We start from the raw sequence: 84,771 nt of genomic DNA, 5'->3' as shown, positions 1-84,771 counted from the left end.
TCGGGCTTCGTAGCTTAGCTGAACGATACGAAATGCTTCGTCAAACTTGAAGGAACCGCCAAGTACGGTCCCGTACGCTTGGTGGTGTGAGAGGACGGGAGTTAGTCACTCCCTCCTACTCGATTTTATTCCAACCGCCGCTGTGGTTATCCACAACTTCTAGCTCTTTCATTGTTGTGCTCATGTCACTCTTACATATGGGACATTTAGGAGTTTCTTCACTTTTGAAATTATCTCTCATCCACGCATTACAATCCTCGGATGTACACTCCCAGATTCTTAGGTCTTCTTTAACAACCTCTTTTTGGTTCTTCTTACCAAACGCCATCTGAATGCCTCCTTCGGAATGACTTAATTATATGAAAAAGCTACCGCTTTGGGTAGCTTCTTTCAATTAGACTTTTGTTACGTTAGCTGCTTGTGGTCCGCGGTTACCTTCAGTAATTTCAAACTCTACGTTTTGACCTTCTTCTAGAGTTTTGAAACCTTCTTGGTTGATTGCACTAAAGTGAACGAAAACATCGTCTTCGCCTGGAACTTCAATGAATCCGAAACCTTTTTCTGCGTTAAACCACTTAACTGTACCTGTTTTCATGAGAGAAAACCTCCATTGCTAATTTCTTAATATGCTTCATTTTCTTGATATAAAAAAACTCACATATTATAAAAAGTATCAAACGTAAATTGATCACTCTTTATAAAATGTGAGTAAATCTCAATTTGCGTGCGTACTATCTTAACTCTTACATAATAATATGAAACTCCGCTTTTTCATCTTATCTTCATCATACTGGTTTTAGATTAGAAAGTCAAGATGAGACGTCGAAAGTGTATCATTTTTCATAAAATTTCATTATTTGTGATAAGGATGGACCATACTGCTGTGGTCCACCCCCTCTAATATTATAATAATAATGCCTCAAGCTCTGGCTGCCCTTCTACAAGTCCAACGGCTGCAACATTATAAACTTGACCATTCTCAAATTTCACGCCTTTTAGCGTAAGTACAGCTTTGTTAGAACCTGCTGGACGTACTTCTATGTCCACTGTTGTTTGTGGAATTGTAATGTAATCGGAAGCTTCGGTAAAACCAACATTACTAAATAGTACATCTCCTCCAGCAACAGCAATATCTACATTCGGTGCATCAGGAGATAAATGGATGAACCTTACTTTAGCTTTCCCCATTTCTGGATTAATATCATCCTGATATGCTACTAATTGTAAATTTTCTACTTTCCCAGCAGCAGCTAGAGTAACAGCCGCATTGGCTGGCACTGAAACATCTTTCGTGAGTACAGCTTCTTGTTTTCCAGCAGGGGTAATTATAATTTGGTAATCCCCAGGCATCACCGGAATGTAGTCACTTACTTGTTTATAGGCTACATTTTGTAAAATTGGCTGCCCATTTACATAAACATCTACATTAGGTGCGTTTGGAGATGCATGAAACACTCTTACATAGGATTGCTGCATGTTTCCACCATTATTTTGATGTGCTCTGTACCCTCCATGTTGATGTTCCAGGTTGGCTAATTGGTGCATACATTCTACATGTTTCATATAGTACATCATCGCTTTTTCAGGGTTACTGTACTTGTAATACTGAAAGAGCATGTCGTACATACTTGCTTTCAGGGTTATATCGTGCTCATAATCTTGATTTTGATACATCCTCTCATCACATCCTTATCCATTAAAATCATTCCCTTTTCACCCTATGATGAAATGATCTCAATCATGACAACCCTGTATATTTTCAAGAAATTCGTGAATATTACAGAAGTGTGTTTTACAAGCTAGTACAAGATGTGATAAAGTCTAACAGAATTGAATTTTCAACAAAGGAGATGTTCTTCTTGAGTTTTAAAACGAAGCTGACATCAATCGTTATGGGATCTGTTTTAGTATTTGGTTTAGCTGCTTGTGGCAATGGACAAGGTGATGTTGCAGCAGTAGTAAACGGTGAAGAGATTCCAATGAGTGAATTTAACAAAATGTACGAGTCCCAGAAAGAGCAAATGCTTCAGTCCCAGCAATCTGCTTCTCAGAGCCAGCAAGGTGGAGACAGCGAAGAGAAGGATAGCGAAAGTGAAGCAAGTCTTTCTGACGATCAAAAGAAACAGCTTAAGACTTCCGTTCTTGAGAATGTAATTAACGTTGAATTGATTTTACAAGATGCTGAAGAACAAGAGATTACAGCATCTGAAGATAAAGTAAAAGAACAGTTTAACCAAATGAAAGAACAAAGCGGTGAAGATAAGTTTAAAGAAATCCTAAAAGAAAATGATTTGACAGAAGAGGATCTTAAGAAAAACATCAAAGATAACCTTGTAATACAGAAATATTTTGAAAAGAATATGGATGAAACGGAAGTTACAGAAAAAGAATTAAAAGAAGAATACGATAAAATGAAGCAACAATATGAAGCTATGAACAAGCAGAGTGAGCAAGAAATGGAAATTCCTAAGTTTGAAGACTCTAAAGAACAGCTTAAATCTTCTGTGAAAAAAAGCAAGCAACAAAAACAGCAGCAGGAAATTATTGATAAGCTCCGCGAAAACGGTGAAATCGAGAAAAAAGTAGAAGTGTAATCCTAAAAAAAGCAGCCCTTAAGGGCTGCTTTTTTTATCGCATTTGCGTTATTAAGGCGTCCATGCTATCTACTTTATTATGTAAAGTTTGCACAGCCCCCTCTTCTTCCAAGTAAAACAAGGTTCCTTGTACATAGTCATCTAACGAGCTGCTGATATGCTGTTTCAGCGTGTGCAAGGATTGATCAAATTCCTTGGTATAATAATCGATAAATCGTTTCTCTTCCCCTTTCATATACCTGTTGATTAAACCCTTCGTTTTGATCTGCAGCTGTTCCTTCAACCTTTCCTTTTGGTTCTCTTCGAAAAAGGATTTTGTATTTTTGAAGGTACCTAGCTCTTTTGAAAAATGTTCACTCCCTACATCTTGAAATGGAGTGGTTATAAGAGGTGTTACCATTTCATTGTCAGGCGTGCTCGTAAAGGATATGTTCTTTTTAACCTGTTGCATTTTCCTTTCTATATCGGTTGCAACCTCCTGTAATTGCTCCTCTATAAACCTTTCTATACGGATGGTCACTGCTCGTATCTCCTGCATGACATCATTGCCAACCTGGTCTAGAAGATTCATAATTTCCTGCTGAAGAGAATGCTTCGCTTCAGCACTTGTCCCTTGTATCGTAGAGGGATTAATATACTCCTTGAATCGATCCGAGAATTGAAGCATTATTCTCTCTACAATATGAAACAATTGCTTATTCACTTTTTGTTCTAGCGCTTGTTTGTATCGCAAACTGTCAAATTGATTGAGAACATCTTGTGCTTGTTGATGCTGCTCTTGTATTTTTAAACGGTTGCGTTCTTTGTCCTCCTGTGCTGCTTTGGATGTTTCCCATACATTCTGTAGCGTTTGCTTGACTCGTTCCATATCATGCCATGCTTCACTTACCATCACGTTGGTAAGATCCTTGTTAATAAAATCGTAAAATGCTTCTTCAAAAGCAGGTAAGCCAGAACCAGATAACACACTATCACATTCCTCTTGCCTCCCTTGCTTCTCTTTCATCGCCATAAGGCTAGAAACTGGGAACAATCTTGGGTTGCGTATCCCAAATTGAGTAAGCTGCTCTCTCATATATTCTTTCACCAGCGTAAGATCTGCCGATGACTGAGCAAGGTCAGCTGCATTAATCATGAAGAACATTTTATCCATACTGAAGGCATCCTTCACCCTTCCTAGCTGAGTGAGAAATTCTTTATCAGCTCGGGAGAAAGGATGGTTATAATATGTTACAAATAATATCGCGTCAGCGTTTCGAATATATTCAAAAGATACTTCCGTGTGACGAGCATTAACAGAATCAGCTCCAGGGGTGTCGACTAACGTAATTCCTTTGTTTGTTACCTCACACTCATAGTGGACGTTAATCCATTCAATGAAGCACGATTTGGATTCTTCAGATACATAAGGAGCAAATTCCTCTAATGTAACTCTCATGGACGAGCCGATATGGGACTTCATTAAACCAAAGCCTGATTGGAGTGCTTGAATAAAGGAAAAACGCTTCTGATCCAAACGTTCTAGAGAGTCCTCCTTATACAAACGACTTATTTCTGGAATGGCTGTCTGTACCGTATCTGCCTTTATAGTATATGGTTTGATGGCATAGCGAATATCCTCTACTAACTGTTGATCTGACTTCACTCGGATTTCTACCGTACCATGGGGCACGTCCTCTGTTACGGGTGATATTTTGTTAATAGTAGCGGTGGTTGGGTTGGGCGATACTGGTAATACGTTCTCTCCTAATAGTGCATTAGCAAAAGAAGACTTTCCAGCTGAGAATGCACCAAACAGTGCTACGGTAAAGTGTCTCGATACCATACGCTCTCTTTTTTCCAACAGTTGATTTTTGAGCGCATCAAACCCATTCAAATCCGCAATAATGTCATGTGTTTCTAAAAGGCTCTCCGCTGCTCTTTCCACATTATGTATGCTTTTATTCTCTAAAGGTGCTATAGAGGGGAAAGACTTCTCCTGTTTTGGGTCTTCCTCCCCTTTGGTCTTGTAAGAGATAGCATGGATTGATTCTAATGTCGTAAACCGAGCATCCCTTTGAATCAATGCCTGGGTAGCGTTTTCGTATGCATCTGAATGAATGTTGTTGCCCTTTAAGATGGATTCCCACCTACGATGCTCCTCTTTCTTTTCCTGGACCAGTTTTTCTATCTTATCCTCTAGGTCATACTTCCTGGAAAGTTGTTCAGAGCGATGCTGGAGACGTTGTAAAGCGTGCTCTTGTTTATCCCTTAGCACATTCGTCACTTGTTCCCATTCCTTTTGCGCCTCTTGTTTAAAGCGCTTTTTCAGCTCAGCCGCAATATCTTTTGTGAAAACTAGAACATAATCTCCCCCTGCACCAGCACCGGACTTTAAGAGATTTGCGATATCCTCCTTTGTAAAGGTGATGGTAATACCCTGCAGGGATTGGAGAATGGATTCGTCGGCAACGTCAAACTGCTTAGCAACCTGTACAAGCTGTTTTCTAACGGGGCCTTCCATGTTTGCTTGTACCTTTTCATTCAAGTCATCAAAGAAGTTCTGTAGTCGCTGCTCTCTTTCTTCCTCAGTCTTTTTCTTTCCAAACAGAAAGCCAACTTTAAAGCCCGATTGCATGGATTCTACGTATAATTTGGCTTTTTCCCGAACATCGTGTGGCATGATATAAGCATTCTGCAAGCTTTTCTGGAGTGAAGACCACATTTCATCCTTGGCTTCTTCAGGCAGTTGGTTCCAATAACGGCGCTGCTCCTCCAATTCCTTTTCTGCCGCACTTTCCTCCCCGAGCTGTTCAAGGTGTTCGCGAATTTCTTCTATGTGTTCATGCGTTGCTTGCTCCTTAGCATTTAAATACGTTTCAACTATCGCCTTTAAGGAATAATAAACGGTATCTTCTACAAACTTTTCCTTCTGCTTCATAAAGGCCCAAATGGTTTCTTTTAATCGATTTATTTCATTTAAAGGATGCTCTTCGTTCACGAGGCTAGTGAAAAATATATCTAATGGATCAATTTTCCATGATGTAAATGCTTGATAAATACTTTGTTTAAATGCAGTGAAAGATAATTCGCTCTCCTCATGCTTATCCATTTGATTAATAACAATGTATAAGCGCTTTCCTTTTCGCTGCATTTCTTGTAAGAAAGCCAGATTCACTTCTGATTGAACGTGGTTATAGTCCATGACGTATATCAGGATATCTATAGTATGTATAGCTGATTCTGTAATAACTCGATCAGCATCATTCGAGGAATCAATACCTGGAGTATCTAGAATAGTAATATGCTCCGGTAGATTTGTGCGTGATTTCTGGAGCTGTATATCCTTAATGGAATCCCCTTCCTTGCATAAGGATTTTAATGTATCTATGTCGTATGGCTCTGAAATCTCGACAGGGTCTTCGTCGTTGAAATGTACTCTTGCAATCCCGTTCCCCTTTTGAACCTGAACTAGATTAGCACTAGTTGGAATAGGGCTCGTAGGCAATATCTCCTCCTCCAGGAGATTGTTAATCATCGAAGATTTCCCAGCAGAAAAATGTCCAGCAAACCCTATTACAAAGGTCTGTGACTGGATTTTATCCACTAAATCAAGCGCTTTCTCTGCTAAATCATTAGCTTTTGCATCTTTTAGTTGGCTGTGCACGGTGGAGGTAACGTGTAAAAGTGTGCCCTTATCCAAATTGTCTTGTGCTTCCATCTCTTATGTAGCCCCTTTGTTATTGAAAATATCATTACTTCCTATTGTAAGGGAACAATCTGAAAAAAAATAGTCCTCCGCTAAGGAGAACTAGTTATCCAAATAAGCCCTAAGTGCTTTCGTTATGAGGTAATCCGACGATACATCCTGTTGTTTAGCTGTATTAGACAACTGTTCTTGTAGCGATTTTGGTAAGTACACGGTATGTTGTATTTCGCCAGATTCCAAGCGTATTCCATTCTCTTCTTTTTGCCAATCTCCCTTTATAAGATGCCTTTGCATGAGCGAAGCTTCTTCCTCCGTTAAGCTAACTGTTCCAAGGCGGCATCGAACGTAATAGTCGCCGTACAATTGTTCGTATATGGTAATATTCCTTGCTCCTAACTGCCTTACTAGGTTATGGAGAAGGTTAAAAACAGGATGATTGGGGTGGCGTGGTATCGGAAATTGGAATTCGGCAAATCCACGCCTGCGGATATATTGTTGATCTGGAACGGAGGTTGATGTCCCCTTCCACTCATTCGGTTGTATAATCTCACCAGATTCCAAAAGCACTTTCATTGGGTTAGTTCCAATCACTCTTGCCATAGAGCCTTTCCAAGTACCTTCACTAAAAATATGGACTTCTCGCGAAATTAGTTGCACCTTCCACCCATATTCCCCTTGTCGATTTTTCTGTGAGAGCTGTTTCACAATATTCTTACATTTTCTGAATTGTTCCTCGGTAAAAAAGCGTCTTTTCTGTTTTCCTTTGTACACTATGAGCGTTTCTATATTCTCTTTCTGTACAAGCTGCATCAAATAGGAAGAAGTAATTCCAAGCATGTTGGCAACTTCATTCACACTATACCCTTCCGGTTCATATTGCTCCTTGGCCAGTTTAAGTTGCTCCTCTGTGAAACGATATCCTCCATCCCTTCTATATGTATCGGGGTTAACGGGCTTTATATAGCCTTGTTGAACAAGGTATTGCAGCTGACGTTTACTTTTATGTAATAATTCTGCTGCTTGTTCAATGGAGTAATACATACTATCACCTACAAATCATTAATTTACTTCATGTAATAGTATAGTGAATATGTTTGTCGTTGTATATAGACTAATCATCAATTTTTCTATCTTTATTACATTTCTATATGATAAGCTAGATTTATAATAAGACGAGTGTAATTCCTAATAGAGTAAAGGAGTTTAATATGACAACGCTACTATCTGCTAACGCCTTGCAGCAGCAATCTATCCCCTGGGACGATGATAGTCTCTATCAACAAATAGCCGCCTATGGATATAGACATATAGACTGGACAGAGGTGCCAGACTTATGGCTTCTCTACTTGTACTTACATGATGAGCCCACCCTCGGAGCAAAGCGAAAGCAATCAACGTTAAAGGAATATTTCCGAGACATCACTCATTTTTTTGATTTTATTCACTCTCAGCATGCTTCTGTAACAACTATCCAACAAGAAGAGATAGCCCACTATCAAATGGAGCTGCAGAAGCAATATAAACCCATGACTATTAAACGAAAGACAGCGGTTATCAAGTCATTTTTAACGTTTTTGTATCGGAATAACATTATTGCTAAGGACCTAACTATTGGTTTGAAGCAAGTCGCTATTAAAAAAGAAGAGCTAGTGAACCGAGATCTGTATGAGGAGGAAGTCGATCAGCTTCTTACCTATTTTGCAAATCAGGATTATTTTATGTACACCCTGCTGTACACGCTAGTATCTACGGGATTACGAATACAGGAGCTAGCGAAAGCGAAATGGGCAGGAATGTACTATCAGCCAGAAGTAAATATGGTTTTTTTAACGGTTGTTGGGAAAAGAAATAAGATTAGAGAGGTTCCTATATTCGAGGAAGTATTAGAGGTTTTGAAGGAATTCCGAGCTCGCCGAGGGTTTACGAGCGAATTAGAGGATGATGGTACCGCCTTTTTCCCAAAGCCTAACGGTAAATCGTATCATTTTAAATATTTGAGTAACGAATTTACTAATCAGATAGAGTCTTTAGAGCATATCTTCCCATTCATAAAACGAAGAAAGGATATGGAACGGGAGATGGAACAAGAAGGAAATCCCATCAAGTACAAAATAACTCCACACACATGCCGCCACTATACTGCCAGCTATTACATGGAACGAGGTGCTGACATGAAGGCGATACAAGATTTATTAGATCACGAGTCTTCCTTAACAACTGATACCTATCTTCGGAGAACGAGAAAGTTCAAGGAGCATGCTGCAGTAAAGATTGGACGGAAATTTAGATAACGTGTTTAATATATTACACTAATGGAGGATTCCGATTGGAAATTATGCTGGGACATAATACAACGTCTAATGGAGTGGTTACAAAGAGTTCGCCTCCCTGCTGCCTGTATTCCATTATGATAGCAGGGCATCGTCCTCATACCATTCTCGGATAATAATACAGCCCATCTCAAATGAAACGTAATTTGAATCGGAATCTACATTAGCTACTAATTTTCCTATGAACCATTTATAACCATTCAATATATGTTCAACACATTAGTTTACATAATATTGTTATGGTTTACATTTTGATTTGTACGAATTTTAAGATTTATTCCTTTACACTATTACTCTAACGTGCTAAACTTTTCGTATAATATGTAAACAGTATTGAGGAAGACAGATTTAAGACTCGTTTTTCAGAGAGCTGGTGGCTGCTGTAAACCAGTAAACGTACTTAAATTGAGCACTTCTGAACTGGTATCCGAACCTTAGTAGGAATACCCGGTGACCGCCGTTATTGTATGTGAGATCGTTCCCATCGGGAGCGAAATGAAGGGTGGTACCGCGTTACATAACGCCCCTTGCTTTACACGAGCAAGGGGCGTTTTTTATTCGTTAAGCTATCTATAAGAAGGAGGAACATTATGTTACACGATCAAACTTTTTTACGAACTCCAGGACCTACCCCTATTCCGCAGCGAGTAACTCATGCTATGAACCAGCCCATGATTGGTCATCGTAGTAAGTCCTTTGCTCAATTGTTTAAGGATACGAGTACACGATTAAAACCTATATTCGGGACAGATCAGCCTGTTTACGTACTGACATCTAGTGGAACAGGAGCGCTAGAAACCGCAGTCGATAATGTAACTAGCAAGGGAGACAAAGTAATCGTTGTTGTGGCTGGAGCTTTTGGAGATCGCTTCGCTTCCATATGTGAAAAGCATGAGCTAAGCACGGTTCGACTTGATGTACCGTGGGGAGAATCGGTCAATCAAGATCTGTTAACAGCTACATTACGAGAACACCAAGATGCAACGGCTGTACTTGTGACCTATAACGAAACCTCTACAGGTGTACTTCAGCCTATCGATGAAATAGCTGAACTGGTTCAAACCCATACTAATGCGCTGACCGTTGTTGATGGAGTAAGCTGTATTGGAGGCGTGCCTGCTTATATGGATAGGTGGGATATTGATATACTCGTAACCGGTTCTCAAAAGGCAATGATGCTTCCAGCTGGACTCGCATTTGTCGGTGTTAGCAAGCGGGCATGGGAACGAATCCAAGCCAATGGTTCTTCTTCTTTCTATTTTGATTTACAGCAGTATGATAAACAATATGAAAACGGTATGACTCCTTACACACCTGCTGTATCTCTGATTCAAGGTCTCCAGGAAGTTTGTGCCATGCTGGAGGAAGAAACATTACCAGAGGTATATAAACGACATGAGGTAATGAAGAACATGACAAGAGCGGGAATACGGGCATTAGGACTACCATTACTAACGTCTGATGAAGATGCCTCCCCCACCGTTACATCTGTTAAAGGGGCAGAGGATTTAGATGTAGATGCTTTTCGGAATCACGTTAGGGATCGCTTTGGCCTGTCGTTAGCCGGAGGTCAAAAACAGTTGAAGGGACAAATATTTCGTATAGGACATATGGGGTATTGCTCTCCAGTAGATATCATAACAACCCTTTCTATGATTGAAATGGGATTAGTGGAATGTGGAATAAACATCGAGCTCGGAGCCGGTGTTAAAGCAGCTCAGGAGGTGTTAATCAATGACGTACCAAGTACTAGTAAGTGACCCTGTTAGCCAGGAAGGATTAGAGCCGTTATTGAACAGTCAAGAAGTAAATGTTGTTCAAATGAAGGATTTGGAAGGATATGCACTAGAAGATATTATCGAACAGTATGATGCGTTAATTGTACGGAGTCAAACAACTGTTACTCCAAACTTATTAGCAGCTGCCAAACAACTAAAGGTCGTTGGTAGAGCTGGTGTTGGAGTAGATAATATTGATTTAGATGCGGCAACCGAGAATGGAGTAATTGTCGTGAATGCTCCAGATGGAAACACGATATCAACTGCTGAGCATACATTTGCGATGATGACCTCCCTTGCCCGTCACATCCCACAAGCCTATCAATCACTCATGAGCGGAAAATGGGACCGGAAATCCTTTAAAGGTGTGGAACTGAGCAAGAAAACCCTGGGAGTTGTCGGGATGGGTAGGATTGGAAGTGAGGTAGCAAGGCGAGCAAAAGCTGCTCGGATGAATATCGTTGCATATGATCCATTCCTGACAGAGGAACGAGCTCAAAAACTCGGGGTTGTGAAAGGGTCTTTAGATGAGATATATGAGCAGAGTGATTTCATTACCGTCCACACCCCTCTTACAAAAGATACGAAACATATGATTAATGATGAAGCTTTCGATAAGATGAAGACAGGGGTAAGAATATTAAATTGCGCTCGAGGTGGCATCATTGAAGAGACTGCATTATTACGTGCAATCGAAAATGGTAAAGTGGCTGGTGCAGCTTTAGATGTATTTGAAGAAGAGCCTGCAACAGGGCATCCATTATTAAATTGTCCAGAGGTAATTGCTACACCTCATCTAGGGGCTTCTACAGAAGAGGCTCAAACGCTAGTTGCCTATGACGTAAGCGCAGAAATACTTGCAATTCTGCGAGGGGAACCCTTCAAAAACGCCGTCAATATGCCGTCGATATCATCAGAAGTTAGAGAAATATTAGAGCCGTATTATCAGCTGGGAATCAAACTTGGAGAAACGGCAATTCAATTAATAGAAGAAGCACCGAAAAAAGTCACCATAACCTATGCAGGGGAACTAACTGATTATGATACAGCATCATTGACGCGTCATATCATGAAGGGGCTATTAAGCTATCATCTTGGAGATAAGGTGAACATCGTTAATGCTTTCCATATGGCAAAATCTTATAATTTATCTTATTCTGTAGAATATTCTGGTTCCACTAGAGATTTTACTAACCTGATCTCTGTATCCATTGAAACTGCTATCGGAACAAGGACCGTTTCAGGCACTTTATTAACTGGATATGGACCTAGAATCATTAAGATTGATGACTATACGATAGATATGGCACCAGAGAATCATATATTATATATTCAGCACCAGGATACACCTGGAATGATTGGACTGGTAGGTACCACACTCGGTCAGCACGATATTAACATCGCAACTATGCAGGTTGGTCGTAAAACGGAAGGTGGAGACGCCATTATGATGTTATCGGTTGATAAACATGCGAATCAGGATATATATAATGACCTTTCCTCCATTGCAAATATTAATTCAGTAAAAGAAATTCAACTATAGCTTAAAACAAAGGAAAGCTCGGTTCTCTTAAACCGAGCTTTCCTTTGTTATACATATCCTTTTGATTTTGCCAAGTAATAGGATGTTATCGTAAATAGTTGGGTAATCTTTTGGTTTGCTATCAAGTCCTCCATCATGTCTAAGGGGATTATTTCTAGTTGAATATCTTCATTTTCATCAAGATCCTGAGCATAACCTGGATAAGCTTCATGGAATAGATAACTCACCACTTTATTGTTCTGTACAGCCGGGTTTACCATAAACTCCCCTAGCCATACTGGTGGGTGCTCGCTAATATAGCCAGTCTCCTCTATTACTTCACGGGTAATTCCTTCCTCATAGATTTCCCCTTTCTCAGCAATCCCTCCTGGAATTTCCAAAAAGAAGTCCTGACCTCCTTGTCGATACTGTTTAACCAACACTAGCTGACGATCTTTCGTTATGACAATAGCGTTCACCCAATCGCTATATTCATTTACATAATAATCTTCAATAATATTACCATTAGGCAAAGCACATGTGTCTTTTCTGAAATTCCCATATGGTGATTCCATTATGTATTCACTTCTCAACGTCTGCCATGCTTGCATACTGCTTCCTCCTATCAAATAGAGAGAGTGCTCTCTTATTAATAAAGAAAGCACTCTCTTACATTGTTATGACATCCACTTTGGCGGTGTGTTTTTATCCCAGTACACTTCACCAATAGTATAATGTTTTTCAAAGTTATCTTCTTTTAAATGATAATGGAAATGAAACCAATGACCTTCTCCTGGTTTGTTTACTCTTCTAACGTCAAAACGGGCTACTTCTTCGTGAGTACGATTATTAACTAAATGGAAAATCCGCTCTCCATATCCGCCAGTGGAATCTACGGTAATTTCATAATATGGTATTTGTTCTTCTTCCCGTTCCATAATGCTTTCTACTGTGTCCTCAATTCCAGGTAGAATAACTGTAGTAATTTCCTCTTCTACTTTATTCATGATTCGAGGTCCCATTTTAGTGTACATTTGTTCTATTGCTGCAGCTGTGAGCCCATCAATATAATCTTGATTGGTAACAACGGAATCATCGTAATCTATCGTGAGTTCCTGGTCAGGGTGTGTATCTGCTATCGATTTGGTAGTTACAGAATCATCGTGAATATTCTTTTTCGGAGTAGAGGCATTCTTTTCCGCAGCTTCTGTATCAACGTGAAACGGCGGTGTGTATAACCCCAGTGTCAGTATAGTAATGAATATGACCGAAAACTTTCTTATCCAAGGCTTCATATTAATAACTCCCTTAATATGTACTCTACTTTATTTTACCACGCACATTCTGTTTGTCTATTATTCTATCATGGTGTTAATAAAACTGTAACAATTTTCACTCAATATGAATGCACAGATACAGAAAAGTCCCCTAATACGTATTAGAGGACTCATTCTATATTGGATTGTATAGCATCCTTATATCTCTTGTAATAAGCGGGTACATTATTTAGCAGGAGTAATTCTGTGTATAAATAGCTCTTCATATTAAAGTCACTAAAATCAATATTAGTGAGATCGACAATTTGTTTAATTCGGTAATTCAGTGTATTGGGATGAATAAATAATTCTGTAGCTGTTTGCTTCCCTTTTCCGTTATTAGCTAAGTACACTTCTAATGTTTTTAATAAATCAGTATGACCAATAGCGTCCTTCGATATAAGTATTAAAAGATCTTCACTAAAATAATCCTCCGAGCTATTCTTCTCATATAAGGTAGCCAAATAACGATACACCCCTAGCTTTGAAAATTCTCGAGGCATGGATTCCGGTCTCGGCTCAATGAAATTAGCAGTTTCTATAACCTCTAATGCTTCTAAGAAACTCTTCCGAACATGAAATAAACGATTGTATTCTTTCCCTAATCCAATCATGAAGGCATAGAATTCTGTATAGCTAAATTGATCCTTCACTTTGTTAATGAGTAATCTTCCAAGAAAGGTTGAAGACCCTTTATCATTACCTATTCCATGAACGATAAGTACAAGCTGAAATTCCGCCTTCAACATTTGAATACGTGGTCTTTCCGGCAATGGATTAATCATGGAATATAGTTCATCTAATAAATGTCCCTGTGCAGGGTCGGTTAAGGAGAAAACAAGTACAGAAAAACGGGCTGGAAGCGGCAGTTTCATTAATGCGGCATCATGTTTCATTTGCTGTTCTGTTCCGTATTCATGGTGAATGAGCTTCCAAAGCAGCTCGTCCTTTCTTCCCTCTGAGGCACTCCATTTATTATATGCATCATAAATCAGCTTTCCTACATGACTTGCAATCTCCTCTAATAAATGTAACTCTTGATCCTTTAATGGCTCTGAAGATTCCTGAACCCATATATAGCCCATTGTATGCTGTAAATACCTTGCTCCGATTACAACTCTTTCATAAAAACCTAAATCCTCCATTGCACTAACCCGGATTGGAGCTAATTGCTTTTCAAGTTTCTGGACAATTCCCTCTTTTTTTAATCTGTCGATTATAAAAACAGGACATTTCTTTGATAGAATGGTCTTTTGCTGGGTTTGATCAAACTCTTCAACCGATGAACTATAGGAAATAAGCTCAAAATTTTTGTTCTCAATAATGACTGGCTTTTGTAGGGCTTGACTAATGTATTCCGTTACTTTATGTATATCATCTGTTTGAAGAATAATTTGTTTATCGTCCACAAGGCATTCCCTTTCTTTTCTTCATCCTTCACTACATGCTCCCTCTATTATACTAAAAAGAAGCTCATATCTCATCATCCGGAAGCTAAGTGTCTTCCTATATGGATTCCGCTTGCTGCTGCTTGTGATAAAGAATGTGTTTCCCCTGAACAATCACCCGCCAGGAATAAACCAGGCACTTCTGTTTCAAAATAATCATTGGTTGTATAGGCTGGTTCGTAAAATTTGGTGTCCAGTCCATATAGTAGCGTATCTTCCTTCCACCTTTCTCCAATCAATCCTTCTACAGCATGAATAAAATCGAGTAACATATCTATATAAAGCCTTGGAATTTCAGTCAAAAGGTTTCCTGGATGAGCAGTTAATGTAGGAATGATAGCATTTGTGCTCAAGGACTCAGTCTTCTTAGATACTAGTAAATCTCCTAATCGTTGCACTACGATACGATCGCTTCCTTGATTAATCTCTCCCACCACATTTCTTGCATACGTATGTGCTTGCTTAACAGAGGAGAAGTATTGCGGGACAAACAAGGTGAAGTTTACATTAGGACTTGGGGAAGCTTTTTCCTTTGCATTTTGTCCATCTGGCATGACTAGTCCATGCTGATATTTTCTTATGATGCGGCCGCCTGGATTCATACAATACGTAGTAGCTGTATATTCGCCTTTCTCATATTGCAGCTTAGTCTCAAACGTATTATCTAGAATGGGTTGAAATTGATTCCCTTCCAATTCCACTCTTACTCCCATATCCAATCTTGTTTCTCCTTGTTGAATTCCAAGGGCTGTCGCTTGCTTATCCAGCCAGTCTCCCCCGCTCTTACCAGTAGCAAGAACAAGTTTGTATGTGGTGAAGACACCTTTGTTCGTATGAATGGTAAACGAATGGTTGCTTTGATAAATATGCTGAACATCTGTTTGGAAGGTGAAATCGATATGTTCTTTCATATATTGATACATGCGCTCAAAGATGCGTTTAGCTAATACAGTACCAAGATGTCTTACTTCTGTAGACAATATATTAAGGTCGAATGGCTTTGCTCTTTCTACTAGTGATTCGTTATGAGTGCTGTACTTAGGGCGATCTGAACCACCAAAATCCGTAAGAATATGATCTACTTCATCCATTAACTCCATTGCTTCACTATCCCCTACTTTTCGAGCAAGTTCGCCTCCAAAAGCATTGGTATAATTAAATTTACCTTCACTTTTACCAAGTCCAGCAAACCCTATGTACTGGTCGCACTCTCCACTGCACGTACAGCCATTTTCCTTCTCTATACTACATAAGCGATCCTTTAACTCCTTACCCTTATCAATAATATGGATACGAAGGTGCTCATTTTTCTTCATTAGAGTATAAGCTAAAAAAACACTGCTTACGCCTGCTCCAATAATCGTAACATCGTACATAACTATCTCCTTTAAAAGCTAGTGACGGTAGTGTTCAAGATAACAGTAAAGACATTTGCTCTTACTTGAACTACCTGGTGAACAGATATATTATAGGATCCCGTTTCCCTTTTTCGGTCTGTAATCAACTGGTCTAATGCCTCTGCAAGAGATTCAGTAGGTTGTACGGTAATATCGAAAAATTCTTGCTTTTCCACAGTTATTCCTCCATTGTCTTCACCCCTTAAAGAGGGAGGTTTTCAATCCTCTTACGGACGTTCTTATTCGGAATACAGCCCCAGAATATGGGTGCTTTTTTAGTGTATTATCATTTGTTTTAGCACTAGCGGTTGTAATAAATAAATCCTTTCTTTCTGGACCTCCAAACGTACACGAAGTGACATTTTGTGCTGGAATAGGGTATTCATTCAGTAATTCCCCACTAATAGGATTCCATCTCGATACACGAGCACCTCCAAAATGAGCAATCCATAGCATGCCCTCTTCATCCATTGTCATACCATCTGGTACCCCAACACCTTCTGGAAATGTAACCGCTACGGACGGCGAGTGTATATGTCCGGTCTCTTTGTTGTAGCTATAGGTCATGACCTGTTTTGTTGGACTATCAATGAAGTAAAAGGAGGTATGGTCTGGAGACCAGGCAAGCCCATTTGAGATAGCAACTTGATCAATCATAGGATGGACGTTATGGTCATCTGCGACCATATATAAGGAACCTGTAGTCTGTTTCTCCTTGTGATCCATTGATCCGACGAAGAATCTTCCCATAGGATCGCATTTCCCATCATTGAAGCGATTTTCAGGTAAATGTGGTTCTGGTTCTGCAATGTGTGCTAAAGTATCAGTCTGCCAATCATAAGAGTAGACACCTTTTTCCATTCCAAGAATAAAGCCACCATTTTCTCTTGGGGCTAAACATCCTACATGCTGGTCAAACTCCTTCGTATGTAACTCCTCATTCTCTATGGTATAGCAATACACTTTTTTATCTAGAATATCTACCCAGTACAGAGCTGCATTCTGCTCATCATAATAAGGTCCTTCTCCTAAGAGACATTGGATGTTTACAAATACTTCTGCAGACATTAAACTCCTCCTAAATGATACTAAGGAAAATGGAAATTATAGTTTTCTCTTGCTATCGTAACACAAAAAGAAGCCCCTCGCATGCGCGAGAGGGCTTCTGCTTTTTCACCTTATAACATTTCAGAAATAGTTTTTGCCTGCATATGAAGTGCTAAATAATCTGGTCCACCTGCTTTAGAGTCTGTACCAGACATCTTGAAGCCACCAAATGGCTGATACCCAACAATAGCTCCAGTACAGTTACGATTGAAGTACAGGTTCCCAACGTGGAAATCGACTGCTGCTTGCTCAAGGTGCTCTCTAGTGTCTGATATTACAGCACCTGTTAATCCGTATTCTGTATTATTGGCAATTTCTAAAGCTTCGTCAAATGTCTTAGCTTTTGTAAAACCTACTACCGGACCAAAAATTTCTTCTTGCTGCATGCGAGAATTCGGATCTAGATCAGCAAAAATAGTAGGTTGAATAAAGTATCCTTTCGAATCGTCGCCAGTTCCTCCAGCAACTAGTCTTCCTTCTTCTTTCCCAATATCCATATAGCTCATAATCTTATCAAATGCAGACTGGTCTACAACAGGACCCATAAAAACATTGGACTCTGATGCATTTCCTACACTTAATTCCTTGGTACGCTCTGCCACTCTTTCAAGCAATTCATCATATACATCTTCAAGTGCTACCACTCTAGAACCAGATGAACATTTTTGGCCAGAGAAGCCATATGCAGATGTGATTACTGCATCTACTGCTGTATCCAAGTTTGCACTGCTGTCTACAACAACGGTATCTTTACCACCCATTTCAGCGATAACATTCTTAATATGAGTTTGGCCTGGCTGTATTTTAGCGGCCTTTTCCATAATACTGACGCCTACGTCGCGAGAGCCAGTAAAGGTAATAAGTGCTGTTTTAGGGTGCTCGACAAGATAATCGCCCACTTCACGTCCGCTGCCTGGTACGAAGTTTAATACACCCTTTGGAAGACCAGCTTCTTCTAGCACTTCTACAAACTTAGCTGCGATGACAGGGCTGTTACTAGCAGGCTTCATTAACACGGTATTTCCTGTAATAAGAGGTGCTACAGTAGTACCTGCCATGATAGCAAATGCTAGGTTCCAAGGAGGAATTACTACTGCAATACCAGAAGGAGTATAAATATATCGATTCATTTCTCCTTCACGACTCTCTACATGCTTACCTTTCCCAAGCTCTACCATTTGGCGAGCGTAGTATTCAAGGAAATCAATAGCTTCCGCTGTATCTGCATCAGCTTCCTTCCAAGGCTTCCCAACTTCATACACTAAATAAGCAGAGAATTCATGCTTTCTTCTTCTAATTAAGGCTGCAGCTCTGAAGAATACTCCTGCTCTTGCTTCAGGAGTCCATTTTCTCCAGGAATCAAAGGACCTTTCTGCAGCTTGCATCGCACGTTCTGCAATATCTTGATTCGCTTTGGAAACTCTACCAACCACTTGCTCTTTATTTGCTGGGTTTATAGAAACAATTTTCTCTTCTGTACGAATTCGTTCTCCATCTACTACAAGATCATAGTCTTTATTTAGTTCCCCTTGGACGTATTCAAGAGCAGCCTCGAATGCTTGTTTATTTTCTTCTAAAGTAAAATCAGTAAAAGGTTCGTGTTTAAATGGTGTGTACATAATGATTCTCCTCCCTTAATTGAAAACGCTTTATTTTAATGGTAACATGACTCGTTACTTCTTAAAAATTCCTTTGATTGCAAATGCGACATTTGCTGGTCTTTCCGCTAAACGTCTCATGAAATAGCCATACCAATCAGTTCCATATGGAAGATAGACTCTCACTTTATACCCTTCTTGGATTAAATCTAGCTGTGTCTGATTGCGCATCCCATACAACATTTGAAATTCAAATTGATCTTTAGGAATGTTATTATTCCTCGCAAACAATTTAGTGAAGTCAATGATGGCATCATCATGACTAGCAACAGCTGTATAATGCCCATTTAATAGATTTTGTTTTATAAGTTTCTTTAAGTTCTCGTCCACCTGAGCCTTCTCTGTAAATGCAACTGTTCCAGGCTCTTTGTATGCCCCCTTCACTAAACGAAGATATGGGTCATAAGGACTCAAATCTTCCAAATCGTCTGTTGAACGATATAAATAAGACTGAATCACGGTACCAAGATTTGGATACTTGTTCTTTAGTCCTTTATATATATCAAGAGTTTGCTGCGTGCGTGTGGAGTCTTCCATATCAATCGTTACAGTCACGTCCAATCTAGCAGCTTCCTCCATAATCTTCTCCATGTTATCCCATACTAAGTCCTTACGAATGTCTAGCCCTAAAGACGTCAGCTTTAATGAAACTTGAGAGTTAAGTTGGTGGCTGTGAATAGTCTTGATTGCATCAATACATTCTTGAGTACGTTTTACTGCTTCTGCTTCAGAGGTAACAAATTCACCCAAATGATCGACTGTAAGCTGCAGTCCTTGATTATTCAATTGCTGAATAAGAGGTACAGCTTCTTCAAAGGTTTCACCACCAACTATTTGATTCGCACCAAACTTTGGGCCCCATTTCTTTGCCATACGATCCAGTGCTGAATTATTGGATAAGAAAAGAAAAAAGTTTTTACTAAGAGCTTGCATAAGCACTTCACCCTTTCATCGTGTCTCCACGAAATCTCTTTCACCATTGAAAAGGGATAACATAGAACATGTATTAAGTTGTTAAGAAAATTATAACTATTATCACAAGTATATGGCAACGTGGTGAATACACAATCATTACCTGTACATTTTGTGGTTTAAACACAACAGATGTAAGCGTTACCATTGCCTCCAAATAAAAAACCAGGAGTTGTATTCTCCTGGTTTGTATTGTTAGACATTATAAAATAGCTTCAACATCTACTACATTATCAAAAATATAATCTGCAGGAAGCTTTTCAAATTCAGATCTTGCTTTTTGTCCGGATAGGCCTGTTAATACTGCCGCAAATGTGACACCCATTGTTTGAGCTGCAAGTCCATCAGCTAGGGAATCTCCCACTATAACAATGTGTTTATCGGACATAGGAAGTGCTTGCTCTATTGCCTTGTCCATGGTTCCCTCCGCACCCAGCCAACTCAATACATATGTGTAGGGCTGAGGCTTTGCCAGTGGAGCACGGTCTGGGTAACTTGCTTCGGCTTCTAATACTTCACTAGCTGTAACAATGTGATGTGGATCAATATACTCTAGCAATCCTATCGTCCTTAACGGCTCAATTGTTTCCAATCTAGGACGTCCTGTTCCAATACCCACTATCCAACCTTCATCAATGAACCGTTGGAATAGGTTTTTTAGTGATTGAACTTCAGCTAATGGAATCTCATGTTGAATAAAGCCAGGCTTACCTGATTGTTTTGTCTTTCTCCCTATTGATTGCTCTATTAACTCGTCACCTACATACCATTCTTGAAACGTCTCTTGGCAAATATTCCAAAGTTTACTGTTTCGAGAAAAACAGCTCGTTTTGACCCCAAGCTTGTTCCATGCAATTGTATTTAGGTAGGTTAACATATCGCCTTTCATTGCATCTCCCTGCTCAAAGTCCTTGATGAATGAAGTGATTGAAATGTTCTGATTCGTTTGTAATGCCTTCTGCTGAAGTGTTTGCAGCGCTCCTCTATCTATATCCCCCTGTAAGAAAGAAGTGACAAATGGAGGATCCACTTGTTTGATATTTTCTAAAACAGTAAGGATAAAGTGAGATGTAGTTAAATAAACCATATCCCAATTCGCGTTGATCCCTCTCGATTTAATAAAGGAAAGGATGCTGTCGTTCTGAAATATGGAGGACCTGATCGAGGAAACTAGGTGATCCGTTACATTAGTAGTAAATTTATGTTTGTCTAATCCGATGTATTGTGAACTATGTATTAACTCCCAAACTGTTAATGCAGATGCATCGAAATACCTTTCCTCACTGAGCAATACTCCATCCACATCAAAAAGAATAGTCTTCTTTTCCATAATAATTCAATCCCCTTCCGTCAGCATTAATACTAAGATAGTTTTCATTTTAGCAAGTTAATGTATTAATGAACAGAATGAAATTACATTATTTCAATAATCTTATTATGTATAAATCGCCACGTAATCATTAAAAATACTACCATAAATGATTATGGAGGAAATAGAATGGAAAACTATAATAATGCACAAATGTATCGCCCCCTTGTTCGTGATGGAGTTATCAATACAATTGTTGGGAGCCCTAATGTGTATGCCGATGCTGCTGAAGCTGTACTTGAAGCCATGCACTTTGCCCATATATACAACGATGATATGTATAATGGTGAAATTACCTGGCACGATGTTGAAACAATGGAATCTACTAGAGAACAACTTAGAATATTAACAGGTACCCTCGAACGACCTGGAGCTGATCCATTTTACATCGCTATTGAGAAAATTAGAAATAGAAGAAAGCATACTGTTGTTTCCAAATCAAAAGCGAGTGATGATTTTAGACATGAACACTATGAAGATGCCGTAGCCTTCAGTTCCATAATATCTTCCGAGGAGTAATATCATTATTACTCCTCGGATTCAAAAAATATTTCTTTTTATCGTTACAAGCTAGACTTGAATGAAGCCTTTAATTATACTGTGTATCACTTTTTTATTATTTATTGTTCGGAGTTGCTACTAAGTATTTTTAAGATATATTGCGCGTTGTTTTAGTTTCGTTGAACCCATTTCCTAATCCTTTCCACTGTATGTGGGCTAAAAAGTATCGTATTGTGATCTTCTTCTGGAATGATTTCGCATGTTTGAGCTGCAAATTTCCCCCACCATTTTGTCAGCCTCTCTGGATGGGTTACTTCATCATTGCTGCCAATCACCGAAAGGATGGGAATATCAATACTAGTATGCTTTAGTTGCTTCGAGAAGCGAGAAGTAAATAGTCGATAGCTTAATTCTATTGTCTTAGCGGAAAATTCATCTGGTACCTTTAATACTTTGCTATGCTCCCATGTTCTGATACCGGCTTTGCTACATAACGTCAACCAAATCAATTTCAACACGTTCACTCTATATAGCTTGTTCTCTTCCCCAGCAGTTTTCCGTCCTATTCGGTACAATGGTAGCGCCGGATGGAAAAAGGGTGAAATAAACACTACTCCATCCCCGTCGATAGTTTTATTGAGAATCATACGTAAAACATTTGCACAACCCATAGAATGCCCTGCCCAATATAAATATTTAGTTTCAAGCTGTTTGTCTAGAAAGTCCTGAAGGTCGAGCAGATCATCGTCATATTGACCGTTGTAAGCAATGTCCCCTCGCCTTTCCCCCTCCTCATATCCCCGTAAAATCGGAACGACCACATTCATCTCTGTCTGTAATTGTGTAGCAAGTTTTTGTAAGTGCCGCTGCTCTGCTGTAATACCATGAAGCAGGAGTAAGGTAGAAGCAGAAGGATTGGGACAACGATATAGGAATATAGGTACACAAAACCCATCTCTCATTTGAACGTGCATGGATTGCATGAAAACACCTCAATTTCCGATATTTATATTATGTAAACTAAATATCTTTACCTCCCATCGGTATTATATCCAAAGTATCCCGCTTCACCCACTTATGCAGCTAGCAATTATTGGTACAAGTTAAGGCGTTTAGCTCTTCCTTCCTCACATATACTAATAGCAAATGTTATGCAAAGGTGGAGATTACTATGGATGAAATGATTGATCCAAAAGAAGTGAAGGCTGGAGATGATGTGTATGTTATATATCACAATCCCCACACGCCTACTGTAGCCAACATAAAACAAGCGGAAATAGTTCAACATCCTCATAATCCAGATGGAGTAGCATTGTTCTTACATGAAGCGTTTCATTTAATAGAAGAAAATGATGCACTCTTCTCCTCAGAGGAAGCAGCAGCTGAAGCATTTAAAGAATTATACCCTGATCAGCCCTATGAGGAATAAGAATATGTTGTTTCATTACTCCTATATCCGGTTATTGTACCGTAGGATTACCTTGCAAACTTAACAGGAGTGATGATAATGAGACATGTTCATATGATTGTGACAGGAAAAGTACAAGGAGTAGGCTTTCGCTTTTCAACACAGCAAAAGGCATTAGAGCACAATGTTTCTGGCTGGGTTCGAAATAAGATGGATGGATCTGTAGAAGTGGAAGCAGAAGGCGAAGATAAGGATGTAGAGTCATTTATTAATGCTTTACATCAAGGACCAAGCCCGTACGCAAAGGTTGATGACATAGACATGGATGAATCCTCTAATGTGGAAGGGTACACATCCTTTACAGTAAAATAACAGCTGCTATATTGCCAATATCAACTCTTATTTTATAACTAGGAAAGGTCAAGGATCACTCCTTGACCTTTCAGTATGACTATTACTTATCTTGCATAGGTCGTACAATTACCTCGTTTACATTCACGTAGGACGGCTGGGTTACAGCATACACAACGGATCGAGCAATATCTTCTGACTCTAATGTTCTTCTCCCTTTCCGATCTTCGAACATAGATAGAACTTCTTCATCTGTAATATGTTCTGGCAATTCAGTAGATACAGCTCCTGGGGATACATTCGTGACTCTTACACCGGTACGGGACAATTCTTTTTCCATTCCCATAGAAAGAGCCTTCACAGCATACTTGGTTGCGCTATACACAGTACTGGATGGGAAGACTTCATGACCTGCAACTGAGGACACATTCACAATATGTCCAGCTTCTTGCTCCAGCATGGCTGGCAATGCAGCGTGGATACCGAATAGAACCCCTTTTATATTAACATCAACCATTTGTTCCCACTGCTCCACCTTATCATTCTTTAAGAAGGATAAGAGCATTACACCAGCATTGTTAATGAAAATATCCACCGAAGAGAAATCTTTTTTCGTCTCTTCTACAAGATTCTCCATATCACTCTGTTTAGTTACGTCTGCTACCACTATTTTAGCGCTGACCTGATGTTCACTTTCGATACGCTGTGCAAGTGATTCGAGTCTGTCTTTACGACGTGCAGCTAACACAACATTTGCACCTTCCATTGCAAAATGTTGAGCTATGGATTCTCCAATCCCACTGCTTGCTCCAGTAATAATGGCTGTCTTTCCTTGTAATGAACTGATATTAATTCCTCCTATTCGAAATACTACCTTCGTTATATACCCCATACCTACCTTTCCTACACGTTATGGTTTGTTTCGCTGAATTTTCAGAAATATTGTAAGGAGCATCACATCTTTTCGGGAGAAACTTTACTATAATGTATGTGTACTAATTCATTTCAGGCTCTGTCAAAGAGCAATTCCAGTATAGTTGATCTATATGGAAGACTTAGCTTCGAGATATTTGTTTATCTATGAAGAGAGAAAGGAGAGTTGAATAATCGGAATAGCGCGCTTTCCTGTGGGGCCCAAGACGTGGGGGGTGCATCGTTGTTAAGGATGTAGCAGTTATTGGTGAACGATTAACAGAGCAAATTAAATTAAAAGGGAGATGTTAGCATGAATGAAAAACAAGTGGAATTTGGTTTGTTCATTGCTCGTCTTGTACTTGGATCTATTATGCTTATTCACGGGATTCAAAAATGGATGAACCTGGATATGGTGACTGGGATGTTTCAGGATATGATGGGCTTACCAGGAGCTCTTGCCATTGTAGTAGCAATTGTGGAGACAGTAGCTGGTTTATCATTAATTCTTGGTCTTTTCGTTAAACTCTCCTCTGCCTTACTTGGTCTTATTATGATTGGAGCAATGGTAACAGTAAAAATTCCGATGGTGGGTTTTTTTGGGAATGGCGAGATGGCAGGTTGGGAGTTTGATGTAAGTCTTCTTGCATTATCGATTGTATTAACCTTATCAGGGAGCAGATTAATGGCAATAACCACACAACAGAATAGAGATGTAAATAAACACACTAATGTTTAACGATTAATACAGGCTATCATTCCTAATGACCTGTTTTATTGATTTTGACTGGTCATGTAATTACTATTAAGGATATTTTTATCATTCCTTCGTCTATTTCTTCTCTTTTTAGGAGATAGTGATACTACAATAGGAATGAAAGGAATGTGTGTATGAACATCCGATTCGTCTTAAGTTTACTCATCCTCAGTACTTTCTCTCTTGTATCTTGCACAAATCAAGATGATAACCACAAGACTTCAGATAATCAAAGGGTGGAAAGTGAAGAAGTAGCTACATCTATTACGATAACGATTCCGCTACAGGATTCAAAAGGAAAGCAAATGGCTATGGCAAACCTCACTCAAAAGCAGGATGGGGTCCACATCAACGTAACCTCTTCTTCCCTTCCTACAGGGGAGCATGGCTTCCACTTTCATGAAATAGGAAAATGCGAAGGACCTGACTTTACATCTGCAGGAGATCATTTTAACCCAATGAACCAGCAGCACGGTCATCAGGATGACCACCAGTCTCATGCAGGAGATTTACCAAACATAAGAAGCAATGAAGAGAAAATGACGAACGAAACTATTATTGCTAAGCATGTGTCATTATTACCAGGAAAGAAGAATACTCTCCTGGATGAAGATGGATCCGCTTTAATCATTCACGAACAACCGGATGACTATACTACACAGCCATCTGGAAATGCTGGAGCTAGAATGGCTTGTGGCAGCATAAGTTCTTAAAGAGAAGGCTTTCCTTTTTATGAAGAGGGAGAGCCTTCTTTTTTTATCTTTCTTTCTAGATGAAAACATATACCTACTTTATCGTTATGGTATAGTTTCCTTAAAGGAAGAGGAAATACTGTTGGAGAAAGTAGGACCACAAACATTTACAACCAAAAGGTAAAGGGGCTATGTAAAAGTCATTCCTTCTTCTATTCTGGTTCTGTTTTCATATAATATCTGATAGAATGGAAGCTGTTGTGTAAACGAAATTTATTAGAAAGGGAGTTTCATATGACACAGAACATGAAGCTTCAACCGCTAAATCCTTCTAATGATCCTTGGGAGGCATACTTGGATATAGAAGAACATGGCAGCCTGACCTTATCCAATATTGAATTTACTACTACCCATTTATGTAATATGAGATGTGAGCATTGTGCTGTAGGATATACGCTGCGTCAAAAGGATCCAGATGCATTGCCCTTTGAATTATTAAAAAAACGTCTGGATGAAATACCAACTCTTAGAGCTCTTAGTATCACAGGCGGAGAACCTGTATTATCCAAAAAATCTGTCCAGCAGTATGTTGTTCCGTTACTGAAATACGCACATGAACGCGGAGCTAGAACTCAAATAAATTCTAACCTTACCCTTCCTTACGAACGGTATGAAGATATTATCCCCTACTTAGATGTGTTACATATCTCCCATAACTGGGGAACGATCGAAGAATTTGTGCATACTGGCTTTGAAAAAATGGACAAAAAGCCACCAGAGCAAGTAAGAGAGCAGTATTTCCATCGTATGGTGGAAAATGCCCAGAAGCTCTCTGCAGAAGGTGTCATGGTATCAGCAGAAACGATGTTAAATAGAAAAACCCTTCCCTATCTTGAATCGATTCATGACCATATTGTGGAAATGGGTTGCGCCAGACATGAAGTACATCCTATGTACCCTGCCGACTTCGCAAGTGATTTAGACATTTTGTCATTAGAGGAAATGCAAGAAGCTATTCATCGACTTCTTAACCATCGAAATGAAAATATGTGGATGCTTTTTGGCACCTTGCCGTTTTATCCCTGCAGCTCCGATCAACAGGCATTGGATTTACAAAAGAGGCTTTACGAGGAGCCAAACGTTACTGTCCGAAACGATCCAGATGGAAGATCGCGTTTGAATGTAAATATCTTTAGTGGGGAAATAATCGTTACAGACTTCGGTGATGAACCACATCTGGGTAACGTGCAAAACACGTCCCTCCCTAAAGCGTTTGAACGATACCAGCAATCACAGATGGCAGCATCCCTGCATTGTCATTGCCCTATGGCAAAATGTCTTGGACCGAATGTACTTGTTAAAAATACGTATTATCAAAATGTTGATTTTCAATCTAGAAGTGCTAACATTTCAAGATAAGCAAAAGAAATCCTTGCTAGTAGTAGCAGGGATTTACTTATGTCGATTGCCCTATATTGTGCAGAGATAGTCCATGAGGAGGTAGGAAATCGGATTTATTTTCAAAATTTTCTAACTTATTATTTCCATTCCTTCCCTTCATTCGATATGATACAAGTAAGCTATATTATAAATGGAGGGATTATATGAGTGATGTCCATTTAATACCGTATCAAACCGTACAGATACTAGATACATCCTCAGTTATTCCAGAAGGCGTACAGATGATAGATGCACCGGGCCTATGGGACAGCTCCCAAAAGGGTGCAGGTAATGTAGTTGCCATTCTTGACACAGGGTGTGATGTGACTCACCCTGATTTGAAGGATAGAATTATCGAGGGTCGCAATTTTACAACTGACTTTAATCAGGATATTTATCAGTACACAGACAATAATGGTCATGGTACCCATGTTGCGGGAACAATAGCAGCTACTCAATCCAACAGTGGAGTGACAGGGGTTGCACCAGAGAGTGATTTACTTATAGCTAAAGTGTTAACCGGCTCTGGCCAAGGGAAAATGGAATGGATTGTAGATGCTATTGAATATGCTACTAATTGGAGAGGACCACAAGGAGAACGAGTTGAAGTAATATCCATGTCTCTTGGCGGACCAACTGATGTACCAGAGCTTAAAGAAGCTATTATACATGCCGTTCAAAAGGGGATCTCCATTGTTTGTGCTGCCGGTAATAGCGGAGATGGTAGAGATGATACTAATGAATATGCCTATCCAGGTGCATATAATGAAGTCATACAGGTTGGTGCCATTAATTTTAAACGAGAGCTTGCTTCCTTTACGAACACTAACGATGAAATAGATTTAGTAGCCCCTGGAGTAGAAATACTTTCCACCTATACGGAAGGTCGATACGCCAAACTCTCCGGCACCTCCATGGCAACTCCGCATATCTCTGGAGCTATCGCATTATTAAAAAATGTCACCACCGAACAGTTTGAACGTAAGCTAACGGAATGTGAGATTTATGCTCAATTAATTCGGCGCACCGTTCCACTTGGAAATTCCAAAAAGGCTGAGGGTAATGGATTACTCCATTTGACACTCGTTCAGAAATTGGAAGGCTTATTAACCCCCTTTACCAAAACGTGGAATCCTGCAATGAAGGAGGAAAAGACACATCAAAACAAATAGCTAACAGAGAAGACCAGGTTTAGTCTCCCTGGTCTTTTATATATTCTGCTTCACGCGTATCCTTTAAATGTGATGGTGTGGCGGGAAATGTGGCAGGATATATTCTCCAAACTCTTCCATCACCTCTTCCACAGGACGGCTGCTATTTTGTAATGAAATCATACAATGGTTGACGCCAGCTTTCTCGTGTTCTTTCAGCCACTCCATTAGTGCATTTCTTCCAAGCTTATAGCCTAGTTTAATTTTTTCTTTTGGATGGTCGGGATCATCAGCAAGATCCATAACTATAGGCTGAAAAAATGGCTTGAATCGGGAATCATATGAGGATGCTTTTGATCTATACTGTTCCATAAGCGTTTGTTGCTTATCTAAGGATTGGGGGTAAAACATCCAGCCGTCGCCATGCTCAGCCACCCAGTCTAAAGTTTGCTGGGCATATCCCGTTATAAAGGTCGGCAGCGGTTTTGTCGGTTTAGGAACCAATGTTACATTATCTAGCTTTCCTAAAGCAGAGGTGTATGGCTCATAATCAAGCTGTAGAGCATCTTGGAAATAGCTCCATGATTCTCTAAAAAGCTCACCTCGTTTCATTATATCCACATTTAATCCTTCAAAATCTCTTCTCCTGTCTCCTGATGATACTCCTAGCATAAGACGCTCTGGAAAGAGATTCTCGATTGTAGCGGCTTCTTTAGCCAATCGTAAAGGATGCCTTAAAGACAGTACAATTGCAGCAGTCCCTAAATTAATTTTCTCCGTATGTGCACCTATATAGGTTAAATATAAGAGGCTATCATATACTTGTCCTGTAGCAGGGTCCTCAAAAGTAGGATCCTCTAATAGCACATCCTGAAACCAAACGGCGGTAAATCCAAGCTGTTCTGCTCGTTTCACTCTTTCTATTTGATTGTTCATAGTTGGCTTTTGTTTGCCATGATTTTCTATTGGGAGATTAATCCCTAGTGTCAGTTTGTGTTCTTTGAGCATTCTGGAATATCCAAAGTGCTTGTCCCATTCCATAACGTCTCCTCCTTCGTCCCTTCCTTCGTAATCAAAAGGGATTCCGAATATGGGTAGCTGTTCCAATAAGCTGCTATCCATCATACTATGTCAAGAGAAGGACAAGCAAACTATTCAGCTCTTATCATGGATAGGAAACACCATTTCCCTCCTTGATGTACATATTATAGTTCATCTGCTTGAAAATTTTGAGTCGGCTGATATACTCTTACGTTATTGAGTATCATAATTGTGCCTCCTGTTTCTATATCCCTGGATAAATTACCCTTTCTCTAAGAAAACAAACAATTGGCCAAGCTATACTACACATACAGCCAACACTGCTGCTCTTTCTACAGCGAACAATTACTAATATTCTAATTTCCCAACACAAAAAAGGCTATCATCCTTAGATGACAGCCTTTTTATATTCTTATACTTCTTTGAAATAATGCTTGTAGAATCCGCCCATGACACCAGTATTGTCGATGATAAATATAAATTCATCGGTTTCATTTTTCACATCATACACTTTCCCAGGTGTTAAAACGGTGTCTACTACGTATTTTTCTGCATTTGCATGGACACATTCTACTTGCTTAATTGTTTTACTTTCATACCAGGTTTGGTGAATCATCGTTAGCCTCCTAACCGTTATTCTTTCAATGTATTATGGTTGAGATACTATTATAGTAGCATTTCCATCTATTGTGAAGTTACTTACATCATTCGGAAGGATAAAATGATCTCCCTTGTTAATAGAATAGGAATCTGAACCAACAGATATGTTAGCCTGTCCATCTAGTACACTAAACAATTGGAAATAGCCATTTTGAGTAAAGGAAGCAGCACCATTTATGTCATACTTAAATACTTGAAAGAATTCTGCTTGCACAAGTGTAGTAATCACTGCACCTGTTCGATGTTCCTCCACGAAGCTTAATTCATTATCTTCATGTGGTATCGTTGTCACATCCATCGCTTTTTGCAGATGTAATTCTCTTTTGTTCCCTTCGTTATCGGTACGATCGTAATCGTACACACGATAAGTAGTATCTGAGCTTTGCTGCGTTTCTAAAACGAGTGTTCCTTCACAAAGAGCGTGAATAGTTCCACTCGGCACATAGAAGAAGTCACCAGGTTTTATCGGAACGCGGCGGAGCAGTTGTTCCCATCTACCCTCTTCCATGAGCCTCTCGAATTCCTCTTTTGTTTGAGCATGATGGCCGAAGATAAGCTCTGCATTTGGCTCACAATCAATAATATACCAGCATTCTGTTTTGCCAAATTCCTGAGGGCCTTCGTGTTCATGAGCATAGCTATCGTCAGGATGCACTTGAACGGATAAATCTTTATTTGCATCCAAGATTTTAGTAAGCAAAGGAAACACTTCTGATGAATAGTGACCAAACAAATGAGGTGCCTTTTCCCATACCTGATGGAGCGACTTCCCAGCATATGTACCATTTGTTACAGTACTTTGACCGTTTTTGTGCGCTGAAATAGCCCAGCATTCTCCAGTATGATTAGAGGGGATTGGATAGTCAAATTCTTCTTTGAGGGTAGAACCTCCCCAGATTCGCTCCTTGAAAATCGGCTGTAAAAACAATGGTTCTGTCATGTGTCGTTTCCTCCCTGAACATTACGGAATAGATAGTATATGTAATGATTTTTCCATCTAATATGATAAACCTGTTTAAGTCCTAACTCAATGCTTTTTGTTCTGTCACCAGAATTAGATAGATCAATCCCATATAAATGGTATTTCCTCACCTAATGTAATGGCTTCTTTGGACAAATGGCTTTGGACGGCGTGTATATGAACTCCTTTCTCACGTGCTTGCTGTAGAGCTAGTGAAAACTCTGGATCAATCCAACTAGCTCGCTTCATAACTTGAATGTCTTCCCTTTGGCATACAAATAGGATAGCTGCCTCCCAATCTTCTTCTTCCTGAATGCGTGCTAATTCCCTAACATGCTTCGTTGCCCTTTTACTAACAGCGTCAGGAAAATAACCAATACCATCTTGCTGGAGCGTAACGCTTTTCACCTCCAGAGCCATGAACGAAGCATCCTTTTGTAATAAGAAGTCCCATCTGGAGCCTCCATACGTAAACTCTCTCTTTTGAAAGTCATAAGACTGAAATGGTGGAATGGAGTGTTCCTTCAGTCCCTTCTCTATTAGATGATTGGGAAGAGTGGTTTGAAGAGAAACAAGGGTTTGTGTAACCATATCCTTTACTAACACAGCAGACCAATTCGTTTTTCGTTGAGGAGAAGGATGATGACTAACATAAACGAGACAACCTTTGGGTAATAATTCTTTTAATCGACCTGGATCAGCTAAGTGAACCCTTATCTCTTCTTTTGTTTCCTTTAACCGACAGGACAGTATAAATCGGTTTTCTCTCTCAATCAATTCTGCCTCATACAATGGGTGAGGCAACGGGATAGAGATGATCATACATGTCGCCCTTTCTTCTCTTTGTTATATAAAAAAAGTATTTGATGTAAGCATACATCAAATACTTTCCCATTACGAACCATTACTTCCGTTCCACCTGTTCTATACCGATAGTCAGCATAAATGCAATGACTGTTAAGATATTAAAGGCAGATCCAAATGCAAGTAACGTCCATTCTGTCCATGTTGGTACGGGCAGTACAAATGCAGCCCCTACACTGATCAGTCCTATCATGAACATCACAGCGAGCAACATAATATTCTTCACGATAAATTATTTCCTCCCTGGGAAAATCGCTTTTCTTTATTTTATCATAAATTGTCGCGTGAGAAACGAATTTGGCTTAATTCTCTTTTAACTTTTCCTGATACCAATCGCGTGCACTTTCCACTTCCTGCTTTGTTAATTGATGCCCATTTTGCTCCCAATGCACAGTCACATGTGCCCCTTCTTTTGAAAGTAATTGATCTAATTCTTTCGTTTCTTCAGGAGCACAAATCGGATCATTACTACCTGCTCCAATAAATACAGGTAAGTTTGACATAGTAGGAAGCGATACTCCTCTTCTTGGTACCATGGGATGAAAAAGAATGGCACCCTTAAATGGCTGTTCATAATGGAAAAGCAAGCTACCTGCTATATTCGCTCCATTGGAATATCCCACAGCAATCACTTCGTTTCGGCTGAAACCATATTCTGTTGCTGCCCAATCAATAAATTGGTGCAGTTCTTCCGTGCGGAAGAGAAGATCCTCTTCATCAAATACACCTTCTCTTAGCCGCTTAAAAAATCGCGGCATTCCTTGCTCAGAGACATTCCCTCTAACACTTAGGACAGATGCTTCTCCATCGATCATTTCGGCAAGTGGCAATAAATCCTTCTCATTCCCTCCTGTACCGTGTAGCAGTAATAACACATTACTAGATTTTCCTTGGTTAAATACATGCTCCATCTTCTATACCCCTCTCTTTAATATTGGTAAGTCAGCTTCAATTTGCTCACGCTTTGTTTCTAACCATTTAGGCAGTTTTAAATTGATTCCAAGAGTATCTATCTCTTCATCTATTAGAAATCCAGGTGTATCTGAAGCAATTTCAAACAAAATACCACCAGGTTCATGAAAGTATATGGATTTAAAATATTGCCTATCCTTCACTTCTGTACTGTTCATACCCATTTGTGTAAGGCGATCTTTCCATAAGCTATGATCCGTTTCGTTAGGAGTGCGGAATGCAATATGATGTATAGTTCCAGCACCTGCTAGCCCACGTTTCAGTTCGTTTTTATTAATCCATATATGTGCACCGATTTCGGCACTTCCCTGATATTTCATCACGTTCTTGTCGTCCTCGTTTACTTGGAACCCTAGTGCCTCTAATATAGCTCCTGTATGTTCCGGGTCCTTCGAATCGAGAATAGCTCCATAGAAGCCTGTAATCGCAATCCGTTCCTCCGTAGTGGATGCATTCCAATATTGGGCTGCCCTGGATTCCTCTTCGATCAGGCCTAATAACAGTCCATCACAATCCGTGAGCCAAATTCCATACTCCGTTTGTTCTACGGGAACAGCTTGTGTTTGTAAATACTCTAACCAATAGCTGGAACTATCAGGTGGGATTTGAAATAGAATTCGCTCTACTTGTCCACGGCCGATTCTCCCAAACGGTGCTTGTACAGGAAAAAAAGTCAAAATTGTTCCGGGAGTACCAACCTTATCCCCAAAGTATAGATGGTAAACGCTTGGATCATCAAAATTCACCGTTTTCTTAACTAACCGTAATCCCAATATTCCCTCATAAAAATCCATTGTCCTTTGAGCGTCTTGGACAATTGCGGATAAATGATGTATTCCAGATTGAAAAGCAACCACTATCATCATCCTTTCGTTACATAATCATTAGTATCGTTGAATTTATCTCGATTTCAAGATAATCACAACGATTGCTTTCGTGGTTTGTCAACTAGGAGGATTGAGTAGCTGGCTCACGATGCTGGATGATCCACTTAAGAGCAATTGGTACAACAACGACAACTAATAACAGCCTAATCATTTGTAGCGAGCTGACCACAGCAGGATCTCCTCCGACTGTTTGGGCTGTTAGCGCCATTTCAACCATGCCACCTGGAGCCACACTTAAAATAGCTGTTGCTAAACTCAAGCCAACCATTTCGCTAAAAATATAGCCAATACCAAACGAGACGATAATAAGCCAAATAGATAATCCGAAATAAATAACACAATATTTCCCAGCATTTTGAATATCTTTTACATGAATGGAATCACCAAGATAAACACCCAATGTTAGTTGAGCTGCTAAAAAGAATATATCTGGGGGAACGTACATGGATATACCAAGAGCCTTTCCCACAGCAATAAAAATAACTGGAAAGATAACGAACGATGCAGGAACACCTCTACGAGTTACATATGCCAACCCATATGCTACGACATACAGAAAAACAGTGGATACATCTCCGTTTTCACTCGGCGCTACAAATGACGTAGAAGCAGTATCCCCTTTACGCATCAATTGAGCTGCTAGAAAAGGTACGATAAATAGAACGGCTACAAGTCTAATGGAATGAAAGATTGTTACAAGTACGGTATTGCTCTTCATGGAATCACTTAAGGCAATGGTGGCAGATAAACCACCCGGAATACTCCCCAATAAGGACGTATCTGTATCAACATTAATCCAGCGGGAAACAAGATACCCATTCACAAGACTTATCGTGATCAGCACGATGGAACATAAAACGTAAGGCAATATGTATGGTCCCATAAGAGATAAGCTATTTTCCTGAAAGGATAATCCTATTTGCATTCCTAATAACACAAAGCTAACCTGTTTCAATCCATTAGAAGAGGTGGTTGGCTTGTTAAACAGAAATTTATATAATACCAAACTAGTTACTGGTCCAAGTACCCAAGGTAATGGGATCTTCAGAAAATAAAATAGAACGCCTCCTATCATGGCAATTCCATATACCACTATTAGCCGCTTAGTCATTTCATCCCCCCATTTCCTCCCCTAAACAAAACGACCAGAATGTATTTCTGGTCGTTTGGCATGCCCAATTCTTTATAGGTATCCCTTGCATTATGATGTGAAGATAAATTGAAGGTGTCCATATCCCTCTTCTTCCAGTTGAGTTCTTGGGATAAATCTAAGCGCTGCGGAGTTTATGCAATACCTTAGACCACCCTCGTCTTTTGGACCATCGTCAAAAACGTGACCTAAATGAGAATCGGCTTCTTTACTACGCACCTCCGTCCGAATCATTCCATGAGAGGTGTCTGTATGCTCATCAACAAAGTAAGCATCTATTGGTCTAGTAAAGCTTGGCCAGCCACAGCCTGCATCATATTTGTCCTTTGAGCTAAATAAAGGTTCGCCTGAAACGATATCTACATAGATACCTTCTTCCTCATGGTCATGATACTCATTTCGAAATGGCGCTTCTGTTCCGTTTTCCTGTGTGACCTGATATTGTATTGGTGATAATGTTTCTCTTAACTCCTGCTGGTTTTTCTGCATTTTCCAATTTGATTCTATAAAATCCTTTCGTCCAGAGCCCTGTTTGTAGCGCTTGTAATGAAATGGCTGCTTCTTATAGTAATCCTGATGCTTTTCCTCCGCTGGGTAAAAGGTGCTGACTGGGAGTATTTTTGTCACAATCGGCTTTTGAAATGTACCGCTTTCCTCTAACTTTTGTCTAGAGGCTTCGGCAAGCTCCTCTTGCTTCTCATTATGATAGTATATAGCTGTTATATAGGATTCCCCTCGATCAGCAAACTGTCCGCCCGCATCGGTAGGATCAATCTGCTGCCAGAAGACATCTAATAAACGTTCATATGAGAATATAGCTGGGTCAAACGTAATTTGCACAGCTTCAACATGACCTGTACCACCTGATATGACTTGCTCATAAGTCGGATTCGCAACTGTCCCTCCTGTATAACCGGAAACTACTTCCTTAATACCCGGCCGTTCATCAAACGGTTCGACCATACACCAGAAGCAGCCTCCAGCAAATGTTGCTTGTTCCAGATTATTTTGTGTCACGGTGCATTCCTCCTATTGGTAAAAAACGTGTGTTAATATTGTTTCTTTTCACCGTGAGAAAATCAAGTAAATTGCTTTTTTCAGCATTAAATATACAATTTTGGGGTCGAGCTCCCGTTACTCTTCTTTTGATTAGAAGCCTGAACCGTCGTTGATTTCTTTTTAGGTGCAGCTTTAGCTTTCGTTTTTTTCTTATTGGAGTTTTTAGAAACTGCAGCTTGTTTCTTGGCACCTTGTTTGGAAGCAGCTGCTTGAGGTTTCTGATTATCTGTTTCCTCCAAATCCTCAATCTCGATTGCTTCCGATTCTTCCTCTTCTCCAGCTGGTTCTTCCTCATCGCTTTCACTATCTGGTTCATTCATTATTTTCATCAGTTTAAACATGGTCGGTATGTTTTTCACCATCGGGCCATACTGCTGTACCATGGGAGCAGCGGTTTGAGCCATTTTTAAAACCGATTGAACGTTATTTAACATTCCAGATACACCACCGCCTGCTCCTGCTGCTCCTTGTGTTAAGCTCGTAGCCCCTTGTGTTAGTCCTGCAAATGGTGACAACCCACCACCTGCACCGGCACTTCCAGCTCCTCCACCAAACAATCGGGACAGAAGACCACCTCCGCCCGTTCCAGCTCCCCCTTGGTTTGCTAGCCCTTGTAACCCCTGCATTCCTTGCTGAAATGGACCCATCCCTTGCATTCCTTGTGGAGTAAATCCTCCACCAAACCGTCCAGCATTTCCTAACCCTCTACCAATTTGAAATGGTGCATTTCCTACAGGAGGCATTCTCCCTGGAAGACCTGGTCCTATTCTTGGAGGCATATGCTCCCCCTCCTTCGTGTAGATTCCCTACCAATACTGTACGCAACGACAAGGGCTTTGGTGTTAGGAAATGGGATTATTCCCTTACACTTTCCTTACGATTGTTCTGAATCTAGTGGGAGCTGCCAGTCAATAGGTTCCTGGCCGTTCTCCTTTAGGAACTCGTTTGCTTTCGAGAAAGGTTTACTTCCGAAAAATCCTTTGTGTGCTGAAAACGGACTAGGATGAGGAGATGTGATGACTAAGTGCTTTGTTTCATCCACCATCGCTCGTTTAGCTTGCGCATGTCTTCCCCAAAGAATAAACACTAATGGCTGCTCTCGAGCATCCAATTGGCGAATAACTGCATCCGTGAAGTTTTCCCAACCTAATCCTTTGTGTGAATGAGCCTGCTTAGCCCGAACCGTTAACACTGTATTCAATAGCAATACTCCTTGTTTAGCCCAGCTTAGCAAATATCCATGTGCTGGAACCGTACATCCCATATCAGCTTCTAGTTCCTTATAAATATTTCGTAAAGAGGGAGGTACAGTAACGCCAGGCTTCACAGAAAAACTGAACCCATGTGCCTGACCATGACCGTGATAAGGATCCTGCCCTAAAATAACTACTTTTGCTTTGTGGTAAGGCGTATAGTGAAGCGCGTTAAAAATATCATTCATATCCGGGAATACGGTCTGGTGGTGATATTCTCTCTTTAACATTTCCCTTAGCTGTAAATAATAATGCTGTTCTAATTCAGACCCGACAACTTCTTTCCAATCATTATGTAAAATAGACATTTCTATCCCCCTCTGTTCCATTACGCGTAGTTATATTTCAGAAAAAAATCAGATGCTGCAATGCAGCATCTGATTCGTAGTCTAGCAGTTTATATTGTAATCATCAATCAGTCGTAAGCTCCCCGGCAATTACCAGTGCAATGGTCCCGCTAATAATTATTCCCATTAACATAATCGGCAGCATATAACATCCCTCTTTCAAATGGTATTGTTATTTCCTACCTTTAGTATAAAACGGAATCTCTATAAGAAATCCATGCATATATGGCGAATTCATGAAAGATTGAAGGAATGAAGGAGAAACATTTCCCGGGCAAGCGCATATTTCAACATTTCTTGAAATTTGTTGTCATTAATTGACGCTATATAACGAAACAAGTTCATAGGTTAACGTTGTAGCTTGATTTGTCCACGTTATTTCGGTGATTTTAGCAGTGCCAATTTGCTCTGCTTGGGCTGTTCTTTTAATATCAAGAAATTCATCCAGGGGAAACAATTGATACCCCTTTAGCGTTAAGGTGAAGGTGTTCTCTTTAGATTCGATCCTTTGTTCGTTTCCCTGGGTAATGATACACCATTCCATAGATAAAGGCATAGACATGTCATTCCCTCCGTCTCCAACAGTTTTCTTTAATCGTACGCCACGAAAGTTCAATTAGCAAGAAAAAATTACAGAATCCAGTCATTATCCGGCTTGACTTGTTTAAACATATTCCCGGTTAAGCTCTCTTTAAAATCAGTGTAATAAAAAGGGAAATACCAATTTCGTTTCTCCAAAATACGACGGTTTTCCTCAAATCTTTCCGCGTGGTGCAGCTCATCATTTCCCTCCAGTAAGCATTCCAGCACAGCCTCAATGGTTTGCAATGCAGCTGTCACCTCTAATATATCCTGCAGGGAATATTCCTCTATCCCTTGAGCGTTCATCACTCCAGAATGATGAAGGGAGGCCATATGATCCTTATTAAAAAAATAAGGAAATATATTTTGATATAAATGGTTTGTCATATGCATCACATATTCCTGCTGTTCTGGAGTGGAGGCGGTTATTATCTTCATGTTCGTCCTCCTCTTACTTGTATATCTTGGTGATTACTAGAAAAAGAGTACAAAGGAACGCGCTTTGTACTCTTCACATCCTCACTGTCTCTACCTACAAGTGTATCATGGGGACGAATTCCCAAGTAAGCTGAAATTATTGGCAGCCATCCCTTATCTAAAAGAACCTGTTTAAGCGTGGGTATAATTATTGCTGTATAGCGCTCCTATGTAGAAAACTTGCATTTTAGAGGCTATGAGGAAGGACTGGCCTGAGAAACGCAGCTGCTGCTATCCCACAACCATCAACACTCCCTTCTACCTTTTCCTGCAAGGCTATCTCTAAATCAAGTTTTCCGCTATCACCCAAATGATAGTGAATACGATCCTTCACCAGCTTTACCCGAATGCAAACGCACAAGTGGATCCTTGCGGTGTTGGGGTGATTTGTAACTTCGCTTTTATTTCTTGTTTCAGCTGAGGAACGTGGGAAATGATACCAAGCATTCGATTACCCTTTTGCAAATCCTTCAAGCAGCTAATAGCCTGCTCCAGCGATCTTTCATCTAGCGTTCCGAAGCCTTCGTCAATGAACAGCGTATCAAGCTGAACTCCTCCTGCCTGAGACTGGACGACATCCGCCATACCGAGGGCCAGACTTAATGCTGCCTTAAATCCTTCTCCGCCGGATAATGTCTTAACAGAACGTTTTTGACCAGTATAATGATCGAGCACCTCGAGATCCAGTCCGCTTTGAGCGCCACCTTTCGCTCTTTCTTGACTACGTTCTAATTGATAGCGATGCTCTGTCATCTGATCTAAACGAATGTTCGCTTGAACAATAATTTCATCTAAAAAGGCAGATAACACATACCGTTCAAACGATAATTTGTAACTGTTATCCCCTCTGGCGAGCTGAGCTAATTCCCCAATATAATAATATTTTTCTTCTTTCTCTTTTCTGGATTCGATGAGCTGTTCCAGATGGTCGTGTATTCTTTTGTGTTCTTTTATTTTCCATTGCAGCTGCTGAAGCTGCTCTGCCAGTTTATTAATATGACTCTCGAGCGTTTCTAGCCGTGTTTCTTGTTCTGATAAGTTAGGCTTCTCTTTATCCTGAAGCTCCTCCTCCAATGTGGAGAGACGATCCGCTGTTGCCTGCTGCTGCTTTCTAAACGCTGCTACTTCCTCCTTTAGTGTTTCTCTCGCCGCATCTGAAAGTTTAGCACTCTGGTAATCTTGGATAGAAGTAAAGCCTGAGTTTTCTAAATGTAACTTCCACTCTTTATTAGCCCGTTCTTCATTGCCCTTAGACTCTTCTACATACATTTTTTGCTGGTTCCATTCTGTCTCAAGCTTATTCAGCTCTTCTTTTTTGGCTTCATATTGCTGCTTAAGCTCTTCTACAGCATTCATCCAATCTTCATACCTTTGTTGTTCTTTGGTAAGGATAGCTTCTACTGTATTAGCATCTTTACGTTCCTCTGGAAGCTCAGATGAAAGCTGCTCAAGCTTCGTACGTACCTCGAGCCACTGATCATGTGCTCTTTGGCGTTTCCCTTCTTCTATCTCCAATGCTTCTTCAGACTGTTTAAGGGCGTTTTGGTAGGTTTCTAACGATTGAACATCTTCTTCTATTTTCTGTAATTGCTTATGGAGTGTTGCTTGCTGCTGTTCTATTCTTATCTTCTGCTCCTGCCAGAACGACAATAGCTGTTCATTATTCTCTATACCTACCTTTTCTTTGTAAGGTAGAACTGTCTTCATTAATTGATCGACAGTATGTCGCTGGGACTGCCCTTCTGACTTTACTTCAATAAATTTCTCCTGTTGCCTCTGAAGACGTTGCTCCTCTTCTTCTACTTCTCGTTTTTTTGCTTCAATCGTCTCATCCTTTACATACTCATGAGATGTCTCTGCTTTTTGAGGGTGCTCTGTTGAACCACAAACCGGACATGCTGTTCCGTCTCCAAGCTTTGCTGCCAAACGAACTGCCTGGTGCTGTTTTTGTTCTTCCTCTAATCCACGAAGCTGCCCTTTACCCTGTTCCAATCTCTCTTTTATATTCTCATATTGTTTGGACACGCGCTGATAGGTTGTCCGCATTTCAACCAGCCGTTTGTCTTCTTGAATTAGTTTCGATGTTTGTTCTATTACATAGTCCGCTTCTGTTATTTGTGATTCTAGCTGGTAATATTCCTTATGCAAACGCTGACCTGCAGTGGTTGCACTGGTCAACTCTTGGATTGACTGTTTATAGGATTCAACCTTTTGTCGCAAATCGCTTACCTTACCTGTTTGAAGCTGTTTCGTATGTTCAAGCTGACCAGCAGTTTCCTGTTGAGACTGATAGATACGTAATTTCTCTAACATGTGATATTGATCTTGAATCCATTTAGACAGTTCTTCTCGTTCTTCTGTACGGGCCTCTTCCTCTTGATAACGCTCTTTCATTGATGTAAATGTCTTCTTCACCTGTTGTAATTGGTCTTCCTTTTCCTTTAAACGCTTTTCCTGCTTGACACGCTCTTCTTCAAATCGATTTGCCTGGTTTTCATATGGCAAGACCATTTGAGCTTTGTCACCGAGTATGATCTTGTTTTCCTTATCTTTCATGCTTGCTTCCTGCTGCTGAATAGTATGAATCTTGTTTCGAAGCTCATGGAGAAGCTGAAATTGTTCAATGAGCTGCTTTTGCTGATAATACTTCTCCTGTTCCTGCCTCCATTCTGTTCGTTTTCCCTCTATTTTCAGATGATTGTCCTTAGCAGTTTGTTGATCTTGCTGTAATTCTTCGTCAAGTAAAGTAAGAGCCTTTGAGCTTGTAGAAATAGATTGTTTCTGATCTTCCGGCCAGTACAATTTATCTATTTCGGCTTCTTCTTGGGAGGATAATGACTCCAACTGTTCTCTTAGTTGTTTAGACTCCTCTTTCAACTTTCCGGTCATATGCTCATAAACATACGTTTGGAAGATTTTCTGGAGGATTTCCTCTCGTTCCTTACTATTTTCTGAGATAAGTTTTCGGAACTCTCCTTGAGGAATCATAATCATTTTGCGAAATTGTTCATAATCTAAGTGAAGCATCCCTTCAATAGCCTCATTCACTTCTTTTATTTTTGAAGCGATTAATTCTTTACCATCGTGGTTCACCTTATACAGCTCTGCCTTTGGTGGCTGCTCTGTCAAGCCCTCTCCTCTTTCCTTATGCTTCCATTGTTTAGGAGTACGGATCACTTCATATCGCTGCTCTTTAAGGGAAAATTGAAATTGAACCTCAGTCATTTGACCCTCTTTCGCAAAATGACTTTTTAATGTATCCTGATCACGATCGGTTCCGCTAGCTCTTCCGTATAAGGCATAGACCATCGCATCAAACACACTTGTTTTCCCTGCTCCCGTAGGACCTGTGATAAGAAAAATAGATTCATGTCCAAGCTCAGTAAAATCAATCTTCTGCTGATCGTTATATGGTCCGAATGCTTCAATAGATAGATAGATTGCCCGCATGCTTATTGATCCCTCTCTTCTTTCATTAACGACTGAATAACCTCAGCAATGTACTCCCTTCGATTCTCGTCCATTTCTTTCCCCTTCACGTTTTCATAAAAGGATTGAAATAAGTCGAGGTGAGACATTTTTTTTCGTTCTTGTATATGACGTACAGTATCAGTAGTGTTTCCTAAAAACCCAACCCTTTCTAAACTAAGAGCATTAGGATACACCTTCCGTAATTTTCCCATGGGATCTAACAGCTGTCCCTCGTCTAATAATTTAATGTGGACATAATCCTCGCTGCCAGCGTCCTCCCCCTCTAAAAACTCCTGGAGATAGCCCTCTTTAACTATCATATCTCGTTTTGGAGATAAAGGGTGCTGTTCTATACGATCTATTCCACTTCCATTTAACGTGACCATCGTAACACTTTTCTTATGATTTGCCTCTGAGAATGAGTATTTTAATATAGATCCTGCATAGCGAATATGCTCGTGCTTTACACGCTGAGGTTGGTGCAAGTGCCCAAGCGCTACATAGTCGAAGGCAGAAAATAAGTCCACATCAATGTAGGGAGTGCCCCCAACCATGGAAAGCCGTTCCTCTGACTCCGATTCCATCCCACCAGCCAGGAAGGCATGTCCGATGAGCACATGGCGATCCTGCTCATTCATAGTAGCCTGAATATTTGTCAGAACCGCTTCCATTGCTTGGTGATGCGTCACGATAGCGTCATCCTCAAAAGCCCGCCTGGCATCAGCAGGTTCCATGTATGGAATCAAATAAAAATGAACACTACCAAATTCATCCTGAAGCGTTACTGGTGTCGTACACCCCTCGATATGGGTTTGCAGATATAATTGCTGTCGTCGAAACATTTCACTTCCGAAATGCAGCCGGTCTGAGCTATCATGATTGCCTGTTATTGCTAAGACAGGTATCCCCAAATCAAATATCATTTCCGTCAGCGTGTTATTTAATAACTCTACTGCTTCTTTAGGTGGTACAGCCCGGTCATATAAATCTCCTGCAATAATAATGACATCTGGCTGTTCCTCTATTATTAATGCCCTTATTCGATTTAATACGTAGGCTTGATCCTCTGTCATATGAAGCTGATGAACCAATTTACCTAGGTGCCAATCAGCGGTATGTAGTATTTTCATATGAATCTCCTTCCTCTATTCCTATCACACATATCATAAGCGATATCTGTACAATTGGAAACGGTTCGCTCCACTTATTAACCTAATCACTAGGTAAAAAAAAGAACAGCACAACATGCTGTTCCAGTTCATCTTATGTGGTTAAGTAATTGTAATAAATGCTCACTTTTCTTCGTTTCACTTCCAAATGCCATTCCAGCACGGTTTTCTTTTTCCTCTTGTCTAATCCAGGCTAGTTTACCAGTTAATTGAATTCTTTGCTTGTTCCAGTAAAAGTGAATGGATATTAATTCTTCGCTCACCAACGGCAGATCATTTGATGTTACAAATTGCAATCCACCCTCGCTAATATCTATTACTTCCCCCTGAATGGCATTCATATGACGATCTCTCATCAGTGTAAAGGAATGCATCACTCCCTCTAATGAAGGGGTGAGCTGGTAGCGAGGGTAAGCACGTCGTTCCATCGCTATCGGGGATGAGGAATGAACGACGCTATCCTTCTTGAACATGTAATCGACTCCCACGCATAAAATATCACTCTATTATGCATCTTAACAAAAATAAGGGGGACAGCCAACTCCATTTTTAATGTCATGTAAATTTTATTAATATTTTTTAGTGATACGAAGGTAGCTTTTGAGCGGCTAATATATTTTCCTTTACAAACGTTCTCATCTGCTTCCGCAGATAGCAATATGCATATACATTCTCTCGTGTTACAGAACAAATTTTTATCTTCCTTTTTGTACATGTCCCATCATTGGCTATATATACAATCTCTAAAGTAGTATTCATTTGATCCATAACAGATTGTCGCTGCATACTTCATCACCTTCCTTCTGTTATTATACACGAACATTCGTTCCTTTACCATTGAAAAACAAACATTTGTTCGTATATAATAACAGTATATGAGCGAACCATATTTCCGAGAAGAAGGGGAGAATAATATGTCACTGCGAGACAGAGGCACCATTAAATGGACATCTATGATGCTGCCGGAACACGTTCAAATATTAAAAGACATGTGGGAGGAAGATAAACTGGAGAAAGCCCCAGAGCTAGATGAGCAAGCGTTGGAGGAATTAAACACTGCCATTATGACAGCATTTGAAAACCAGCAGGAAATTCATTTACACATGTACCATAACGGATCGTTTCACGAATATCATGGGTTTGTCCAAAAGCTCTTACCGCAGCAGCGAGCGATTAAGCTTATCACAATGGATAACAGCACATACACTATTCAAATTGCTTCCATCATCCAAATAAGCTAAGAGGGAAACATGAAATGCCCATACGCTTTTCCTGCCAATTTCATATAGTATAGTACCTTATGAAAAAAGGAGGGATTCTCATGAGTTATGGTTGTGGCTACGGTGGAGGATACGGCGGCTATGGTTATGGAGGTTTTGTGTTAATTGTAGTTCTATTCATCCTTTTGATTATTGTTGGAGCTACATTCGTTTACTAATAAACACGCATTACCGCCCTTTTAGGCGGTAGTCGTGTTTTTTTTTATTGCCGCAGGCTCTATTCCAGACGTTTGTCATTAATACGTTTTTTAAAACCCTACGAATCACCATTGACTAGTTCCAGACAGTATCACATACAAAATGCCGTATCCCAAATTGAGATACGGCATTTGTTAGTTAGCTGTAATTACACTAATTCTTCTAATTGATATTTGTCCCATATATCATCAAACGTTCTGAGGGCCGATGCGAAAGGTGCGTTGCCCTCCAGATATCGACTAATTTCCTCATAGGATTTAGATTGCTTTGGGAAGCTGTGATCATAAAAAATCCAGTCAGCTAGGTTACTTTCTTCATCCGGATTTTCCTTTCCTCTAAACGTCATCATGTAATGATAAAATGACTTCATGATTTACCTCCCCTACACCGAAGATTCTCTGTTAATTATTAGTTATATCATGATTTGTTATATAAAACAATCCAATGAACGGGGTGAAACTCAGGTGTCTTCAGACAATGCTTCACTCAACTTACGGTCTCTTCTACGTTGCACCACACTTGAAAGCATAATGGATACTTCATACAAGACAATGAGCGGGAAAGCTACAACGAGTTGTAAAATAAAGTCAGGAGGCGAAATCATAGTACCTATAATGACGAGTACAAAATATGCGTATTTCCTCACTTTCCGTAGCACCATCGGATTGACAATACCAAGACTGGTTAAAAACATCACGATAATGGGTATTTCAAAGAAAATGGCGAACGGCAACGTTACCCGCACCAAAAATTTGAAATACTTCTCGACTGTAAACATCGTTTGAAACATATCCTGTCCAAGAGAGAGGAGAAAATTAAAGATTAACGGCTGGATAAGAAAATACCCAAATGCCAACCCACCTAGAAATAATAAGAAGATAGCTGGTATGTAGCTTAACGAGACCTTCTGTTCCTTCGGAGTTAATGCCGGCTTTACAAACAACCAGATTTGTAAAGATAAAATAGGCAAGGTACCAGTAATAGCTACCATACTAGCCAGCATAAGGTAAATCCACAGAATATCGAAAGGACCTAATACCGTTAGCTGGTAATCAATATTATTAACAAAATATTGATATATTTCTTCTACAAAGACAAATCCGGCAATAAAAAAAACAACAAAGAAACCGAAGATCCATAACAACCTTGTTCTTAATTCTTCTAAGTGCTCTGTGTAATTCATTTCTTGATCTGTGTACTGATAATCGTTTGGCAAGAAGTCCACCTCCTCTATATGTCTGTACTATAAGCAAATAAAGAAGATGTAAGAATGCGTTTCGCCTCTTACATCTTCTTATCGTTTAGATTATGTGTTTTTATCCTGGTCCTGGTTTACTTTCTTCGAATCACTATCAGAATCAGAAACGACATCAGATGCTGCTTTTTTAAACTCTCGTAAGGAACCTCCTACCGCTTTGCCGATATCAGGCAGCTTAGAAGGTCCAAAAATAACGAGTGCAATAACCAGAATGAGTATTAAACCTGGCACTCCTATTGATGATAGCATGTACATCACTCCACTATTGATTTACATAAGTATTACGCCTTAGTATGCTCTTCTTTGCTGGAAATAGCAGACTTCTGCTGCTCTCCCTCTACCTCTTCACTTGAAAGCTCACGGGCAGATTGTTTAAATTCCTTTAACGTTTGACCAGTAGCCTTCCCTATTTCCGGTAATTTCTTAGGTCCGAAAATAATCAATGTTATAACAAGGATAAGAATTAATCCTGGAATACCTATAGTAGATAGCATACACATTCACCTACCCTTCAGGGTACATCATAAAGATTCTTTTACCAACAAGTATTTCATTATCTGCTCGAAAATAAACAAGCACTATACCTTATCGATGCTTTCTATTACGTAACTAACTAGGACTCTCTTTTCTGATTGTAAGCCTTTTACTACATTTTGTCCATGACCTATGAGAAATCATCTTATGTCCATATGCAGAGCCATATCATAATCTTCAGGATGATTTATGTTGAGGAAATGGTTGTCGAGTATGTCACTGGATACAGAAATACATTCACAGTCCACAAACTTCGTCGGGACGCTGTGATATAACGATTTCATAGCAAGCTTATCCTTGTGTAGCAGCTCTTTTACTACCGCAGAACAGTCTCGATGATACAGGCCAGCTAAAGGGTGATACCGTCCTTTATAATAAGGTATCACAGCCTGATAATGACTTGTTTGTGCTGTCAAATACTCATACACAGCTTTGTTCAAGAAGGGGCTGTCACACGGTGCCAACGCTATCCATTCATCCTGAAATGCAGTAAATACACTATTCAATGCACTTAACGGCCCTTTCCCTTGATAGATATCCCTTAGGACCGGGTAGCCAAGTGAAGAATAATCCAAGCGCTTACTAGATGAAATGACTATTCGATTTGTCCATGTTTCTATCCTTTGGAGGACATGGTAAATCATCGGCTCTCCGTGAATAGGAAGAAACGCCTTGTCTACTCCCATCCTCCTTGATTCCCCGCCGGCTAGAACCGCGACAAGCAAAGCTTCTCCTCCTCTAGGCAGTTATTTTCTATCGTATTGCCTGAAATAATAATCGTAAGGATTTTTATAGTTTTTAACACCTTTGTCATTCTTGGATAACGTCCATTCTTCTTCATTAAAAGCAGGGAAAAAGGTATCTCCATCAAAGCTCTCTTCAATCCATGTAATGTACATCCGATCTGCATCCTTTATCATTTGTTCAAACACATGGCTGCCGCCTATAACTAACCACTCTTTTTCCGGCTCTTGCTTTTCCCACTTTCGTATTGTATCAAGGTCGTGAATCACATGCACTCCATCCACTGAGAACTGATGTTGGCCTGTTACCACTACGTTCGTCCTGCCCGGTAACGGTCCATTCATAGATTCAAACGTTTTACGACCCATGATAATGGTTTTTCCCATAGATACCTGCTTGAAGAATTTCAAGTCCTCAGGCAATTTCCAGGGAAGGTCATTATTCTTTCCTATCGTTCGGTTATGGTCCATTGCTACAAGAAATGAAATCACACGCTTCAGCTCCCTTCTTTTATTTACACAGCTACTGGTGCTTTAATGGATGGATGAGGCTCGTACCCTTCTAATTGTATATCCTCCATTTCTACATCGAATACAGAATCCGCTGCAGACGATATAGATAGGGAAGGTAACTGGCGAGGGTCTCGTTGTACTTGGGTCTTAATTTGTTCCAGGTGATTAGAGTATATATGAGCATCTCCCAATGTGTGTATGAATTCGCCTACTTCTAAATTACACTCCTTCGCAATTAAATGAGTTAACAAAGCATAGCTTGCAATATTAAACGGGACCCCTAAGAAAATATCGGCACTTCGTTGATATAACTGACAACTTAACTTCCCATCTGCAACGTAAAATTGAAAAAGAACATGACATGGAGGCAGCGCCGCTCTCTCTGGTGACAAATCTTCTGGATTCCATGCGGAAACTATAAGTCTTCTGGAATCAGGATTATGCTTGATATCATGGATAACCTTGTTCACTTGATCAATGGTTTCTCCTCTGGATGTCCGCCAATCCCGCCATTGCTTACCATACACGTTACCAAGCTCCCCAAACTGCTCGGCAAACACACGATCTTCCTTAATGCGCTCCTTGAAAAGAGCCATTTGCTCCTCATATTGAACCTTAAATTCTTCGTCCTCTTGACTGCGTCGACCAAAATCCGTCATATCAGGTCCATCGTAAGAGTCGCTCTGTACCCAATTGCGAAACGGCCACTCATTCCATATGTTATTGTTCTGCTGCAGTAAATAACGGATGTTAGTATCCCCTTTTAAGAACCAGAGTAATTCACTCTTTATGAGCCGGAAGGGAACACGCTTTGTTGTCAAGAGAGGGAATCCCTCTTGTAAATCAAACCGCATTTGGTAACCGAAGACAGATAATGTACCCGTTCCAGTTCTATCCCCTTTCTGCATTCCATTATGTAGTACATGTTGACATAAATCTAAATAAGCTTGTTCATTTATACTCAATTCACTCACTCCTCACTCTTAGTTGCTATACTTATCCCACTATAGTATCGTACTCTTTACGGCAGGCCTACTTATCTAAGTAGTCACGACCATCCCATTCCTCTAAAAAGGAAGCTAAGAAAGTCTGGATGTGCTGTTCCCGTTTGACGGCAATCGTTTTAGCCGTTTGGGTATTCAACCGATTAGGAAGCTTTAGTATTTTTTCATAGAAATGATAAATGGAAGTGCCTTCTTCCACTATGCCATTCTTTTCTTTATGTAGAAGCTGACCTCTATTTCCTCCAAAGGCAAAGGTCCTTGCAATTCCAATTGCACCTAGTGCATCTAATCGATCCGCATCTTGCACGACCTTCCCTTCTAATGAAAGGGGAACTTTACCTTTACGATAGGATACTCTATCTACAATGCTCCAAACGGCTTGTTGATCATCTTTCGTAATGCCATGCGCATGTAATAAATTTGTTAATCGGAGGTATTCCTGTTCAGGATGCTGGGTTACTTTAGGATCTAAGCTATCATGAAGCCACGCAGCTAATTCACACAGAAAAACGTTCGCATTTTCCCTTTGACCAATATAAGCTGCCATGTGCACAACACGCTTCATATGTTCATAATCATGCCCGGTCGGCTCCTCCTCAAAACGATCCTTGATGTATAAGCATACCGCTTTTAATGCCTCATCCTCCAAATCCTCTCCCCCTCTTTACATATCAAATAACCCCATTTGTCTAGGATTCAGACCTTCATATGAAATGTCCATCATTCGCATAAGCTGCTTCGCGTTATTAGCAGCATCTCCCCCTGAATTATTATTGAACAGGATCGATATATGGTTCGTCTGTTCTTGCAATGCTTCTAGATGCTTCTTCCATTCTAACAATTCTTCCTCTGAATATTGATAAAGAAAACGATATTTCCTCCATTCCTCGTCATCGCGGCCATTCTTATTCCAACCATGGACGTTACGGCCATGGAATCGAATGATCGTCTTATCTTTATGGGTAGGTTCAAGAATAGTGGGTACTGAATTAATCCCTGCCTGAGGTTCATCGCAAATACTATGAATCCAGTTGTAATCTTTCATGAATTGGATGGTTTGCTCTTTATATACTGGATCAAACCATGTTCTATTTCGAAATTCTAATGCCAATGGTAAATCTCCCATCAAGCTCCGAATGACTTTCAGCTTCTGTACATGCTCTTTTCTCACATCAAACCAGGGTGGAAATTGAAATAATACGGCGTTTAACTTATTTGCTTCTATAACAGGCTCAATTGATTCTCTATAGGCTTTAAACATCTCTTTAACATCACTGCTGGCAATTTTCTCCCTATCGTGTCCCGTCATCTTCTGAAATGCTTTGATGATAAAGGAAAAATTATCTGGTGTTTGTCGCACCCACTTATGATAATTTCGTTGAGGTTGGATAGCATAGAATGCACTGTCCACTTCCACAACAGGAAAATGGGAAGCATAGGCAGCCAGCTTGTCCTGAGGGGGGATTTGGTCAGGATATAAGGAATCATGATCTCCCCAGCCTGTTACACCAATGGAAATGTTCACAAAAAACGTCTCCCTTACTTCGCTTTGTTTCATCGTATGAAATGGCTTCTTTATTGTAAAGCATTTAGAAAATGTTGTGGATTTCGTCATATTACGATGACCAGACTAACATATCCTCATGCATAACACTATCGCATGAATAATGGGACCCCATCGCAAGAGGAGGCCCGTATTATTCTTTATTATGGACATCTAAAATAATCCAACTGCATTCCCCTGTTCATCCACATCCATCTTTAGGGCTGCCGGCTGCTTTGGTAAGCCTGGCATAGTCATGACATCACCCGTTAAGGCAACTAGAAATCCTGCACCAATAGAGGGGGTGATTTCTCTTATAGTTATCGTGAAATCTTTAGGTCTCCCTAATAAAGTTGGATCATCTGATAACGAATATTGTGTTTTCGCCATGCAAATAGGCAAGTTACCCCATCCGAGTGCTTCATATTGTTTGATTTGTTTTTTGGCCTGTGCGGAAAAGCTTACACCACTCGCCCCATATACTTTCGTAGCAATAGCAGATATTTTCTCCTCAATGGAATCCTCCAGCTTATACATGTGGTGAAAGTGCTTTGGTTTCGTGTTTACAGTATTGACAACCTTCCGTGCCAAATCCAATCCACCCTGCCCGCCTTTAGCAAACACTTCCGTTAATGCTATAGAAGCACCTTGATTCTCACACCAGCTCGTAACTGCTTTTATTTCTTGTTCTGAATCAGATGGAAATCGGTTTAAGGCAATAACATATGGTAGACCGAAGGATGCTATAGTCTCCATGTGTTTTTGTAAGTTATCAACCCCTAGTTGGAGCGCCTCTACATTCTCTTCCTCCAGATTATCTTTCTCTACTCCCCCGTGCATCTTTAGAGCTCTAATGGTAGCAACAATGACTACAGCATCCGGTTCGAATTCTCCAGCCCGGGTTTTTATATCTAGGAATTTCTCTGCTCCAAGATCTGCTCCAAAGCCCGCTTCTGTAATAACGTAATCACCTAATTTAGCAGCTATATTGGTCGCCATCACACTGTTACAGCCGTGAGCAATATTAGCAAACGGTCCTCCGTGGATAATTGCAGGGGTATTCTCAATTGTCTGCACAAGATTTGGCTTTAGCGCATCTTTTAATAATAACGTGAGAGCTCCCTCCATTCCAAGGTCATGAACGGTCACGGGCTGTTGATCATATGTATAGCCAAATACAATACTGCTTAATCGCTTCTTTAAGTCCTTCATGTCTTTTGCTAAACAGAGAATTGCCATAATTTCTGAAGCAACCGATATGTTAAAGCCGTCTTCTCTAGGCACACCCTTAACCGGGCCTCCTAGACCGACAACGACTTCCCTTAATGCGCGATCATTTAAATCAACTACTCGTTTCCAGCCCACTCGCCTTGGATCAATATGTAATGGGTTCCCCTGGTGAATATGATTATCGATAAAGGCAGATAGTGCATTATTAGCAGTAGTTATAGCATGGATGTCACCAGTGAAATGAAGATTGATGTCTTCCATTGGCAGCACTTGGGAGTATCCTCCACCGGCCGCTCCACCTTTAATACCCATTGTAGGCCCAAGCGAAGGCTCCCTTAACGCTATAACTGTCTTTTTATCTAACTGATTCATCGCTTGCCCTAAGCCAACAGTAACTGTTGATTTTCCCTCTCCAGCAGGAGTTGGGGTAATGGCAGTGACTAATACAACTTTACCTGTTGGACGGTCTGCCAGCTTATCCAACAGATGATCCGATAGCTTTGCTTTATAATGACCGTAAGGCTCCCAATCTTCTACGTCTAATCCTAATGAACCTGCTATAGATTGAATGGGCTCTATGTATGCTTCCTGTGCAATTTGTATATCTGATTTCATGTAAAATACTCCTTCCATTCTAAAGACCAATACCTATATTATATCCCGTATTATATATATCTTCCATGATGGAACACTAACTGATTACAAATCATTTTGACCTATCTCCTTGACTATAATCTACATATACGATATATTGTAAATAAGCAAAGAGGATGTATTGGATTCATGAATGACTAAAGTAACTTCTATAGAAGTTTGGGATTTTATGATCCTGCATTTCTATAGGAGTTTTTTTATGAGCTCCTTTCTTTGTAATCAACACACGTGTAAACGTGAAGTTCTAGGAGGATTTTTGAAATGGAAAACGGTACAGTAAAATGGTTCAACGCTGAAAAAGGGTATGGCTTCATTCAAGTAGAAGGTGGCAACGATGTATTCGTACACTTCTCTGCAATCCAAGAAGAAGGATTCAAAACTCTTGAAGAAGGTCAAAGTGTTTCTTTCGAAATCGTAGAAGGCGACCGTGGCCCACAAGCTGCGAACGTAGTGAAGAACTAAGCATTTTCTATAGCTGTTACCAGTTTGGTTTAAACTGAAAACACTCAACTATCGTATGATTAAATAGATAAATTGTTTAGAAATAAAAGTAAAATGAAGTCTGGTACCTTTTCATGGTGCCAGACTTTTTTATGTATTACTTTGTTCAAGACTTGATAGTAAATGGCATTCATTTTTGGGGGAGATCAAGAGAGGACTTGGTTTTGAAATTGTATAGGTAGCTAGGGGCGTTATACAGAAAAAATTAACAACAAGCATAAACAATCGTCTGATAGGTTTAACTCATTTGCAAAAAGAGATAAAAGGAGATATAATTCCTAATCGTTATACGTGATGCAATCGCAGTTCGAGAACTCCTGCGTCATCAAAACTATGGAGGAATGTTGAAAAATGATTAATGAAGTTTTATGGATTGTTTTTGCCCTGATTAATTTTACGATGGTAACGATTATCTATCGTATTTTCGGGAAGCAGGGACTTTTTGTGTGGATTGGTATGTCTACAGTAGTAGCTAATATCCAGGTAGTAAAAACCATTGAAATGTTTGGCTTGACGGCTACATTAGGCAATATCATATATGGTACAGCATTTCTTGCAACCGACATTCTGAATGAAAAGTACGGAAAGCAAGAAGCAAAACGAGCGGTTTGGCTTGGCTTTGCAACCCTTATTAGCATGACCGTGATGATGCAGATTTCCTTATATTTCACCCCAGCACCAAACGACGTTGCGCAGGGTGCAATGAAGACGCTATTTGAATTTCTACCTCGAGTAGCGGGAGGAAGTCTATTAGCATATATTGTCAGTCAGTACGTGGATGTACTTATCTATGCTAAATTAAAAGCATTGCTTCCAGATAATAAGTGGCTTTGGCTTCGCAATAATGGGAGCACAATGATCAGTCAATTATTGGATTCATTCGTATTTTGCTTTGTTGCTTTCTTTGGGGAATTCCCAGCCAATGTATGGTTTGAAATCTTTATAACGACTTACTTTATCAAATTTATTGTTGCCGCATTAGATACACCATTCTTGTATCTTGCTAAGCAATTTCCGAGAAGGCAGTAACAAGGGAAAGGACGGAGAGATATGATTGAAGTGTATGTGGACGGTGCCAGTCAAGGAGATCCTGGTCCTAGCGGAGCAGGTGTTTATATAAAGCAGTCAGGAAATCATTTTGATCATTCTATCTTTTTAGGCACTATGTCCAACCACGAAGCAGAATTTCATGCTGTTATCCACGCTCTTCGAATTTGCCAGCAGCAGTTTCCTAATGATATTATCAGCATTCGCTCTGATTCTAGATTAGTCGTTGATGCTGTTGAGAAATCCTATACGAAAAAAGAATTGTTTCGCCCTTTACTAGAAGAACTGCAGCAACTTGGTACCTTGTTCCCTATCTATTTCATTAAATGGATTCCAAATAAACAAAACAAGCGTGCAGACGAACTCGCCAGACAAGCCATTCATAAACAAAAGTAACCCCCTCTGCCTTACTCGTGCAGGAGGGGGGTTTTCTGTTTAGAAATACCTTTCCTTTCTAACGCTTTCCACGCTTGCTGCTTCGTTTTTGGCCTTTGCTGCTGAATGTACTCTAAAACTCCAATAAAAAAACTTTCATCAAATTTACGTTGAATTTGTAACGTGACCTTAACAGCAAAGATGACTAGCCAATCCGGAGCATTTGTATAATTTTTACCAAAATAAATAAAATGTACATCACGATCGGTTAACTTAAACCCTTTCGTCCATAAATCTTCGATAAAAAAGCCTAGTTGATCTGCTTGGGACACGCATAACACCCTTTTACGCTGTAAATTATGGTTGCTTTTTAAGTGTATTTATTTTGTTAGCTTCGTTGGAAATCCAATCACTAAAGCTTCCTACATATAAAGAAACATTTCGAAATCCTGCCTCCCTTAATGCGACTGCAGGCGGAGCAGCTGTAACACCTGAACCACAGTACACGATAATTTCTTTAGCATTAAGGTAGGGTTCAAATAATTCCTTTAACTCTACATCCTTTTTCCAATACCCATCCTCATTAAAAACTTTTAACCATTCAAAGGATTCTGCAGTGGGAATATGTCCCGCCTTTTTATCAATCGGTTCCTCAAATCCTGCAAAGCGCTCAAAGCTTCTAGCATCCAATAGCGTTATGTCCTTGTTTTCCATCGCCTCTTGAACATACGATTGATCAGCTATGAGCTCCTCCTGCAACGTTACATGATACGTACTTACTGGACGGTTCACTACTTCTGAAGTTACGGGAAAGTCTTCTTGCTTCCACGCAGATAGGCCTCCATTCAATATACAAACATCTTGGTGTCCAGCTGCCTTCATTAGCCAATAAAATCTAGCTGCAAATGGACTTTTCGGTTCATCATAAGCAATGATGGTACTGTCTTTCTTAATCCCTTTTTCCTCTAACGTCTGTTTTAACTGAGTCAAATCAGGCATAGGATGTCTTCCAGTGTTACTTCCTGCTTTCCCACTCATTTCCTTATCTAAATCCATATACACTGCACCCGGTATATGCTCTGCCTGATACAACCTGTACCCACGTAATGGATCGTTTAATTGAAAACGACAATCTACAAAAACAACGTCTCGTGTCTTCTCCAAGGCACGTACCCTTTTAGCGGATTGAATAATATCCATAAAACTCCTCCATTTCTCTCTCCCATCCATTATACGTGCAAAGAAATCGCTGAATCAATTGCTTTTCCGTGAAAGCTATGTAAATGTGCTTCTTATACTAGCAGGACAAACAAAAAAAGCCAGGTATCCTCTACCTGGCTCCTATGGATTGTTCATAGGCATGCTGTTTATCTCGATGAGAGCTCTCACTTTGTCTTTTCATAAAATGAACTAATTGTACAGCACGCTTATCGTTCAGTTTAGCTAATAAGCCAACCAGCAGAACAGAATAAATCAGAACTGTAAGCAATATAAGTAGTATCATCAGGAACCCTCATTTCTTATACGATTCATTTATATTGATAACGATTTTCATTTTCTATGACAAGTATAGCAAATGCGATCCTTCGCTGCAATGAGAATGAAAAATATTCTCACTGTATTATACTCAAAGCTACAGCCATACATTCTAGGTCTTTCTGACGGAAACAGATGAAGAGTAAACCCTTCTTTCGTTACTTGGAAACTTAATTAAATTAATTTATAATGTCTGTACACCATATTAAAGAGTCAGCAAATTCCTTGAATTGCAGTCACACATATAAAGGAGTGAACGTATTTGCCATATACTAAACCATATACGGATTATTTTTATTATCCTTTTAGTCAGTCAGACATAGCAGAAACAGCTCAATTACTAGCTCTTGGAGCAGGAGACCTTTCTTCAGATATCGACGATAATAAGCCTATCTTTCATGGATTAGGCTTTCTGTATATCCGTACCGGTACAGTTACTGTAACTATCTCTCAACAAGAACTCACCTTAACCGCAGGTACTGCTGTAATCATTCAAGATTGGGACACACTATCCCTTTCTAACTTCGGGAATAAAGATGGTGTAACCTATATGTTTGTTTCATTAAAGGGAGAAGCGATTCGCCATGTATGGGAGCTAATTCACAATCAGTTCGGTACAATGCTATATCTGAACCCCCATACTGATCCGATTGCTTACTTCACTAATATGCTAGAAAAGGCTCGTATGGATCAGTTGAATGATGCCTATGAAGCATCAGGGTATGCCTACCAATTTGCGATGAAGCTTTATCACTATTGTCTGCGATTAGAATCCCATTCTTCTCATTCCGATTGGCCATCCACTATCATGGACGCTATTAAGTATGCCAAAGAACACTACCATCAAGACATTAGTCCCGGTGATATGGCATCTGCCTGTAACCTATCTCGCTATCATTTTGCCAGACAATTTAAAGAGAAAACGAGAGTAACCCCTATCCAATACATAACCACCTTAAGAATACAGAGGGCTAAAGAATTATTAGAGCATACTTCCTATGCGGTAGAAGAGATTGCTAACCTTATTGGGTACCATAATGCAAATTATTTTACAAAGGTATTTAAGAAGGTAACAGGCACTACTCCAGGTAGATATAGAAAATTCCCGGATTCCGTTTCTCCAGCATACAAAAGCCTAGTGTAATAAGATTTCTTATTACACTAGGCTTTTATTTTCAACCATTTTACGTTTATATAATCCCTACAGGAGATAACAATACGTATAATAGAATCATTGCCGCCGTTGCAGCAAGCCCAACAGGGTACACTAGTTTCCACGGTGTCATTTCTACTTGTGACTTTTCCTCCAGCACAAATACTTCCTTCCTTGGATACATCTTGCCAATGACTAGCATGAGAGTTGTACACACTACGAATAGGATAGCTAATATATGCAAGAAATGGACTCCCGTATCCCAAATTAGCTGGGTGGTGGCATAGATGGAAATAAATACGGTTAGCGAAATTTTAGCAGCAACAGCCGGAACTCTCTTCGTCAAATATCCGACTATTAATATAGTAAAGATGGGCACATTATAAAATCCATTTACAATTTGTAAATATTGAAAGAAACCCTGGGGTGCTTTATCAATTAAAGGAGCTATAACCATAGCAAATAAAGCCAATATGATCCCTGCTGTTTTTCCTTTCTTTACAACTTGTTTATCAGAGGCCTGTGGATTGAAATACGGCTTATAAATATTAAGTGCTATTAACGTAACCGATGAATTTAGCGCTGAATTAAATGAAGATAGTATAGCACCCACAAGAACAGCTGCAAAGAAGCCGACTAATGGAGTCGGTAATACCTCTGTTACAAGCTTAGGGTAAGCATCTGTTGGCTCCATACCAGAGCCGAACATGTTAAAGGCAATGATACCAGGTAAAATCAAAAAGACGGGTCCTAACAGCTTAAGAAACGCTGCCATTAGTACACCTTGCTGACCTGCCTTTAAGCTTTTGGCTGATATGGCCCTTTGCATTATATGCTGTGCTGTCCCCCAGTAAAATAGGTTTACTAACAACATACCTGTAAACATGGTACTAAATGGCACTGGGCTCTCCTCTCCCCCAATGGAATTTAGCTTTTCGGGTGTATCCTTAATAATAGTCTGGAATCCATTCCCGAATGAGCCATCACCAAGGACAAAAAGACCGATAATGGGAATTAATAAGCCGCCGATTAATAAGCCCACCCCATTTATCGTATCAGAAATAGCAACTGCCTTCAGACCTCCGAATATCGCATAAATAGAGCCCAGGGTACCAATAGCAACAACCATTATAATAATCCCTGTAAAACGGCTTACACCAAATACACCGGAAACGTCAAATATTCCATTTAATGCAACGGCACCTGAATAAAGAATTGGTGGTAGCAGGTTGAAAACATAACCAAAGAGAAACAATATGGTCACTATTTGCTTTGTTCCAAAGTCATATCGTTCCTCTAAAAAGTCAGGAATTGTCGTAATACCCCCCTTCAGATAACGAGGTAAAAGAAAGAATGCAACCACCACTAATGCAATGGCTGACCCTACTTCCCACCCCATTACTGCAATGGTATGAGAATATCCTTGAGCATTTAACCCTATCAATTGTTCAGTAGAAAGATTAGTGAGCATTAATGAACCAGCAATTACCCATGGGCCAAGGCTTCTTCCTCCTAAAAAATACCCGTCATGAGAGTTCAGATCCTCTTTTCTAGTTAATACATACGAAATGAGTGCCACCATGCCAGTAAAAAATAAGAATGATAATACAGTAAATAGATTCATAGTTTGTTCTCCCTTTACGTTTGAATGTATGTAAGCGGAATCAAAAATACTAACAAAAAAATAAAGCGCTTTAATTAGCTTTTCCGTAATTGTAGAATATTTTTTGTAAGCGTTACAATGGTAAAAATGTGGTGCACACTTACACTTTTTTGCTCTTTGGATTTATAGTTTTCTTTTCAAGTATTCCTATTACACACATGATCCTGAAAGATGCAGGAAGGGAGTAGGATATAAGCCATTCAGCCCCTCTCAAAAAAATACTCCCTCTCATCTTTTGACATGGATGAAAGAAAGTATTTGTTACCAAGGTGTCATTACCAAGTAGACACTTACGATTTGTATGCCTTTGCAAGAGCTTCTTCTTCTTTTGGAATTCGAATTCGCATAAGAGCCAGGTGAAATAAAGGAAACAAAACAGCACTAATATATGCATCGAATAAAAGTGGGATAATAATGAATTCAACACCAACTACAAAATAATTTGGGTGTTTCATAAATCGATATGGACCCTTTGCCACTAGCTGTGATCCTGGCAAGACAATAATCTTTGTATTCCAATACCGTCCAAGGGAGGTTAAACACCAGATTCGAAAGCCTTGCGTAACAAAGAAGATGCCAAATAACAAGCCTTTCCACAGTGAGAGCTCTAAAGCTGTCCCATAACTTTCTGCGAGAATGGATATAAAAAACAAAGCATGAACGAGAACAATCCATTTATAATGTCCATCTCCAACTTCTATTCCCCCATTTTGTTTCATCCACTTTTCATTTCTTTTCGCCACCCATAATTCGATGAGACGCTGCACGATAATAAAGGTAAATAACACATAGTATAGATACATTAAGACCACTCCAAACGTATTAATTCAGAACTAAAGCCAGGCCCTAAAGCAGCCAAAATACTCTTCGTACCACTTGGCTGTTGCTGCTCCATCCACCTTTTTAGAACATGTAATACCGTAGCAGAGGACATATTACCGTGTTCCCGCAGCACATCATAAGAGTGGAGAAACTTATCCTCACCACACTGTAATACGTCCTGGTAAGCCTCTAATACCTTTTTGCCACCTGGATGGGCAACCAAGAATGGGTAATCTTTTGGATTGTCCCCTAATTCCTCCATGAAACCTTCTACGTGTTCTCTCCAGAAGGTTTCTACTAAGGTAGGAATACTTCTCGCGAAAATAACCTGAAGCCCATCCTCATTAACGTTCCAGCCCATTACATCGAGTGCATCCTTCAATAATTTGGAACTTGATCGTGTCATATATGGAATAGTTCTTTTCACACGGGACAAATAAGGGGATTGTTCTCCCATTATAAGCGCGGCAGAAATTCCATCCCCAAACAAAGCAGTACCAATAAAATTACTTTTACGATTATCATTCTTTTGAAAAGTAAGACTGCATAACTCCACACATACTAATAGAACGTTTTTATCCTTGTATGTACGTACGAATTCCATAGCTCTGGATAAACCCGTCCCACCACCTGCACAGCCAAGTCCCCATAATGGCATTCGTTTTATATCATCACGGAAATCACGTTCATTTATTATCCGAGCGTCTATTGTTGGTGTGGCAATTCCTGTGCTTGATACATAAATAATCATGTCTATTGCTTCATAAGGGACCGTTTCATCAAACATCATTTTATTTTGGAGACAAGTATCAATAGCTATTAAAGAATGGAATAAAGATTGTTCTTCATAAATATCATTTCGTTCTTTAAAAGTGTGATCCTTCGCAAACCACTCCATTGGCTTCACAAATTGTCTAGTATCCACGGATGCATTTTCAAACACTGGGAGCAATCTATTGATATCTCGCTCTGTCTTTGGGAAAACGTGTTTAATGAAGGATTTAACATCTTCTTGACCTAGCTCATATTCTGGCACACTGTAACCGATTGAAGTAATATAGCTCATAATATCCTCCTTCCATTTCATTTAGCTTTTGTAAAAATCGTGGAGATTATAAGCTCTTTATATATTTTTTGTGATATGATGAATGCACTATAGGTATAAGGTGGGGGTTATTTGGTAGGTAGTAAGTCTGTTACAGAAATTGTTAATGGAACTATAGAATCAGTTAAGGCTGTACTCCCGTTTGACATTTACATAGAAAAGCCAAACGTCATTCAAGAGCCACTCATTCAAGCTGATCTTGGCGTTTTAATTGGTATGACAGGTGATATGGAGGGAAGACTGCTCATTGAAGGGACAAGGGAATGTATAAGTTCAATAGGCTCTAGCATGTTTGGAATGCCAATAGGAGACGAGATGCTTGAATCCTTTACAGGTGAACTGGCTAACATGATTGCAGGTAACCTAGCAACAATCGTATCAGGGCGTGAGGTTCACATCGATATTACCCCTCCTACTGTTATCGTAGGAGCTACGAAACTGTACGGTTTTGATCGAGCTTTTAAAGTACCAGTTTCCTTGCTTCAGGAGGAAACCCTATATTTAATTCTCATGATAGAAAACAGCTAAAATTCTTGTAATCTTCTCCTGTATTTTTTCGTATCTAACAGTAAAAGCAAGCCCTATCCCCTTAAGGGCAGGCTTGCTTTTTTGTCAGGCTCTGCTGGTGCCTGTTGTTCCTATTTTGGTATCGTGTCTTTAGAAAGTAAAGAATCCTCAATGACTCAGCTTCCCTTCCAACCTTACATCCTCGTTATGCAAATCAACCAACAATTGCATTGACCTTTAGTTATGCGCCTTGTGCTAAAACCCATAAATAGTCATACCGCCATCAATAAATAACGTTTGTCCGGTAATATAGTTACTCGCTTCTGAGGCTAAAAAGACCGCTGCTCCAGCCAATTCCTTAACGTCACCCAGCCTATTCATAGGCGTTCTTCTAAGTATATCGTTTACATAGGACTCATCCTTTAATAGCTCTTCTGTCAAGGAGGTTGGAAAATACCAAGGTCCTATAGCATTAACGTGAATATTATATGGTCCCCATTCCAATGCAACATTTTTCGTCATCTGTTGAATAGCACTTTTAGTCATCCCATAAACCACTCCTGTTCGTAACGCAACTTCACCCGCTACAGAAGAAATGTTTATGATTTTCCCAGATTGGTTGTCTTTCATGGCCTTCGCAGCGTATTGACTTAAAAAGAAAGCACTTCTCATGTTAGTCTGCACAATGGTCTCCCACTCTGCTTCTGTCACCTCAAGAGCTGTGCTTCTAATATTCATTCCTGCATTGTTTACTAATATGTTTATACTTTTTTCTTGGGGAATGAGGGCTTCTATTTGATCAATAATAGATTGGTAATCCTTCACATCCGCCACTACTGGATATGCCTTTCTACCTAACTGTTCAATCTCCTTGACTACCTGATGGACATCATCCTTCGTTCTAGCAATTACAATAATATCTGCTCCTGCTTCCGCATATGCCATAGCAATTGCGTACCCTATACCTTTCGTTGCTCCTGTGATAGCAGCAAGCTTATCTTCTAAAGAAAATGATGGTAACCACAAACGCAATTCCTCCTTATTTTTCCTTCTCTCCTTCAGTGTAGCATGTCCGTATTCATTTCAGCAGCTATCATGATTATCCAACATCAAAGGACTATAGTCCCTCCAGATGAAATAGCCTTCACATTTTTGCCATAGTATTGATTTTGTCATGAAAAGTTCATTTTCAGCCCGTTATTTCACAAGCGAAAAACGCTTATATACGTTGATAATATAAGGTTTTAATTCGTTTTTGAACAGTTTGTGAAGAATGGAGAATACGTATTTCAATACTGTAACTTTGCTATATGATAAAAGTGTGGGAAAAAACAGGAAGCTATTTGGAAAGGAGGCAAGGTCCAAATGACTATGAATCATACTCCATTAGGAGAACAAAAACCGGAGTTGAAAACGAAGCCACAGCCAGAAGCATCGTATTTAAAGGGAACATTCATTGCAGTATTATTTGTAGGTGCGTTTTTAATAGTTACCTGGATAGGAGTTTGGGGGCTTTTCTTAAATCGATAACTATAAGGTCGGGCGAAGGAGTGGAGAGATATGCATTTGCATAAATTTGAGAAAATATGGATGTTTATTGGAGGCGGTACCATGTTGGCCTTCTTAATTGTGCTAGGAGTCGGGGCTTTTCTACAAGGTACACAACCTCCCAGTTGTCTAACAACTATCGACCCTGAGAACGTGGAAGCACATGAATCCTTTAAAGAAGAGAATCTTGGTGTACAACAAATAGACGATCAACAATATATTATTAATGTCGTTGCGTCCGCTTTCAACTATGATTTCGGTTTGGACGAAGAGGGGAATCCTGTAAAGAACATGCGAATACCTGCAGGCTCAACGGTCCTATTTCAAGGGACCACAAAGGACGTTATCCACGGATTTGAATTAGCTGGGACCAATGCCAATATGATGCTAGAACCAGGCTACATTAATACCGTAGAAGTTACTTTAAATAATCCTGGTACTTATACGCTTGTATGTAATGAATATTGTGGAACAGGCCACCATTTTATGACGGCTAGTGTGGAGGTGTACAAAGACTAATGAATATACAAAGTGCGTTACCAAAAAAGGATGCAAATGTGACAATGGCTCATATGTGGGTAGCTTTTATATCATTATTAATCGGTGGACTGATGGGGTTATTGCAAACCTTTGTCCGTACAGGCAAACTCACGTTACCTTTTGGAATTGACTATTATCAAATTCTTACCGTGCACGGTGTTATTTTAGCACTAGTACTCACTACATTCTTTATCATTGGATTTCAATTTGCTCTGATGAGCAAAACAGTTGGTATGAGTGATGGTCAAAGAAAGTGGGCATGGGCTGCCTTTTGGACTATGACTATTGGTACAATCGCTACAGCCATTACTATATTATTAGGAAAAGCAAGCGTGTTATACACCTTTTATGCACCACTTGCTGCTCATCCAGTCTTCTATTTCGGACTAACATTTGTTGTAGTAGGATCATGGATTGCTTGTTTCGTTAACTTCCATCAGCTATATAAATGGAAAAAAGCAAACCCAGGGCAAAAGTCTCCTCTACTTGCATTTATGGTCGTTATCAATATGGTTATATGGTTCATTTCTACTCTAGGAGTAGCCTCTACAGTGCTAATACAATTTATTCCATGGTCCTTAGGACTCGTAGATGAAATTAACATTTTAGTAAGCAGAACATTGTTTTGGTATTTTGGGCATCCACTCGTTTATTTTTGGTTATTGCCCGCCTACATGGCCTGGTATGGAATTATCCCTAAAATCATTGGAGGTAAAATATTTAGTGATGGATTAGCTCGCCTTGCATTTATCCTTTTTCTATTATTCTCTATTCCTGTTGGTTTTCATCACCAGCTACTTGAACCAGGAATAGATCCATTCTGGAAATATATACAGGTGGTGCTTACCTTTGCTGTGGCTATTCCCTCTTTATTAACTGCGTTTTCCATGTTTGCTGTATTCGAATCAGCTGGCCGTTCAAAAGGTTATCGAAGCTTATTTGGTTGGTTTAAAGCTCTTCCCTGGAAGGATGTTCGCTTCTTTGCTCCTATGATTGGAATGATTGCATTCATCCCGGCAGGGGCAGGTGGATTAATTAATGCTTCCAACCAATTAAACCAGGTGGTCCATAACACAATATGGGTTACAGGACATTTTCATTTAACACTTGCGACAACTGTTATCTTAACATTCTTTGGTATTTCCTATTGGTTAATTCCTGTCCTAACAGGAAGAAAACTAGATGCAAAAATCAATCGATTTGGAATGATTCAAACTATAGTGTGGGCATTTGGTATGTTTATAATGAGTGGCTCTATGCACATCGCCGGTCTATTGGGGGCACCTCGTCGTTCTTCTTTTTCTGACTATGGAGGCAGTGAACAAGCTACAGAATGGATCGGCTATCAGTATGCTCAAGCTATTGGAGGTTCTATCCTCTTTGTCGGCATTCTATTGATGATGTACACATTCTTTTACATGGTATATGCTGCTCCTAAAGGAGTGGAAGAATTCCCTCTAGCAGAGGAAGAGCAACACGCTCCACCTACCCCTCTGATTTTAGAGAATTGGAAGCTTTGGATTGGTATTGCAGTCATACTGATTGCTTTCGCCTATACCATTCCTATGGTGGATATTATTCAAAACTCACCACCTGGTGCTCCTCCATTCCAATGGCCAATTGGTAGAGGGTAATTCCAAACAGTCGAGAAACACAATTCTTATAGATACCTACTTCAGCTTACAGAAAAACTTAAGTTTTTCTGTAAGCTTTTTACGGCTTGCTAACAGTAAGAAGAATCGTTTGGTCCCCCTATAGCCTCTTCTCCTTGCCCTTATCCCTTATAGCCCATTGTTCCTTCTGTTCAAATCGAGGATAGTACAAGAAAACAAACCTTTAGCACGTTCATGCGCTAAAGGTTTGTTTTTCTTTGCCCATTCCATCTATAGAATGAAATGGACATATGATTGTAAGTAGATCTGGACAAGTAAATAGAAAGCGATGGAATAGGCTATGTTGAATTTGAATCCATTTTTAAACGTGCCTAATTGATTAGTAGAGCTTAATATAATGACCGGTAATATAAGTGGAGAAAGCATAATGGATATAACACTGCCAGATGTAATCCCAAGCACTACTATCTCTGGTGGATATGGCAAGGAGACTCCTTGTAAGATACCTGAAACGAGAACAATAACCGTTAATGGTCCTAACCCGATAAAACCGAGTACAATGACTACGAAAGGCAGGACAAACAGGAAATTTAGAAAAGGTACTGCGTCAGACAAGAAAAACATCCCATCAACGAGGTAGCTTCCAAAGCCCGAACTCTGAACGGCATGGATTAAAAAGCCTGCACTAAGCAATATGGAAAATTGTTGAGATTGATTCGTGATGTCGTCCTTAACATAGGTTCTGCCATGTTTAACTAGTGCAGCGGTTCTGTTATGAAGGACAAAATATAAGGCAATCCACCCTGCTATTACTAAAGGAATAAGCAATAATAAGTCCAAGGGCAGTACGCTGTTTAATAAAAAAATGGTACCAAACAACGTTATAAATAAAATAGCAAATTCTGTGACGAAACGGTTGCCATTACCAGTACCATGCTCATTAATAGCGGAAAGCTCGTATTGAATCCCTTTTGTAAGATTAATGCGATACTTTTTCTCTTGAAAATAGGAGAAGCATAAGGATAATGCAATACCCGCTAAGGAAATAATCGCACCCTGCAGGATACTTAACGAAAGAGAAGCATCCAGGTGCTCGACAGCAAACACAAAACTCGGAATACTGACTACCCACATGGTGGTTAACGCAAAGCCTCTCAGAAGAGCAGTGCCTTTATAATTTTCCCACGCTTCTCCTTGTTCATTTTTCAAAAAATCATTTACCATTTGATAGACCATTGGAATGGCTCCAAATAAAAGGAAAAAGGAAATAACCTGTGTAATAAACATCATACCGAAGTAAAACTTCCTGCTAGTATTTAACATTTTCTGAGCATATTGAATTACTGATTCGATATAAGGCTTCTCTTTTAAAACCCAGCTAATGGTTGGGACTATTAAAAGGAGCGCTATCAAACCACTCATTACCGTAAAGCCAGACATCGCACCCTCCATAATGGAATGACCAGATACTAGGTGAATAATGATGGCCAGCATAAACAGAAATAGTGCAATAGACGCTTTCTGCAATTGTAAAAAGAAAATAGAAAATAGAAAAGCGAGCATACCTAATACGGATAGCCCTACTGATACATACGGAGCTGGATAAAAAGCGTGCACGAAATGGAGTAAAGCATATAGAATAATGATGACAGAATATGAGAATCGCAATGTATTTGACCTTTGCATTAGTTTCGCTCCTATTTGATCTCGTTAAGACGTTTACCTCTCCTACAATAACACAAAATAATATTGCTAGTCCTTTGTAAAGCTTATGACAGGAAAAACCCCTTCCAAGGAAGAGGTTCTTTAGCTGTCGGGAAAGTACAGAGCAGCAAATTTTCATAAATCCCTTCCTTTTAGCACGAAGGGTACCAATACATGAGGGCTTTCGTTATTCTGTGTCTGCTTACAAAGTGGAAATTAAGAACCATCGTATTGCTCTAATTCCTTGTACCTTCTTTGTTGGCGATAGCCATACGTTATATTACGCACGAGTTCTTCATTCTCTAGACCTGCACCAAGCGCTCCAGCAATCGTAGATATTGAGGTTGCTAGCCAGGATAATCGCAAGTAATGATTAATATTAGCAGGTTCTGTAAGATATGCTGATTCTTTGAATGATTCAGGAGGTATAAATACAGCTACTGCTATAAAAAATAAGGTGAAGAGTACAGCATAATACATAGAAACGGCAGCTGTTAATGTAATGACCGTTGCGATATTGTACAACCTCCTAAGCCTCTGCTTATTTCGATATCCTGGCTTCTCCCAAAGGTTATGAGCCATCATTACCCATACCACCATGCCACTAATTGCAATAATGGTTAGAATAATCAGTCGAAGGGTTGTGAATAAATGGCTTAACTGCCAGAGGGTTGGAAATATTAAACCAAAGGCTCCGGTTGCAAAGGCTAAAGCGATGATTTTTTTAAAGGAGGGCATGATGCCCCAGGGACGATTTGCGTGCGCCATCCCAAGTAAGATTCTCATTTTCCCATTGATTCGCGGAATAACGATGAACCGAATATCAATAGCTTGATTTGTTTGTTCAGATGGCTCTATCCTTCTGACAGGTGAAATAGGGAATTGCTTCTTTAACAATTGAAACGGCTTGCGATTTAGGTTAGGAGATTTCGCTCCTTCCTTCATGCCATATGCTTCCTCTTGAGGTGAAGTTTGAAAATACATCTCCCCCATCACTTGAATGATTGCCTTCTTAATACGATGCTTGACTGGCATAGTACCAAAAGCCGGAATGGATATTTGTGCGACCTTTTGAGCCACGCTTATATCAGCAGCTACGACATCCTCCTCATAAAATATCGGTAAGTCTGTTAGACATATGGCGTAGTCCCATTCCTTTTTCTTTTTTAAATCATCTGCTTTATGAAGTATTTCCTCCACATTTTCAGCTGCCCCGGTTAAAGGGTCAATGGATAATGCAATATCAAATGTCGTTTCCTGGTCAATGGTTGCATTAAATTCTTGTGGTAGTTTATGAATCAGCTTCTCTGCAATTTCGCTAGGAAGCTCTGGTGCTGGAATTATTCCTATGGTAACTGTCTTCATAGCTATCCCCCCTGCTGAACTGTTCTGTGACCTAATTGCTTCCTTGTTTATTTCTATCATATACATATTGATCTCTTGCTTCGATTTCCCCTTCTTGTATCTCATTACTTCGCCTTTTCTGACGATATCCATACGTGATATCTTTAATAACGGACTCATTTTCTAAACCAGCGCCAATTGCTCCTGTCAGAGTTCCGAGTGATGTAACCAGCCAGGCGAGCTGAAGGTAATATCCTATATCAGGCTGTTCCTCCAAGCCAGTAAATGCTTGAAATAATTCAGGGGAAACAAAAATTGCAATGGCCCCTAAGAACATGCCGGCCAGCACGAAATAATTCATAAGCACAGTGACGCCCAGTGTTAAAAAGGTCGTCCGATTATAAAGCCTTCTCAGCCGCTTATCTCCTTTAGTTGTTGGCTTCTCCCATAGATCATGGGCAAATATAACCCACGCAATCATACTTAACAACGCCACTACCATTAACATCACAAACCGTTCAAGTGAATACGCTACACTTAACTGCCAAGGTGTTTTAAAGATAGATATATAGGAGCCAGTTGCAAATGCCAAAGCTAATACCTTTTGAAAGGAGCCAAGTGCTGTCCACGGCCTATTGGCTAGCGTCATCCCAGATACAAGTCTGATTTTCCCTGTATATCTTGGGCTGATTACAAAGCGAACATCCACATTGTCTTCATGGTTTCCAGGTGTTTTTCTTTTTAAAGTAGAAAAAGGGAATTGTCGTTGGAATAAATCTTTTCGTTTTGTGATTTCGTTTTTGGCTTTTGGTTCATATAACTCTTTAACCATTTGGACAATACCGTTTCTTACTCTTTTACGGATTGGTAATGATCCAAAAGCTGGTACGGATATTTGAGCAAAACCATCGGAAATGCTGGCGTCCGCAACCACCACATCTTTACCAGAAAAAATAGGGAGGTCTGTTAGGCAAATGACGAAGTCCCATGCTTGGTCCTTTTTCCGTTTCAAAGCTCCCTTAATAGTATCATCAACATTTTCGGCAGCTCCTACAAGAGGATCAATTTCTAGTTCAATAGAAAAAGAAGCGGACTTCTCGATGTTGTTATGTAGTTCTCCAGGTAATTCATGGAGCAGCTTTCTGGCTACATCTGTTGGCAGCTCTGGAGCAGATATAAGTCCGATCGTAATTTTCTCCATAAAGAACTCCCTCCTTTCTTTAAAGCAACGTGTACAACTTCCCATGTTAATGGTATAGAAGAAAAGCAATAATCATTGTTTAATATGTAAATGGACTTACCCTGTCATCAATAAAATAAACAACATAGATTCTAGGTGATTTATATATTAAAAATTGGTACGCTTCCGTTATTACAAAGAAATTGTACACTGGTGAAATACCACTATTAGCATTTTTTAAACGTTATGGGAGAATATTATTCTAAAATATTTTTACGTATCTATTACCTCTACTGCTTCTTTTTCAGTTTTTAGAGTACCATAGAAATAATAACTAGTTATCAGGAAATAAACAGAGTAAAATTCAACTCCTTACTGCAATAAAAAAGCATACAGAGAAACTGTAGTCTCTCTGCATGCTTAGCCTTCGAATGAGCCGAAACTTAATTCTTGCTCATGTATTAAAATAGTAAGTAATACACGACTGCCATACTAAGTAAAACAATGACGAGTGCAAATAACCAAAAGTATATCAATAGTTCCTTTTCAGATGATTTTTCATCATAAAATTCCCTGAATTTAGAAGGGATCATGCTGTCACCTGCTTCATTCATATAGATAAATCTTCTTGTATTTCTCTGTTAAATAGTGTACTAAATAATCTGGGTTTAAGCTCTCCCCTGTTGCATCATTTAAGATTTCTAATGGCTTTTTCATTTTACCATATTGATGCACATTGTTGGTGAGCCATTGTCTAATTGGATCGAAGGTGCCTTGAGCAACCAATGCATCTACATCTAATTGCTGCTGCATGGCATGATGCAATTGTGCCGCGTACATATATCCAAGTGCATAGGATGGGAAATAACCAAATGCACCGCCAGCCCAATGAACATCCTGTAAAATACCCTCTTGATTAGTTGTCGGGCGTATCCCTAGATATTCTTCCATTTTATCATTCCAAAGCTCAGGCAGATCCTTTACTTCAATCTCACTATTTATTAGTGCTTTCTCTAATTCATAGCGGACCATTATATGCAAGCAGTATGTCAGCTCATCTGCTTCTATGCGGATTAAAGATGGCTTCACTTCATTTACTGCGTGGAAAAAGGATGTAAAATCAACATGTTGAAATGATGTTGGAGCATTAGAAAGAAACAAATCAAAATGGTTATTCCAGAATGCTTTACTTCTAGCTACGAAATTTTCCCAGAATAAGGACTGCGATTCATGTATCCCCATTGACGTTCCACTGGCTACAGGCGTGTACGCCAACTCTGTATCCACGTTTTGCTCATATAGGGCATGACCCCCTTCATGAATTGTGCCAAATACAGCTGTTCTAAAGTCTGCTTCATCATACTTAGTCGTTACTCTAACGTCTCCAGGGTTTAAGTCAATGGCAAAAGGATGTACGGTTTCATCCAATCTTCCACCGTCAAAATCATATCCCATTCGTTTTAAAATTTCCAGGCTGAACGATTGCTGTTTGTCTTTAGGAAAATGTCCCGTCAATACAGATGGATCTACCTCTACATTTGATTGTGTTATTTTTTGGAGAAGATCCGTCAATGCTTTTCTAACCTTCGGAAAAACATTATCCAGCACGTCCACTGTAACACCCGGTTCGAAGTTATCTAGTAGAGCATTATAAATGTGACCTTCATATCCCCAATATGCAGCAAATCGTTTATTATACTCCACCATTTTTTCTAAGTAAGGTCTATACAGTTCAAAATCGTTATTCTCTTTAGCCTCTTCCCAAATGGATTCTGATTTGGATTGAAGGGCTACATACTCCTTATACTCCTCAGATGGAATTTTAGAAGATTGCTCGTAATTTCTTTCACATTCCTCTACTGATTTCTGGATAATTGGGTCATCTGTGTTCCCCTTTAAGGTCTGTATGTACTGTTTCATCGTTTCAGAGGTAGCCATCTCATGAACCTGCTGTGACAATGTAGCTATGACATCCGAGCGACCTTCTACCCCTTTTTTAGGTGCTCCTGTCCGAAGATCCCAATGCATTAGGCTAATCGCCTCTTCGTACTGGCTCATTACCTTAGTGTAATCCATAAACGCTTGCTCTGCTCTATTCCATTGTTTCCCCATATGGTCTCCTCCTCTAATACTTGCTTTTCCCTATTATATTATACAAATAATCTGAAAAAGTAGAAAGCTATTTCGTTACTCCAATGTCCTTTATGGTTACATCCGTTTTAATCTCTACATCAACATTCGGATACACATCTTCCCGCCAGTTCATCTCCTGCCAGGTTTGATAATCTATATGGTTGCGGACATGCTTCCCAATCCCAATTGGATCTACTTGCTGCTCCTGTAACGTCGCTATGATACCATCCCCGATTTGAGTAATGTGTTCTTCGATGATTTTTTCTAACGCAGTTTGATCCTTGTTATCACTCATATCCATATCACCATTGTACTCAAGCAACGAGCCTTTAACGGTCAAGTGAACCGTCACCTTTATGTCGTCTATATTGGTGTAATCTACAGTTATTCTCCGATCATTTCGAATGCAGTTAAACGTTAGAGGTGCTTTTTCTCCGTGGTCCTCGTGTTCAAACCCAAGAGAACCAGCACTAAAGAAGCCTGCTAAGAACATATAATAACGAACGAGCGATAATGGCATTGTATCGACCATCTTCTCATTTTGAAATAATGCAATTCCATTAATCATTGGCTCATCATCCCGAAGTGTGACCAATGCTGTTACCGGATCCTTGCCTTTATCATGTAGGTCGCGAAGAAAATCATGTAAATCGGTTTTTATTGCTGTATTGGCTCTGATCTCCTTCTCTATTAGCTCTTCAAGATAGATACTAGGGTTTTCTTTATTAGGCATCATTGGCTCCAGAACGCTCTTGGCCTGCCCTTCTGCCACAACGACATGAATAGCACCTGAAAATTTCGGATCTCGGCTAAAGGTTTTAATATTGTTATCTATACCCCCCTCCGCAAATCCTTCTCCAAATAACAGCAGCTCCATTTTTCCATTCAATAGTTGTCGATTAGAAGCGCTCGATAGCTCCATCATCGCTTCCTTATCACTATTGGCAACGGCAGAAAGTACTTCTCGCTCATTTTCCGTTCTTGTGTTTATTTGCGGAATGGAAGCAGTAACTAATATTTTATTCTTCTGCTCCTCATCCTCAGGAACATCCAGTGCCATCGAGTTAATGAAGCCGACATCCTCTACAATATGCGTATCTGAACAACCCATCAGAAGAAGGACACTTAGAAAGTATATCCATCTTTTCATACTAATCACCTCCTATTCTTGTTCCTTTTCTGTATAGCTATGAATATCAAAAACAACACTGGTAGTAAGAAAGCGGTAGCAATATCGAAAATACTTGCTATACCGAGCACCTCTACTGTTTTTCGTATATTGTCAAGCCGCAATGACCCTACATAGGACACGATTAGGATAGCCAGTAATATCCACACCGTATTGGATGCTGGCATCAGCCGTTTTGCCATATGTACAGATGCCCAAAAATAGAGGGAAACTGTCACCATAACCTTAGCTAAAAACCCTGCATAAATTAAGCTGTCAAAACGAGATAAAAACGGCAGCTCGATGTGCTGAAATGCGATAAGGGTTGGAAACAAATTATCCAGCAGTTGAGTAAAGCTATAAAATCCAAATGCTACGATGCAGGCATATAAGTAAACAAAAAAGGTAAAGGAATGCCCTAGCCAGATTGCCTTAAAATTCTTTCTTTCCTTAGCAAGATACGGAAACCATAGCAATACAAGTTCATATCCTAAAAACCCAGTGTACACCTCAAGTGTGCTTCTGACGGTGGAATCCGTGGCACCGACTAGAAAGAATTTTGTCATATTCTGTATATCCCATGCAGAGAAAATAGGGATACCGATCAATAATAACCAGAAGGAGAAATAAAATAGCAGAGTAGTGATAAGCGATATCCTGTAAAAGCCTTGTATGACAAAAACAAAGACTAACAATAACATCAACACTATAAACCAATTCGATGAAGTAGAAGGGAACGAAAATATTTGAAGAATATAAATATACTGTCTAACGATAGTAATAGCAATAATGCCCCACATTATAACCAGGAAGCAATAGAAAGGAGCATATAGCCACTTAGGAAGAGCCTTTTCCAGTAGTTGAAACGGAGAGTTACCTTCTCCTTTTTTATACACGAGATAAATAAGATAAATATTGAAGGAGGCTATCCCATAATGAATAAAAAGAACAAGCCATCCATTCATTCCATACGCTTCCCCGACCATTCGAGGAAGCGAAAAAAGGGTAACACCTGATTGGATCATATACACTAAAACAAATAAATGAAAAGGATGTATCGTTTCCTTTCTCACCATCCCCGGCCCCTTCCTTCTTCCTTTGTATTTGTTACCAAACGCGCTACACTTTCATCTGTTAGGAAAGCGGTGTTAGAAAATAATGTGTGAGTATTAGTCAAGGCTATCAATTAGACCTCTTATCGGGTTGGGGTGAGCTAGACTGGCTTGGTCTTTTATGATTCCAAGCATACGGAATGCGCAGCAATATCCTCAAACTATCCCTTGGATGGAGAGGTGCAATCGGATTAACGTAAGGGGCACCCATATTAGATAAGGATCCTAAATGAATAATCATCAATATTAGTCCGACTACTAACCCAAAATTTCCAAACAATCCGGCTAGCAAAATAAATAAAAATCTCCCTATTCGTAATGAAGCACTGAGAATGTAATTCGGTATAACAAACGACGCAATAGCGGAAATCGCTACAGAAATAATTAACGTATTACTTACAAGACCTGCCTCCACTGCCGCTTGTCCTATTACGATTCCACCAACAATACCAATGGTTTGAGCAATTTTTGATGGAAGTCGTACTCCAGCCTCCCGTAGCAATTCAATCGTCCCCTCCAGCAGTATAGCCTCTACTAAAGGCGGAAATGGTACCTTATCCCGCGATTCTGCAATAGACATAAGCAGTGCTTGAGGAAGCATTTCATAATGGTACGTGGTAAATGAAACATAAAAAGCAGTAAACGTTAATGTAATAAACAACGCAATATACCGCATCCAAAGAATAAATGTACTAATAATCCATCGCTGATTATTATCATCTGGAGATGCAAAAAACTCAAAAAAGTTAGTCGGTGTACTGAATGCGGTAGGACTATGATCCACAATTCCACATATTTTGCCGTCTACTAATTTACTAACTATCACATCAGGTCTTTCTGTAGTGAAGTATTGCGGAAAAATGGAATGGGGATGTTCATCTATACACTGTACAAGCATATGGCCATCCTCAATCGCATCCAATCTTAAGGACGCAATGCGGTCTTTCAGCTGCTCTACAATTTTCTCATTTGCAATATCTTGAAGATATAAAATAAATACAGCTGACTTGGTCAAATCCCCTACTTCCAATTTCTTCACCTTCAAGGAGGGCGTTCGAAGCCTTCTTCGCACTAACGAAAGATTCGTTTCGCTTGATTCTACGAACGCTTCATGTGAACCAGTGATAACAGCTTCTGTTTCAGATTGAGATATCTCTCTCGTTTTTGGACCATAAGCATCATATTTATAAACAAATTTTTCTGTGAATATAACCACAAATCCATTCATTACAGCTTTGACAGCATCTCTTGCATGATGTACCTGCTCGTACTCATCTTTTTCAAATAGCTTCGCGAGATCATTCTTTGAGAGTCGGTTGATCAGCTCTTTAATTTCTTTATTTACTTTCACGGTATCCACTAAATGATCGAAATATAAAACGCGTATGTGTTGCTCTGGAAACGTATCTTTCGTTAAGTCGTCACATAAGTCTAATTGACGAACGACCTCTTCATACCCAGGGTGTTCCACAGTACGTGACGAATGCCTCATTTCAGTTCCTCCATTACGTAACATCTTATACCTTCATGTTTTGTAAAATGGCATAGACTTATACAAGCCGTAAGACACGAAAAAATCCAGTCTGCTATAGACTGGACTTAATTAGCATAGTGAGAGCGTTATTTTACTTTTTTTTCACCACAATTACAGGACATTCAGCCTCCTGAAGCACCCCCATAGAGACGCTGCCAAACACTTGTCCCTTCAAGGGTCCTCTCCCCCTCGAGCCGATGACGATATAGCTTGCTTCCATTTCCTTTGCTACCTCGCAAATTTCGTGAATTGGATACCCTATACGAACGATTTCCTCGTAGGATATCCCTTTCCCTTCTAACTGCTGCAGGGCATCTTCTAATGCTTTTTCAGCTAATTCCTGCTGATATTGATGAATATCTGTCTTGGAGAAAAACATCTTCGTATGCAATGTTTCAATTCGATGCTGTACGTTGACAAGCACTAACGGACAATCCAGTTGATGTGATAAGCGAGTTGCCTCCTCCAAAGCTGCTAATGCATTGGAAGATCCATCGATTGGAACGATAATAGACGAACCCATAACAATCCACTCCTTCATTCTCTATAATGTATCCCCTTTCATTGTATCGTATAACCTATCATTATAGAGTACAATGTTAAGACAGATTTTTGACGGATAAAGGGGAGAAAAGTAGAGGATTTCGATCCGAGATAGTTTAACGGGAGTTTTAAAGAAAGCAGTATATCGCAAAGACTAGGCCAAAAAAAGGAGAATCGGATAAAACCGCTACGTCCTGAAGCAACACCGAACTACCTGTGGGGCAAACAGGGTAGAGAGCATTTTTCAGGCATACCTTTCTTCCGATAAACGTAACGGATATTTATTTAATAAGAATATCTCGAATTCAAGTCCGCCACTTAAGGTGCTTTAGTTGATTTTGGACACTACTTATTACTTTTTCTAAATGCAAAAAGACCTCATCCGCTTTGAGATGAGGTCTTTATTAGTATAGCTATTCTTTTTTACCGAAATATTGATAATAGTCAATTTTAATATACCCATTATACAATTTACGGCGTTTCGTAGCTTCTCTACCATATAGTTTCTCGAAATCTTCATTGGATGTGACTACATAAACGCTCCAGGAAGGATAGTTATTCATTAGTTGACCGAATGCCTGATACATTTTTTCTACATCTTCTTTATCCCCCATACGTTCCCCATAAGGAGGATTGCCAACAATGTATCCATTGGAAGAGGATGGTCGAAAGTCTTCTATTCTCATTTGCTTCCATGTAATAATCTCACCAAGACCGGACTCTGTGGCATTCTCCTTAGCGATTTCTACCATCCGTTGGTCCTTATCAAAGCCTGTTATGTCCAATGGTTGATCGTAATTCGCAGCAGCTTCCGCTTCGTTAAAGGCATCTTCCCAGAGGTTATAAGGAATTAAATCCCATTCCTCAGAAGCAAACTCTCTATTAAAGCCTGGCGCTATATTTTGTCCAATTAATGCCGCTTCAATCGGGATAGTGCCTGACCCGCAAAATGGATCTACAAATGGTTCATCCGGTCTCCAGTTGGTAAGCTTCACGAGAGCTGCAGCTAAGGTTTCTTTTAAAGGAGCTTCGCCCTGCCCCGTGCGATAACCACGTTTGTGAAGCCCAGCTCCACTTGTGTCCAAAGTGAGCATCGCATGATCTTTATGAATAGCAATTTCCACTCGATGTGCAGGTCCAGACTCTTCTAAATGAGTTGCTAATCCATACTTTTGCTTCATACGCTCTACAATTGCTTTTTTTACAATAGATTGGCAATCGGGAACAGAGTATAAGGTGGATTTTACGGATTTCCCCGTTACTGGTATTGCTCCATCCTCAGGGATGTATTGCTCCCAGGCAAGTGCTTTCGTTTGTTCAAACAGGTCATCAAATGTGGTGGCAGTGAATTCTCCTATAAGCAATTTAACCCTGTCTGCTGTTCGCAGCCATAAATTACTACGTGGGATTGCAGCCAAATCAGCTTCATATCGAACCCGTCCATTTTCTACTGTCACATTTTCATACCCTAAATCTTTCACTTCCCTTGCAACAACGGATTCAAGCCCCATTGCACTTGTAGCTATTAATGTTACTGTTTTAGGCATTACGTAAACTCCTTTATTGCTTACTCATTCCATATCTCTATGTACATCTTAACCGATGTTACCCAATAAAAAACCCTTTCTAAAGCTACGCTTAGAAAGGGTTACACTTCAAAAAAAGGCGACCTGGATAAATGCTTTGTAAGCCATGTTCTGTGCCTTTGTACTGCAAACGGTGGTCAACCTCGTACTCCGGCGGTAATCATCTATCTACAGGACTCAATGCCTGTCTCTCCCTTTGGTTTAATTCCCTCAGAAGAGTGCCCCTACCAACATTTGGGTTGCTCACTCGTGGGGTTTACCTCGTTCCACTTCTACCGTTTCCGATAGAACTACGTCACTGTGGCACTTTCAAGGTAATATAATCCTATCCAATAAGGACTTAGATTAGTTCCCTGCCGTTAGCCGTTAGACTACCTTGACTTATGGTTTCGTCAAGCACGAACACTACAAGCATCTCAGCCTGTGTGAGCATGGACTTTCCTCTACATGAAAACATGCAGCGATTACCCAAGCATTTATCAAATACTAAAACATTGTAAGATATTCGAAATGTCGAGTCAATGACGACTCGAAATAATTATACCATTGTTTTCTTAATGTTTCAGCATGTAATTATTGGAAAGCTACGAATCAGCGTATTTCTTTCCGAAAACGGCCTTCTCCAAGTTAGACACTCGTTGGAGAATATCATAATTAACTTGCCCTGTAGATGAAGCGTTTGTCTTTGATCTGTTGGAATTTCCATTTTGTTTTTTCAAACGATCATTTTCTTGTTTTAAGCGGTCAATCTCCTGTTGAAAGGCTTCGTAGTCTTGTATAACGGTATCTAAAAATTGATCTACTTCTTCTTGATTATATCCACGAATCCCTGTTTTAAAATCTTTATCCAGGATTTCCTTACTGCTTAATTGAATACGTTCTAACCCCATTTATCTCACCTCAGAAAAATACACTTATTATAAGTTTTACAGAAGTTGAAAGGAATGTCAATTTAATTCGACCAGTAGTTTGGATCTTCCATACGCATTTCCTCCACTGTCTCCTCTATATCGAAAGGGGTAATGGTTAAAATAGTATAGGCATTATGTTCCTGATAGGTTTTCGCTTTTTCCAAATAGTATCCAGGTGTTCCGCCTGTTTCTTCATCATATAGTATTAAGCAACCATCTGTTTTATCTAAAAACCATTGGTCCTTTGCTTTAAATTGGTAGGCTCCTTCATACTCTTTCTGGTAGAGTGATTGATAAAAATCTGCAGTCTCTACCAGCATTTGATATTGTTCTTGCTGAGGCTCTGGCCACCTCTTTTCCTGATGTAGGAATGGTGGAAAAACACCTAGCTTAATGGGGTATTCTTCCTTCAGTTCAAGTACAATTTCTCCAGTCCACAGCTCTACGCCCATTTGACCTGATATCAAAATCCACTCTAGCCCTTCCTCTATTAAGGGAATTAGCCGTCTCTTAATAGTTTCTTTCACATATTCTATATTAGGATCATCTATTTTAAATATTCCTAGTTCCATCGGCTTATAACCTGTAACCATCAATACTTTCATTCTATTCCCTCTTTGCTATGTAGATTGAGCTGGATTACCCAGCCCAATTAATCATTAATCTCTATAACATCCACAACCAGGCTTCTTCATACCCATAGGCATACCAGGTCCCATTCCTTGTGGCCCTGTGGAAGCTCCAGCAACCTGGCCACCAGGACCTTGCATACCTGGTCCCATGCCTTGTGGACCAGTAGAGGCACCCATTACCTGACCTCCTGGTCCCATACCCATTGGCGAAGTAGGTCCCATGTTTACATCTTGCTGGGAATACTGAGTTACATCAGACTGTGATTGAGGATAGAAGTTTTTGTTTACGGTGTTAACGTGATTAACGTTTGTAGTGTGAGTTGGAAAAACGTTATTCACCTCTTGCTGATAGAAGTTATGCTTCACACACTGCTTTGTAGGGTACACATTAGTCTTGGCAGGACTGACCATTCCAGGGTGACACATCTTTTTGTGCATATCCTTTGTCTCCTTCCTTTATGATAGGTTCATTAATAACCTATGTCACAAAAGGGAGACATGTACTAAGACAGATACCTATTTTACGCTATTTGTACGAATTCTTCTATTCTATACTAGCCTATTTTCTTTAGTAGAAACAGAAAAAACAGTAATTCTATCCTTATACAGAATTACTGTTTTTTTTTCATGCTATTCTGCTAAATCATCTGAAGAAAAGGAGTACGGCAAGAGCTCTTCAACCGTTAATGATTTAACTTCTCCTGCAAGATTTGATGTATGAACCTTCACATTTTGCGGGAAAAACTCGCTAATAACTTGACGACAAGATCCACAAGGCGGTACTGGTCTTTTTGTATCAGCAACGACTCCTAGAGATATGAATTCAGTCTCCCCTGCTGATATTGCTTTAAAGATAGCTACTCTTTCTGCACAGCAAGTAACGGGATAGGCTGCATTTTCTATATTACATCCATCATACACTTCCCCGCTTTTCGTCAGCACACTAGCTCCAACAGGAAATTTCGAATAAGGTACATATGCCATTTCACGAGCTTTTTTCGCTCTTTCTAATAGTTGTTGTTTGTCCAAAACAAGACCGCCTTTCCGTTTCAATCTGGGATAATAATTATAGAAGATAATCTCACATATGTAAAGCGATTTCAATCAATGTTCACCTGGGGCACATTCACTATGACCTTCTGCTCGCATTTTATGGGACCAATACGATAAACTGTAGGTAATGTAATGAATAGGAGGATGAACATGAGCTGGATACTAAAGTATCGCAAAATGGTTTGGGTATTTATTGCCCTTCTCGTTTTTACTGGAATATTTACATACTTACAACTACCTAAGCGGGAAATACCAGAAATCAACGTAAACATCGCATCTGTATCAACCGTTTATCCAGGGGCCACCCCGCAGGAAATGGAACAAACTATCACAAACCCCTATGAGGAAGAGCTGGAGAATATAGACGGAGTGGATACGATAGAGTCCGTTTCTACTACTGGATTTTCTTCGGTTACCTTAACCTTATCTGATAATGAAGACAAACAAGCCGTCTTCTCCAAAATAAGACAATCTGTTTCAGATATATCAAGAGGATTTCCAGATGAAGTACAAGATCCGTCCGTAACAACTGATTTTCGGATGGCGGCTGTTTCCTCTTACCATTTTGTCGGTGACTCCTACGATGATTTATACAATCTTAGAGAAAACGTGGAGACTTGGAAAGAATCATTAACAAATATCACAGGCATTGAATCTGTCCTTGTAAAAGGTATTCCAGAAGAGCAATTGGTAATATCATTAGATAATGAACGGTTAAAAGAACAAAAGCTTTCTGCCTTTCAAGTTGCCGATTCTTTGAGGCAGGAATTATCTCCTGGAGCAATAGGGACACTTGAAGAAGATGACAAGCAGTTTCAGCTTCTCCTAAAGAAAACGGAAGAGTGGGAGCAGCTTAAAGATGTTTCTGTTGGCATAGATGCAAATGGCAACCCAATATATGTTAAAGATATTGGTACCATTAAGAAGTCCTTTAAAGATACCGAGGACCTTATCACGTATAAAGGTAAGCCTGCTCTATCCTTTACTGTTTTAGCTAACGAGGGAATGAATATATCCTCTTTGCAAGAACGTATAACCACTCAAGTAAATACTTTATCAGAAGACTTACCAACTGGGATTGAGGTACAGGAATTCTATACACAGAGTACTATTATAGAAGAGGTGTTTACGAACTTAATTACCTCCTTTGCAATTTCCCTACTAGCTGTATTTATTATTATGTTAATAGGGTTGCCCTTCTCTTCTGCTGTACTAGTTGCTGTAGCCATACCTATATCTGTAGTAATAGGCTTGCTGCCTTTACCGTATGCAGGTGTGGATTTAAACCAGATATCTGTTATAGGAATTATTATCGCAATCGGTATCCTAGTAGATGATGCAATCGTTGTGAATGACAATATCCAAAGAAGGTATCAGCTTGGAGATAGTGCATGGAAAGGTGCCATCCTAGGGATTAAAGAAGTGCGAACATCCATTATTACTTCTACCTTAATGATTATATTCAGCTTCCTTCCGCTCACGTTCTTGTCCGGAAGCAACGGAGATTTCATTCGAGCATTGCCAACCACATTGATTACGACTATTGTAGCTTCCACCATTCTTTCTCTAACATTAATACCTACCGTACAGTATGTTAGGCACAAGCGAAAAGACTCTAAAGAAGCTCCTAAAAAAGTCGGATTACTTGGCAGCTTATTCAATCGAATTGAAACTATCTATGCGGATAAAATGTTACCAAAAGTTTCAAAGCGTCCATTTATTATTGGTTTTTCTGGCCTCGTTTTATGTATTATGCTTGCGGGGCTTGCTGTAAAAATTCCATTTGAATTCTTTCCAGAAGCAGATCGTAAAGAGGTAACGCTGACTGTGGAATACCCACAGGGTACCACGCTAAACAATACAAAGGACAACCTGGAAACCATGGAATCCTATATTCAAACAAACAGTGATGCCGTCACGGAAACAGCTGTATTTGCTGGGACAGGGATGCCTCCCCTTTTCAACTCCACCATTGAGCAAAGCGGAGAAAATACTGGGCAGCTTCTCATTAGAATTGATAAGGAAAAAACAAGTGCTTCCCAGTTTATTCAGGACTTTGAACAACCACTTCGAGAAGAGTTTACTAATGGAGAAATTTTCCTTGAGACGATTGTTTCCGGACCTCCACCTAGCCCACCAATCGAAGTAAAGGTTCAGGGCTCTGAATTAAATACATTATTAGAAATATCGAAGGAGCTCCAGTCAGAATTAGAGGAAATTCCAGCTAATGAATTAGTTACAAGCAACATGAATAAGGAACAACCATCTATTGAATATACATTAAACAGAGACATTATTGCACAAAACAATATTTCTATTGATCAAGTATCATCTCAATTGCAAGCGGCGAATACAGGTATCCCGCTCCCTACGTTTGATAATGGGAAAGAGAGCATAGACATGAAAGTCCTTGTAGATGATGGGGAAAAGGACAGTGTTGCATTAGACAAACTGGAAGTTACTTCCTCTACAAATACTAATGGTCCTCCTGAGGTTTATCCATTAAGTGAGTTAATTTCGGAAAAGCAATTAACGCAAATTGGTACCATTCCTCATTTAAATGGAGAACGCACCATAACCATTAAGGCTTATGGTGCAAAGGATAGTTCTGATTTCCAATCCGAAGCCCAAGAAGTCATCGATCAATATGAAGATGACCTTCCTGAGGGATACTCCTTTACTCAAGAAGGAGCTGCTAATGCCGAACAGGAATTCTTCATTGAAGTTTCCAAGCTGTTTGTCATAGTGCTATTTCTTATTTATCTTGTAATAGCAGTACAATTCAACTCATTGTTAATGCCGCTGTTGATTACAAGTACGGTCTTTCTAGCTGTTACTGGAGCAATCGTTGGTTTATTCATCAGTGGACAGCCTTTGAGTTTTCTTGCCGTACTAGGCATTGTTTCCCTTTCAGGCATAGTGGTACGAAACTCCGTCATTTTAGTGGAATTTATTGAACAAAATCATCGAGAATCACATTCCATTATCGAGTCCTTGATAGAAGCTGGCAGGGCGAGGGTTAGACCTATTCTCCTTACCTCTTTGACATCCATTGCGGCTCTTTTGCCTATTGCTTTATCAGGAGACGTTTTGTTTAGACCTCTAGCTGTTTCCATCGTATCAGGGCTATTGTTCTCAACATTATTAACTTTGATCCTATTACCAGCCTTCTACCTCATGTTATACCGTATTACAAGAGGAAAACCGAAACCAATAGAGGAATAAATCAAACCGGGTTCTTGCGTCTACACACAAGAGCCCGGTTATCTATTTGGGTAAGACATTGTGGCAGATAGGAATATGGGTGTCAGCTACTATATATGGGGATGTATGTCTTCGCTTCAAATCCATCCTTGTAAAGTGCTGTTAAATAGAGCACTCAAGTTGGTGAGAATGGCTTCTAATTATAGATCGTAGCTCCCTCAATCAACTGCAATTGTTTTTTCTTCATAACCGAATAAACTCCATGTTGTTACACCAATAAAGAAGAGCTCTCTCCTATTTATGTAATGAGTAAAGCTTGCAACAATCATTCAATTCATTTACATTATTTTTTTCTCTTATTAGATACTAAGAACGAAGCTCCTTTATTCGGGCTGAAGCTTATAGTACTAGGAGGGACAAAATATGGGCAGAGGTAAAGGTTTTAAGGAAAAAAAGCAAAATCATGAGCAGGAAAAGCCTTTAGAAGCAAAACGATTTGCAGAAGTTGGCGAACCAAAACCAGCTAACATGCATAGCAATAAAGGCGGAGCAATAAAAGAATAACTCCCCTAATGAAAAAGCACATCGAATAGCAAAACCGTCAAGGGTACACTTCCTTGACGGTTTTGCTTTTTCCACTATAAAGTTCTGCATTTTACTTAGAGGATGTAGTACGATTTATATCGTCTAACAATTGATTGAGTACAAAATGAATGGAATGGTACAATTCCATGTACCTCTTTTTTTTCACATCGATATAATAGCTATGCAATAAGACCAGTTCAAAGTTATCCTTCGTATTTTGTAGCTGCAAAGGAAAGACCGTTGGCTGTGGAATTTGTTTTAGAAAACGCTCTGCTTCCTGATACCACTCTTCTATAAGCTCAAATAATGGTCCTGTTTCCTCTTTCACTTTATTAAAAAGAGTATAATCTTTTTTATCTGTTGGTTTCTCGCTTGATAAATATTGCTCCTTGAGTAAATCTAAATGCTCTTTTATCGTCCAAATGTGCTGTTCTAATGTTTCTGACAAAAAACTCACTCCTTCTCTCCTACTGTAACATGGAGAGCAGACAATCTTCACTTCTTAAACCAGAGCCGCCATAAATTTTTTACTTCCTTTTTCTCCTTTCTAAATCCAAGGTTACTATACGAATCGTTGTTGTCTTTTTGAATAGTATTTACTTCCTGTTGCAGAAGCTGAATTTCCTCATGTAATTTTTCTAATTCCTTCCGATGAGATAAGACCATCGTTAATACTACCTCATCTGCTTTCCTTGAAATTTTATCCTCAACGATCTGAAGTCTATCCATCACATCTACCCATGATTTTTCAAACTCCTGCTTCGATACGCCATCTTGATACATTTTCCACTCTTTAGCAGCTAAACCCATTATGGATTCCTCCTCTGCATTGTCTTTGTAGAGTATATTCTTCTTGAAAATGTATTCTCCTTTTCGAACGACAAAACTAGAAGAAAAGCTACAAAGAAAGTGGTTTTCCCCATTTCACATAAGCTTCGTATGATTTAAGAGCCTTAACATAAACTATTGTCGAGGAGGGATGTATAATGGGTAAAAAAGGTAGAAACACTCAGGCAAAAAAGCCGCTTAATGGTCAACCAAAGCAACGAAATGAAAGCTTTAAAGGAGACGGAAACCCTAAGTTAGAGGGAGAAAACCGTCCTGCAACCTAACAATTTTGAAACCTTAAACCGCCTGCATACGTAGGAGGGTTTAAGGTTTTTCTATACTTCATTGATGGTGAATGGCATCCATGACATGTATGAGTGCTTGTAGGGCGGTTCTTTTTGCATAGAAACGATGACTTACATCCTTGTGGTTCTGGAGGTCTTCCTGTTTCCACCACTTTTTCCTTACCGAGCGGCCTGAAATACACCATTCTTTACGAATAGTATCCTTGTGCTGTATGACAGGATAAATCCTTCTAAGCATCGGTGATCGAATAGTGGCATAAGTGAAATATTGCTCATATTCATTTCTGGAGCCTGTTGG

General features: G+C 39.7%; 90 protein-coding genes, 1 other RNA gene and 1 other annotated feature (1 of these 92 running past the window's edge). Of the genes, 24 read left to right on the top strand and 67 right to left on the bottom strand.

The window, feature by feature from the left end:
• Positions 1-115: 115 nt before the first annotated feature.
• The 3 genes from ACFFGV_RS06650 to ACFFGV_RS06640 all read right to left on the bottom strand — a co-directional run bounded on the left by ACFFGV_RS06650 (position 116) and on the right by ACFFGV_RS06640 (position 1,674).
• Positions 116-328, bottom strand: a complete 213-nt coding sequence (locus ACFFGV_RS06650; protein ID WP_377345834.1) for a cold-shock protein — start codon at positions 326-328, stop codon at positions 116-118.
• 66 nt (positions 329-394) lie between these two features.
• The gene (locus ACFFGV_RS06645; RefSeq protein ID WP_377345833.1) at positions 395-595 is read right to left on the bottom strand and encodes a cold-shock protein; all 201 of its coding nucleotides are present in this window, start codon (positions 593-595) and stop codon (positions 395-397) included.
• Positions 596-903: 308 nt separating this feature from the next.
• Positions 904-1,674: a DUF4397 domain-containing protein gene (locus ACFFGV_RS06640; protein ID WP_377345832.1), complete on the bottom strand. Its 771-nt coding sequence runs from the start codon at positions 1,672-1,674 to the stop codon at positions 904-906.
• A gap of 185 nt (positions 1,675-1,859) precedes the next feature.
• On the opposite strand from ACFFGV_RS06640, the gene ACFFGV_RS06635 reads away from it, so the two are divergent.
• The gene (locus ACFFGV_RS06635; protein ID WP_377345831.1) at positions 1,860-2,594 is read left to right on the top strand and encodes a SurA N-terminal domain-containing protein; all 735 of its coding nucleotides are present in this window, start codon (positions 1,860-1,862) and stop codon (positions 2,592-2,594) included.
• A 34-nt stretch (positions 2,595-2,628) separates the two neighbouring features.
• On the opposite strand, the gene ACFFGV_RS06630 is transcribed toward ACFFGV_RS06635, so the two are convergent.
• On the bottom strand, positions 2,629-6,294 hold the full coding sequence (locus tag ACFFGV_RS06630) for a dynamin family protein (protein WP_377345830.1): 3,666 nt from the start codon (positions 6,292-6,294) through the stop codon (positions 2,629-2,631).
• Positions 6,295-6,384: 90 nt separating this feature from the next.
• Entirely contained in the window at positions 6,385-7,323 is a 939-nt protein-coding gene (locus tag ACFFGV_RS06625; protein WP_377345829.1) for a helix-turn-helix domain-containing protein, read from the bottom strand.
• A gap of 167 nt (positions 7,324-7,490) precedes the next feature.
• Here ACFFGV_RS06625 and ACFFGV_RS06620 point away from each other — a divergent pair, with 167 nt between their 5' ends.
• The 3 genes from ACFFGV_RS06620 (at position 7,491) to serA (ending at position 11,933) form a co-directional block, all read left to right on the top strand.
• Positions 7,491-8,573 (top strand): tyrosine-type recombinase/integrase, encoded by a 1,083-nt coding sequence (locus tag ACFFGV_RS06620; protein ID WP_377345828.1) that lies wholly within the window; start codon positions 7,491-7,493, stop codon positions 8,571-8,573.
• A gap of 363 nt (positions 8,574-8,936) precedes the next feature.
• Positions 8,937-9,143: a binding site (T-box leader), on the top strand.
• Positions 9,144-9,202: 59 nt separating this feature from the next.
• Positions 9,203-10,372, top strand: coding sequence for a pyridoxal-phosphate-dependent aminotransferase family protein (locus tag ACFFGV_RS06615; RefSeq protein ID WP_377345827.1), 1,170 nt, complete (start codon positions 9,203-9,205; stop codon positions 10,370-10,372).
• Positions 10,347-11,933: a phosphoglycerate dehydrogenase gene (gene serA, locus ACFFGV_RS06610; protein ID WP_377345826.1), complete on the top strand. Its 1,587-nt coding sequence runs from the start codon at positions 10,347-10,349 to the stop codon at positions 11,931-11,933. The genes ACFFGV_RS06615 and serA overlap by 26 nt, the downstream gene beginning before the upstream one ends.
• Positions 11,934-11,980: 47 nt before the next feature.
• Here the strand turns inward: serA and ACFFGV_RS06605 are convergent, their stop codons facing one another.
• From ACFFGV_RS06605 to ACFFGV_RS06565, 9 genes are all read right to left on the bottom strand, one after another.
• Positions 11,981-12,523 carry an NUDIX hydrolase gene (locus tag ACFFGV_RS06605; RefSeq protein ID WP_377345825.1) on the bottom strand — a complete coding sequence of 181 codons (543 nt, stop codon included), beginning with the start codon at positions 12,521-12,523 and terminating at the stop codon, positions 11,981-11,983.
• Between the two features lie 66 nt (positions 12,524-12,589).
• Positions 12,590-13,207: a YpjP family protein gene (locus tag ACFFGV_RS06600; RefSeq protein ID WP_377345823.1), complete on the bottom strand. Its 618-nt coding sequence runs from the start codon at positions 13,205-13,207 to the stop codon at positions 12,590-12,592.
• Between the two features lie 152 nt (positions 13,208-13,359).
• Positions 13,360-14,637: a PucR family transcriptional regulator gene (locus ACFFGV_RS06595; RefSeq protein ID WP_377345821.1), complete on the bottom strand. Its 1,278-nt coding sequence runs from the start codon at positions 14,635-14,637 to the stop codon at positions 13,360-13,362.
• Positions 14,638-14,711: 74 nt separating this feature from the next.
• The gene (locus ACFFGV_RS06590) at positions 14,712-16,052 is read right to left on the bottom strand and encodes an NAD(P)/FAD-dependent oxidoreductase (RefSeq protein ID WP_377345820.1); all 1,341 of its coding nucleotides are present in this window, start codon (positions 16,050-16,052) and stop codon (positions 14,712-14,714) included.
• Positions 16,053-16,063: 11 nt separating this feature from the next.
• On the bottom strand, positions 16,064-16,249 hold the full coding sequence (locus ACFFGV_RS06585) for a hypothetical protein (RefSeq protein ID WP_377345818.1): 186 nt from the start codon (positions 16,247-16,249) through the stop codon (positions 16,064-16,066).
• Between the two features lie 19 nt (positions 16,250-16,268).
• Complete coding sequence (locus ACFFGV_RS06580; RefSeq protein WP_377345816.1) at positions 16,269-17,141, bottom strand: SMP-30/gluconolactonase/LRE family protein; 873 nt, start codon at positions 17,139-17,141, stop codon at positions 16,269-16,271.
• 110 nt (positions 17,142-17,251) lie between these two features.
• Positions 17,252-18,799 carry an L-glutamate gamma-semialdehyde dehydrogenase gene (gene pruA, locus ACFFGV_RS06575; RefSeq protein WP_377345815.1) on the bottom strand — a complete coding sequence of 516 codons (1,548 nt, stop codon included), beginning with the start codon at positions 18,797-18,799 and terminating at the stop codon, positions 17,252-17,254.
• A 54-nt stretch (positions 18,800-18,853) separates the two neighbouring features.
• Positions 18,854-19,771: a proline dehydrogenase family protein gene (locus ACFFGV_RS06570; protein ID WP_377345814.1), complete on the bottom strand. Its 918-nt coding sequence runs from the start codon at positions 19,769-19,771 to the stop codon at positions 18,854-18,856.
• Positions 19,772-20,012: 241 nt separating this feature from the next.
• A complete protein-coding gene (locus ACFFGV_RS06565; protein WP_377345812.1) occupies positions 20,013-21,140 on the bottom strand; it encodes an HAD family hydrolase in 1,128 nt (375 codons plus the stop codon).
• Between the two features lie 168 nt (positions 21,141-21,308).
• Between ACFFGV_RS06565 and ACFFGV_RS06560 the strand changes: the two genes are divergently transcribed.
• On the top strand, positions 21,309-21,698 hold the full coding sequence (locus tag ACFFGV_RS06560) for a hypothetical protein (RefSeq protein WP_377345810.1): 390 nt from the start codon (positions 21,309-21,311) through the stop codon (positions 21,696-21,698).
• Between the two features lie 152 nt (positions 21,699-21,850).
• On the opposite strand, the gene ACFFGV_RS06555 is transcribed toward ACFFGV_RS06560, so the two are convergent.
• Positions 21,851-22,663: an alpha/beta fold hydrolase gene (locus ACFFGV_RS06555; protein WP_377345808.1), complete on the bottom strand. Its 813-nt coding sequence runs from the start codon at positions 22,661-22,663 to the stop codon at positions 21,851-21,853.
• 188 nt (positions 22,664-22,851) lie between these two features.
• Between ACFFGV_RS06555 and ACFFGV_RS06550 the strand changes: the two genes are divergently transcribed.
• Together ACFFGV_RS06550 and ACFFGV_RS06545 are read left to right on the top strand one after the other, a co-directional pair.
• Entirely contained in the window at positions 22,852-23,109 is a 258-nt protein-coding gene (locus tag ACFFGV_RS06550) for a transcriptional regulator SplA domain-containing protein (protein ID WP_377345807.1), read from the top strand.
• A 78-nt stretch (positions 23,110-23,187) separates the two neighbouring features.
• Entirely contained in the window at positions 23,188-23,460 is a 273-nt protein-coding gene (locus tag ACFFGV_RS06545; RefSeq protein WP_377345805.1) for an acylphosphatase, read from the top strand.
• Between the two features lie 82 nt (positions 23,461-23,542).
• On the opposite strand, the gene ACFFGV_RS06540 is transcribed toward ACFFGV_RS06545, so the two are convergent.
• Entirely contained in the window at positions 23,543-24,331 is a 789-nt protein-coding gene (locus tag ACFFGV_RS06540) for an SDR family oxidoreductase (protein WP_377345804.1), read from the bottom strand.
• 333 nt (positions 24,332-24,664) lie between these two features.
• Between ACFFGV_RS06540 and ACFFGV_RS06535 the strand changes: the two genes are divergently transcribed.
• From ACFFGV_RS06535 to ACFFGV_RS06520, 4 genes are all read left to right on the top strand, one after another.
• On the top strand, positions 24,665-25,090 hold the full coding sequence (locus ACFFGV_RS06535) for a DoxX family protein (RefSeq protein WP_377345803.1): 426 nt from the start codon (positions 24,665-24,667) through the stop codon (positions 25,088-25,090).
• Positions 25,091-25,242: 152 nt separating this feature from the next.
• Positions 25,243-25,821, top strand: coding sequence for a superoxide dismutase family protein (locus ACFFGV_RS06530; protein ID WP_377345802.1), 579 nt, complete (start codon positions 25,243-25,245; stop codon positions 25,819-25,821).
• A 273-nt stretch (positions 25,822-26,094) separates the two neighbouring features.
• Positions 26,095-27,219, top strand: a complete 1,125-nt coding sequence (gene yfkAB / locus ACFFGV_RS06525; protein ID WP_377345800.1) for a radical SAM/CxCxxxxC motif protein YfkAB — start codon at positions 26,095-26,097, stop codon at positions 27,217-27,219.
• Between the two features lie 185 nt (positions 27,220-27,404).
• The gene (locus tag ACFFGV_RS06520; RefSeq protein ID WP_377345799.1) at positions 27,405-28,412 is read left to right on the top strand and encodes a S8 family peptidase; all 1,008 of its coding nucleotides are present in this window, start codon (positions 27,405-27,407) and stop codon (positions 28,410-28,412) included.
• 63 nt (positions 28,413-28,475) lie between these two features.
• On the opposite strand, the gene ACFFGV_RS06515 is transcribed toward ACFFGV_RS06520, so the two are convergent.
• The 16 genes from ACFFGV_RS06515 to ACFFGV_RS06440 form a co-directional block, all read right to left on the bottom strand.
• The gene (locus ACFFGV_RS06515; protein WP_377345798.1) at positions 28,476-29,432 is read right to left on the bottom strand and encodes a TIGR03571 family LLM class oxidoreductase; all 957 of its coding nucleotides are present in this window, start codon (positions 29,430-29,432) and stop codon (positions 28,476-28,478) included.
• 412 nt (positions 29,433-29,844) lie between these two features.
• Positions 29,845-30,048 (bottom strand): DUF6501 family protein, encoded by a 204-nt coding sequence (locus ACFFGV_RS06510; protein ID WP_377345797.1) that lies wholly within the window; start codon positions 30,046-30,048, stop codon positions 29,845-29,847.
• A gap of 33 nt (positions 30,049-30,081) precedes the next feature.
• Positions 30,082-31,032: a mannose-6-phosphate isomerase, class I gene (gene manA, locus ACFFGV_RS06505; RefSeq protein WP_377345796.1), complete on the bottom strand. Its 951-nt coding sequence runs from the start codon at positions 31,030-31,032 to the stop codon at positions 30,082-30,084.
• A 123-nt stretch (positions 31,033-31,155) separates the two neighbouring features.
• Positions 31,156-31,875, bottom strand: coding sequence for a DNA/RNA nuclease SfsA (gene sfsA / locus ACFFGV_RS06500; RefSeq protein ID WP_377345795.1), 720 nt, complete (start codon positions 31,873-31,875; stop codon positions 31,156-31,158).
• Positions 31,876-31,957: 82 nt separating this feature from the next.
• Positions 31,958-32,143, bottom strand: coding sequence for a hypothetical protein (locus ACFFGV_RS06495; protein ID WP_377345794.1), 186 nt, complete (start codon positions 32,141-32,143; stop codon positions 31,958-31,960).
• A gap of 76 nt (positions 32,144-32,219) precedes the next feature.
• Positions 32,220-32,828 (bottom strand): alpha/beta hydrolase, encoded by a 609-nt coding sequence (locus tag ACFFGV_RS06490; RefSeq protein ID WP_377345792.1) that lies wholly within the window; start codon positions 32,826-32,828, stop codon positions 32,220-32,222.
• A 3-nt stretch (positions 32,829-32,831) separates the two neighbouring features.
• Positions 32,832-33,746: a VOC family protein gene (locus tag ACFFGV_RS06485; protein WP_377345791.1), complete on the bottom strand. Its 915-nt coding sequence runs from the start codon at positions 33,744-33,746 to the stop codon at positions 32,832-32,834.
• A gap of 91 nt (positions 33,747-33,837) precedes the next feature.
• Positions 33,838-34,887 (bottom strand): AbrB family protein, encoded by a 1,050-nt coding sequence (locus tag ACFFGV_RS06480; protein ID WP_377345790.1) that lies wholly within the window; start codon positions 34,885-34,887, stop codon positions 33,838-33,840.
• 90 nt (positions 34,888-34,977) lie between these two features.
• Positions 34,978-35,943 (bottom strand): peptide-methionine (R)-S-oxide reductase MsrB, encoded by a 966-nt coding sequence (msrB, locus tag ACFFGV_RS06475; protein ID WP_377345789.1) that lies wholly within the window; start codon positions 35,941-35,943, stop codon positions 34,978-34,980.
• A gap of 86 nt (positions 35,944-36,029) precedes the next feature.
• On the bottom strand, positions 36,030-36,764 hold the full coding sequence (gene vrrA / locus ACFFGV_RS06470; protein ID WP_377345788.1) for a VrrA/YqfQ family protein: 735 nt from the start codon (positions 36,762-36,764) through the stop codon (positions 36,030-36,032).
• Positions 36,765-36,859: 95 nt separating this feature from the next.
• Entirely contained in the window at positions 36,860-37,546 is a 687-nt protein-coding gene (locus tag ACFFGV_RS06465) for a uracil-DNA glycosylase (RefSeq protein ID WP_377345787.1), read from the bottom strand.
• A gap of 352 nt (positions 37,547-37,898) precedes the next feature.
• Positions 37,899-38,147: a DUF2584 family protein gene (locus tag ACFFGV_RS06460; protein WP_377345786.1), complete on the bottom strand. Its 249-nt coding sequence runs from the start codon at positions 38,145-38,147 to the stop codon at positions 37,899-37,901.
• 68 nt (positions 38,148-38,215) lie between these two features.
• Positions 38,216-38,605, bottom strand: a complete 390-nt coding sequence (locus ACFFGV_RS06455) for a DUF5365 family protein (protein WP_377345785.1) — start codon at positions 38,603-38,605, stop codon at positions 38,216-38,218.
• Between the two features lie 378 nt (positions 38,606-38,983).
• Positions 38,984-42,094, bottom strand: coding sequence for an AAA family ATPase (locus ACFFGV_RS06450; protein ID WP_377345784.1), 3,111 nt, complete (start codon positions 42,092-42,094; stop codon positions 38,984-38,986).
• Between the two features lie 2 nt (positions 42,095-42,096).
• Positions 42,097-43,245 (bottom strand): exonuclease SbcCD subunit D, encoded by a 1,149-nt coding sequence (locus ACFFGV_RS06445; RefSeq protein WP_377345783.1) that lies wholly within the window; start codon positions 43,243-43,245, stop codon positions 42,097-42,099.
• A gap of 128 nt (positions 43,246-43,373) precedes the next feature.
• The gene (locus ACFFGV_RS06440; protein WP_377345782.1) at positions 43,374-43,757 is read right to left on the bottom strand and encodes a PilZ domain-containing protein; all 384 of its coding nucleotides are present in this window, start codon (positions 43,755-43,757) and stop codon (positions 43,374-43,376) included.
• A 441-nt stretch (positions 43,758-44,198) separates the two neighbouring features.
• On the opposite strand from ACFFGV_RS06440, the gene ACFFGV_RS06435 reads away from it, so the two are divergent.
• Together ACFFGV_RS06435 and ACFFGV_RS06430 are read left to right on the top strand one after the other, a co-directional pair.
• Positions 44,199-44,525, top strand: a complete 327-nt coding sequence (locus ACFFGV_RS06435; protein WP_377345781.1) for a YolD-like family protein — start codon at positions 44,199-44,201, stop codon at positions 44,523-44,525.
• An 80-nt stretch (positions 44,526-44,605) separates the two neighbouring features.
• On the top strand, positions 44,606-44,722 hold the full coding sequence (locus tag ACFFGV_RS06430; RefSeq protein ID WP_377345780.1) for a YjcZ family sporulation protein: 117 nt from the start codon (positions 44,606-44,608) through the stop codon (positions 44,720-44,722).
• Between the two features lie 188 nt (positions 44,723-44,910).
• Here ACFFGV_RS06430 and ACFFGV_RS06425 read toward each other — a convergent pair whose 3' ends face one another.
• The 10 genes from ACFFGV_RS06425 to ACFFGV_RS06380 form a co-directional block, all read right to left on the bottom strand.
• Positions 44,911-45,132, bottom strand: coding sequence for a YozE family protein (locus ACFFGV_RS06425; RefSeq protein WP_377345779.1), 222 nt, complete (start codon positions 45,130-45,132; stop codon positions 44,911-44,913).
• Between the two features lie 90 nt (positions 45,133-45,222).
• Positions 45,223-45,945: a twin-arginine translocase subunit TatC gene (gene tatC / locus ACFFGV_RS06420; RefSeq protein ID WP_377345883.1), complete on the bottom strand. Its 723-nt coding sequence runs from the start codon at positions 45,943-45,945 to the stop codon at positions 45,223-45,225.
• A gap of 123 nt (positions 45,946-46,068) precedes the next feature.
• Positions 46,069-46,269 carry a twin-arginine translocase TatA/TatE family subunit gene (locus tag ACFFGV_RS06415; protein ID WP_377345778.1) on the bottom strand — a complete coding sequence of 67 codons (201 nt, stop codon included), beginning with the start codon at positions 46,267-46,269 and terminating at the stop codon, positions 46,069-46,071.
• 32 nt (positions 46,270-46,301) lie between these two features.
• Positions 46,302-46,514, bottom strand: a complete 213-nt coding sequence (gene tatA, locus ACFFGV_RS06410) for a twin-arginine translocase TatA/TatE family subunit (RefSeq protein ID WP_377345777.1) — start codon at positions 46,512-46,514, stop codon at positions 46,302-46,304.
• A gap of 180 nt (positions 46,515-46,694) precedes the next feature.
• Complete coding sequence (mobA, locus tag ACFFGV_RS06405) at positions 46,695-47,279, bottom strand: molybdenum cofactor guanylyltransferase (RefSeq protein ID WP_377345776.1); 585 nt, start codon at positions 47,277-47,279, stop codon at positions 46,695-46,697.
• Positions 47,280-47,300: 21 nt separating this feature from the next.
• Positions 47,301-47,789, bottom strand: a complete 489-nt coding sequence (locus ACFFGV_RS06400; RefSeq protein WP_377345775.1) for a dihydrofolate reductase — start codon at positions 47,787-47,789, stop codon at positions 47,301-47,303.
• Positions 47,790-47,812: 23 nt separating this feature from the next.
• Positions 47,813-48,718, bottom strand: a complete 906-nt coding sequence (locus tag ACFFGV_RS06395; protein ID WP_377345881.1) for a thymidylate synthase — start codon at positions 48,716-48,718, stop codon at positions 47,813-47,815.
• Between the two features lie 124 nt (positions 48,719-48,842).
• Positions 48,843-49,463 carry an HD domain-containing protein gene (locus ACFFGV_RS06390; RefSeq protein WP_377345774.1) on the bottom strand — a complete coding sequence of 207 codons (621 nt, stop codon included), beginning with the start codon at positions 49,461-49,463 and terminating at the stop codon, positions 48,843-48,845.
• 15 nt (positions 49,464-49,478) lie between these two features.
• The gene (locus ACFFGV_RS06385; RefSeq protein WP_377345880.1) at positions 49,479-50,372 is read right to left on the bottom strand and encodes a DUF72 domain-containing protein; all 894 of its coding nucleotides are present in this window, start codon (positions 50,370-50,372) and stop codon (positions 49,479-49,481) included.
• A gap of 159 nt (positions 50,373-50,531) precedes the next feature.
• A complete protein-coding gene (locus tag ACFFGV_RS06380; protein ID WP_377345772.1) occupies positions 50,532-52,202 on the bottom strand; it encodes a formate--tetrahydrofolate ligase in 1,671 nt (556 codons plus the stop codon).
• Between the two features lie 300 nt (positions 52,203-52,502).
• On the opposite strand from ACFFGV_RS06380, the gene ACFFGV_RS06375 reads away from it, so the two are divergent.
• The 3 genes from ACFFGV_RS06375 to ACFFGV_RS06365 all read left to right on the top strand — a co-directional run bounded on the left by ACFFGV_RS06375 (position 52,503) and on the right by ACFFGV_RS06365 (position 54,185).
• The gene (locus ACFFGV_RS06375) at positions 52,503-52,703 is read left to right on the top strand and encodes a cold-shock protein (protein ID WP_377345770.1); all 201 of its coding nucleotides are present in this window, start codon (positions 52,503-52,505) and stop codon (positions 52,701-52,703) included.
• Positions 52,704-53,093: 390 nt separating this feature from the next.
• Complete coding sequence (locus ACFFGV_RS06370; RefSeq protein WP_377345769.1) at positions 53,094-53,771, top strand: queuosine precursor transporter; 678 nt, start codon at positions 53,094-53,096, stop codon at positions 53,769-53,771.
• A gap of 21 nt (positions 53,772-53,792) precedes the next feature.
• Positions 53,793-54,185, top strand: a complete 393-nt coding sequence (locus ACFFGV_RS06365; protein WP_377345768.1) for an RNase H family protein — start codon at positions 53,793-53,795, stop codon at positions 54,183-54,185.
• 11 nt (positions 54,186-54,196) lie between these two features.
• Here the strand turns inward: ACFFGV_RS06365 and ACFFGV_RS06360 are convergent, their stop codons facing one another.
• The 3 genes from ACFFGV_RS06360 to ACFFGV_RS06350 form a co-directional block, all read right to left on the bottom strand.
• The gene (locus ACFFGV_RS06360) at positions 54,197-54,496 is read right to left on the bottom strand and encodes a DUF6123 family protein (RefSeq protein ID WP_377345767.1); all 300 of its coding nucleotides are present in this window, start codon (positions 54,494-54,496) and stop codon (positions 54,197-54,199) included.
• A 25-nt stretch (positions 54,497-54,521) separates the two neighbouring features.
• Positions 54,522-55,364, bottom strand: a complete 843-nt coding sequence (locus ACFFGV_RS06355; protein WP_377345766.1) for a sulfurtransferase — start codon at positions 55,362-55,364, stop codon at positions 54,522-54,524.
• 130 nt (positions 55,365-55,494) lie between these two features.
• Positions 55,495-55,668 carry a hypothetical protein gene (locus tag ACFFGV_RS06350; protein WP_377345765.1) on the bottom strand — a complete coding sequence of 58 codons (174 nt, stop codon included), beginning with the start codon at positions 55,666-55,668 and terminating at the stop codon, positions 55,495-55,497.
• 294 nt (positions 55,669-55,962) lie between these two features.
• Here ACFFGV_RS06350 and ACFFGV_RS06345 point away from each other — a divergent pair, with 294 nt between their 5' ends.
• Positions 55,963-56,844 (top strand): helix-turn-helix domain-containing protein, encoded by an 882-nt coding sequence (locus ACFFGV_RS06345; protein ID WP_377345764.1) that lies wholly within the window; start codon positions 55,963-55,965, stop codon positions 56,842-56,844.
• A 46-nt stretch (positions 56,845-56,890) separates the two neighbouring features.
• Here the strand turns inward: ACFFGV_RS06345 and ACFFGV_RS06340 are convergent, their stop codons facing one another.
• The 3 genes from ACFFGV_RS06340 to ACFFGV_RS06330 form a co-directional block, all read right to left on the bottom strand.
• On the bottom strand, positions 56,891-58,477 hold the full coding sequence (locus tag ACFFGV_RS06340; RefSeq protein ID WP_377345763.1) for a solute:sodium symporter family transporter: 1,587 nt from the start codon (positions 58,475-58,477) through the stop codon (positions 56,891-56,893).
• Between the two features lie 329 nt (positions 58,478-58,806).
• The gene (locus tag ACFFGV_RS06335) at positions 58,807-59,319 is read right to left on the bottom strand and encodes an isoprenylcysteine carboxyl methyltransferase family protein (protein ID WP_377345762.1); all 513 of its coding nucleotides are present in this window, start codon (positions 59,317-59,319) and stop codon (positions 58,807-58,809) included.
• On the bottom strand, positions 59,319-60,404 hold the full coding sequence (locus ACFFGV_RS06330) for a type III polyketide synthase (RefSeq protein WP_377345761.1): 1,086 nt from the start codon (positions 60,402-60,404) through the stop codon (positions 59,319-59,321). Before ACFFGV_RS06330 ends, ACFFGV_RS06335 begins: the two co-directional genes overlap by 1 nt.
• Before the next feature lie 111 nt (positions 60,405-60,515).
• Between ACFFGV_RS06330 and ACFFGV_RS06325 the strand changes: the two genes are divergently transcribed.
• The gene (locus tag ACFFGV_RS06325) at positions 60,516-60,971 is read left to right on the top strand and encodes a chemotaxis protein CheX (protein WP_377345759.1); all 456 of its coding nucleotides are present in this window, start codon (positions 60,516-60,518) and stop codon (positions 60,969-60,971) included.
• Positions 60,972-61,205: 234 nt separating this feature from the next.
• Here ACFFGV_RS06325 and ACFFGV_RS06320 read toward each other — a convergent pair whose 3' ends face one another.
• Positions 61,206-61,976 carry an SDR family NAD(P)-dependent oxidoreductase gene (locus ACFFGV_RS06320; protein WP_377345758.1) on the bottom strand — a complete coding sequence of 257 codons (771 nt, stop codon included), beginning with the start codon at positions 61,974-61,976 and terminating at the stop codon, positions 61,206-61,208.
• A gap of 339 nt (positions 61,977-62,315) precedes the next feature.
• On the opposite strand from ACFFGV_RS06320, the gene ACFFGV_RS06315 reads away from it, so the two are divergent.
• The 3 genes from ACFFGV_RS06315 to ACFFGV_RS06305 are packed head-to-tail and all read left to right on the top strand — an operon-like array spanning position 62,316 to position 64,672.
• Positions 62,316-62,480 carry a cytochrome c oxidase subunit 2A gene (locus ACFFGV_RS06315; RefSeq protein WP_377345757.1) on the top strand — a complete coding sequence of 55 codons (165 nt, stop codon included), beginning with the start codon at positions 62,316-62,318 and terminating at the stop codon, positions 62,478-62,480.
• Positions 62,481-62,510: 30 nt separating this feature from the next.
• On the top strand, positions 62,511-63,017 hold the full coding sequence (locus tag ACFFGV_RS06310; protein ID WP_377345756.1) for a cupredoxin domain-containing protein: 507 nt from the start codon (positions 62,511-62,513) through the stop codon (positions 63,015-63,017).
• Complete coding sequence (locus tag ACFFGV_RS06305) at positions 63,017-64,672, top strand: b(o/a)3-type cytochrome-c oxidase subunit 1 (protein WP_377345755.1); 1,656 nt, start codon at positions 63,017-63,019, stop codon at positions 64,670-64,672. Before ACFFGV_RS06310 ends, ACFFGV_RS06305 begins: the two co-directional genes overlap by 1 nt.
• 249 nt (positions 64,673-64,921) lie before the next feature.
• Here the strand turns inward: ACFFGV_RS06305 and ACFFGV_RS06300 are convergent, their stop codons facing one another.
• The 15 genes from ACFFGV_RS06300 to ACFFGV_RS06230 all read right to left on the bottom strand — a co-directional run bounded on the left by ACFFGV_RS06300 (position 64,922) and on the right by ACFFGV_RS06230 (position 79,527).
• Positions 64,922-66,337 carry a hypothetical protein gene (locus ACFFGV_RS06300; RefSeq protein WP_377345754.1) on the bottom strand — a complete coding sequence of 472 codons (1,416 nt, stop codon included), beginning with the start codon at positions 66,335-66,337 and terminating at the stop codon, positions 64,922-64,924.
• A 234-nt stretch (positions 66,338-66,571) separates the two neighbouring features.
• The gene (locus ACFFGV_RS06295; protein ID WP_377345753.1) at positions 66,572-67,720 is read right to left on the bottom strand and encodes a 5,10-methylene-tetrahydrofolate dehydrogenase; all 1,149 of its coding nucleotides are present in this window, start codon (positions 67,718-67,720) and stop codon (positions 66,572-66,574) included.
• Between the two features lie 31 nt (positions 67,721-67,751).
• On the bottom strand, positions 67,752-68,900 hold the full coding sequence (locus tag ACFFGV_RS06290) for a hypothetical protein (protein ID WP_377345752.1): 1,149 nt from the start codon (positions 68,898-68,900) through the stop codon (positions 67,752-67,754).
• 440 nt (positions 68,901-69,340) lie between these two features.
• Positions 69,341-69,493, bottom strand: coding sequence for a hypothetical protein (locus ACFFGV_RS06285; RefSeq protein ID WP_377345751.1), 153 nt, complete (start codon positions 69,491-69,493; stop codon positions 69,341-69,343).
• Positions 69,486-70,991: a carboxypeptidase M32 gene (locus ACFFGV_RS06280; protein ID WP_377345749.1), complete on the bottom strand. Its 1,506-nt coding sequence runs from the start codon at positions 70,989-70,991 to the stop codon at positions 69,486-69,488. The genes ACFFGV_RS06285 and ACFFGV_RS06280 overlap by 8 nt, the downstream gene beginning before the upstream one ends.
• 67 nt (positions 70,992-71,058) lie before the next feature.
• On the bottom strand, positions 71,059-72,162 hold the full coding sequence (locus ACFFGV_RS06275) for a Ger(x)C family spore germination protein (protein ID WP_377345748.1): 1,104 nt from the start codon (positions 72,160-72,162) through the stop codon (positions 71,059-71,061).
• A gap of 5 nt (positions 72,163-72,167) precedes the next feature.
• Positions 72,168-73,256, bottom strand: a complete 1,089-nt coding sequence (locus ACFFGV_RS06270; protein WP_377345747.1) for a GerAB/ArcD/ProY family transporter — start codon at positions 73,254-73,256, stop codon at positions 72,168-72,170.
• A gap of 106 nt (positions 73,257-73,362) precedes the next feature.
• Positions 73,363-74,784 (bottom strand): spore germination protein, encoded by a 1,422-nt coding sequence (locus ACFFGV_RS06265; protein ID WP_377345746.1) that lies wholly within the window; start codon positions 74,782-74,784, stop codon positions 73,363-73,365.
• Between the two features lie 133 nt (positions 74,785-74,917).
• Positions 74,918-75,349 carry a universal stress protein gene (locus tag ACFFGV_RS06260; protein ID WP_377345745.1) on the bottom strand — a complete coding sequence of 144 codons (432 nt, stop codon included), beginning with the start codon at positions 75,347-75,349 and terminating at the stop codon, positions 74,918-74,920.
• A 433-nt stretch (positions 75,350-75,782) separates the two neighbouring features.
• A complete protein-coding gene (locus ACFFGV_RS06255) occupies positions 75,783-76,916 on the bottom strand; it encodes a THUMP domain-containing class I SAM-dependent RNA methyltransferase (protein ID WP_377345744.1) in 1,134 nt (377 codons plus the stop codon).
• Positions 76,917-77,050: 134 nt separating this feature from the next.
• An RNA gene (gene rnpB / locus ACFFGV_RS06250) (RNase P RNA component class B) lies at positions 77,051-77,431 on the bottom strand.
• A gap of 108 nt (positions 77,432-77,539) precedes the next feature.
• Positions 77,540-77,845, bottom strand: coding sequence for a cell division regulator GpsB (gene gpsB, locus ACFFGV_RS06245; RefSeq protein WP_377345743.1), 306 nt, complete (start codon positions 77,843-77,845; stop codon positions 77,540-77,542).
• A gap of 62 nt (positions 77,846-77,907) precedes the next feature.
• Positions 77,908-78,471 (bottom strand): SLOG family protein, encoded by a 564-nt coding sequence (locus ACFFGV_RS06240; protein ID WP_377345742.1) that lies wholly within the window; start codon positions 78,469-78,471, stop codon positions 77,908-77,910.
• A gap of 54 nt (positions 78,472-78,525) precedes the next feature.
• Positions 78,526-78,936 carry a CotD family spore coat protein gene (locus ACFFGV_RS06235; RefSeq protein WP_377345741.1) on the bottom strand — a complete coding sequence of 137 codons (411 nt, stop codon included), beginning with the start codon at positions 78,934-78,936 and terminating at the stop codon, positions 78,526-78,528.
• 192 nt (positions 78,937-79,128) lie between these two features.
• On the bottom strand, positions 79,129-79,527 hold the full coding sequence (locus ACFFGV_RS06230; RefSeq protein ID WP_377345740.1) for a cytidine deaminase: 399 nt from the start codon (positions 79,525-79,527) through the stop codon (positions 79,129-79,131).
• Positions 79,528-79,701: 174 nt separating this feature from the next.
• On the opposite strand from ACFFGV_RS06230, the gene ACFFGV_RS06225 reads away from it, so the two are divergent.
• Positions 79,702-82,776: an efflux RND transporter permease subunit gene (locus ACFFGV_RS06225; protein WP_377345739.1), complete on the top strand. Its 3,075-nt coding sequence runs from the start codon at positions 79,702-79,704 to the stop codon at positions 82,774-82,776.
• Positions 82,777-83,178: 402 nt separating this feature from the next.
• A complete protein-coding gene (locus ACFFGV_RS06220) occupies positions 83,179-83,319 on the top strand; it encodes a hypothetical protein (RefSeq protein WP_377345738.1) in 141 nt (46 codons plus the stop codon).
• Positions 83,320-83,410: 91 nt separating this feature from the next.
• On the opposite strand, the gene ACFFGV_RS06215 is transcribed toward ACFFGV_RS06220, so the two are convergent.
• Together ACFFGV_RS06215 and ACFFGV_RS06210 are read right to left on the bottom strand one after the other, a co-directional pair.
• Positions 83,411-83,788: a DUF1798 family protein gene (locus ACFFGV_RS06215; protein WP_377345737.1), complete on the bottom strand. Its 378-nt coding sequence runs from the start codon at positions 83,786-83,788 to the stop codon at positions 83,411-83,413.
• A 47-nt stretch (positions 83,789-83,835) separates the two neighbouring features.
• Positions 83,836-84,150: a hypothetical protein gene (locus ACFFGV_RS06210; protein WP_377345736.1), complete on the bottom strand. Its 315-nt coding sequence runs from the start codon at positions 84,148-84,150 to the stop codon at positions 83,836-83,838.
• A gap of 176 nt (positions 84,151-84,326) precedes the next feature.
• Here ACFFGV_RS06210 and ACFFGV_RS06205 point away from each other — a divergent pair, with 176 nt between their 5' ends.
• A complete protein-coding gene (locus ACFFGV_RS06205) occupies positions 84,327-84,452 on the top strand; it encodes a hypothetical protein (protein ID WP_377345735.1) in 126 nt (41 codons plus the stop codon).
• A gap of 58 nt (positions 84,453-84,510) precedes the next feature.
• On the opposite strand, the gene ACFFGV_RS06200 is transcribed toward ACFFGV_RS06205, so the two are convergent.
• Positions 84,511-84,771, bottom strand: partial view of a DUF2515 family protein gene (locus ACFFGV_RS06200; protein ID WP_377345733.1) — the 3' end only. It continues 699 nt past the right edge of the window; the window shows 261 of its 960 coding nt (coding positions 700-960); its start codon lies off the right edge, out of view; the stop codon is at positions 84,511-84,513.

It is taken from the genome of Pontibacillus salicampi, from assembly GCF_042434395.1.
Taxonomy (GTDB): Bacteria; Bacillota; Bacilli; order Bacillales; family BH030062; genus Pontibacillus; species Pontibacillus salicampi.
Note: the sequence above shows the minus strand (reverse complement) of the source record. Positions and strands in the feature narration are given on the sequence as shown.

Coding starts and splice junctions, on each gene's coding strand:
- ACFFGV_RS06650 (WP_377345834.1), bottom strand. CDS start 328: ATGGCGTTTGGTAAGAAGAACCAAAAAGAGGTTGTTAAAGAAGACCTA.
- ACFFGV_RS06645 (WP_377345833.1), bottom strand. CDS start 595: ATGAAAACAGGTACAGTTAAGTGGTTTAACGCAGAAAAAGGTTTCGGA.
- ACFFGV_RS06640 (WP_377345832.1), bottom strand. CDS start 1,674: ATGTATCAAAATCAAGATTATGAGCACGATATAACCCTGAAAGCAAGT.
- ACFFGV_RS06630 (WP_377345830.1), bottom strand. CDS start 6,294: ATGGAAGCACAAGACAATTTGGATAAGGGCACACTTTTACACGTTACC.
- ACFFGV_RS06625 (WP_377345829.1), bottom strand. CDS start 7,323: ATGTATTACTCCATTGAACAAGCAGCAGAATTATTACATAAAAGTAAA.
- ACFFGV_RS06620 (WP_377345828.1), top strand. CDS start 7,491: ATGACAACGCTACTATCTGCTAACGCCTTGCAGCAGCAATCTATCCCC.
- ACFFGV_RS06615 (WP_377345827.1), top strand. CDS start 9,203: ATGTTACACGATCAAACTTTTTTACGAACTCCAGGACCTACCCCTATT.
- serA (WP_377345826.1), top strand. CDS start 10,347: ATGACGTACCAAGTACTAGTAAGTGACCCTGTTAGCCAGGAAGGATTA.
- ACFFGV_RS06605 (WP_377345825.1), bottom strand. CDS start 12,523: ATGCAAGCATGGCAGACGTTGAGAAGTGAATACATAATGGAATCACCA.
- ACFFGV_RS06600 (WP_377345823.1), bottom strand. CDS start 13,207: ATGAAGCCTTGGATAAGAAAGTTTTCGGTCATATTCATTACTATACTG.
- ACFFGV_RS06590 (WP_377345820.1), bottom strand. CDS start 16,052: ATGTACGATGTTACGATTATTGGAGCAGGCGTAAGCAGTGTTTTTTTA.
- ACFFGV_RS06580 (WP_377345816.1), bottom strand. CDS start 17,141: ATGTCTGCAGAAGTATTTGTAAACATCCAATGTCTCTTAGGAGAAGGA.
- pruA (WP_377345815.1), bottom strand. CDS start 18,799: ATGTACACACCATTTAAACACGAACCTTTTACTGATTTTACTTTAGAA.
- ACFFGV_RS06570 (WP_377345814.1), bottom strand. CDS start 19,771: ATGCAAGCTCTTAGTAAAAACTTTTTTCTTTTCTTATCCAATAATTCA.
- ACFFGV_RS06565 (WP_377345812.1), bottom strand. CDS start 21,140: ATGGAAAAGAAGACTATTCTTTTTGATGTGGATGGAGTATTGCTCAGT.
- ACFFGV_RS06560 (WP_377345810.1), top strand. CDS start 21,309: ATGGAAAACTATAATAATGCACAAATGTATCGCCCCCTTGTTCGTGAT.
- ACFFGV_RS06555 (WP_377345808.1), bottom strand. CDS start 22,663: ATGCAATCCATGCACGTTCAAATGAGAGATGGGTTTTGTGTACCTATA.
- ACFFGV_RS06550 (WP_377345807.1), top strand. CDS start 22,852: ATGGATGAAATGATTGATCCAAAAGAAGTGAAGGCTGGAGATGATGTG.
- ACFFGV_RS06545 (WP_377345805.1), top strand. CDS start 23,188: ATGAGACATGTTCATATGATTGTGACAGGAAAAGTACAAGGAGTAGGC.
- ACFFGV_RS06540 (WP_377345804.1), bottom strand. CDS start 24,331: ATGGGGTATATAACGAAGGTAGTATTTCGAATAGGAGGAATTAATATC.
- ACFFGV_RS06535 (WP_377345803.1), top strand. CDS start 24,665: ATGAATGAAAAACAAGTGGAATTTGGTTTGTTCATTGCTCGTCTTGTA.
- ACFFGV_RS06530 (WP_377345802.1), top strand. CDS start 25,243: ATGAACATCCGATTCGTCTTAAGTTTACTCATCCTCAGTACTTTCTCT.
- yfkAB (WP_377345800.1), top strand. CDS start 26,095: ATGACACAGAACATGAAGCTTCAACCGCTAAATCCTTCTAATGATCCT.
- ACFFGV_RS06520 (WP_377345799.1), top strand. CDS start 27,405: ATGAGTGATGTCCATTTAATACCGTATCAAACCGTACAGATACTAGAT.
- ACFFGV_RS06515 (WP_377345798.1), bottom strand. CDS start 29,432: ATGGAATGGGACAAGCACTTTGGATATTCCAGAATGCTCAAAGAACAC.
- ACFFGV_RS06510 (WP_377345797.1), bottom strand. CDS start 30,048: ATGATTCACCAAACCTGGTATGAAAGTAAAACAATTAAGCAAGTAGAA.
- manA (WP_377345796.1), bottom strand. CDS start 31,032: ATGACAGAACCATTGTTTTTACAGCCGATTTTCAAGGAGCGAATCTGG.
- sfsA (WP_377345795.1), bottom strand. CDS start 31,875: ATGATCATCTCTATCCCGTTGCCTCACCCATTGTATGAGGCAGAATTG.
- ACFFGV_RS06490 (WP_377345792.1), bottom strand. CDS start 32,828: ATGGAGCATGTATTTAACCAAGGAAAATCTAGTAATGTGTTATTACTG.
- ACFFGV_RS06480 (WP_377345790.1), bottom strand. CDS start 34,887: ATGACTAAGCGGCTAATAGTGGTATATGGAATTGCCATGATAGGAGGC.
- vrrA (WP_377345788.1), bottom strand. CDS start 36,764: ATGCCTCCAAGAATAGGACCAGGTCTTCCAGGGAGAATGCCTCCTGTA.
- ACFFGV_RS06465 (WP_377345787.1), bottom strand. CDS start 37,546: ATGTCTATTTTACATAATGATTGGAAAGAAGTTGTCGGGTCTGAATTA.
- ACFFGV_RS06460 (WP_377345786.1), bottom strand. CDS start 38,147: ATGTCTATGCCTTTATCTATGGAATGGTGTATCATTACCCAGGGAAAC.
- ACFFGV_RS06455 (WP_377345785.1), bottom strand. CDS start 38,605: ATGAAGATAATAACCGCCTCCACTCCAGAACAGCAGGAATATGTGATG.
- ACFFGV_RS06450 (WP_377345784.1), bottom strand. CDS start 42,094: ATGCGGGCAATCTATCTATCTATTGAAGCATTCGGACCATATAACGAT.
- ACFFGV_RS06445 (WP_377345783.1), bottom strand. CDS start 43,245: ATGAAAATACTACATACCGCTGATTGGCACCTAGGTAAATTGGTTCAT.
- ACFFGV_RS06440 (WP_377345782.1), bottom strand. CDS start 43,757: ATGTTCAAGAAGGATAGCGTCGTTCATTCCTCATCCCCGATAGCGATG.
- ACFFGV_RS06435 (WP_377345781.1), top strand. CDS start 44,199: ATGTCACTGCGAGACAGAGGCACCATTAAATGGACATCTATGATGCTG.
- ACFFGV_RS06430 (WP_377345780.1), top strand. CDS start 44,606: ATGAGTTATGGTTGTGGCTACGGTGGAGGATACGGCGGCTATGGTTAT.
- ACFFGV_RS06425 (WP_377345779.1), bottom strand. CDS start 45,132: ATGAAGTCATTTTATCATTACATGATGACGTTTAGAGGAAAGGAAAAT.
- tatC (WP_377345883.1), bottom strand. CDS start 45,945: ATGAATTACACAGAGCACTTAGAAGAATTAAGAACAAGGTTGTTATGG.
- ACFFGV_RS06415 (WP_377345778.1), bottom strand. CDS start 46,269: ATGCTATCATCAATAGGAGTGCCAGGTTTAATACTCATTCTGGTTATT.
- tatA (WP_377345777.1), bottom strand. CDS start 46,514: ATGCTATCTACTATAGGTATTCCAGGATTAATTCTTATCCTTGTTATA.
- ACFFGV_RS06395 (WP_377345881.1), bottom strand. CDS start 48,718: ATGCAGAAAGGGGATAGAACTGGAACGGGTACATTATCTGTCTTCGGT.
- ACFFGV_RS06385 (WP_377345880.1), bottom strand. CDS start 50,372: ATGAAACAAAGCGAAGTAAGGGAGACGTTTTTTGTGAACATTTCCATT.
- ACFFGV_RS06380 (WP_377345772.1), bottom strand. CDS start 52,202: ATGAAATCAGATATACAAATTGCACAGGAAGCATACATAGAGCCCATT.
- ACFFGV_RS06375 (WP_377345770.1), top strand. CDS start 52,503: ATGGAAAACGGTACAGTAAAATGGTTCAACGCTGAAAAAGGGTATGGC.
- ACFFGV_RS06370 (WP_377345769.1), top strand. CDS start 53,094: ATGATTAATGAAGTTTTATGGATTGTTTTTGCCCTGATTAATTTTACG.
- ACFFGV_RS06365 (WP_377345768.1), top strand. CDS start 53,793: ATGATTGAAGTGTATGTGGACGGTGCCAGTCAAGGAGATCCTGGTCCT.
- ACFFGV_RS06355 (WP_377345766.1), bottom strand. CDS start 55,364: ATGGATATTATTCAATCCGCTAAAAGGGTACGTGCCTTGGAGAAGACA.
- ACFFGV_RS06350 (WP_377345765.1), bottom strand. CDS start 55,668: ATGATACTACTTATATTGCTTACAGTTCTGATTTATTCTGTTCTGCTG.
- ACFFGV_RS06340 (WP_377345763.1), bottom strand. CDS start 58,477: ATGAATCTATTTACTGTATTATCATTCTTATTTTTTACTGGCATGGTG.
- ACFFGV_RS06335 (WP_377345762.1), bottom strand. CDS start 59,319: ATGTATCTATACTATGTGTTATTTACCTTTATTATCGTGCAGCGTCTC.
- ACFFGV_RS06330 (WP_377345761.1), bottom strand. CDS start 60,404: ATGAGCTATATTACTTCAATCGGTTACAGTGTGCCAGAATATGAGCTA.
- ACFFGV_RS06315 (WP_377345757.1), top strand. CDS start 62,316: ATGACTATGAATCATACTCCATTAGGAGAACAAAAACCGGAGTTGAAA.
- ACFFGV_RS06310 (WP_377345756.1), top strand. CDS start 62,511: ATGCATTTGCATAAATTTGAGAAAATATGGATGTTTATTGGAGGCGGT.
- ACFFGV_RS06305 (WP_377345755.1), top strand. CDS start 63,017: ATGAATATACAAAGTGCGTTACCAAAAAAGGATGCAAATGTGACAATG.
- ACFFGV_RS06300 (WP_377345754.1), bottom strand. CDS start 66,337: ATGCAAAGGTCAAATACATTGCGATTCTCATATTCTGTCATCATTATT.
- ACFFGV_RS06295 (WP_377345753.1), bottom strand. CDS start 67,720: ATGAAGACAGTTACCATAGGAATAATTCCAGCACCAGAGCTTCCTAGC.
- ACFFGV_RS06290 (WP_377345752.1), bottom strand. CDS start 68,900: ATGGAGAAAATTACGATCGGACTTATATCTGCTCCAGAGCTGCCAACA.
- ACFFGV_RS06285 (WP_377345751.1), bottom strand. CDS start 69,493: ATGAATGAAGCAGGTGACAGCATGATCCCTTCTAAATTCAGGGAATTT.
- ACFFGV_RS06280 (WP_377345749.1), bottom strand. CDS start 70,991: ATGGGGAAACAATGGAATAGAGCAGAGCAAGCGTTTATGGATTACACT.
- ACFFGV_RS06275 (WP_377345748.1), bottom strand. CDS start 72,162: ATGAAAAGATGGATATACTTTCTAAGTGTCCTTCTTCTGATGGGTTGT.
- ACFFGV_RS06270 (WP_377345747.1), bottom strand. CDS start 73,256: ATGGTGAGAAAGGAAACGATACATCCTTTTCATTTATTTGTTTTAGTG.
- ACFFGV_RS06265 (WP_377345746.1), bottom strand. CDS start 74,784: ATGAGGCATTCGTCACGTACTGTGGAACACCCTGGGTATGAAGAGGTC.
- ACFFGV_RS06260 (WP_377345745.1), bottom strand. CDS start 75,349: ATGGGTTCGTCTATTATCGTTCCAATCGATGGATCTTCCAATGCATTA.
- ACFFGV_RS06255 (WP_377345744.1), bottom strand. CDS start 76,916: ATGCCTAAAACAGTAACATTAATAGCTACAAGTGCAATGGGGCTTGAA.
- gpsB (WP_377345743.1), bottom strand. CDS start 77,845: ATGGGGTTAGAACGTATTCAATTAAGCAGTAAGGAAATCCTGGATAAA.
- ACFFGV_RS06240 (WP_377345742.1), bottom strand. CDS start 78,471: ATGAAAGTATTGATGGTTACAGGTTATAAGCCGATGGAACTAGGAATA.
- ACFFGV_RS06235 (WP_377345741.1), bottom strand. CDS start 78,936: ATGCACAAAAAGATGTGTCACCCTGGAATGGTCAGTCCTGCCAAGACT.
- ACFFGV_RS06225 (WP_377345739.1), top strand. CDS start 79,702: ATGAGCTGGATACTAAAGTATCGCAAAATGGTTTGGGTATTTATTGCC.
- ACFFGV_RS06220 (WP_377345738.1), top strand. CDS start 83,179: ATGGGCAGAGGTAAAGGTTTTAAGGAAAAAAAGCAAAATCATGAGCAG.
- ACFFGV_RS06210 (WP_377345736.1), bottom strand. CDS start 84,150: ATGGGTTTAGCTGCTAAAGAGTGGAAAATGTATCAAGATGGCGTATCG.
- ACFFGV_RS06205 (WP_377345735.1), top strand. CDS start 84,327: ATGGGTAAAAAAGGTAGAAACACTCAGGCAAAAAAGCCGCTTAATGGT.